Origin of the sequence: Clostridium phoceensis, assembly GCF_001244495.1 — a bacterium.
GTDB lineage: Bacteria > Bacillota > Clostridia > Oscillospirales > Oscillospiraceae > Lawsonibacter > Lawsonibacter asaccharolyticus.
This window is the reverse complement of record NZ_LN866274.1, coordinates 2,964,617-3,052,314: the sequence shown is the minus strand read 5'-3', so window position 1 is coordinate 3,052,314 and position 87,698 is coordinate 2,964,617. Positions and strand designations below refer to the sequence as shown.

Annotated in this window: 91 protein-coding genes and 1 pseudogene (1 of these 92 cut by a window edge); 49 read left to right on the top strand and 43 right to left on the bottom strand. The window is 60.4% G+C overall.

Translation table 11 applies throughout. The features are described 5' to 3' along the window. The coding region (locus BN1969_RS18340; RefSeq protein ID WP_187120358.1) for a hypothetical protein at positions 1 to 225 on the top strand (225 nt) is incomplete at its 5' end. 12 nt (positions 226 to 237) lie between these two features. Beyond that, complete coding sequence (locus tag BN1969_RS15745) at positions 238 to 726, top strand: hypothetical protein (RefSeq protein WP_050625150.1); 489 nt, start codon at positions 238 to 240, stop codon at positions 724 to 726. A gap of 75 nt (positions 727 to 801) precedes the next feature. Here the strand turns inward: BN1969_RS15745 and BN1969_RS15740 are convergent, their stop codons facing one another. Together BN1969_RS15740 and BN1969_RS15735 are read right to left on the bottom strand one after the other, a co-directional pair. Next, entirely contained in the window at positions 802 to 2,151 is a 1,350-nt protein-coding gene (locus BN1969_RS15740) for an MATE family efflux transporter (RefSeq protein WP_050625149.1), read from the bottom strand. A 211-nt stretch (positions 2,152 to 2,362) separates the two neighbouring features. Further along, positions 2,363 to 3,013 carry an HAD family hydrolase gene (locus BN1969_RS15735; RefSeq protein ID WP_050625148.1) on the bottom strand — a complete coding sequence of 217 codons (651 nt, stop codon included), beginning with the start codon at positions 3,011 to 3,013 and terminating at the stop codon, positions 2,363 to 2,365. 158 nt (positions 3,014 to 3,171) lie between these two features. On the opposite strand from BN1969_RS15735, the gene BN1969_RS15730 reads away from it, so the two are divergent. Both BN1969_RS15730 and BN1969_RS15725 read left to right on the top strand, forming a co-directional pair. Beyond that, positions 3,172 to 4,086 (top strand): DMT family transporter, encoded by a 915-nt coding sequence (locus BN1969_RS15730; RefSeq protein WP_242850362.1) that lies wholly within the window; start codon positions 3,172 to 3,174, stop codon positions 4,084 to 4,086. 147 nt (positions 4,087 to 4,233) lie between these two features. Further along, positions 4,234 to 4,983, top strand: a complete 750-nt coding sequence (locus tag BN1969_RS15725) for an S-layer homology domain-containing protein (protein WP_050625146.1) — start codon at positions 4,234 to 4,236, stop codon at positions 4,981 to 4,983. 97 nt (positions 4,984 to 5,080) lie between these two features. Here the strand turns inward: BN1969_RS15725 and BN1969_RS15720 are convergent, their stop codons facing one another. The 6 genes from BN1969_RS15720 to BN1969_RS15695 all read right to left on the bottom strand — a co-directional run bounded on the left by BN1969_RS15720 (position 5,081) and on the right by BN1969_RS15695 (position 12,127). Then, entirely contained in the window at positions 5,081 to 6,946 is a 1,866-nt protein-coding gene (locus BN1969_RS15720; protein WP_050625145.1) for a stalk domain-containing protein, read from the bottom strand. Between the two features lie 219 nt (positions 6,947 to 7,165). Next, a complete protein-coding gene (locus BN1969_RS15715) occupies positions 7,166 to 7,867 on the bottom strand; it encodes an ABC transporter ATP-binding protein (RefSeq protein ID WP_050625509.1) in 702 nt (233 codons plus the stop codon). A 10-nt stretch (positions 7,868 to 7,877) separates the two neighbouring features. Further along, positions 7,878 to 8,708, bottom strand: a complete 831-nt coding sequence (locus tag BN1969_RS15710) for an ABC transporter ATP-binding protein (protein WP_413464664.1) — start codon at positions 8,706 to 8,708, stop codon at positions 7,878 to 7,880. Positions 8,709 to 8,727: 19 nt separating this feature from the next. Next, positions 8,728 to 9,804, bottom strand: coding sequence for a branched-chain amino acid ABC transporter permease (locus BN1969_RS15705; RefSeq protein WP_050625143.1), 1,077 nt, complete (start codon positions 9,802 to 9,804; stop codon positions 8,728 to 8,730). Positions 9,805 to 9,814: 10 nt separating this feature from the next. After that, a complete protein-coding gene (locus BN1969_RS15700; RefSeq protein WP_050625142.1) occupies positions 9,815 to 10,729 on the bottom strand; it encodes a branched-chain amino acid ABC transporter permease in 915 nt (304 codons plus the stop codon). Between the two features lie 189 nt (positions 10,730 to 10,918). After that, on the bottom strand, positions 10,919 to 12,127 hold the full coding sequence (locus BN1969_RS15695) for an ABC transporter substrate-binding protein (RefSeq protein WP_050625141.1): 1,209 nt from the start codon (positions 12,125 to 12,127) through the stop codon (positions 10,919 to 10,921). Positions 12,128 to 12,224: 97 nt separating this feature from the next. Here BN1969_RS15695 and BN1969_RS18120 point away from each other — a divergent pair, with 97 nt between their 5' ends. Further along, a complete protein-coding gene (locus BN1969_RS18120; RefSeq protein ID WP_133248247.1) occupies positions 12,225 to 12,476 on the top strand; it encodes a hypothetical protein in 252 nt (83 codons plus the stop codon). Between the two features lie 96 nt (positions 12,477 to 12,572). On the opposite strand, the gene acrA is transcribed toward BN1969_RS18120, so the two are convergent. The 3 genes from acrA to BN1969_RS15680 are packed head-to-tail and all read right to left on the bottom strand — an operon-like array spanning position 12,573 to position 15,665. Further along, complete coding sequence (gene acrA / locus BN1969_RS15690; protein ID WP_050625140.1) at positions 12,573 to 13,682, bottom strand: acryloyl-CoA reductase electron transfer subunit beta; 1,110 nt, start codon at positions 13,680 to 13,682, stop codon at positions 12,573 to 12,575. Between the two features lie 20 nt (positions 13,683 to 13,702). Next, positions 13,703 to 14,503, bottom strand: a complete 801-nt coding sequence (gene acrB / locus BN1969_RS15685) for an acryloyl-CoA reductase electron transfer subunit gamma (RefSeq protein ID WP_050625139.1) — start codon at positions 14,501 to 14,503, stop codon at positions 13,703 to 13,705. 19 nt (positions 14,504 to 14,522) lie between these two features. Beyond that, positions 14,523 to 15,665, bottom strand: coding sequence for an acyl-CoA dehydrogenase (locus tag BN1969_RS15680; RefSeq protein ID WP_050625138.1), 1,143 nt, complete (start codon positions 15,663 to 15,665; stop codon positions 14,523 to 14,525). Between the two features lie 552 nt (positions 15,666 to 16,217). Between BN1969_RS15680 and BN1969_RS18115 the strand changes: the two genes are divergently transcribed. Further along, on the top strand, positions 16,218 to 16,409 hold the full coding sequence (locus BN1969_RS18115; protein ID WP_147577126.1) for a hypothetical protein: 192 nt from the start codon (positions 16,218 to 16,220) through the stop codon (positions 16,407 to 16,409). Positions 16,410 to 16,462: 53 nt separating this feature from the next. Here BN1969_RS18115 and BN1969_RS15675 read toward each other — a convergent pair whose 3' ends face one another. Together BN1969_RS15675 and BN1969_RS15670 are read right to left on the bottom strand one after the other, a co-directional pair. Next, positions 16,463 to 17,311 carry a 3-hydroxybutyryl-CoA dehydrogenase gene (locus tag BN1969_RS15675; protein WP_050625137.1) on the bottom strand — a complete coding sequence of 283 codons (849 nt, stop codon included), beginning with the start codon at positions 17,309 to 17,311 and terminating at the stop codon, positions 16,463 to 16,465. Between the two features lie 72 nt (positions 17,312 to 17,383). Then, on the bottom strand, positions 17,384 to 18,160 hold the full coding sequence (locus BN1969_RS15670; RefSeq protein ID WP_050625136.1) for an enoyl-CoA hydratase-related protein: 777 nt from the start codon (positions 18,158 to 18,160) through the stop codon (positions 17,384 to 17,386). 290 nt (positions 18,161 to 18,450) lie between these two features. Here BN1969_RS15670 and BN1969_RS15665 point away from each other — a divergent pair, with 290 nt between their 5' ends. After that, complete coding sequence (locus BN1969_RS15665) at positions 18,451 to 19,986, top strand: oligosaccharide flippase family protein (protein WP_077138788.1); 1,536 nt, start codon at positions 18,451 to 18,453, stop codon at positions 19,984 to 19,986. A 42-nt stretch (positions 19,987 to 20,028) separates the two neighbouring features. Here the strand turns inward: BN1969_RS15665 and BN1969_RS15660 are convergent, their stop codons facing one another. The 8 genes from BN1969_RS15660 to rpmG all read right to left on the bottom strand — a co-directional run bounded on the left by BN1969_RS15660 (position 20,029) and on the right by rpmG (position 24,320). Next, on the bottom strand, positions 20,029 to 20,589 hold the full coding sequence (locus tag BN1969_RS15660) for a flavin reductase family protein (protein WP_050625135.1): 561 nt from the start codon (positions 20,587 to 20,589) through the stop codon (positions 20,029 to 20,031). A 148-nt stretch (positions 20,590 to 20,737) separates the two neighbouring features. Then, positions 20,738 to 21,118, bottom strand: a complete 381-nt coding sequence (gene rplL / locus BN1969_RS15655; protein ID WP_050625134.1) for a 50S ribosomal protein L7/L12 — start codon at positions 21,116 to 21,118, stop codon at positions 20,738 to 20,740. A 55-nt stretch (positions 21,119 to 21,173) separates the two neighbouring features. Further along, on the bottom strand, positions 21,174 to 21,719 hold the full coding sequence (gene rplJ / locus BN1969_RS15650; protein WP_050625133.1) for a 50S ribosomal protein L10: 546 nt from the start codon (positions 21,717 to 21,719) through the stop codon (positions 21,174 to 21,176). Positions 21,720 to 22,001: 282 nt separating this feature from the next. Continuing rightward, positions 22,002 to 22,694 carry a 50S ribosomal protein L1 gene (gene rplA / locus BN1969_RS15645; RefSeq protein WP_050625132.1) on the bottom strand — a complete coding sequence of 231 codons (693 nt, stop codon included), beginning with the start codon at positions 22,692 to 22,694 and terminating at the stop codon, positions 22,002 to 22,004. 14 nt (positions 22,695 to 22,708) lie between these two features. Beyond that, complete coding sequence (rplK, locus tag BN1969_RS15640) at positions 22,709 to 23,134, bottom strand: 50S ribosomal protein L11 (RefSeq protein ID WP_050625131.1); 426 nt, start codon at positions 23,132 to 23,134, stop codon at positions 22,709 to 22,711. 139 nt (positions 23,135 to 23,273) lie between these two features. Further along, the gene (nusG, locus tag BN1969_RS15635; protein WP_050625130.1) at positions 23,274 to 23,798 is read right to left on the bottom strand and encodes a transcription termination/antitermination protein NusG; all 525 of its coding nucleotides are present in this window, start codon (positions 23,796 to 23,798) and stop codon (positions 23,274 to 23,276) included. Between the two features lie 12 nt (positions 23,799 to 23,810). Continuing rightward, positions 23,811 to 24,113: a preprotein translocase subunit SecE gene (gene secE / locus BN1969_RS15630; protein WP_050625129.1), complete on the bottom strand. Its 303-nt coding sequence runs from the start codon at positions 24,111 to 24,113 to the stop codon at positions 23,811 to 23,813. Between the two features lie 39 nt (positions 24,114 to 24,152). After that, the gene (gene rpmG, locus BN1969_RS15625; protein WP_008980220.1) at positions 24,153 to 24,320 is read right to left on the bottom strand and encodes a 50S ribosomal protein L33; all 168 of its coding nucleotides are present in this window, start codon (positions 24,318 to 24,320) and stop codon (positions 24,153 to 24,155) included. A gap of 378 nt (positions 24,321 to 24,698) precedes the next feature. On the opposite strand from rpmG, the gene ruvX reads away from it, so the two are divergent. The 3 genes from ruvX to BN1969_RS15610 are packed head-to-tail and all read left to right on the top strand — an operon-like array spanning position 24,699 to position 26,337. Further along, positions 24,699 to 25,118 (top strand): Holliday junction resolvase RuvX, encoded by a 420-nt coding sequence (ruvX, locus tag BN1969_RS15620; protein ID WP_050625128.1) that lies wholly within the window; start codon positions 24,699 to 24,701, stop codon positions 25,116 to 25,118. A gap of 51 nt (positions 25,119 to 25,169) precedes the next feature. Continuing rightward, positions 25,170 to 25,457, top strand: coding sequence for a putative quinol monooxygenase (locus BN1969_RS15615; RefSeq protein ID WP_187120357.1), 288 nt, complete (start codon positions 25,170 to 25,172; stop codon positions 25,455 to 25,457). Between the two features lie 43 nt (positions 25,458 to 25,500). After that, a complete protein-coding gene (locus BN1969_RS15610) occupies positions 25,501 to 26,337 on the top strand; it encodes an EFR1 family ferrodoxin (RefSeq protein ID WP_050625126.1) in 837 nt (278 codons plus the stop codon). A 766-nt stretch (positions 26,338 to 27,103) separates the two neighbouring features. On the opposite strand, the gene BN1969_RS15605 is transcribed toward BN1969_RS15610, so the two are convergent. Both BN1969_RS15605 and BN1969_RS15600 read right to left on the bottom strand, forming a co-directional pair. Then, positions 27,104 to 27,784, bottom strand: coding sequence for a DUF2461 domain-containing protein (locus tag BN1969_RS15605; RefSeq protein ID WP_050625125.1), 681 nt, complete (start codon positions 27,782 to 27,784; stop codon positions 27,104 to 27,106). A gap of 35 nt (positions 27,785 to 27,819) precedes the next feature. After that, on the bottom strand, positions 27,820 to 29,754 hold the full coding sequence (locus tag BN1969_RS15600) for a VanW family protein (RefSeq protein WP_050625124.1): 1,935 nt from the start codon (positions 29,752 to 29,754) through the stop codon (positions 27,820 to 27,822). Between the two features lie 327 nt (positions 29,755 to 30,081). Between BN1969_RS15600 and BN1969_RS15595 the strand changes: the two genes are divergently transcribed. Beyond that, positions 30,082 to 31,335, top strand: coding sequence for a 5-bromo-4-chloroindolyl phosphate hydrolysis family protein (locus BN1969_RS15595; protein ID WP_050625123.1), 1,254 nt, complete (start codon positions 30,082 to 30,084; stop codon positions 31,333 to 31,335). A gap of 36 nt (positions 31,336 to 31,371) precedes the next feature. Here the strand turns inward: BN1969_RS15595 and BN1969_RS15590 are convergent, their stop codons facing one another. The 4 genes from BN1969_RS15590 to BN1969_RS15575 form a co-directional block, all read right to left on the bottom strand. After that, positions 31,372 to 31,743: a sulfite exporter TauE/SafE family protein gene (locus BN1969_RS15590; protein WP_050625122.1), complete on the bottom strand. Its 372-nt coding sequence runs from the start codon at positions 31,741 to 31,743 to the stop codon at positions 31,372 to 31,374. Continuing rightward, positions 31,740 to 32,099, bottom strand: a complete 360-nt coding sequence (locus BN1969_RS15585; RefSeq protein ID WP_050625121.1) for a sulfite exporter TauE/SafE family protein — start codon at positions 32,097 to 32,099, stop codon at positions 31,740 to 31,742. The genes BN1969_RS15590 and BN1969_RS15585 overlap by 4 nt, the downstream gene beginning before the upstream one ends. Positions 32,100 to 32,176: 77 nt before the next feature. Then, positions 32,177 to 32,440, bottom strand: coding sequence for a metal-sensing transcriptional repressor (locus tag BN1969_RS15580; RefSeq protein WP_050625120.1), 264 nt, complete (start codon positions 32,438 to 32,440; stop codon positions 32,177 to 32,179). Continuing rightward, on the bottom strand, positions 32,437 to 35,049 hold the full coding sequence (locus BN1969_RS15575) for a heavy metal translocating P-type ATPase (RefSeq protein ID WP_050625119.1): 2,613 nt from the start codon (positions 35,047 to 35,049) through the stop codon (positions 32,437 to 32,439). The genes BN1969_RS15580 and BN1969_RS15575 overlap by 4 nt, the downstream gene beginning before the upstream one ends. Positions 35,050 to 35,503: 454 nt before the next feature. Here BN1969_RS15575 and BN1969_RS15570 point away from each other — a divergent pair, with 454 nt between their 5' ends. Genes BN1969_RS15570 through BN1969_RS15560 form a run of 3 tightly spaced genes read left to right on the top strand, consistent with a single transcriptional unit; the run spans position 35,504 to position 37,013 of the window. Beyond that, a complete protein-coding gene (locus BN1969_RS15570) occupies positions 35,504 to 35,851 on the top strand; it encodes an STAS domain-containing protein (protein WP_050625118.1) in 348 nt (115 codons plus the stop codon). Continuing rightward, positions 35,848 to 36,288: an anti-sigma F factor gene (gene spoIIAB, locus BN1969_RS15565; RefSeq protein ID WP_050625117.1), complete on the top strand. Its 441-nt coding sequence runs from the start codon at positions 35,848 to 35,850 to the stop codon at positions 36,286 to 36,288. Before BN1969_RS15570 ends, spoIIAB begins: the two co-directional genes overlap by 4 nt. Continuing rightward, positions 36,285 to 37,013, top strand: coding sequence for a sigma-70 family RNA polymerase sigma factor (locus BN1969_RS15560; RefSeq protein WP_050625116.1), 729 nt, complete (start codon positions 36,285 to 36,287; stop codon positions 37,011 to 37,013). Before spoIIAB ends, BN1969_RS15560 begins: the two co-directional genes overlap by 4 nt. 168 nt (positions 37,014 to 37,181) lie before the next feature. Here BN1969_RS15560 and BN1969_RS15555 read toward each other — a convergent pair whose 3' ends face one another. The 5 genes from BN1969_RS15555 to BN1969_RS15535 all read right to left on the bottom strand — a co-directional run bounded on the left by BN1969_RS15555 (position 37,182) and on the right by BN1969_RS15535 (position 41,708). Next, complete coding sequence (locus BN1969_RS15555; RefSeq protein ID WP_050625115.1) at positions 37,182 to 37,733, bottom strand: hypothetical protein; 552 nt, start codon at positions 37,731 to 37,733, stop codon at positions 37,182 to 37,184. A gap of 307 nt (positions 37,734 to 38,040) precedes the next feature. Further along, on the bottom strand, positions 38,041 to 38,601 hold the full coding sequence (locus BN1969_RS15550; RefSeq protein WP_050625114.1) for a hypothetical protein: 561 nt from the start codon (positions 38,599 to 38,601) through the stop codon (positions 38,041 to 38,043). Between the two features lie 174 nt (positions 38,602 to 38,775). After that, positions 38,776 to 39,483, bottom strand: a complete 708-nt coding sequence (locus BN1969_RS15545; RefSeq protein WP_050625113.1) for a response regulator transcription factor — start codon at positions 39,481 to 39,483, stop codon at positions 38,776 to 38,778. Next, complete coding sequence (locus BN1969_RS15540) at positions 39,476 to 40,636, bottom strand: sensor histidine kinase (protein WP_050625112.1); 1,161 nt, start codon at positions 40,634 to 40,636, stop codon at positions 39,476 to 39,478. The genes BN1969_RS15545 and BN1969_RS15540 overlap by 8 nt, the downstream gene beginning before the upstream one ends. Before the next feature lie 112 nt (positions 40,637 to 40,748). After that, on the bottom strand, positions 40,749 to 41,708 hold the full coding sequence (locus BN1969_RS15535; protein WP_050625111.1) for an AEC family transporter: 960 nt from the start codon (positions 41,706 to 41,708) through the stop codon (positions 40,749 to 40,751). Between the two features lie 317 nt (positions 41,709 to 42,025). On the opposite strand from BN1969_RS15535, the gene pyrE reads away from it, so the two are divergent. The 7 genes from pyrE (at position 42,026) to BN1969_RS17360 (ending at position 47,663) form a co-directional block, all read left to right on the top strand. Further along, positions 42,026 to 42,700, top strand: coding sequence for an orotate phosphoribosyltransferase (pyrE, locus tag BN1969_RS15530; RefSeq protein WP_050625110.1), 675 nt, complete (start codon positions 42,026 to 42,028; stop codon positions 42,698 to 42,700). Positions 42,701 to 42,899: 199 nt separating this feature from the next. Continuing rightward, entirely contained in the window at positions 42,900 to 43,589 is a 690-nt protein-coding gene (locus BN1969_RS15525) for a JAB domain-containing protein (protein ID WP_050625109.1), read from the top strand. 104 nt (positions 43,590 to 43,693) lie between these two features. After that, on the top strand, positions 43,694 to 45,667 hold the full coding sequence (gene uvrB, locus BN1969_RS15520) for an excinuclease ABC subunit UvrB (protein ID WP_050625108.1): 1,974 nt from the start codon (positions 43,694 to 43,696) through the stop codon (positions 45,665 to 45,667). A gap of 247 nt (positions 45,668 to 45,914) precedes the next feature. Next, the gene (locus BN1969_RS18735; RefSeq protein WP_242850361.1) at positions 45,915 to 46,181 is read left to right on the top strand and encodes a transposase; all 267 of its coding nucleotides are present in this window, start codon (positions 45,915 to 45,917) and stop codon (positions 46,179 to 46,181) included. 5 nt (positions 46,182 to 46,186) lie between these two features. Then, a complete protein-coding gene (locus tag BN1969_RS15510) occupies positions 46,187 to 46,630 on the top strand; it encodes a hypothetical protein (RefSeq protein WP_050625106.1) in 444 nt (147 codons plus the stop codon). Next, entirely contained in the window at positions 46,630 to 47,118 is a 489-nt protein-coding gene (ybaK, locus tag BN1969_RS15505; RefSeq protein ID WP_050625105.1) for a Cys-tRNA(Pro) deacylase, read from the top strand. Before BN1969_RS15510 ends, ybaK begins: the two co-directional genes overlap by 1 nt. A 71-nt stretch (positions 47,119 to 47,189) precedes the next feature. Beyond that, positions 47,190 to 47,663 carry a CPCC family cysteine-rich protein gene (locus BN1969_RS17360; RefSeq protein ID WP_077138787.1) on the top strand — a complete coding sequence of 158 codons (474 nt, stop codon included), beginning with the start codon at positions 47,190 to 47,192 and terminating at the stop codon, positions 47,661 to 47,663. 73 nt (positions 47,664 to 47,736) lie between these two features. Here BN1969_RS17360 and BN1969_RS18940 read toward each other — a convergent pair whose 3' ends face one another. Continuing rightward, complete coding sequence (locus BN1969_RS18940; RefSeq protein WP_272867235.1) at positions 47,737 to 47,868, bottom strand: hypothetical protein; 132 nt, start codon at positions 47,866 to 47,868, stop codon at positions 47,737 to 47,739. A gap of 83 nt (positions 47,869 to 47,951) precedes the next feature. Between BN1969_RS18940 and BN1969_RS15495 the strand changes: the two genes are divergently transcribed. The 3 genes from BN1969_RS15495 to BN1969_RS15485 all read left to right on the top strand — a co-directional run bounded on the left by BN1969_RS15495 (position 47,952) and on the right by BN1969_RS15485 (position 51,936). Further along, positions 47,952 to 48,179 carry a helix-turn-helix domain-containing protein gene (locus BN1969_RS15495; RefSeq protein ID WP_187120356.1) on the top strand — a complete coding sequence of 76 codons (228 nt, stop codon included), beginning with the start codon at positions 47,952 to 47,954 and terminating at the stop codon, positions 48,177 to 48,179. A gap of 178 nt (positions 48,180 to 48,357) precedes the next feature. Next, positions 48,358 to 51,186 carry an excinuclease ABC subunit UvrA gene (gene uvrA, locus BN1969_RS15490; protein WP_050625104.1) on the top strand — a complete coding sequence of 943 codons (2,829 nt, stop codon included), beginning with the start codon at positions 48,358 to 48,360 and terminating at the stop codon, positions 51,184 to 51,186. Between the two features lie 204 nt (positions 51,187 to 51,390). Continuing rightward, complete coding sequence (locus tag BN1969_RS15485; protein ID WP_050625103.1) at positions 51,391 to 51,936, top strand: GNAT family N-acetyltransferase; 546 nt, start codon at positions 51,391 to 51,393, stop codon at positions 51,934 to 51,936. Here BN1969_RS15485 and BN1969_RS18110 read toward each other — a convergent pair. After that, a complete protein-coding gene (locus BN1969_RS18110) occupies positions 51,899 to 52,162 on the bottom strand; it encodes a hypothetical protein (protein WP_147577124.1) in 264 nt (87 codons plus the stop codon). The genes BN1969_RS15485 and BN1969_RS18110 overlap by 38 nt on opposite strands. Before the next feature lie 83 nt (positions 52,163 to 52,245). Here BN1969_RS18110 and BN1969_RS15480 point away from each other — a divergent pair, with 83 nt between their 5' ends. The 4 genes from BN1969_RS15480 to recD2 all read left to right on the top strand — a co-directional run bounded on the left by BN1969_RS15480 (position 52,246) and on the right by recD2 (position 55,646). Further along, complete coding sequence (locus BN1969_RS15480; protein ID WP_050625102.1) at positions 52,246 to 52,461, top strand: helix-turn-helix domain-containing protein; 216 nt, start codon at positions 52,246 to 52,248, stop codon at positions 52,459 to 52,461. A 77-nt stretch (positions 52,462 to 52,538) separates the two neighbouring features. Continuing rightward, complete coding sequence (locus BN1969_RS15475) at positions 52,539 to 53,027, top strand: COG2426 family protein (RefSeq protein WP_077138786.1); 489 nt, start codon at positions 52,539 to 52,541, stop codon at positions 53,025 to 53,027. 46 nt (positions 53,028 to 53,073) lie between these two features. Further along, complete coding sequence (locus tag BN1969_RS15470; protein WP_050625101.1) at positions 53,074 to 53,397, top strand: hypothetical protein; 324 nt, start codon at positions 53,074 to 53,076, stop codon at positions 53,395 to 53,397. Positions 53,398 to 53,420: 23 nt separating this feature from the next. Then, positions 53,421 to 55,646 (top strand): SF1B family DNA helicase RecD2, encoded by a 2,226-nt coding sequence (gene recD2, locus BN1969_RS15465; protein ID WP_050625100.1) that lies wholly within the window; start codon positions 53,421 to 53,423, stop codon positions 55,644 to 55,646. Between the two features lie 61 nt (positions 55,647 to 55,707). Here recD2 and BN1969_RS15460 read toward each other — a convergent pair whose 3' ends face one another. From BN1969_RS15460 to BN1969_RS15445, 4 genes are all read right to left on the bottom strand, one after another. Further along, complete coding sequence (locus tag BN1969_RS15460) at positions 55,708 to 55,965, bottom strand: hypothetical protein (RefSeq protein WP_050625099.1); 258 nt, start codon at positions 55,963 to 55,965, stop codon at positions 55,708 to 55,710. A gap of 79 nt (positions 55,966 to 56,044) precedes the next feature. Beyond that, positions 56,045 to 56,698: a TetR/AcrR family transcriptional regulator gene (locus tag BN1969_RS15455; RefSeq protein ID WP_050625098.1), complete on the bottom strand. Its 654-nt coding sequence runs from the start codon at positions 56,696 to 56,698 to the stop codon at positions 56,045 to 56,047. 139 nt (positions 56,699 to 56,837) lie between these two features. After that, on the bottom strand, positions 56,838 to 57,584 hold the full coding sequence (gene trhA, locus BN1969_RS15450; RefSeq protein WP_082203625.1) for a PAQR family membrane homeostasis protein TrhA: 747 nt from the start codon (positions 57,582 to 57,584) through the stop codon (positions 56,838 to 56,840). Positions 57,585 to 58,029: 445 nt separating this feature from the next. Next, on the bottom strand, positions 58,030 to 58,896 hold the full coding sequence (locus tag BN1969_RS15445) for a MurR/RpiR family transcriptional regulator (protein WP_050625097.1): 867 nt from the start codon (positions 58,894 to 58,896) through the stop codon (positions 58,030 to 58,032). A 406-nt stretch (positions 58,897 to 59,302) separates the two neighbouring features. Here BN1969_RS15445 and BN1969_RS15440 point away from each other — a divergent pair, with 406 nt between their 5' ends. From BN1969_RS15440 to BN1969_RS18720, 6 genes are all read left to right on the top strand, one after another. Continuing rightward, positions 59,303 to 60,268, top strand: coding sequence for an alpha/beta hydrolase (locus tag BN1969_RS15440; protein WP_050625096.1), 966 nt, complete (start codon positions 59,303 to 59,305; stop codon positions 60,266 to 60,268). 126 nt (positions 60,269 to 60,394) lie between these two features. Continuing rightward, positions 60,395 to 61,786, top strand: a complete 1,392-nt coding sequence (locus tag BN1969_RS15435) for a sodium/glutamate symporter (protein WP_050625095.1) — start codon at positions 60,395 to 60,397, stop codon at positions 61,784 to 61,786. A gap of 197 nt (positions 61,787 to 61,983) precedes the next feature. Continuing rightward, entirely contained in the window at positions 61,984 to 62,841 is an 858-nt protein-coding gene (locus tag BN1969_RS15430; protein WP_242850360.1) for a DUF6282 family protein, read from the top strand. A 924-nt stretch (positions 62,842 to 63,765) separates the two neighbouring features. Beyond that, positions 63,766 to 64,044 (top strand): tyrosine-type recombinase/integrase, encoded by a 279-nt coding sequence (locus tag BN1969_RS18730; protein ID WP_242850359.1) that lies wholly within the window; start codon positions 63,766 to 63,768, stop codon positions 64,042 to 64,044. A gap of 60 nt (positions 64,045 to 64,104) precedes the next feature. Next, a complete protein-coding gene (locus BN1969_RS18725; protein WP_242850358.1) occupies positions 64,105 to 64,248 on the top strand; it encodes a hypothetical protein in 144 nt (47 codons plus the stop codon). Beyond that, positions 64,245 to 64,688, top strand: a complete 444-nt coding sequence (locus BN1969_RS18720) for a site-specific integrase (protein ID WP_242850357.1) — start codon at positions 64,245 to 64,247, stop codon at positions 64,686 to 64,688. Before BN1969_RS18725 ends, BN1969_RS18720 begins: the two co-directional genes overlap by 4 nt. A gap of 358 nt (positions 64,689 to 65,046) precedes the next feature. Here BN1969_RS18720 and BN1969_RS15420 read toward each other — a convergent pair whose 3' ends face one another. Next, entirely contained in the window at positions 65,047 to 65,973 is a 927-nt protein-coding gene (locus tag BN1969_RS15420) for a LysR family transcriptional regulator (RefSeq protein ID WP_050625093.1), read from the bottom strand. 251 nt (positions 65,974 to 66,224) lie between these two features. On the opposite strand from BN1969_RS15420, the gene BN1969_RS15415 reads away from it, so the two are divergent. The 6 genes and pseudogenes from BN1969_RS15415 to BN1969_RS18705 all read left to right on the top strand — a co-directional run bounded on the left by BN1969_RS15415 (position 66,225) and on the right by BN1969_RS18705 (position 71,661). Then, positions 66,225 to 67,100 carry an isocitrate lyase/PEP mutase family protein gene (locus BN1969_RS15415; RefSeq protein WP_050625092.1) on the top strand — a complete coding sequence of 292 codons (876 nt, stop codon included), beginning with the start codon at positions 66,225 to 66,227 and terminating at the stop codon, positions 67,098 to 67,100. 33 nt (positions 67,101 to 67,133) lie between these two features. Continuing rightward, positions 67,134 to 68,477, top strand: coding sequence for a sodium/glutamate symporter (locus BN1969_RS15410; protein WP_050625091.1), 1,344 nt, complete (start codon positions 67,134 to 67,136; stop codon positions 68,475 to 68,477). Between the two features lie 30 nt (positions 68,478 to 68,507). Next, positions 68,508 to 69,341, top strand: a complete 834-nt coding sequence (locus tag BN1969_RS15405) for a carbon-nitrogen hydrolase family protein (RefSeq protein ID WP_050625090.1) — start codon at positions 68,508 to 68,510, stop codon at positions 69,339 to 69,341. 61 nt (positions 69,342 to 69,402) lie between these two features. Next, positions 69,403 to 70,251, top strand: a complete 849-nt coding sequence (locus BN1969_RS15400; RefSeq protein ID WP_050625089.1) for a DMT family transporter — start codon at positions 69,403 to 69,405, stop codon at positions 70,249 to 70,251. 577 nt (positions 70,252 to 70,828) lie between these two features. Beyond that, positions 70,829 to 71,298: pseudogene (locus BN1969_RS19125) on the top strand (site-specific integrase); the annotation flags it as partial. An 87-nt stretch (positions 71,299 to 71,385) separates the two neighbouring features. Further along, positions 71,386 to 71,661 (top strand): hypothetical protein, encoded by a 276-nt coding sequence (locus tag BN1969_RS18705; RefSeq protein WP_242850412.1) that lies wholly within the window; start codon positions 71,386 to 71,388, stop codon positions 71,659 to 71,661. Here the strand turns inward: BN1969_RS18705 and BN1969_RS17345 are convergent. Then, positions 71,648 to 72,127 carry a TspO/MBR family protein gene (locus BN1969_RS17345; RefSeq protein WP_077138784.1) on the bottom strand — a complete coding sequence of 160 codons (480 nt, stop codon included), beginning with the start codon at positions 72,125 to 72,127 and terminating at the stop codon, positions 71,648 to 71,650. The genes BN1969_RS18705 and BN1969_RS17345 overlap by 14 nt on opposite strands. A 524-nt stretch (positions 72,128 to 72,651) precedes the next feature. Here BN1969_RS17345 and BN1969_RS15385 point away from each other — a divergent pair. The 3 genes from BN1969_RS15385 (at position 72,652) to BN1969_RS15375 (ending at position 75,489) form a co-directional block, all read left to right on the top strand. After that, positions 72,652 to 73,704: an ABC transporter substrate-binding protein gene (locus tag BN1969_RS15385; RefSeq protein WP_050625504.1), complete on the top strand. Its 1,053-nt coding sequence runs from the start codon at positions 72,652 to 72,654 to the stop codon at positions 73,702 to 73,704. 80 nt (positions 73,705 to 73,784) lie between these two features. Beyond that, the gene (locus tag BN1969_RS15380) at positions 73,785 to 74,684 is read left to right on the top strand and encodes an ABC transporter permease (RefSeq protein WP_050625088.1); all 900 of its coding nucleotides are present in this window, start codon (positions 73,785 to 73,787) and stop codon (positions 74,682 to 74,684) included. Between the two features lies 1 nt (position 74,685). Then, entirely contained in the window at positions 74,686 to 75,489 is an 804-nt protein-coding gene (locus BN1969_RS15375) for an ABC transporter ATP-binding protein (protein WP_050625087.1), read from the top strand. Positions 75,490 to 75,544: 55 nt separating this feature from the next. Here the strand turns inward: BN1969_RS15375 and BN1969_RS15370 are convergent, their stop codons facing one another. Both BN1969_RS15370 and BN1969_RS15365 read right to left on the bottom strand, forming a co-directional pair. After that, complete coding sequence (locus BN1969_RS15370; RefSeq protein WP_050625086.1) at positions 75,545 to 76,570, bottom strand: inorganic phosphate transporter; 1,026 nt, start codon at positions 76,568 to 76,570, stop codon at positions 75,545 to 75,547. Between the two features lie 60 nt (positions 76,571 to 76,630). Continuing rightward, entirely contained in the window at positions 76,631 to 77,764 is a 1,134-nt protein-coding gene (locus tag BN1969_RS15365; protein ID WP_050625085.1) for a site-specific integrase, read from the bottom strand. 316 nt (positions 77,765 to 78,080) lie between these two features. On the opposite strand from BN1969_RS15365, the gene BN1969_RS15360 reads away from it, so the two are divergent. Then, entirely contained in the window at positions 78,081 to 79,664 is a 1,584-nt protein-coding gene (locus BN1969_RS15360) for an NAD(P)/FAD-dependent oxidoreductase (protein WP_050625084.1), read from the top strand. A 60-nt stretch (positions 79,665 to 79,724) separates the two neighbouring features. Here the strand turns inward: BN1969_RS15360 and BN1969_RS15355 are convergent, their stop codons facing one another. After that, a complete protein-coding gene (locus tag BN1969_RS15355; protein ID WP_050625083.1) occupies positions 79,725 to 81,125 on the bottom strand; it encodes a hypothetical protein in 1,401 nt (466 codons plus the stop codon). A gap of 370 nt (positions 81,126 to 81,495) precedes the next feature. Here BN1969_RS15355 and pheS point away from each other — a divergent pair, with 370 nt between their 5' ends. The 5 genes from pheS to BN1969_RS15325 all read left to right on the top strand — a co-directional run. Further along, entirely contained in the window at positions 81,496 to 82,521 is a 1,026-nt protein-coding gene (pheS, locus tag BN1969_RS15345; protein ID WP_050625081.1) for a phenylalanine--tRNA ligase subunit alpha, read from the top strand. 155 nt (positions 82,522 to 82,676) lie between these two features. After that, entirely contained in the window at positions 82,677 to 85,376 is a 2,700-nt protein-coding gene (gene pheT / locus BN1969_RS15340) for a phenylalanine--tRNA ligase subunit beta (RefSeq protein WP_050625080.1), read from the top strand. Between the two features lie 497 nt (positions 85,377 to 85,873). Then, entirely contained in the window at positions 85,874 to 87,028 is a 1,155-nt protein-coding gene (locus tag BN1969_RS15335) for a type II toxin-antitoxin system RelB family anti-toxin (protein ID WP_050625079.1), read from the top strand. 99 nt (positions 87,029 to 87,127) lie between these two features. Beyond that, positions 87,128 to 87,379: an IreB family regulatory phosphoprotein gene (locus tag BN1969_RS15330; protein ID WP_050625078.1), complete on the top strand. Its 252-nt coding sequence runs from the start codon at positions 87,128 to 87,130 to the stop codon at positions 87,377 to 87,379. A 68-nt stretch (positions 87,380 to 87,447) separates the two neighbouring features. Further along, positions 87,448 to 87,698, top strand: partial view of a 2-thiouracil desulfurase family protein gene (locus BN1969_RS15325; protein WP_077138783.1) — the start only. 259 nt of this gene lie beyond the right edge of the window; 251 of the gene's 510 nt are visible here — the first part of the coding sequence; the start codon lies at positions 87,448 to 87,450; the stop codon falls past the right edge of the window.

Sequence of the window (87,698 nt, the reverse complement as noted above, 5' to 3'; positions counted from 1 at the left end):
CGTCCCCAGCGCCCCCTGGGCGGCCGGCCGGCCGCCGCTGCAGTACCGGCGGTGCTGCCTACCTTCCAGAAGGGGGACATGGTGCGCCACAAGGCATTCGGACAGGGGATGATCCTGTCCGTGCAGAAGATGGGGGGCGACGCCCTGGTGGAGATCGCCTTTGACAACGTGGGCACCAAGCGGCTGATGCTCAAATCCGCTGCCGCCCACATGGAGAAGATATGAGGAGGAGCGGCTGTGGACCGAAATAAAAGGACGGCCAGGACGCTGACGGCGGCGCTCTGCCTGGCCCTTCTGGCTGGATGCGGCGCGGAAACGTCCGGGGAGAGCCTGGATGCCGATGAGATGCACCCGGGATGGAGCACCGTGACCACCGATCCCTCCGCCTACGGCATCACCTATCAGGAGCTGGAGGATCTGAGCGGCATGCCCCTGGACCAGCTGACGGCCTACTGCCTGGGGGCGGACGGGGTCTACGGGGAGAACGGCTTTGACCAGCTGTACCACCGGTTCTTGGAGGCCCCGGATACCGTGCTGTCCTACCTAGCCTTGATCGACAGCCGGGAGGAGCGGGAGCTGTTGTGCACACACTTGGCTTCCGCTGATGTGTCCTGGTACGGCGGGACCGAGGCGTTTGGAGCGATTTTGGACCGCCTGGCCGGAGAGAGCGGGACCAGTGGGGGGCTGGCGGAGCTGATCCAGACAGAGTGGAAATCTTTGCAATAAACAGAAATAGCTGCGCGCCCTCCTTTCGGGAGGGCGCGCAGCCGTTTTTTGGATAAGGGCCCGTGGGCATCCATGTCACACAGACAGAGAGACGGAGGGGACGGCCTGCTGGGGCGCGGCGGCGGGGATGGGCTTCGTCCCGGCGTGAGCGGTGTGCAGCAGCAGTACCCCGGCGCCGGCCAGCAGGATCTGGGTCAGGGGGACGGACAGCCAGACCCCGGACAGCCCCAGCCCAGTGCGGGGCAGGATCAGGGAGAGGGCCACCAGCACGACGGGCTGGCCGTAGATCAGCAGGTCGGCCCGGGTGATCTGCTCGGTGGCGCAGAAGTAGGAGGTCAGGATGCGCACTACCGACATGAACGGGAGATAGAGCAGGAACAGGGGCAGGATCACCTGGAACAGCCGGGTAGCGGCATTGGATGCCCCAAACAGGTGGGGGATGGCGGACCGCCCCAGAAAGAGGGCGATGCCGCAGAGCAGGGCGGCGGCGGGGGCGGAACGGAAGGTTAGTGTACGGACCTGAGCCAGCGCCTCCTGTTCTCCGGCGCCGTAATACCGGCTGAGAAGGGGCTGCGCCCCGTCCCCGATGCCCTGGATGATGAAATGGACCATGCAGATGGCGTAGCTCATGACCGCATAGCAGGCCACCGCCAGGGAGCCGCCGTAGGCCAGCGCTCCCCGGTTGATGACCACCAGCGTGACCGTGTTCAGAATGGTCAGGCCGAAGGGGGACAGGGAGGTGGCAAGCAGGCGGAGAACGGTCCTCCGGTTCAGACGGAAGCTCACCCCCCGGAACACCCGCTTCACCCGGAACAGATAGACCAGCCCCAGAGCGGCGGACACCCCCTGGGCGATGACGGTGGCGGCGGCGGCCCCGGCGGTGCCCCACCGGAAGACGGAGATGAACAGAGCATCCAGCACCACATTGGTGAGGAAGCCGGCGGTCATGGAGCACATGGCGGCGTCCGCCCCGTCATAGGTGCGCAGCAGGGGGACCAGCCCGGTGCCCAGCACCTGGAAGAGCGAGCCCAGCACGATGACCCGGGTGTAGCTGTCAGCATAGGCCAGGACGGAGCCCTCCGCGCCCAGCAGAGGGAGTAGGGGGCGGTAGAGCAGGGCGAGCAGGGCGGTAGACAGCACGCCGGCCAGCAGGAGCAGCACGGCAGTGGAGCCCAGGGCGCGGTGCTCCTCAGCGGCGTCCCGGCGGCCGATGCACACGGACAGCACCACGGCGGCGGCCATACCCAGCCCAGTGCCTAGGGCCTGGACCAGGGCGGTGACCGGCCAGGCCACATTGATGGCGGCCAGCCCGGCATCGCCCACGCCCTGGCCCACGAACATCCCGTCCACGATGGAGTAGACGCCGGAGAAGGCAAAGGCGATGACGGAGGGGAGCACATTGCGCCAGAAATTTCTTTGGATCATGAGAGGGGCCTCCTCAGGCTCCGAAAGACCGGAGCAGATGTGATCAGAAAGAGGGAGCGGTCTCGGGCATTTTCACAAAAATAAGGGTCTTTCTTTGTCTAAAACAGAAAGTGCCCGATTCCGAACTATATATATAGTGCGGAATCGGGCAAAAGTCAAGAAACATCTTAACAAAACATTAACACATTTTCAGGGGCAGGAAAGAGCAAAATTATGGAATCTGCCAGAGGGTGGGAGAGGCATCCGCAAATCGTTCCAGGCGATGGTGGCACAGGGCCTCCATCTCCCCCCAGCGGGGGGCAAAAAGGGGGTCAAAGACCCCTACCACAGTGAAGCCAGCCTGCCTGGCCGCAGCACAGTAGCTGGGAGAATCTTCGAAGAGGAGGCAGGACTGGGGAGGGACGCCCGACCGTTCCGCCGCCAGACAGTAGAGAGCCGGGTCCCGCTTTTCTATTCCCAGCTCAGCGGTGGTGTAGACGGCCTCAAAGCAGTCCAGAAGGCGGTGGTGCTCCAGGGCGGCGCGGCACAGGGGAGGCATGCAGGAGGTGAGCACCGCCATCCGTGTCCCCCGGCGGCGGCAGGCGTCCAGAAAGGCGGGCACGCCGGGCTTCAGGGGCAGAGTGTGAGCATAGGCGGAGCGGGCCATGGACATCCAGCCCTCCATGATCTCCTCCGGCGTCTCCGGGAGGGAGAAGCGCTCCCTGGTGTACCGGGCCGCGTCGGGAGCGCTGTGGTGGGTGACGTAGTCGGTGTAGTCCTCAGGCACCGGCGAGATGCCCCGCCGGCCCAGAAATTCAATGTCGATGTCCAGCCAGATCCCGTTGGAGTCCAGCAGGGTGCCGTCCAGATCAAAAAAGTACATGGCGGGACCTCCGTGCAGGATGGGGGCCTCCTGCCTGGGGCGGGGCCGGCCCCCGGGTTGCGGCCGGGACGGTTTTCTGGTATAATAGCTCCGTTTTTGACAGACCGGCCCGGCATGCTTCTTTCCTATCATACCACGCCGGGGGAGACTAGTTCAAGATGGGAAGTGAAGCCATGTCTCCGCATGTGATGAAAAAACTGGCCAAGCCCATGCTGTTCGCGGCAGCCATCATCTGGGGCACCTCCTTCTTTGTAATGAAGAACGCCCTGGACGTGATCCCGGTGTTCTACCTGCTGGCAATCCGCTTTACTGCGGGCGCGGTCCTGCTGGCGGCGGTCTGCTGGAAGAAGTGGGCGGGCTTTACCCGGGACTATCTGTGGCGTGGGGCGGTGATAGGGGCTTTCCTGTTCCTGGCCTATTCGGTCCAGACTTTTGGACTGGACCGGACCACACCCTCCAAAAATGCATTTTTGACGGCGGTGTACTGCGTGATCGTCCCCTTTCTCTACTGGGCAGCCGCCCGGCGGCGCCCGGACCGGTACAACATCCTGGCCGCCCTGCTCTGTGTCACCGGAGTGGGACTGGTCTCTCTGGACGGGGACCTGTCTGTCAACGCAGGGGACGTGCTCACCCTGATCTGCGCTTTCTTTTACGCTGCCCACATCGTGGCGGTGGCCAAAGTGTCCCCGGAGAAGGACATCTACCTGCTCACCGTATTCCAGTTTGCCTTTGCGGCGCTGTATGCCTGGGCAGGGGGAGCGCTGTTCGAGAACTTCCCCGCTCAGGCGTTCCTGGACCCGGCGGTCTGCCTGCCTATGGCCTACCTGTGCGTTATGGCCACCACTGTGGCCCTGCTCTTCCAAAACGTGGGGCAGGTGTGGTCGGACCCGGCCTCCGCGTCGGTGATCCTCTCCCTGGAATCGGTGTTCGGCGTCATCAGCTCGGTCCTCTTCTACGGGGATCTGGTCACTCTCCCCATGGCGGTGGGCTTTGCCTGCATCTTTGTGGCGGTGGTGTGCTCTGAGACGAAGTTCTCTTTCCTGACCGCCGGGAGGCAGAAAGAACGCCGCTGACGGGCGGAAAGGGCTTCCAACATTTTCAGACGAGAAAAGAGGATTGCGCTTTTGAAAAAAAGCGTGTAGAATCAAATCAAGGACAAGAGGGAGAAGGGAACGGGCCGCCCCGGCGGGGCGCGCGACAAGAAGAAGGAAGTGGACCTGATGAAAAGAAAATGGTTGTCCGCACTGCTGAGCGGGGCCCTGGCGGCCGCTTTGACGGCCGCGCCAGTCTCCGCGGCGTCGGTATTTACAGGCGAGACCGTGGATGAGTGGGCGGTGGAGCGGGTGGAGTCCGCCATCCGGCTGGAGCTGATGCCGGAGTGCCTGGAGGGACAGGACCTGAGGGCGGAGATGACACGGGCGGAATTTGCTGCCCTGACCGTGAAGCTGTATGAGGCTATGAGCGGGAAGCTGGCGGAGGTGCCGAAGCAGAATCCCTTCCGGGACACCCAGGACCCGGAGGTGCTGAAGGCCTATGGGCTGGGGTTCGTGACGGGGCTGACGGAGGACACTTTCGGCGGCGAGGAGCCGGTGACCCGAGAACAGGCGGCGGTGATGCTGACTGCGGTGTACCAGTATCGGAACGAGGACAACAGAAAGGCATTCCTGCTGTGGGCGGCGCTGTACGGCAGGGACAACGACCTGAACGATGACTCCAACCTCACGGAGCAGCAGGCGTCGAATATGCTGGCCGGTATCTACCATAAGCTGGATACTGTCATCAGCTCGGTGGGGGCCAAGGAGTTCGCGGACGACGGCGAGATCTCTGACTGGGCGAAGAACAGCGTCTATTTTATGGAGAAGAACGAGATCATCACCGGCGTAGGCGGGGACCGGTTCGATCCCCAGGCGGATATCCAGGCCCAGGCCGCCCTGGTCATGTCGGTCCAGATGCTCCAAAAGCTGGGGTGAGTGGGACCCCCAGAAAAAAGGCAGCAAAAAGAGAGGCGCTCAGCGCCTCTCTTTTTGCTGCCTGCCGGGCAATGGTCAGGAGGACCGGCGAAGCGATTTACTGGACCTGGTACTGGATCACATGCCAGTAGGAGGCGTATTCCCCCTGGCCCAGATCGCGGATAAACCGCAGCGCCACCTTCAGGGAATCGCCCTGAAAGTCCTGGGCAGTGTCGATCTTGATGTAGACCTGGTTTCCGTCCAGGGTATTTTCATTATAAAGGGAGTTGTTTACATTGGGGCCGCCGCCATTGGCCAGGGAGACGGTGGCGGGGCGGAGGAGAGGTGTCTCGCTGGCTTCGTGTGTCAGCTGGATGTCAGTGACGCTTCCCTCCAAAACAGCCCACTCTACATCCCACTCCTGATCAAAGGCGTCCCAGTCATCGCCGTAGCCGCCGGTGTAGCCTTGGACAGTGACAGCGACGGAGTCACCCGCCTGAATGGTGACAACAGGGGTGTCCTGTGTGGCATCATCATAGGAGGTGGCAGTCTCGTCCCCGATACGGACCTTGCTCAGCCAGGTCTTCCCAGTGCCGCCCTCTCCCTGGACCAGAGCGTTGGCACCGGCCATCACCTGGTCCCAGGTGGCGTTGTCGGCGGGCTCGGTCCAGGAGGAATAGGGATTGGCCTCAGCCCAGCCCTCCACAGAGGAAAGGACCTGAACGCCGGCCCAGTCATAGTCCGCAGGAGTCCCCTCTGTGGTGACAGTGGGGGAGGCGGTGCAGGGGACGCCTTTGACCTGATCGAAGAGCCACTCCATGTAGGAGGTAGGGACCGAATCAGAGAACATGTCTGATTTGCAGTGGCCTCCCTGCTGGATCTCCAGGACAAGATTGGTCATGCCCAGGCTGGTCAGGGTATTGAAGGCGCGGTAGGCCTCGTTCACCGGGATGTAGGGGTCCTCATAGCCGTGCCAGATGTAGACATTGACGCCAGAATCCGCAATGGCCTGCATGTCGCACTGATTTCCCCAGGTGGTGTGGACGGTAGTGCCGGCGTTGATGAGAATGGCAGCCAGCAGCTCGGGCTGGACGGAGGCCAGCTCATAGCTCCAGCCTGCGCCTTGCGAGTGGCCGGTAGCGTAGATTCGATCCATGTCCACATTGCCGTAGCTTTCCGCAATGGTTCGGATGATCTCACCGAACTGATAGATATAGGCCAGCTCCGCCTCATAGTTGACGCAGGCCTCATAGGGGACGGTGATATTCAGGACATAACAGGGGTGCTCTGCCTGAAATGCGTCGGAGGCAAAGGCGGAGCCGCGGGAAGCGTAGCCATTGTTGGCGAAGGAATTGGTGCTGCCCAGCCCGCCCAGGGTAGCCACGAGAGGGTAGTCCTCTCCCTCCTGAATATGTTCCGGGACGTACAGGCGGAAACGGAGCAGGCCCAGGCCATCGCCGGCGGTGCCCACGGTGTCCATGGCGGGGTCGATCTGGAATGTCCAAGTGTACCAGTCAAAACCGGACTGGAGAGCGGTCTCACCAGCAGCAAAGGAGGCGCGGTTTTCTGTGTCTACCGAGAGGGCAGGATAAGCTTGGCGGTCCAGCGATGCGGTGCGGGCGGCCCCGTCCCAGCTCACTTGGTACCCGAAAGTCTCAGCCAGATGGTAGAGGGGGATATAGAGCTGGCCGTTCTGAAGGGCAGCTGTGGTATCCCCTGCCGCGGTACCGGCGCTATAGGTCTGAGAACGGCCGCACAGCGAGAAGGTAGCGCTGTCGCCGTCAGCTGTACAGTCTAGGCCCAGCGCCTCTGCGATGGTGACAGGGACCATGGTGCGGGAGTCTGCGTTGATGTAGGCGGAGGTGTCCACTGTGCCTCCATCTACCTGCACAGCGGGAGCTGAGACGGCGCTGGCGGGGAGCACCATGCCGGCGGAGAGCGCGGCGGTCAGAGACAGTGCGGCAAGCTTGCGGAAGAGTTTCATGTTCTTTCTCCTTCCTTTCCTGATTTGAGATGCTGATCCCCTATGGAAGGCCGTGGTCCAGCCAAAGAGATGCATGCATCTGGTGCTTTGATCCTATCACGAAAGAAAAACGAGGTCAAGGACAGGATGTTGCATTTTGGTGTGTTATTTTATGAGAAAGGGTACGGCATAAAAAATTCCGTCCGCGTTTGCCGCGGACGGAAAGTGAAGAGGGGACGGTCAGCCGCCCAGATAGGCTTTTTTCACTGCCTCGTCCTCCAGCAGCTCCTCGCCGGAGCCGGTGGTGACGATCTTGCCTGTCTCCAGCACATAGCCCCGGTGGGCCACAGACAGGGCCATCTGGGCATTCTGCTCCACCAGGAGGATGGTGGTGCCGTGCTGGTTCAGCTCCTGGATGATGTCGAAGATCTGCTCCACCAGGATGGGGGCCAGACCCATGGAGGGCTCATCCAGCATCAGCAGGCGGGGCTTGGACATCAGGGCGCGGCCCATGGCCAGCATCTGCTGTTCGCCGCCGGACAGGGTGCCCGCCACCTGTCGGCGGCGCTCCTTCAGCCGGGGGAAGCGCTGGTACACATCCGCGATGCCGTCATCAAACTCAGAAGAGGGGCGGGTGAAGGCTCCCATCTCCAGGTTTTCCTCCACAGACATCTGGAGGAAGATCTGCCGGCCCTCCGGCACCAGAGCCAGACCCTTGGTGATGATCTTATGGGCCGGGGTGCCCCCCAGGCGCTGGCCCAGGAACTCGATGGAGCCGGTATGGGAGGTGAGCAGACCTGCGATGGTCTTCAGGATGGTGGACTTTCCGGCACCGTTGGCGCCGATGAGGGTGACTACCTCCCCCTCATTTACCTGAAAGGAGACGTCTTTGATGGCATGGATGGCGCCGTAATAGACGTTGATGCCCTCTACCTTCAGCATGGCGTCCATATCAGGCCCCTCCTTTCTTTTTCTGACTGCCCAGATAGGCCTCGATGACCTTTGGATTGGCCTGGATGTCCTCCGCGGTGCCCTTGGCGATGATCTGTCCGAAGTTGAGGACACAAATGCCCTCGCAGATGCCCATGACCAGGTTCATGTCGTGCTCGATGAGCATAACGGCGATCTGGAAGGTGTCCCGGATCTTGACGATGTTCTCCATCAGCTCGGCGGTCTCGGAGGGGTTCATGCCGGCGGCGGGCTCGTCCAGCAGAAGCAGGGAGGGGTTGGTGGCCAGGGCCCGGACGATCTCCAGGCGGCGCTGTGCGCCGTAAGGCAGGGAGCCGGCCTGGTGGTGGGCCAGGTCCTGCATGTCGAAGATGGAGAGCAGCTCCATGGCGCTCTCTCGGGCCAGCTTCTCCTGCTTCCAGAACTTGGGGAGGCGGAGCACGCCGTCCCACATGGGGTAGCGGATCTGGTTGTGCAGGCCGATCTTCACGTTGTCCTCCACACTCAGGTTGGAAAACAGGCGGATGTTCTGGAAGGTGCGGGCGATGCCGGCCCGGTTGACTTGGGCAGTGCTCATGCCGTGGGTGTCCTTGCCATTGAGCAGGATGGTGCCCCGGGTGGGCTGATACACCTTGGTGAGCAGGTTGAACACCGTGGTCTTGCCCGCGCCGTTGGGGCCGATAAGGCCGGCAATCTCTGTGCGGCCGATGGTGAGGTTGAACTCATTGACAGCGGTCAGGCCGCCGAAGTCGATGCCCAGGTGCTGGCACTCCAGAACGGGGAGCTTGTTCACATCCCGCTCAGGAACGATGGAGTGGCTGGGGACGGGGACCATCTTGCCTTTCTTAAATTCCTTAGCCATTCTGAGCGCCTCCTTTCTCGGTGCCGCGGCCCAATATCTTCCGGCGCAGGGAGGAGAAAAACTCCTTGGAGCGCTCGTTGTTGGTGGCCAGCATGACCAGGATGAGCACGATGGCGTAGATCAGCATCCGGTAGTCATAGAAATCACGCAGCAGCTCGGGCAGGACATAGAGCAGGGCGGCAGCAATGATCGAGCCCCGGATGTTGCCCAGTCCACCCAGCACCACGTAGACCAGGATCAGGATAGAGGTATTGAAGTCAAACTTCTTGGCGGCGATGGAGGAGTAGTTCATGGCATAGAGGGCGCCGGCGGCTCCAGCCAGCACGGCGGAGGTGACAAAGGCCATCAGCTTGTATTTGGTGGCGCTGATGCCCACGCTCTCGGCGGCGATGCGGTTGTCCCGCAGGGCCATGATGGCCCGACCGGAACGGCTGTTCACCAGGTTGAGGACCACGATGAGGGCTACCATCACCAGCAGAAAGCCTGCGGTGAAGGAGGAGAGCTTCACGTTGGCCGTGACTCCCATGGGTCCCTTCAGGATGGCCTTGCCGGTCTCAGACAGGTTGAGGGCCGCCTCACTGGAGGTGGAGAAGTGGAGGCCGTTCTCGTCTACGCCCACATAGAGGATGTTGATAATGTTCTTGATGATCTCGCCGAAAGCCAGGGTGACGATGGCCAGATAGTCGCCCCGCAGGCGCAGGACGGGGACGCCCACGATGACGCCGGCGATGCCGGCAAAGAAGGCGCCGATGAGCATGGAGACCAGCAGGCGCAGGGGGCCCATGGGGATCAGCTCCTGGAGGGAGATGGAGGCCACCACGCCGGAGAAAGCACCCACGCTCATAAAGCCGGCGTGGCCCAGGCTCAGCTCGCCGGAGATGCCCACCACCAGGTTCAGTGCCACAGCCATGGTGACATAGGCACAGATGGGGACCAACTGCCCCTGAAGGGAGGGGGAGAGCATCCCGCCGGCATTGAGAAGCTGAAGGATTACAAAGGCGGCAGCAACGATACAGTAGGTGAGGAGATTGCCGAAAAGGCGCTTGCGGCGGAGGGAACGTGTTTTCATATCGGTCACCTCACACTTTCTCGGGCACATACTTGCCCAGCAGTCCGGAGGGCTTGACCAGCAGCACCACGATCAGGACGGCAAAGACCACCGCGTCGGAGATGTTGGTGTTGAAGGCCTTGGCAAAGATCTCGATGATGCCCAGCAGGATGCCGCCCAGCATGGCCCCAGGGATGGAGCCGATGCCGCCGAAGACGGCGGCGGTAAAGGCCTTGATGCCGGGCAGGGCGCCGGTGGTGGGCATGAGGGAGGGGTAGGTGGAGCAGAGCAGCACACCGGCGATGGCTGCCAGGGCGGAGCCGATGGCAAAGGTCATGGAGATGGTGCTGTTCACGTTGATACCCATGAGCTGGGCAGCCGCCTTGTCTTCCGAACAGGCCCGCATGGCCTTGCCCATGCGGGTATGTCCGGTGAACCAGGTGAGCCCCAGCATAATGACGATGCAGGCGGCCACCGTCACCAAGGCCACGTGGGTGATGGTGAGCTGGCCGTCCAGCAGTTTGATAGAGCCGGTGCCCACTACGGAGGAGAAGGACTTGGGATTGGAGGTCCAGAGCAGCAACGCGCTGTTCTGGAGGAAATAGCTCACGCCGATAGCGGTGATGAGCACGGCCAGGGAGGGTGCCTGGCGCAGCGGCTTATAGGCCAGCCGTTCGATGACCATGCCCAGGACGGTGCACACTACCATGGCCAGCAGCACGCCGGCCAGAGCAGGGACCACGGCGCCGGCCAGAGAGCCCTCCTCAAAGCTGCCGGACAGGCCGCTCATGGTGAAAAAACAGATATATGCCCCCACCATAATGACGTCTCCGTGGGCAAAGTTCAACATTTTGGCAATACCGTAGACCATCGTATAGCCCAGGGCAATGATGGCGTACACGCTGCCCAGACTGATGCCGTTGATGAGATTGTTGAGAATACTCAAGACCAGTCACCTCTTTTTCTTTTGCTGCGCAGATGCGCGCGAAAAACTGGACAGCATGGCGAAAACCTCTGCGGCAACGTCTGCCGCAGACGTTTTCGCCATGCGTGCAAGAATAAGGGACACGGGCTGCCGAGGGGACCCCGGCAGCCCGTTCCATGGATTTCCCGGGAAAAAGGGGAGTTCGGAAAATCAGCGGGCGACGTAGACGCCGTCCTGCACCTCGAAGACCAGGGGAGCCTTGGAGATCTCACCGGTGGCGGCCCAGGTCATACCGGAGCCAGTGAGTCCGTCTACGCTGAAGTCGGAGGAGGTGAAGGTGGAGATCAGGGCGGCGCAGATATCCTCGTGGCTCATGTCGGCGGTGACACCGGCCTTCTGGCAGGCCTCGTAGATGGCGTAGATGCAGTCATAGCCGTCAGCGGCGAACTGGTTGGGGATCTCATTGTAGCGCGTCTGGTACTCGGAGACGAAGCTGGCAGTGCGCTCGTCAGTGGCGGAGGCGTTGAAGGGGGTCATCAGCAGCAGGCCCTCCGCCAGGGAGGTGTCGAAGCCCTCGATGGCCAGGATGCCGTCCATGCCGTCGCCGCCCATGAAAGTCGGCTCATAACCCATGCTCTTGGCCTGATTCAGGATCAGGGAAGCGGGGGTGTAGTAAATGGGCATGAACACCAGCTCAGCGCCCCCGTCCTTAGCGGCGTTCAGCTGCACGGTGAAGTCGGTGTTGGTGTCATCGGGGAAGGTCTGCTCAGCCACGACCTCCAGGCCCACCTCGGCGGCCTGGGAGATGAAGCCCTGGGCGATGCCGGTGGAGTAGGCGTCGCCGTTGTTGTAGATCACAGCCACCTTGGTAGCCAGGCCATTTTCCGCCACATAGTTGGCAGCGGTGACGCCCTGGTCGGGGTCAGTGAAGCACATCTGGAAGACGTTATCCTTGCCGGCAGTGACGTCGGTGGAGGAAGCGGAGGGAGTCAGCTGAAAGTAGCGCTCGTTGAAGGTCTCAGCAGCCACGGAGACGCAGGGAGTGGTGGTGGTGCAGCCATAGACGATCTGCATGCCGTTGCCCTTCAGGGCGTTGTAGGCGTTGATGGCCTTCTCAGCGTCACCCTCGTCATCCTGAAACTCCAGGGAGAGCTGGATACCGCCCAGGGCGTTGATCTCGTCCACCGCGATCTCAGCCCCCTGCTTGGTGGCGATGCCATAGGTGGCGGCGGAGCCAGTCAGGGGGCCGATGCCGCCGATCTTGATTGCACCATCCGCACCGGCGGTGCTGGAAGCCGGGCTGGAAGCGGAGGAGCCGCCAGAAGGGGCGCTGGTGGTGCCGGAAGAGCCGTTGGAGCAACCGGCCAGCAGGCCGACACACATCGCGCCGGTCAGGGCCATGGCAAGAAACTTTTTCATCTTCATAACCTCCTGTCAAATGGAAACAGAGGCGGGTCTGGAGCGGCCCGCAGACCTGAATAAAATAAGGGAATTTTCAGGTTTGGAGCCCATTATATTGGCAGGAAGGACAACTGTCAATGGGGAAAATACACAAGGCGGGGAGCGGATGGGATGGCTTCAAATGGTGATGGGGCGAAAAAAAGGAAGAAAAAGAAAAAATTTTTCAAAAAAAGCCCTGCACTTTGCGGAAAAACTGCAAATTTGCCGTCATGGAACAGGGAGAGGAGAGAAAGAATATAAAGTATGTTACATTTGGAACGGAAATTTCTTTGAAATCTATGGCGTCTCACAAAGCTGTGCAAAATGACGGAAGAAAAAACAAAACATGCAAAAAAATAAGGCGAAATCGAAAAAGCGGGCTGCTCTCCAAAGAGAGCAGCCCGCAGAACGGCCAGAAAAGATATTACTTCGCAGCCTTGGCAGCCTTGATGGCATCGATGAGCAGGGGAGTGACCTTGAACAGGTCGCCGCAGATGCCGTAGTCCGCGACCTCGAAAATGGGGGCGGTGTCGTTCTTATTGACGGCAATGATGCACTCGGAATCCTGCATGCCGGCCTTGTGCTGGATGGCGCCGGAGATGCCCAGAGCAACATAAATCTTGGGGTGCACGGTCTTGCCGGTCTGGCCGACCTGGTGGTCAGCAGACATCCAGCCGGAGTCTACAACAGCACGGGAGGCACCCACGACGCCGCCGAGGACCTCGGCCAGCTCCTCGGCCAGCTTGATGCCGCCCTCCACATCCTTGCTGATGCCGCGGCCCACGGAGACGACCACGTCGGCACCGATCAGGTCCACCAGCTTCTTGGCGGCCTTGACCACTTCCACCACCTGGGTGTCCAGGTCGTCGGCGGACAGGGCAAAGCTGGGCTTAATGATTTCGCAGGCGTCAGCCTTGGCCTGGTCGAAAGCGGCCTTCTTCATTACGCCGGGACGGACGGTAGCCATGCAGGGACGGAAGCGGGGGCAGATGATGGTCGCCATCAGATGGCCGCCGAAAGCGGGACGGGTCATCTTCAGGTTGGTGTCTTCCATGTCAAACTTGATTTTGTCCACGTCCAAGGTGGAGCTGTTGCGCAGGAAGTCCACATAGGTGTCCATGTCGATGTCCAGGTGGGTGCAGTCGGCGGTCAGGCCGGTGTGCAGGCGGGCCGCGCAGCGGGGACCCAGGTCACGACCGATGTTGGTGGCGCCGATCAGCAGCACCTCGGGCTTGAACTCCTCCACCACGTCGCAGATGACCTTGGTGTAGGCGTCGGTGGTGTACTCCTTCAGCAGGGGGTGGTCACAGACATACACGCCGTCAGCGCCGTAGCCGCCCAGCTCCTTGGCGATGCCCTCGATGCCGTCGCCCAGCAGCAGACCGTACAGCTTGGTGCCGCGCTCGTCGGCCAGCTTGCGGCCCTCGGAGATCAGCTCGTAGGAGGTGGACATCATCTTGCCCTGGCGCTGCTCGCAGAAGACCCATACGCCGCCGGTGAAGGCAGCGATATCAGCACTATTAAAAGTAGACATATTCTTCATTCTCCCTTCTATCAGATGATATGCTTGGTGGCCAGAATGCCGGCCAGCTTATCGCAGGTGGCCTTGTCGGCGCCTTCCAGCATCATGCCGGCACCCTTCTGGGGAGGAGTGAAGGACTTGAAGATGTTCGTGGGGGAGCCCTTCAGGCCGATGGTGGTGGGGTCGATGAGGGGATCATCCTTCAGGGTCTCATAGCCAAAGACCTCATAGGGCTTGCTGTAGCACTCAAAGATGCCGGGCACGCTCATGTAGCGGGGGGTGTTCAGCTCCTTGATGCAGGTGATCAGGCAGGGGGTGTTGACCTTGATGGTCATGTAGCCGTCCTCCAGCATCCGCTTGATGGTGAGGGTCTCGCCCTCCTTCTGGATGTCGGCGGCGTAGGAGACCTGGGGGATGCCCAGCTTCTCGGCGATCTGGGGACCGACCTGAGCGGTGTCGCCGTCGATGGCCTGACGGCCGCAGAAGACCACGTCGTCGTCCTCCAGGCCGATCTTCTTGATGGCAGCGGCCAGGATCTGGGAGGTGGCGTAGGTATCGGAACCGCCGAACTCGCGGGCGGAGACCAGTACCGCGCGGTCAGCGCCGCGGGCCAGGATCTCACGCAGCATGCCCTCTGCGGGAGGGGGGCCCATGGAGATCACGACCACTTCAGCGCCGGTCTGATCCTTCAGAGCCAGAGCGGCCTCAACGGCGTTCAGGTCGTCGGGGTTGGTGATGGTGGCCATGGAGGCACGATTCAGGGTACCATCGGGATTGACCGCCACCTTACCGGAGGTGTCGGGGACCTGCTTGACACAAACAATGATTTTCATTTCGAAACTGCCTCCTATCTTATTTCACGCCCAGGTGATTGGCAATGACCATCCGCTGGACCTCGGAAGTGCCCTCATAGATCTCGGTGATCTTGGCATCGCGCATCATGCGCTCCACGGGGTACTCACGGGTGTAGCCGTAGCCGCCGAACAGCTGGACGGCGCGGCGGGTCACATCGCTGGCAGCCTCGGCGGCGAACAGCTTGGCCATGGCTGCGTCCATGGAGTAGGGCTCGTGGTTCTGCTTCTTCATGGCAGCGGAGTAGACCAGATACTGGGCGGCCTGCATGCGGGTGTGCATGTCAGCCAGCTGGAACTGGGTGTTCTGGAACTGGGAGATGCGGCGGCCGAACTGGACGCGCTCCTTGGTGTACTTGACGGCCTCATCCACGGCGCCCTCGCCCAGGCCAAGGGCCTGCGCAGCGATGCCGATGCGGCCGCCGTCCAGGGTCATCATGGCGATCTTAAAGCCCTGGCCCTCCTTGCCCAGAAGGTTCTCCTTGGGAACGATGCAGTCCTCAAAGATCAGGTCGCAGGTGGAGGAGCCGCGGATGCCCATCTTCTTCTCGTGCTTGCCGGTGGAGAAGCCGGGGAAATCCTTCTCCACGATGAAAGCGGAGATGCCGTGGTTGCCCTTGCTCTTGTCGGTCATGGCAAAGACCACGAAGGTATCGGCCACGTTGCCGTTGGTGATGAAGCACTTGGAGCCGTTCAGGACGTAGTGGTCGCCCTCCAGCACGGCCATGGTCTGCTGGCCGGAGGCGTCGGTGCCGGCATTGGGCTCAGTCAGGCCGAAGGCACCGATCTTCTTGCCGGAGAGCAGGTCAGGCAGATACTTCATCTTCTGCTCCTCGGTGCCGTGCTCAAAGATGGGGGCGCAGCACAGGGAGGTGTGGGCGGACACGATGACGGCGGTGGTGCCGCACACCTTGGCCAACTCCTCCACACACATGGCATAGGACAGCACATCGCCGCCGGCGCCGCCATACTGCTTGGGGAAGTAGATGCCCATCATGCCCAGCTTGGCCATCTTCTCCACGGTCTCCATGGGGAAGCGCTCCTCCTCGTCCAACTCCTCGGCGAGGGGCTTGACCTCAGTTTCCGCGAATTCGCGGTACATCTTGCGGATCATCTCTTGCTCTTTCGACAGATGAAAATCCATTTTTTCGTCCTCCTAATTTTATTTACTTGGAACAATCATGGAAGCCCTGTTCCGACTGCGCTGCCCGGCAGCCACCGTGCGCGATGTCCCGGAGCAGCAGGGCCGGACCACCTAGACAGGACATGCAAGCAAGACGGTGATCTGAGGTCCGCCGTTTTTTCCTCAGATCTCCGCCTCCCATGGGGGCTCAGCCGGGGCGCTCCGCCTTCTTTCGTTAGATTTTTAACAAAAGAAGACCAGAAAAAGCGCAACGACGGATAGGGACCCGTTGTTGCGGCGCCAATCAGGCTGCGATAGATAACTTCCTGTCCCTCAAATTATATCGTTTTTCCCATATGGGCGCAAGAAAAACAAATACGGTAAAATGTACAGTTTTTGCGACAAAATTTTGGGCAAAATGATGATATTTGCGGATATTGCTTGAAAGTATGCTTTTCTTGACCTTCAAAAAAGAAAAAAAGTAAAAAGGATAAAAAAGAATTATTAATTTGAACAAGAAAGAAGGGATTCCAATACAGAAGTGGTAAAGTTTTTAATTTTGCAAATCGATATGTGACATATATCTCCATTGCCCTGGGCCTTGTGTGCCTGGGGGTCTCCTCAACGCCGATGGGGAGCCAGTATGACAGCCTGAGAGGGGCCCCGGGGGCGGTGGACCAGCTCCTGATGCTGGCCGGGGTGGCGCTGCTGGACGCCGCGTGGAGGCTGGAGCACAGCGGGTACAAGAAGAACAAAGGAAAATAGAAAAACGCCGGGGAGGAAAGCTTTCCTTCCCGACGTTTTTGTCAGCAGGCCGCTTACTTGGAGTAATCGTAGAAACCCTTGCCGGTCTTACGGCCCAGCAGGCCTCCACGGACCATCTTCCGCAGCAGCAGGGCGGCACGGTACTTGGGGTCGTGGGTCTCGGCATACAGGGTATCCATGATGGCCAGGCAGACGTCCAGGCCCACCAGGTCGCCCAGGGCCAGGGGGCCCATGGGGTGGTTGGCACCCAGCTTCATGGCAGTGTCGATACCCTCGGGGGTAGCCACGCCGGTCTCCACCAGACCGATGGCCTCGTTGATCATGGGGATCAGGATCTTGTTGACCACGAAGCCGGGGGCTTCAGCTACCTCCACGGCCTCCTTGCCGATGTCGGCGGACAGCTGGCAGATGGCGTCATAGGTCTCCTGGGAGGTGTGGACGCCCCGGATGACCTCCACCAGCTTCATCACAGTGGCGGGATTGAAGAAGTGCATCCCGATGAAGCGGTCGGCCCGCTGGGTGGCGGCGGCGATGGCGGTGATGGAGATGGAGGAGGTGTTGGTGGCAAAGATGGTGTCTGCCTTGCAGATGCCGTCCAGCTCCTGGAACAGGCTCTTCTTCACGTCCAGGTTCTCCACGATGGCCTCCAGCACCAGGTCGGCGTCAGCTGCGGCGGCCAGGTCAGTGGTGAAGGTCATGTTGCCCAGGATCTCGGCCCTCTTGGCCTCGTCCATCTTGCCTCTGGCCACCAGCTTATCCAGCGCGGCCACCAGCCGGCTGTGAGACTTCTCCGCCAGCTCATCGCTGATCTCCCGGACCACGACGGCATGGCCGCTGCGAGCAAAGGTGTGGGCGATGTCCAGGCCCATGGTGCCGCCGCCTACAACTACGATTTTTTTCATGACATCTCGATCTCCTTGTCTTTCAGAAGTGATATTGGGAAAGCGCCCTGCCGCTGGGGCGGCGGAACGGATTCAGCGGTTTTTGAAGGTGGTGATCTTCTCCTTGTTCAGGAAGGCGTGCATGGCGTCCTTCTGGTCCTCAGTGGAAAAGCACAGGCCGAAGGCCTCTGACTCAAAGGCGATGGCGGAGTTGATGTCGATCTGTTTGCCGATACGGATGGCCTGCTTGGCCTGGCGGACTGCCACCTGGGGGCGGGAGGCGATCAGGTCGGCCAGCTCCAGAGCCTTGTCCAGCATCACGTCGGCAGGGTAGACATGCTTGACCAAACCGATCTGAAGGGCCTCTTGGGCGTCGATGGTGCGGCTGGTGAGCACCAGCTCCATGGCGGTGGACATGCCTACGATGCGCTGAAGGCGCTGGGTGCCGCCGAAACCGGGAGTGATGCCCAGCCCAACCTCAGGCATGCCGAAGGTTGCCTTTTCACTGGCTACCCGAATGTCGCAGGACATGGCCAGCTCACAGCCGCCGCCCAGGGCGAAGCCGTTGACTGCGGCGATCACCGGGCTGGGGAAGCGGGTGATGTGCATCATGGTATTGTTTCCATGATGGCTGAAGCGCTTGGCGTCGTCGGCGGTATAGTTGACCATCTCGCCGATGTCGGCACCGGCCACGAAGGAGCGTCCGGCGCCGGTGATAACGATGACGTGGACATCCTCCTGGGATTCTGCGCGCAGCAGGATATCGTCCAGCTGTTCGATGACCTCCAGGTTCAGGGCGTTCAGGACTTCCGGGCGGTTGATGGTGATGAGGCCCACGTGGCCGCGTTGCTCAAATTCTACAAAAGCCATAGGGGTATCCTCCTTTTTACAGTGTCTCATTCTTCTTCCAGAAAATCACGGGGATAAAGGGAGCGGGATCTCTTTCTTAATCGTACTATAAACGATTTCCCGGGCGGAAGCAAGGCGTCTGGTGACAAAGGTAAAGATACGCCAGTTTTTGGTCAATTCAGGCATGATTCTCCCCTGGAACGAGAGAAATATGTGAAAAAGATAACGAATTTCTTGCAGGAATGGCGGGGCGGCGGCGTGAATACAGTGAAGGGAGGACCGCCCGCTGGGGCGGGGAGGAGGGACTGGATTTGCTGCGTCACGATGAATGGTCCGCTGGAAGCAGCGCCCTGTTTCTGACCGCCTTGGCGGCAGTATCACAGGGGCTGTCGTTCTGTTACCGGGTGGCCCTGTCCCGGCTGGTGGGGGCGGAGGTGATGGGGCTGTATCAGCTGCTGATGCCGGTGTGCTCGGTACTGCTGTCCCTCACCGCTGTGGGGCTGACCGCAGCCATGTCCAACCTCAGCTCCCAGTATCTGGCCCTGGGAAACGGAAAGGGAGTGGCGCAGACCAGGCGGATGTGCCTCACCGCCCTGGGAGTGGGGCTCCTGCCGGTATCGGCGGCAGTGGTGGCCTTCTATGACCCCATCTCGGTCTATCTGCTGGGGGATGCCCGGACCCAGCTGGGGCTGATCCTGCTGCTGCCCTGCGTGGCTCTCACCGGGGTGGAGAACATCCACAAGCACTTTTTCTATGGGACCGGAGTGGTCCGCCCGCCTGCTGTCGTGGAGCTGATGGAGCAGTTCATCCGGGCGGCGGCGGTGCTGGGGCTGCTGGTGCTGTTTCTGCCCCAGAACCCAGAGCGGACGGTGGGGCTGATCGTCACCGGCATGGTGATTTGTGAGATATTTTCCGCCGTGGCGCTGACAGTGCTCTACCGCCGGCGGATGGCGCGGATCGGCCGGACGGGGCCGGGGGAGCGGGGCGGGACTCTGGCCCGGCGGGTGACCTCCATCGCCGTCCCTGTGGGGGCCACCGCCCTGCTGGGTAATCTGATGTCGGCGGTGAACGCCGCCCTTATCCCACAGAAGCTTGTGGAGAGCGGCATGGACCGGGCGGCGGCCATGTCGGAGTTCGGCGTGGTGTGCGGGATGACCCTGCCCATGCTGGCCCTGCCCACTGTCTTTCTGGGGGCGCTGAATCTGGTGCTAGTCCCCAGGCTGGCCTACTCCACGGCACTGAACCGCCCGGAAGAGGTGAGGCGGCGGGCCGGGCGGGCCATGCTGGCGGTGTCGGTGCTCATTCTTCCCTCTATGGCGCTGATGGTGGTGCTTGGGCCGGACCTGGCCCGGATGATGTTCGGCCAGCCCTCGGCGGGGGAACACCTGCTCCCCCTGGCGGCGGCCATGGCGCTGAGCTGCTACCAGTCCACCCTTGGGGGCGTGCTCAACGGCGTGGGACGGCCGGGGAGCCACGCCATGGCGGACCTGATCTGTGACGGCATACAGCTGGCCTTCACCTTCACCGTGGGCCTCCCGGGGGTGGGCATCCGCGGCTTCGTGGCGGGGACTCTGGTCTCAGCAGCGGCGGGGGCCCTGCTCAACGGCTGGCTGGTGGTGCGTTACACCGGGCTGCGGCCCAGCCTGTTCCGGTGGGTGACCGCGCCGGGGCTGGCCGCACTGCTGGCGGCCCTGACCTCCAACCTCCTCTTTCGGTGGCTGAAGGACAGCGGCGTCTCCCTGCTGGCAGGCGGGGCGGCCAGCCTACTCTTCGGCGGAGTGCTGTATCTGGCCGCCCTGAGCGCCCAGGGAGTCTATCTCAGCCAGGTGTTCCGGCTGCGGAAATAAGGCGGCCGCTCCAGAAAGGGCCCCAAACCCCTCCCGGAGAGCTCACTTTAGCCTTTTTCCATCCTGGAAAGCACGGCCCACCTTCTCTCCCAGGGCCAGATAGTCGTGATTGACCGGGTCGAAGGAGATGGGGCGCAGCTTGGCGGGATCGATCTTCCCATCTTCCCCCAGGATGTACTCCTCGGCGCTGACGTTGATGATCTCCCCCAGGAGCAGCTCCGTCTCCTCGTCAAAGCTGAGGAACCGGCACTCCAGCGCCATTGGCAGTTCGTCAATGAGGGGGGCATCCACAAACTGGCTTCTGGTGGTGTGGAGGCCGGCTCGGGCCAGCTTGTCAGGCACCTGGTTGGCGGACACGATACCCACATAGTCACACTCCACCACATGGTCCTCGTCCGCCATGCTTACAGTGAAAGCCTTTCGGGACAGAATGTTCTGTACGGTCTTGTGTCCCGCGCTTAGATACATAGCAACACGGTTGCTGTCGCTGATCCCGCCCCAGGCGGCGTTCATGGCATCTGGGGTCCCGTCCTCTCCATAGGTGGCGATGATCAGCACCGGCTGGGGATAGAGGTAGGGCTTGGGGCCAAAGTTTTTCCGCATGATGGATTCCTCCCATTATTAAGATCGGGGATGCTGTGATGGTACTAGGATAACACGAAATAGCGGCGGAGGACAGAGGGAGAAAAAGAAAAAACGGGCCCCGGGGCATTTTGCCCTGGGGCCCGTTGACTTCTGTCTGGGGAAAAGCTTACTTCAGCTCGACCTTGGCGCCGGCCTCTTCCAGCTTCTTCTTCAGCTCCTCGGCCTCATCCTTGGAGACAGCCTCCTTCAGAGTCTTGGGAGCGCCCTCGACCATAGCCTTGGCCTCAGCCAGGCCCAGGCCGGTGATCTCACGGACAGCCTTGATGACCTTGATCTTAGCGGCGGCGTCAAAGCTGGCCAGGACCACGTCAAACTCGGTCTTCTCCTCAGCAGCGGGAGCGGCAGCGCCGGCACCGGCAGCGGGAGCGGCCATAGCGGCGGCGGAAACGCCGAACTCGTCCTCCAGGGCATGCACCAGCTCGGACAGCTCCAGAACGGTCAGGCCCTTGACTTCCTCAATCAGAGCGGTAATCTTCTCGCTAGCCATAATGAATGTACCTCCTAAAAGTTGTTTTCAGTCAAAATGTTATGGGTGCCGATACTTACTCGGCGGGGGCGGCCTCGGGCTCGGCAGCGGCCTCTACGAAGCCGCCCTTCTCCTCGGCAATGGCCTTCAGGACGATGGCCAGGCTGGTGATGGGGGCCAGCATGGTGCCCAGGACCTGGGCCTGCAGGACCTCCTTGGAGGGCAGCTCGGCCATGGCGTTGATCTCATCCAGGGGAAGGATCTTGCCGTCCATGAAGCCGGCCTTGATGACGAACTTGGCGCCGTTGAACTGCTTGGCGAACTTGTTGATGACGCGCATGGGAGCGATGGGGTCCTCGTGGCTGATGGCGAGAGAAGTAGTGCCATTCAGGGAGTCGGACAGATCGCCCAGGCCGGCATTCTGAGCAGCAAAGCGGGTGAGGGTGTTCTTGACGACAGCGTACTCCACGTTGTTCTTGCGGAGCTCGTTGCGCAGAGCGGTATCCTCAGCCACGGTGATGCCCTTGTAATCCACCAGCACACCGCTGGCGGCGTTCTGCAGCTTTTCGGTCAGTTCAGCCACAATGGCTTTCTTCTGTTCCAGAACAGATGCGTTAGGCATTTTGGGTTCACCTCCAGAGAATAGTGGGAAACGCGAAAAAACGCTGTTTTCCGCGCCCAAAGCGTGAAAACAGCGTAAAAACACAATATGGATCATGTTTCTGGCTGCATCCTCGGCAGGACTTCCGCTTGCGCCGCCTGCTGTCTTTGAACGCAGATGATAGTATATCCGAAAAAGGAGGAAAAGTCAAGGACTTTTCCGAAAATTTAAAAAATCTGATGCACAGGGAAGAAAGCCTCCCCCGCAGTCCCCGGGAAACTGCGGGGGAGGGCAATCAGATGATCACATCAGCTTCGCGCCGTTGACTTTGACACCGGGGCCCATGGTGGAAGCCACCACGCAGCTCTTGATGTACTGGCCCTTGGCAGCGGCGGGCTTGGCCTTTACGATAGCGCCCATGATGGCGTTGAAGTTCTCGGAGAGCTTCTCAGCGCCGAAGGACACCTTGCCGATGGGGCAGTGGATGATATTGGTCTTGTCCAGGCGGTACTCCACCTTACCGGCCTTGATCTCGTTGACGGCCTTGGTCACATCCATGGTGACAGTGCCGGCCTTGGGAGAGGGCATCAGGCCCTTGGGACCCAGCACCTTACCCAGACGGCCCACCACGCCCATCATGTCGGGGGTGGCGACCACCACGTCGAAGTCGAACCAGTTTTCCTTCTGGATCTTCTCCACCAGGTCCATCTCGCCCACATAGTCGGCGCCGGCGGCCTTGGCCTCGTCCGCCTTGGCGGCCTTGGCGAAGACCAGCACGCGCTGGGTCTTGCCGGTGCCGTGGGGCAGCACGATGGCGCCGCGGACCTGCTGGTCGGCGTGACGGGAGTCAACGCCCAGCTTCACATGGAGCTCGACGGTCTCGTCGAACTTGGCGGGAGCGGTCTTGACGATCAGCTCCATGGCCTCATTGGTATCGTACAGAGCAGCGCGGTCGATCTGCTTGGCGCTCTCCTGATATTTCTTGCCTCTAAACATTGTTCACACCCTCCTTACTCGCCCACGACGACGCCCATGGAGCGGGCAGTACCGGCGATCATGCTCATAGCGGCCTCGATGCTGGCGGCATTCAGGTCGGGCATCTTGGTCTCAGCGATCTTGCGCACGTCTTCCTTGCTGATGGTAGCGACCTTGGTCTTGTTGGGCACACCGGAGCCGGACTCGATGCTGCAGGCCTTCTTGATGAGCACGGCGGCGGGGGGGGTCTTGGTGATGAAAGTGAAGGAACGGTCAGCGTAGACGGTGATGATGACGGGGATGATCATGCCCACATCGTTCTTGGTCCGCTCATTGAATTCCTTGGTGAAAGCGGCGATGTTCACGCCATGCTGGCCCAGAGCGGGGCCAACAGGGGGGGCCGGCGTCGCCTTGCCGGCGGGGATCTGAAGTTTTACGTATCCAGTTACTTTCTGTGCCACGAAAGAGCACCTCCATATGAAAAATGTGGTTGGATATGGACCAGCTCAGGCCGTGCCCGGCGGGTCCAACTGGCGGGACGGACCGTTCCGTCCCTCCCACGGGCCGCGTCTGCACGCGGCAGGATTGTGTTTCGATGGGTCAGGCTTTAACAGGCTCCACCTGGTCCAGCTCCAGCTCCACGGGGGTCTCCCGTCCAAACATGGACACCACCACACGGACCTTGCTGCGGTCCAGGTCGATCTCCTCCACTGTGCCCAGGAAGGACTCCAGGGCGCCATCGGTGATCTTGACGCTGTCTCCCACCTCGTAGCCCACCACGATCTCGCGCTTCTCCACGCCCAGGGCGGCGATGTCACTCTCAGACAGGGGGATGGGCTTGTTGCCGGAGCCCAGGAAGCCGGTGACGCCGCGAATGTTGCGCACGATGTGCCAGCACTCGTCGGTCATGACCATCTTCACCAGCACATAGCCGGGGAAGACCTTGCGCTCCACCTCTTTGGGCCCGTTGTCTGTGATCTCGGTGACGGTCTCCAGGGGGATGCTGATCTCGTGAATCAGATCCTGAAGACCGCGGTTTTCCACGTACTTCTCAATGGTGGCCTTCACCGTATTTTCGTATCCGGAATAGGTGTGGACCACATACCACTGCGCGCCGTCAGACATATTCGCCACCTATCAGCGGAACAGGCCGAGCAGGAACTCGATCAAAGCGCCGGCCACCGCGTCAAAGAGCCAGATGAAGATGCCCACCACGATGACGCAGAGGATGACGATCCCGGTGTTGTTCATCGTCTGCTTGAAGCTGGGCCACTGGACCTTCTTCAGCTCGCTCTTCATGTCCTTGAGCCACTTGCCGATGCGGGCGAAAATACTGGGCTTCTTCTGCTTTTCAGGCTTCTTGTCCTTCTTCGCCTTGTCGGCCTTTTCGGAAGCGGAGGCAGAGCCCTGGCCCTGCTCCATCTTTTCGTTTTCAGACATTCAGTTACCCTTCTTTCCTTTCAGCCATCTGGAGACGCATTACTTCGTCTCGTTGTGGACGGTATGCTTTCTGCAGAAGGGGCAGTACTTGTTCAGCTCCAGACGGTCGGGGGTATTCTTCTTGTTTTTCATGGTGTTGTAGTTTCTCTGCTTGCACTCAGAGCACCGCAGGGTGATCTTGATGCGAGCACCGGCCTTGCTTGCCATATGTTCGGCACCTCCTTTAAGTATTGCGGAGAACGGCCGGTCCGGGCCGCCCCGCTGATGTGAGCCAACAGCAAAAAAAGCTGGATCAGGCTCTGAAAGCCGAATCCAGCCATACGAGACACAGCAGGGCTGTGTCTGACATGCTCACGGTGGGATCCGGCGATTGCCTCCCTGTGTCCCGAGAGATGGGGGAGGGGTGCCTGCGCATACACCGTAAAAATGCGCAAAACAAAAAAGCCCCTTTTCACAGGTAGTGTCACTATAACACAAGGAAAGCGCGGCGTCAAGAGGAAATTGGGCGGACAGGGTTGTTTTTTTGCGGGGAGTGCGGTATAGTACAGTTGACAAAAAAACGCGGAGCGGGAGAGGGGGGAGTTTATGCGGATCATGGCCATCGACTACGGCGATGCCCATACCGGCATCGCCATTTCCGACCCTACCGGCTTCCTCACCGGGACTACCACGACTATCCACAGCAGAAAGGCGGAGGAAGTGGCAGGGGAGATCGCCCGGCTGGTCCAGGAGCACGGTGTGGAGGAGCTGGTGATGGGGTATCCCCGGAACATGGACGGCACCGAGGGCCCCCGGGCGGAGCTGTACCGGGACTTCGCAGCCCTGGTGGAGGACACCGCGGGGCTCCGGCCCGTGCTCTGGGACGAACGGCGGACCACCGTGGACGCCCACCGTATCCTGTTTGAGGCGGGAAAAAACGCCAGAAAGCGAAAAAAGACGGTGGATGCGGTGGCGGCCTCCCTGATTTTGGAGGGATATCTGGATCACAGAAGGCTGCGGGGCTGAGGAGGCCTCTCAGCCCCCTATATTATGGACAGAAGAAAGGAGAATGATTCCATGGCATTTATTCTCAACGTGACCTATACCATGAAGCCCGGGCTGCGGGCGGAGTTCCTGCGGGAGGTGTCCGAGCACGGCATCCAGAAGGCGGTGCTGGCAGAGGAGGGCTGCCTCCAGTACCAGTATTTTGAGGCTGTGGACGAACCAGACAAGCTGCTGCTGGTGGAGCGGTGGACCGAACGAAAGGCCCAGGAGGTCCATATGACTCAGCCCCATATGGTCCCCCTAAAGGAGATCAAGGAGCGCTGCGTGGCAGACAGCTTGGTGGAGAAATTTGATGCCTGACCCGCGGTAATGACGCAGGGAGAAAGACAAGGAGGAACAGAAAATGGAGATGCAACGCGTGTGGGCGGTCTATTTCAGCGGTACCGGGACCACGGAAAAAGTAGTGACCCGGATGGCGAAGATCGCGGCGGAGGATCTGGGGGCGGAGTATAAGACCTTCTGCTTCAACCTGCCTAAGGACCGGGAGGGGGAGCTGTCCTTCGGGCCGGGGGATCTGGTGATTTTCGGCACCCCGGTGTATGCCGGGCGGGTGCCCAATCTGCTGCTGCCCTATATCCGGGACAAGGTGAAGGGAAACGGGGCCCTGGCTGTGCCGGTGTCTCTGTTCGGCAACCGGAATTTTGACGACGGGCTGATCGAACTGCGCAACGTGCTGGAGGCGGACGGCTTTCACACCGTGGCGGGCGGCGCTTTCGTGGGGGAGCACTCTTTCTCCAGGACCCTGGGGGCGGGCAGGCCCGACGCCCAGGATATGGCACTGGTAGAGGAGCTGGCTCACAAGACGGCGGAGAAGGTGAAAGGTCTGGAGCGGGCCCCAGAGATCCCTGCCTATGTGGCGGGCTGTGACCCCATCCGTCCCTACTATACCCCCAGGGACCGCCACGGGGAGCCCATCAAGGACTTTTTGAAGGCCAAGCCGGTGACTGACTCGGACAAGTGCGTCAAGTGCGGCCTGTGTGCCCATCTCTGCCCCATGGCAGCCATCGACCCCAACGACGTGTCCAGTGTGGTGGGGAAGTGCATCAAGTGCTGTGCCTGCGTGAAGAAGTGCCCCAAGGGCGCCAAGTACTTTGACCACGAGGGCTATCTGTACCATCAGCACGAGCTGGAGGAGCTCTATGCCCGGCGGGCGGACAGCGAGATCTTTATCGAGATGTGACGACAGCAGAGGAGAGCAGAAGAGTGCCATGCTGGACAAGTGTGTGAGTCATGCTGCACAGCCTGCAAAAAGGGCTTCACAGAGTTTGACATGTGCAGGTACAAAAAATCAAGTCTATTCGGAAAGTGACAGCACCACTTTTTCGACAAATCAGGGCCGGCGGAGCAATGCTCCGCCGGCCTTCCTCAGAGATACAAGAATAAAAAGAAATAACCCCTGACTGTTGCACCCGCGGTTCACTCACAGTCAGGGGTTATTTCTGTCCATTCTTGTTATCTAACATCAATTGTTTACCTCTCTTTCTACAGATTCGCGCGACCACGTTTTTTGCTCTTTAGCAGTCTCCGGAACACTGTTGCACAACCAGTTTCATTTTGCACCCAACGCTTCGGTGCTCCCTCATACATGAGGCATTGTCTGTTGGAACGTTCCTTTTCGCTTGCTGAGATGCTTTTTCTGTGGCAACGCGTGGGGTTCAGATGTCGTGCGCGCGCTTCGCTGGGATGCTGTTCTTTTGCTGACCACTGCCGGCATGGACTCCATCGCCTGGAACCGCTTACATCAGGAAAAGATTTGATGCATGTTACGCATCCCCTTGTCTGGGGGAGTGACATCTGATCAATCAGACTTCTTAAAACATTGGACTCATCCTTTCTGGCTATAATGTACCACAAAGACAGGCGGATGTCAAGAGGTTTTGTGGAAAAAATATAAAATTTTTCAAAAAGGATGCGGCCCCCGGGGGCTGTCCCAGGGGCCGCGGGTATCAGCGGGAGGCATCCGGGGCTGGGTCGCCACGGAGGGAGAGAAAGTAATCGTAGTAGGGCTTGAGGAAGCGGAAGCTCTCCTCCGCCTCCCCAGCCAGCTCGGGGGTGAACAGGGAGCCCTCGCAGTTGCGGTCCCAGGTCAGGGCGATGTTTTTCCGGTTGTACCAGGGAAAGAGCAGGGGGCCGGGGTCCCCTTTGGGGCGTTTGTACATCTCGCCCTCCAGCACGAATCGGTGCTGCCGGCTGAGCCGGCGGGCCAGCTTCTCCATAGGGGCCGGGTCCCGGTCGATGCGGGAGCGGAACTTGACCATGGTGACGGGCTCGGCGCCGTAATAGCCCATCCCCAGGCTGTGATACTCCGGCGCGATCTCAAAATAGAAGGCGGGGACATGGGTCCACCCCTCCTGCTCGGGCCGGATGGTGAACCACAGGTGGTCCTTGTAGGGGCCGCGGCCGTGGAGCCGCCGTGCATCCCGGTAGATGCGGGAGACATGAAGGTTCAGATGCTCCTTGGGATAGGCGGCGGTCATGGCGGCATGGACCTGGCGGCCCAGCTCCTGGAGGGGGGCGATGACCAGATCCAGATACTCCTGCTTGTGGGCCTCGAACCAGCTGCGCTCATTGTTGAATCGGACGCCCCACAGAAAATCCACGGCGCCCTGAGAAAAACCTTGAAACATAGGAAACGGACCTCTTCTGTATGGTAAGTATGTGCTCAATAGCCGGGCGGAAGCTCCCCGGCGGGGATCTCATACCCGTAGTGGTCGTCCTCCGGGGAGGACTGAGCGGGGCCGTCAGCCGCCCCGTCCCCTGTGTCGGGCGCGGGGATATCCTCCGTGGGAGCGGAGGAGCTGCTGCCGGACTCCCCGGCAGACGTCTCGCTGTCAGTTCCTGTGCCGACGGCAGGCTCACCGCCGGTGCCTCCCCCGGACTCTGTTCCGGTCTGCGTCCCAGCGCCGGTGCCGGCCCCGGTCTCTGTCCCGGGCTGGGTGCCGGGCTTGGGGGGGACCCCGTCTACCCAGGTGGAGGGATCGCCGTCAGCGGGATTGTAGAGGATGGTGGTGGGGCGCATCTTATAGGTGCTGACCCCCAGATCCTGCTTCTCCACCAAGGTGCCGTCCTTCTCATAGATGACGCGCCAGGCGCGGGCAGAGCGGCCGGTGTAGGCGTTCTGCTTGGCATCCACCTTAGTGGTGCCCTGTGGGATGGACTCGTCGGCGCGGTACTGGGTGGTGGGGGATACAAAGTCGAACTGGGTGCGCTCCGGCACGGCGTACCGGCCGTCCACATTGGTGCCGTAGAGCTTGACAGTGAGGTAGCGCAGGCCGTTCTTGTCGTAGCTCTCAGTGACGATCTTCACCGGGTAGTCGGTGTTGTTTTTGAAGCGGAAGTCGGACAGGCCGAAGTAGACGGTGGCGTCCATGCCGTCAGGGACGTAGCCTACGGAGTACATGTGGGCGTGGCGCTCCACGATCTCCAGGGTGGTGTGGAGGACGGCGTAGTAGATGGTGGAGGAGGTCTGGCAGATGCCGCCGCCGGTCTCGTCCACGGAGGCGCCGCCGGAGTAGACGGGAGCGGGGAGATAGCCCTTGTCGGCGGAACGGCTTCCGGTGGTGTTGTTGTAGGAGAATTCCTCGCCGGGCATCAGGATCACGCCGTTGCAGGCCTCAGCGGACAGCTTCACGTTGAACTTCCGGTTGGAGGAGCCGCTCACCTGGCTGGTACCCTGCCCCAGCAGGTCGGCAAAGAGCCGGTCGGCCAGTATCTCCTGGGTGATGTCGGGCTGAGTGACGGTGAGGGGGACCTCCACGGTCTCTCCCTCCTGGGCCTGCTGGAACAGGCGCTGGGCCTGGGCGGTGTCAAAGTCCACCCCCACGGTGTGGGGCAGCACCTCGCAGGTATCCGGATCGATGGCTGCGTTGGCCGCCTCCGCGTACAGCTCCCCGTGGATGGCCTCGAAGTCCGGCTCCTGAGGAGCGGAATCCAGGATGGGGAGCTGGACCGTGTCCGCCTGACCCTGGGCCAGGAGTTGAGCGTAGGCAGACTTCACCGCCTCCTCCGCTCCCTGGCGGTCCACCGAGCGGTGGGTGTGCCCCTTTACCAGGGTCAGGGTGCCCGCCTCCAAGTCTGCGGTGTAGCCATCCTCGCTGCCGCCGCTGCCCAGGGCACTGTCAGCGGCCTGGAGCTGGCGCTCCAGCTCTGTACGGCCCGCCTCTGTCAGTTGGACCTGATCGGCACCAAGGTCCTGGGCAGCGCCGAACAGGTGGCGCAGGTACTGGGCCCCCCCGGTGAAGAAGCTGCCGCGTCCCACAGACAGGGACGCCTGGGCCAGGGAGGCGGCGTCCACCTGAAAGGATGAGCCGTCCAGCGTACCGATATAGCCGTCGCAGCTCAGGCCCACGGCCCAGCCGGAGCCAGCCTGCTGGGCGACGGAAAGATTCTCGTTGATGGCCTGCTCCGCCTCAGCCTGGGTCATGCCGGACAGGTCCAGTCCGGCGGCGGTGACGTTGGGCAGGATGGTGTCCGAGGCGCTGACCCAGCCGCACAGGCCCAGGTAGGCGGCAAGGAGGACAGCCAGGATGGCGGCCGGGACCCAGACGGCTGGGCCGGGCTTTCCGCCGCTTTTTTTCTGTACACGTGCTCCGTCCATGAAAACTCCCCTTCCTGTCCCACTCAGCCCAAGAACCCACGGACAGGTCAAATAATTTCAGACTATATTATAGCATCCTACGTTTCAGAATGTAATTACAGAACAGTTACAGTTGACCGTCCAAATTTCCCCGGATTTCCTCAATTTTGAAAAATATTTTTAGGAGGTTTACTTTTCACCTTCCCGGCAGTATGATAGAATGGTGTATGTGGAACAGAGAGGGCCAGACCCAGAAGAGAAATTTTCAAGGAATTTTAAGAAAAAATCAATGTTGTTTTGGGATGGGTCTGGTATTCTATACAGCAGAACACCAGGGGAGGCAGAATGATGGCATATTACGGAGATCAGGGAAATGAGAACTACGGCGGAAAATGGGAGCCCCGCAGGAGCTCTGGCGGAGGGATGAGTGACCTGCCGTACTGGATCTTGGCGCTGGTCTTTCTGTTTGCCTTCCCGCCGGTGGGCGTGCTGATGATCGCCCTGAGGCTCTTCGGCGGCGGGAAGCGCCGCGTGGCCCGGGGGCGCCATCCCTATTATATGCAGCGGGATGGGCAGGCCCCCGTGGGGGCCCGGACCACTGTCAGTGAGCCGGCACGGAGCCAGGAAAAGACCGGCCGGAGGGAGAAAAAGCGCCAGGAAGGGAAAGCGGAACAGGATATGTCCCCGGTGTGCCTGGACGTAGTGGAGAAGATGGCCAAGCGGGGCCGGAGGCTGATCCAGGTGGGCGGGATCATTACGGCGGTCTTCGCCTTCACGGTGCTGGCCTGCCTGGGTGATGCGTCCTACTGGCTCCTCCACGGCGACGCGATCTGGTTCTGGGACCAGCTGCTGAACGCCATCCCCCTGCTCTGCTTCCTGGGCGGCGGTGCCGGCGTGCTGTGGGCCGGCCTGCGGAAAAAGAAGCAGGTGCGCACCTACCGGAACTATCTGGCCATGATCGGCCGCCGCCAGACCATCTCCATCTCGACGCTGGCGTCCGCCACCGGTGCCTCCCCGGCCAAGGTGCGGGACTGCCTGGAGGATATGCTGGATGACGGGCTGTTCCCCCTGGGTTTCCTGGACTACGGCGGGGACCGGCTGGTCCTCTCCGGTGAGGGGCTGAACGACCCGGCCCCGGCACAGGAGGAAAAGACGGAGGAGAAGAAGGCTGCCCCGGTGGACGAGGAGAACGCGGTGCTGGCCGAGATCCGGGCGGTGAACGACTCCATCGAAGACGCGGCCCTCTCGGCGCAGATCGACCGCATCGGGGTCATCACCGCCAAGATCTTCGAGTATCAGAAGAGCCACCCGGAAAGGTCTGCCCAGCTCCATGCCTTTCTGAGCTATTACCTGCCCACAACCCTGAAGATCCTCCGGGCCTATGCCCAGCTGGAGTCCCAGGGCGTAGAGGGGGAGAACATTGCCGCCGCCATGAGCCGGATCGAGGGGATGATGGGCAAGGTGGTGGAAGGCTTCGAGAAGCAGCTGGATCAGCTCTTTCAGGGGGATGCTATGGACATCACCACCGACGTGGCGGTTCTGGAGCAGATGCTCCAGAAGGATGGACTGTCCTCCTCCGGCGGGATGCAGATCGGGATTTGACTGATTCAAAGGCCGCGGGGATCTTCCCCGCGGCCTTCACGTTTCTTCTTTTACCCGACCGAACAGCTCGGACAGGCCGATGAGGATGAGAAAGCCCCCAAAGAGCTTTCGGAGCAGGTCCACGTCCAGGGCTGTGGCGGCCCATGAGGCCAGCGCGGCGCAGAGCAGGCCGGCGGAGATGGCAGGGAACAGAAGCCCCTTTTCCACATATCCGTTTTTCAGGTGGGCGGGCAGGGCGGTGAGTCCGGCGGGGAGAAAGTACAGCAGATTGATGCCCTGAGCCAGGTGCTGGTCCAGTCCGGCCAGGGTGGTCATATAGACCAGCAGAAGGGTGCCGCCCCCCACGCCGAAGCCGGACAGGACCCCGGTAGCCGCCCCCACCAGCAGGGGGATCAGCCAGCCGCTCACAACAGACACCTCAGGCCGCCCCAGATGAGCAGGGCCCCGAAGCCCCGCTTCAGCCACGGGAGCCGGACGCCCTTGAACAGCCGTCCTCCGGCCCAGCCGCCCACAGTGCCGCCGATGAGATAGGGCAGGGCGGCGGAGAGATCCAGTCCGCCCCGGAGGAGATAGACGGCTGCCGACAGGGCGCACAGGGGCAGGATGACCGCCACTGAGGTGGCAAAGGCCCGCCGCTGATCCAGTCCGCACACCCGGGTGAGCATGGGGACCAGCACCGAACCGCCGCCCCCGCCGAAAAAGCCGTTGGTCAGCCCGGCTGCCGCCCCGGCAAGCACGGACTTCCAGGTAGATTTATGCTTCAAAAAAACGCCCCCTTGCCGGTCTAGTGTGCCAGGCAGGGGGGCGTTTTATCCATTTTGCCTGCCGGGGGAGCGGGATCTCAGTCGGCCAGCTTATCCAGCAGGGCGGCCAGCTCCTCCAGCTTGGGGGCGGGGTCCCCGCTGTCCACGGCCTCCCGCACGCAGCAGTTCATGTGTGCCTTCAGTACCAGGCGGTTGGCTTTTTTCAGAATGGACTGGGTGGCCATCAATTGGTTGGAGACGTCCAGACAGTACCGGTCCTCCTCCACCATCTTCAGGATACCGTCGATCTGGCCACGGGCCGTCTTCAGCAGCCGGGCGACCTGGGCGTGGTCCGCTTTCACTGAATGGACACCACCTCGTATCCGGCCTCAGTGACTGCGTCGGTGAGGGACTGGTCGCTCACCGCACCAGTGAGGGTGACTGTGGCGCACTTGCCCTCCAGGTCGGCTTTGACGGAGGCCACCCCCTCCAGGGTGCCCAGGGCTTTCTCCACGTGGGCGGTGCAGTGGGCGCACATCATGCCGTTGATCATGATCTTCTTTTCCATCGTTTCATTCGCTCCTTTTCGTTCTTCCTGATGTTGTGGTTCATATGTGGGCTGCTCCGAGGGGTCAGGGACAGGCTGGACCGGGCAGGTGCCGCTGGGGCAGGGAACAGGGGAGGCAGGGACGCTCTTGGGCTTGAAGAACCGAAGACGCAGGGCGTTGGTCACCACGCATACCGAGCTCAGGCTCATAGCGGCAGCGGCGAACATGGGGTTGAGCATGACATCCGTCCACCCCAGGGCATAGAACAGGCCGGCGGCCAGGGGGATGCCCAGGCTGTTGTAGAAAAAGGCCCAGAATAGGTTCTGCTTGATGTTGCGGATGGTGGCCTTGGACAGTTCCACCGCAGCGGCAGCGTCCAGCAGGTCCGACTTCATCAGCACGATGTCGGCGCTCTCGATGGCCACGTCGGTGCCAGCACCGATGGCCAAGCCCACGTCGGCCCGGGCCAGCGCCGGGGCGTCGTTGATGCCGTCCCCCACCATGGCCACCTTCTTGCCCTGATCCTGGAGCTGCTTCACCTTGCGCTCCTTGTCCTGGGGGAGCACCTCCGCCATCACCTGGGAGACGCCCAGCTGTGCGCCGATGGCGCCGGCGGTGCGCTGGTTGTCGCCGGTGAGCATGATGACGTCGATCCCCAGCCGCCGGAAGGCGGCTACCGCCTGGGCGCTGGTAGGCTTGGGGGTGTCGGCCACAGCCACCAGGCCAAGCACCCGGTGCTCGTCGGCAAAGTAGAGGGGGGTCTTGCCCTGGGCGGCCAGCTCCTCGGCCCGTGCGGGGAAGGAGCCCAGCTCCACCCCGGCCTCCTCCATCATGGCGCGGTTGCCGCCCATGCAGGTGCGGTCTCCCAGGGCGGCCCGGACGCCCCGGCCGTGGACGGCGGTGAACCCGCCCACCGAGGTGATGGGGAGGCCACGCCTTCTGCTCTCCTCCACGATAGCGGCGGCCAGGGGGTGCTCCGAGGGGCCCTCCAGGCAGGCGGCCAGGATGAGCAGGCCTTCCTCGTCCATGTCCTCGCCCGGCAGGATGTCGGTGACCACCGGCCTGCCCTGGGTCAGGGTGCCGGTCTTGTCCAGTACCACGGTATCCACCAGATGGAGGGTCTCCAGGGCCTCAGCGGATTTGATGAGGATGCCCTGCTCCGCTCCCTTCCCGGTGCCCACCATGATGGCCACGGGGGTGGCCAGACCCAGGGCGCAGGGGCAGGAAATGACCAGCACGGCCACGCCCGCGGTGAGGGCGGAGGTGGCGCTGCCAGTGGCGAACCACCAGGCCCCGGCAGCGATGGCGGCGATGACCATGACGGTGGGGACAAAGACGCCGGCCACCTTGTCGGCCAGCTTGGAGATGGGGGCCTTGGAGGAGGAGGCTTCCTCCACCAGCCGGATCATCTGGGCCAGGGTGGTGTCCTCGCCCACCCGGCTGGCCTCAAAAACGAAGTAGCCGGAGCGGTTGATGGAAGCGGCGGCCACCTTGTCCCCGGGGCCTTTGTCCACGGGGAGGGACTCGCCGGTGAGGGCGGATTCGTCCACGGCGGAGCTGCCCTCCACAATGACACCGTCCACCGGGATGGACTGGCCGGGGCGGACGGCTACCCGGTCGCCCACCCGGACCTCCTCCACCGGGATCTCTGCCTCGGCCCCGGCCCGCAGGACGGTAGCCGTCTTGGGGGCCAGGTCCATCAGGCGGGAGATGGCCTGGGAGGTCTTGCCCTTGGAGCGGGTCTCCAGGAACTTGCCCAGGGTGATGAGGGTGAGGATCATGCCGGCAGACTCGAAGTACAGGTCCATATGGTACTGCTCCACCCGGGCCATGTCCCCGTGGCCCAGGCCGTAGCCGATCTGGTAAATGGCAAAGACGCCATAGATCACAGCCGCGATGGAGCCCACAGCGATGAGAGAGTCCATGTTGGGGCCGCCGTGGAGCAGGGAGCGGAAGCCGTTTTTGTAGTACTTGTCGTTGATATACAGGATAGGCAGGGTGAGCAGGAGCTGGGTAAAGGCGAAGGATATGGCGTTCTCGTGACCCACCAGGAAAGCGGGGAGGGGGGCGCCCATCATGTGCCCCATGGAGATATAGAACAGGGGGATCAGGAAGAGAAAGGAGAGGATGAGGCGGCGCTTCATAGAGGAGAGCTCCGCTTCCATCTGGGCCTCCGGCCTCTTAGCGGCTCCCCGGGCTGGGACCCCAGCCTGGGCGGGCAGGGAGGCGCCGTATCCTGCCTGGACCACCGCCTGGATGATGCTTTCGGGGGCAAGGGCGGCCTCGTCGTACTCCACATTCATGGAGTTGGTCATCAGGCTGACCTCCGCCCTGCGTACGCCCTCCAGCTTGTTCACCGCCTTTTCCACATGGGCGGAGCATGCGGAGCAGGTCATACCGGTGACGTCAAATTTCTGTTTCAAGGGAAACACATCCTTTCAGAGGAGGGCTCCGCCCATGGGCGCCCCAGCGCCCCGCCGCCGAAGCGGCGCAAATTCGGAGCGGAGCAAATGCGATACACCCCCCTGGGGTGGGGTATCTTCAGCATAGCGCGGGGGAAGAAGTTTGTCAAGGCTTATCATGGAGATTTTTTGAGATTTTATGCAGGAGAGCCCCTGCTCTGCGGGAAGCAGAACAGGGGCTCTCAAAATTCAAAATAGAAGGAAATGAGGAGGCACCTCATAGCTGATGGTATAAAACCCGTCTATGTGAAACGTGATTGTTTCTTGTATGGTATCAGATGGGAGGGGTGAGGTCAAGGACAAACATGGATTTTCTTCCCAGCCTCGACAGCTTGTGCCCGGTTTTGCAGGGGGCTTGTCCTATAATCTCCTCATATCACCCGGCAGAGAGGACCGGGCCAAGGAGGAAGTCTGAATGACCGTAGATTGCGTGTCCGAGGGGCGGACCCTGACAGCGGCGGTGCGGGGGGAGCTGGATCACCACCGGGCCAAGGAGGTGATGACAGAGCTGGATGAGCAGATCGACATGGCTCTGCCCCGGCGGCTGACTCTGGACCTGTCAGGCCTGAGCTTTACGGACAGCTCGGGCATCGCAGTACTGATCCGGGTCAGCCGGCGGATGGAGCAGATCAAGGGCGAGCTGATAGTGCGGGGCGTGCCTCCGCAGCCGTGGAAGGTGTTTCAGGCGGCCGGCCTGCACAAGCTGATCCGATTTGAACAGGAGGAGCCCGCCGCGGCGGGGGAGGAGGACGTACATAAATGAAGGTGGAAAATTACGCCGCGCTGGAATTTCCCAGCCGGTCAGCCAACGAGGGGTTTGCCCGGGCGGCGGCGGCCTGCTTTGCCGCCCAGCTGGACCCCACGCTGGAGGAGATCAACGACATCAAAACCGCCGTGAGCGAGGCAGTGACCAACGCCATCGTCCACGCCTACCCGGACCGGCTGGGCAAGGTGGCCCTGAAGCTGCGTCTGAAGGAGGGCGGCATCCTGGAGATCTTGGTGCGGGACTGGGGGGTAGGCATCGCGGACGTGGAGCAGGCCCGGACCCCGCTGTTTACCACCGGGAGCGAGGAGCGCTCCGGGATGGGCTTTACCATCATGGAGAGCTTCATGGACGTGGTAAAGGTGCGCTCTACCCCGGGGAAGGGGACCCAGGTGACCATGCGGAAGCGGATCTCCCCCCGCATAGGCGGACGATGAATGGCACGCCAACGGCTCCAGAGCTGCTGGAGGCGGCCAGACAGGGGGACAACCGGGCCTGTGAGCAGGTGTTGGAGGAAAACGCCGGCCTGATCTGGAGCATTGTGCGGCGGTATTACGGACGGGGCGTGGAGCCGGACGACCTGTACCAGCTGGGCTGTCTGGGCTTTTTGAAGGCGGTGCGGGGCTTTGACCCATCCTTCGGGACCCAGTTCTCCACCTATGCGGTGCCCAAGATCGCGGGGGAGATCCGGCGTTTTCTCCGGGATGACGGCACTGTGAAGGTGAGCCGGGGCATGAAGGAGCGGGGGGCCGCAGTGTGGGGCGCCCGACGCCGGCTGGTGGCCGAGATGGGACGGGAGCCCACCCTGTCAGAGCTGGCGGCGGAGACCGGCCTGACGCCAGAGGAGATCGCAGCGGCGGAGACCGCCTCTGACGCAGTGGCATCCCTCCAGGCGGAGACAGGAGAGGGCGGATTGACCCTGGAGGGGATGCTGGGCACCGGCGGGATGGAGGAGGACGTGGTGGAGCGGCTGACCCTCCGTTCCGCCATGGAGGAGCTGCCGGAGCGGGAACGGCAAGTGCTGCTGCTGCGCTATTACAAAAACCTCACGCAGATCCAGTGTGCCAGAGTCCTGGGGGTCTCCCAAGTCCAGATCTCACGGTTGGAGCGGCGGGCGGTGGACCGGCTGCGGAAGATCCTGTGCGAGGAAGAAGTGTTCTGAGACTTCTCTGCCCCAGACGGGGCAGAAAAATAATGGGATGCAGGCTGCGGAAAAAGTCCCTGGAGGACTTTTTCCGCAGCCGTAAATACTCCGGGCCCGTACCATCTCTGGTACGGGCCCGGAGTATTTACGGAATAATTTTAGGAAATGATGTCTGGAGCTCCAGGGTCAGGCGAGGGCGGAGACGACGGCGTCCGGGTCGCTGACGTGAAAAAACAGCAGGCCCACCACACGGTCGTTGCCCTTCTTGATGCCCATCACAGCGTTGGCGCGGCTCTTGCCGGCCTCACGGCCGATGGCTGCGTTGAAGCAGACGTTGCCGGCACCGCCGTCGCGGCACTCCACCGCACAGGTCACCTTCTGGTCACGGGGCATGGTCATCACGTTGGATTTGACCACGGCGATGATGCGCTGGTCGGTGATGGCATAGATGGTCTTCTGCTCCAGCAGCTTCTTGTCCAGATAGGGACGGACGGCCACCGCCAGCGGGATGCCGATCATGGGCACCAGGCCGATCAGGATGATCCCAATGCTCTTATTGTCCGCGATGGCGAAGGGGAGGAAGACACCGAAGGAAAACAGGGTCATGACGGCGGTGATGATCCAGGCCACATACTGGGAGACACGGTCAGGGGACCGGAGGAGCTTCGTCTTGGTGGGTCGGCCGAACCAGAGGACCTTCTCGTTGTCCCGCAGAGTCTTTTGGAGGATCTGTTCCATAAATATGTTACTCCTTTCATAAATAAGAATGAATTCTTATCTTGATAAAAGATTACCACAACATTTATAAAAACGGTATAAATAGGGGGTATATTGACGTTAAGAAAGCGAAAAAATAAAAAATAGAATCAAATAAATGATGTAAAAAATAAAAGAATACCGCCTCCCCTTTGGCGGAAGGGGAGGCGGCGGATCGGCCGGGCGGTGAGCCGGTATGGGGCGGACGTTTAGGAGAGAGAAACGCCCGCTCCCTCACCACACGGAGAAGAAAAACCGAACCAGAGAAAAGTGAGAAAACTCCGGCCGTTTAGGAGAGATATCCAAGCAGGGATTCTGGCTGAGGGATGTGGAAGAACAGCAGGCCGGGGACGCCGGACTGGGCAGGACTGCCGCAGCGGACCCCCAAAATAGCGTTGTCCAGCATTTTGGAGGAGGACTGGCCCACCGCTTCACAGAAGCAGAGGTTGCCGCTCTCCCCGTCCCGGGCTTCAATGGAGTGGGTGAGGATGCGGCCCAGGGGAATATACATCAGGTTGTTCTTCACCAGAGCCAGCACCCGGTAGTTGGTGATGGCGTAGATGGTGTCATGCTCCAAGCTCCACTTGTCCAACAGGGGGCGGATGGAGATCATGGCGGGGAGGAAGGCAGCGATCATGAGGATCACGGTCAGATCGGTGACGGCCTGATGAGTGCGGAGGAAAAAGGGGATCAGACCGCCCAGGATCACGGCCAGCGCCGCGGAACAGAGGACCCAGGTCAGGAGCAGAGAAGTACGGGAGGGGATGGACATCAATTTGAAAGGGGAGGGACGGCCGCTCCAGCGGACAATCTCACCGTCCAGAAGCACTTCCTGTAATCTCTGTTCCATGATGTGGGCTCACTTCCTCAAATTCTCTTCTGTCTGTTATTATAGCCTCTGGGCTATAAAATGGGTGTTAAACTGAAACAGAGGGTCGCTAAATAATTGTTAAGAAAAAAACAGGGGAGAAAAACAGCACCTCCGGAGCCTTAGCCTCCGGGGGTGCTGATGTGTATGGAAGGCTCAGCTGTCCTCCAGCATCCGGTATCCGATGCCCAGTTCTGTCAGGATGTATTTGGGCTCGGAGGGGTTTTCCTTCAGCTTGCGGCGGATGTTGGCCATGTTGACCCGCAGGATCTGGTTGTTGCTGCCCTCGTAGGGGCCCCAGACATGCTTGAGGATGAAGTCATAGGTGAGCACCTTGCCGGCATGGAGACAGAGCAGCTCCAGGATCTTGAACTCGTTCTGTGTGAAGTGGATCTCCTCGCTGCCCACGAAGACCTGGTGGCGGGCAGTGTCCACGACTAGGTCTTTGACCTGATAGCGGTCCTTCTGCTCGCCCTGGCTGAGGTTGATCCGGTCGGCCCGGCGCAGGGTGGTTCGGATGCGGGCCAGCAGCTCCGGAACGCCGAAGGGCTTGACCACATAGTCATCCGCCCCCATGTCCAGGGCTTTGACCTTCTCAGACTCCCGATCCCGGGCGGAAATGATGATGACAGGCACCTCCTGGGGCAGTCCGCTGAGTTCCTTGAGCACGTCCAGTCCGTCCATGTCGGGCAGGCCCAGGTCCAGAAGCACCAGATCGGGACGGTGGGAAAAGAATAGGCTGAGAGCCTCCTTGCCGGTGGTGGCGGACATGGCCTTGTAGTCGTTGGCGGTCAGAGCGCGGCAGATGAAGTTGCTGATGGTGCGCTCATCTTCTACGACCAGGATCAAACGTTTTTCACTCATATGCTTTCTCCTCCATGGGAAGGCCGAAGCGGAAGACCGCTCCGCCCTCAGGGTCATTTCCGGCGGCGAAGAAGCCGCCGTGGGCTTTGATGATGCTCTGGCAGACGGACAGGCCGATGCCCATGCCTCGGGTGGAGTCGCCTGACAGGTCCCGGGGGAGGGGACGGCCGGACTGGACTGCCTGCATGATGTCAGGAGACAGTCCAATGCCATGGTCCCGGACCTCCACCACCGCCCACTCCTCCTGGCGGAACAGGTGGAGCTGGATGTGCTGAGTGTCCCCGGAGTGGCGGACCGCGTTTTCCAGCAGATTGACGATGACCTGCTTGATGAGCATGGGCTCCATGGGCAGGAACAGGATGTCCTCTGAGAGGTCCAACTGCACATTGGCGTCCGGGAAACGGCGGCGGGTAGTGAGCACCGCGTCCCCCGCCACCTCCTCCAGCATCTCCTCCCGCTTCTTCAAAGGGACAGAGGCGTCCTGGATACGGGTGATGGACAGCAGATTCTCCACCATGGTGGTGAGAGCTTCGGCGTCGTTTTTGATGTCGTTGAGCAGGGAGACATCCTTCTCACTGCGGGGCTCCTCGCTGGACAGCAGTACCGCGGCCGCCCCGGAGATAGCAGTCAGAGGGGTGCGGAGGTCGTGGGAGACGGAGCGAAGGATATTGCTGCGGATGGTCTCCCGGGCGGCCTCCAGCTGAATGGCATTCTTTTCCTGGTTCAGGCGCTCGTTCAGCTCATACAGGGCCTTGGTGTTCTGCTCCCGCTGTTCCGCCTCCAGGGCCTGGAGCTTGATCCGGGAGGTGAGGGTGCAGATGATGATGGCGATGGCCGTCATGCTCAGCATGGCCACCGGGTATCCGGCATAGCTGAGAGAGAAAGCGGAGTAGGGGTACATAAAATAGTAGTTGATGCAGAAAGAGCTGAACAGAGAGGCCAGGATACCATAAAAATATCCAGTGGTCAGCCAGGATACGAATGTGACGGCCAGCACATAGACCAAGGCGGAGTTGTTCTCCACGCCGAACTGAAACAGCAGCCGGCTGAGGTAGTATGCCCCGGCCATGAAAAAGGCGGTGATCAGAAAATTCATCACGCCCCGTGGGACAATGGCGGTCAGATCATGGAGCTTGGCTTTCCATTCTTTCAAAAGGAGCCCCCCTTCCAGCGGCCGGTCAGAGGATGACACGACGCTTGTATTCTTAGTCCCATTATAATAAGGAACGGCCCGGCCTGCAAGCAGAAAATGAGGGCGTCCTCCTTCAGGACCAGAGGAGGGGAAGGAGGCACACATAGAGGACAAACAGGGCCATACCTATGACTGCGTTGCTGGCGAAGGCGTTGCTGGCGATCTGGGAGTCCTCCAAAGAGCCATACTCCGAGATGTAGGCGTTGAGGATGACAGAACCGTGCTGGGAGATCAAGGTAAAGAACGCGGCATTAAAATAGAAATCCTGCCCCACCATGGGGTCCATCAGGAAAAATTTGACCCCATAGCTGACGGAGAAGATCAGAAGATAGCGCCAGGCGACCAGGCGCAGGCTCTCCCGAATCTTGTCCGGATTGTCCATATGGATCCGGTAGCCCACTGTGATCAGGATCAGGGTGGAGCTGATGCCGCCCAGCTTGGAGATGGTGTCGATCACGCCGCCGCCCAGGTCTGTGGCGGAAACGGCGTCCCGTATGCCCAGAAGCTGAAGTGCCAGGGCCAGGAAGATCATGACAAACAGTGGAGATAAAAGGTTTTTTCCGATTTGACGCGGTCCGGCGGTCTCTCCCTTTAGATAGATCCGGGCGACCGGCATGAAGACTAGACCGATAAACAGCTCATGCCCCACTCCCATGCTGGTGAGATACCCCATATTTTCCAGGCCGAACACAGTGGAGAAAAGAGGAATGGCCATGAAGCCGAAGGCAAAGGCACAAGGATAGAGGGGAGCGAAGCGGCGTTTGAAATGGAACAGGCGCGCGGTGAGAAAGCCCAGCCCCAGGAGCAGAAGCTGGATCAGAAAGGTGCAGGCGGCCAGCCCAAAATGCTCGGGGCGCAGATCCAGCCCAATAAAGGTGGTGAAGATGGTACAGGGGATCAGATAATCTGAGACCAGCTTTGTCACACCCTGAACGGTCTCTTCCGAAAAATAATGGCGTTTTTGGAGCCAAAAGCCAAAAATAATGAGCAGGATAACAGGGAGAACGCTGCGGATCAGATGTTCCGGCTGCATGATACGGTATCCTTTCAGATGTCAGCACAAAGTATGAGGCGTCCCGGCAGAAAACAGAATGGGGAACGGACAGGCCCGACCCTGGGGATTCGGATATGCCTGCTGTCTGAAAATTATAACACACAGAACAGATGCTGTCACCAGTATTTCACAGGGAGACAGGCGGAACGGAAAAAACTTTCCGGGCTTCCACAGGATGGAGTTCTTGTACCTGAGCAAAAAAAGTGGTATAATAATACGATTTCCCCCAAGAGATCAGGCCCGTCGGGGCGGCGGGCCTGACAGGGGAGGACAATGAATGGAATGAGGGATTTTGTATGACCTACAAGGAAGAATTTATCACGTTCATGGTGCGCTCCGGCGTGCTCACCTTCGGGGACTTCACCACCAAATCCGGCCGCAAGACCCCCTATTTTGTCAATACCGGAAACTACAAGACCGGTGCCCAGGCGGCCAAGCTGGGGGACTACTACGCTGCCTGTATCCAGGAGCACATGCCAGACGGCATTACCTGCCTGTTCGGACCGGCCTACAAGGGCATCCCCCTGGCGGTGTCTGCCGCCGCCTCCCTGTACCGCAATTATGACCGGGATCTGCCCTACTGCTTCAACCGCAAGGAGGCCAAGGACCACGGCGAGGGCGGTTCCATGGTGGGCTACAAGCCCCAGGACGGGGACGACGTGGCCATCGTGGAGGACGTAGTCACCGCCGGCACCGCCGTGCGCGAGTCCATCGAGCTGTTCAAGCATGTGGCCGACGTGAACATCAAAGCCCTGTTCGTCTCGGTGGACCGGATGGAGCGGGGCACCCGGGAGTGCTCCACCCTGGATGAGCTGCGCCAGGACTACGGCATTCAGGTCTTCCCCATCGTCACCGTGCGGGAGGTCATCGCCTTCCTCCACAACAACTCCATCGACGGCAAGGTCTATATCGACGACGAGATGAAGGCGAAAATGGAAGCCTATCTGGAGGAGTACGGGGCCAAGGGCTGAGCCAAAAAATTCCCCGTCCCCTCGGAGAGCGGAGGGGGGCCTCCGGGGGGAACTGGTGCCCCCCGGAAAACGCGGCGCGCGAATGCGCAAAGCGGTCCCCGCAGGGACCGCCCGCGTTTTGAATGGAGGCCTATCTGGAGGAGTACGGGGCCAGGGCCTGAGCACGGCAAAAGAGGACAGAGAAAGAGAGGGAGCAGGGATGGCGGAGAGGCGCAGATCCATCCATACAGGGCACCGGCAGCGGGTGAAAGATGAATTCTCCGCCCGGGGACTGGCGGGCTGGCCGGACCACCGGGTCCTGGAACTGCTGCTGTACTACGCCATCCCCCAGGGGGATGTGAACGGGCTGGCCCACGAGCTGGTGGAGAGGTTCGGCTCGCTGGCCGGGGTGCTGGACGCCGCGGAGGAGGAGCTGTGCCGGGTGCCCGGAGTGGGGCAGCACACCGCTGTCCTGCTCAAGCTGATCCCGGCGGCAGGGGCGCGCTACCTCCAGAGCCGGGCGGACCTGGGGGAGCCGGTGCGCCGGACGGAAGACGCCTACGCACTGCTGGAGCCCTACTTCTTCGGGGCCAGGAACGAGATGATCTACCTGCTTGCGCTGGATGGGAAGAACAAGCCTCTGGGGGTGCGGAAGGTGGCGGAGGGCAGCATCTGCGCCGCCAACATCAATCTGCGCCGGATCATGGAGGAGGCAGCCGCCCTCCGGGCGCCCCAGATCTATCTGGCCCACAACCACATCAGCAACCTGGCCTTCCCCTCCCCGGTGGACATCTCCACAACTCAGACCATGCGGACGGCCCTGGCGGGGGTGGGCATCGAGCTGCTGGATCACCTGGTCTTTGTGGACGGGGATATGGTGTCCATGCGGGACAGCGGGATGATGAAGTGATGCCTGGGCCCTGTCCCTCTGTGGACAGGGCCTTGACTTAGAACATTTGTTTTATTATAATAGGGCGGACGAAGAGCGGCCCGGGAGGAACAGGAGGGACGGCTATGCCCAGATTTGAAGTGGTTTCAGAATACACCCCCAGCGGGGATCAGCCGGAGGCCATCGAGGCCCTGGCCAGCGGACTGGAGATGGGGCTGGACGAGCAGACGCTGCTGGGCGTCACCGGCTCGGGCAAGACCTTCACCATGGCCAAGATCATCGAAAAGGTCCAGCGGCCCACCCTTGTGCTGGCCCACAACAAGACCCTGGCCGCCCAGCTGTGTGCCGAGTTCCGGGAGTTCTTTCCCCACAACGCGGTGGAGTACTTCGTCTCCTACTACGACTACTACCAGCCGGAGGCCTATATCCCCCACACAGACACCTTCATCGAAAAGGATTCCGCCATCAACGAGGAGATCGACCGGCTGAGGCTGTCCGCCACCGCCTCCCTGATGGAGCGGAGGGACGTGATTGTGGTCTCCTCCGTCTCCTGTATCTACGGTCTGGGCGAGCCGGAGGACTTCGCCAAGATGATGGTCTCCCTGCGGGTGGGGGCCACCCTGGAGCGGGACGAGCTGCTGAAAAAGCTGGTGGCCATCCGCTATGAACGCAACGATATCGCCTTTGACCGCAACATGTTCCGGGTCCGGGGGGACACGGTGGAGATCTGGCCCGCCTATTGGAAGGATACCGCCCTGCGGGTGGAGTTTTTCGGGGACGAGATCGACCGCATCAGCGAGATCAACGTGGTCACCGGCACCCCCATCCGCCGGCTGAACAACATCCCCATCTGGCCGGCCACCCACTATGTCACCCCCAAGGAGAAGATGGACGCCGCTATCCAGGAGATCTACAAGGAACTGGAGGAGCGGGTGGCCTTCTTCGAGGGAGAGGGCAAGCTGGTGGAGGCCCAGCGGCTGAAGCAGCGCACCATGTACGACGTAGAGATGATGCAGGAGCTTGGCTACTGCTCCGGCATCGAGAACTATTCCCGGGTCATTGAGGGGCGGCCCGTGGGCTCGCCCCCCCACACCCTGCTGGACTACTTCCCCAAAGACTTCGTCCTCTTCATCGACGAGAGCCACGTCACCCTGCCCCAGGTGCGGGCCATGTATAACGGGGACCGGGCCCGAAAGACCACCCTGGTGGATTACGGCTTCCGGCTCCCCTGCGCCTTTGACAACCGGCCGCTGAAATTTGAGGAATTTGAAAAGCGGCTCAACCAGGTGGTCTATGTCTCCGCCACCCCGGGGGAGTATGAGCGCACCCGCTCGGGCCAGATCGTGGAGCAGGTGATCCGGCCCACCGGGCTGCTGGACCCCAGGATCGAGGTCAGGCCGGTGGAGGGCCAGATCGACGACCTGATCGGGGAGATCAACCAGCGCACCCAGCGGAGCGAGCGGGTGCTGGTCACAACCCTGACCAAGCGGATGGCGGAGGACCTGACCGCCTACCTCCAGAACGCGGGAATCAAGGTGCGCTATATGCACCACGACATCGACACCATCGAGCGGATGGAGATCATCCGGGACCTGCGGCTGGGCACCTTCGACGTGCTGGTGGGCATCAATCTGCTCCGGGAGGGCCTGGACCTGCCCGAGGTCTCCCTGGTGGCCATCCTGGACGCGGACAAGGAGGGCTTCCTCCGGTCCGAGACTTCCCTCATCCAGACCATCGGCCGGGCCGCCCGGAACGCCGACGGCATGGTGGTGATGTACGCGGACACCATCACCCCCTCCATGCGCCGGGCCATCGACGAGACGGAGCGCCGCCGGGAGAAGCAGGACGCCTTCAACAAGGCCCACGGCATCGTCCCCAGAACGGTCATCAAGTCGGTGCGGGAGCTGCTGGAGACCTCCGCCACGGCGGAGGACGTGGCCTCCAACCAGCGCCAGGGCAGGGTCAAGGCCATGACCAGGCAGGAGAAGGCCGCCGAGATCGCCCGCCTGGAGAAGGCCATGAAAGAGGCGGCCAAGATGCTGGAGTTCGAGCTGGCGGCAACTTTGAGAGATCAGATCATCGAACTGCGGGGGAAGTGAGAAGAATTCTATGGAGCTGCTCCCGAAACGGAAGCCGAACCGTTTGACCGGATACGATTACAGCCAGCCGGGGTGTTATTTCATCACCATTTGCACAGCTGGGCGGCAGCCAATTTTGCGTAGGGGCGCACAGTGTGCGCCCGCATCGGAAATTCCGCCTCTCACAGAAATCGGGGAAATTACGGAACGGGCAATTCAAAGTATTCCAAATCATTATCCGTATGTTTTTGTGGAAAAATATGTAGTCATGCCCAATCATATCCACCTTATGTTGCGTATCGAGGGAACCGGGCGCACACTGTGCGCCCCTACTCCCGTCGGAGCGGTTCCCCGGATCATCAAAGCAATGAAAGAGACGGTCACCAAATGTGCCAGGTCTCCCGTCTGGCAAAAGGGCTATCACGACCACATCGTCCGCGGCGAGGCGGACTATCTCCGCATTTGGAACTACATCGACACGAATCCTGCCAAGTGGCGGGAGGACTGTTACTACTGCCAGAATGAGGGAGTGTAGTTACTGTGGAACACACCTATCTGCTCCGTCCCGGCCGCTGGCGGGCGGAAGGGACCTACTACGACGAGACGGGCCGCTCCTTTCCCCTGGCCGGGGAGACAGAGCTGGTCCAGGAGGGGGCGGAGCGGCATCTGGACGGCTGGATGGAGGTGTCCGGGCCCGCTCCGGTCCGATTCACGAACCGCTATGTCATCCGGGAGACGGACCGCCCCTTTACCCTGACCTGGCAGTCCTTCAACCCGGTGCTGGGCGTGCTGGAGGGTACTTTCGAGCTGGCGGGAGAGAGTATCCTGTCCCGCTATGTCTCACGGGACCGGGTGTACTCCGGCTGTGAGGTGCTGACCCTCCAGGCGGACGGCAGCTATCACAACGCGGGCGTGTCTATGAAGAACGGACGGCGCATGTCCGCCTGGACCGCCGTGCTGAGCGAGGAGAGGGGAAGGACATAATGGCTAAGGTAAAAGAGGAAAAAACCAACGTCATGCGGGTCCTGGACCAGAAGAAGATTCCCTACACCCCCCACGCCTATCCCCACGGGGACGGCGAGGCCCCCGACGGGGTGACGGTGGCCCGCTCCCTGGGGCAGGACCCGGAGCGGGTCTTCAAGACGCTGGTGACCCGGGGGGCATCCGGGGGATACTACGTCTTTGACATCCCGGTGACAGACACGCTGGACCTGAAAAAAGCGGCTAAGGCGGTGGGGGAGAAGTCCATCGCCATGCTCCACAGCAGGGAGCTGCTCCCCCTGACCGGCTATGTCCACGGGGGGTGCTCCCCCATCGGCATGAAGAAGCAGTTCCCCACCGTCTTCCATGAGACGGCGGAGATCCTGGACACCATCATGGTCTCCGCCGGAAAGATCGGCTTCCAGGTGGAGCTGTCCCCAGCGGACCTGATCGAGCTGGTGGGCGGGACCACGGCGGACGTGACAGTGTGAGGAAAAGAAACTGATATACCCAGATGTTCTGCAATCGGCCGGCTGTGACCGCTTTGTGAGGAGGGGATAAGATGGAGCAGCAGGAAAAGCCGCCCAAGTTTCTCTATCTCCCAGAGGTCAAGAATGACCATTTCATCATCGGCGGGGCGGATGACCGCCCCGATGCGTCCGTACCGGGATCAGAGCCGGGGCCGGGACCTGAGGAGCCCACGGGTATCTACCCCTGCCCGTGCTGCGGGTATCTGACCTTTCCCGCCCCCAAAGAGGAGGCCATAGCCTACATCTGCCCGGTGTGCTTCTGGGAAAACGACGTGTTCGACCCGGGGGAGGACGATCCCAGCGATGAGAACCGCGGCCTGACCCTCCGACAGGGCCGGGAAAACTACCGGCGCTGGGGCGCGGTCCGCCCCGACCTGGTTGTCCACGCCCGACCGCCCAGGCCGGAGGAGCGGCCGAAAGAAATGCCGGCCTCCCGGCTTACGGCTTCTCCTGGAACTGGGACAGCTCCCGGGAGAGGGAAAGCCCCAGGTCCAGGCCCAGCGTGAAGGCGTGTTGGGCCTGGAAGGAGGCTAAGATCTCCATGCTGTCAGTGAGATGGAAGAGCAGATCCTGGTCGGCCTAGGAACAGGAGCGGACCTTCTCCTGGGCCTGCTCCAGCCGCTCCAGAAGCCCGTCCTCTGTGGGGGAGCGGGGCTCATAGGGGAATTTTTGGATGACCAGCTCATAGAGCAGGGAAAGTGTGTCATACATAGAGTACCACCCAAAAGTAATAATTTAATTATGACTAAATTATAGGCGAATTTAGAATTGGTGTCAAGAGGGAGATTGGCAGGATGGAAAAGATCATGCTGCCCCTGGGGCGGCGGCTGAAAGAACTGCGGAAAGAAAGAAAACTCAAACAAAAGGAAATGGCCCGGTTTTTGGAATGTACAGACCGAAATTATCAGAAAATGGAGTACGGAGAGATTAACGTTCCCGGACTGACACTGATCAAACTGGCGGACTTCTTTCAGGTCAGCCTGGACTACCTGGTGGGCCGCAGCGACGACCGGGAGCAGTAAAAACGATCCCCGCCCCCCCCCCCGCCGGGCGGGAAGAGCAGGGAAAAGCCGGGGGGCTGATCTTGGCGGGCGTGTGCCTGATCCTCTGTAGAATGAACATTCAAGCCATTTCCCAGTCAAACCTCGACCCCAGTGTCATCTGCCTGCGCATACAGGCGTTACCAAAGGAGAAACCAAAATGCACAGTCATATTTTTGTCAAGGGCGCCCGGGTGAACAACCTGAAAAACATTGATGTGGACATCCCGCGGGACAAGCTGGTGGTCCTCACCGGGCTGTCCGGTTCGGGAAAATCCTCCCTGGCCTTCGACACCATCTATGCCGAGGGACAGCGGCGGTATGTGGAGTCCCTCAGCTCCTACGCCCGCATGTTCCTGGGCCAGATGGAGAAGCCCGACGTGGACTATATCGACGGGCTCTCACCCGCCATCTCTATCGACCAGAAGACCACCAGCAAGAACCCCCGCTCCACTGTGGGCACCGTGACGGAGATCTATGACTACCTCCGTCTGCTGTGGGCCCGGGTGGGCACCCCCCACTGCCCCATCTGCGGCAAGGAGATCAAACAGCAGACCATCGACCAGATCATCGATCAGGTGATGGCGCTGCCCGAGGCCACCCGCATCCAGATCATGGCCCCGGTGATCCGGGGCAAGAAGGGGGAGCACGCCAAGATCTTCGAGGACGCCCGCAAGTCGGGCTATGTCCGCTGCCGGGTGGATGGCATCGCCTATGATCTCAGCGAGGAGATCAAGCTGGAAAAGAACAAGAAGCACGACATTGAGATCGTGGTGGACCGTCTGGTGATCCGGGAGGACATCGCCCGCCGTCTCACAGATTCGGTGGAGACCGCCGCCTCCCTGGCGGGGGGGCTGGTGATCGTCAACGTGGTGGGGGAGGACCGGGATATCCTGTTTTCCCAGAACTACGCCTGCGAGGACTGCGGCGTCTCCATCGAGGAGCTCACCCCCCGCATGTTCTCCTTCAACAACCCCTTCGGCGCCTGCCCCACCTGCACCGGCCTGGGCAGCCAGATGAAGATCGACCCGGAGCGCATCATCCCCAATAAAAACCTGTCCATCATCGAGGGGGCCATTACCGCCTCCGGCTGGAGTAGCATCAAGTCGGACGGCATCTCCCGGATGTACTTTGACGCCCTGGCCAAGCGGTACAAATTCAAGCTGAACACCCCGGTGAAGGACCTGCCTCCGGAGGCGCTGGACGCCATCCTCTACGGCACCAACGGGGAGAAGCTGACCCTCTACTACGACCAGCCCCGGGGGAAGGGGACCCTGTATCAGGCGTTTGAGGGTATTGTCAACAACCTGGAGCGCCGCTACCGGGAAACTCAGTCCGACTCTGTAAAGCGCGAGCTGGAGGAGTGCATGAGCGAGTGCCCGTGTCCCACCTGTAAGGGCCGCCGCCTGCGCAAGGAGTCTCTGGCGGTCACCGTGGGGGGGATCGATATCGACGCCTTCACCCACAAATCAGTGGACGACGCCCTGGAGTTCGTGGATCAGCTGACCCTGACTGAGACCCAGATGCGCATCGCCCAGCGGATCCTGAAGGAGATCCGGGAGCGGCTGGGCTTCCTGCGGTCGGTGGGGCTCCAGTACCTGACCCTGTCCCGCAGCGCCGCCAGCCTGTCCGGCGGCGAGAGCCAGCGCATCCGGCTGGCCACCCAGATCGGCTCCTCTCTGATGGGAGTGCTGTATATTCTGGACGAGCCCTCCATCGGCCTGCACCAGCGGGACAATGACATGCTGCTGGAGACTATGAAGCACCTGCGGGACCTGGGCAACACCCTGCTGGTGGTGGAGCACGATGAGGACACCATGCGGGCCGCCGACTATATCGTGGACGTGGGCCCCGGGGCCGGCGTCCACGGCGGACAGATCGTGGCCTGCGGCACAGCGGAGGAGATCATGAACACCCCCGGCTCCCTCACCGGCGACTACCTCTCCGGGCGGCGGAAGATCCCGGTGCCGGAGCAGCGCCGGAAGGGGAACGGAAAGTACCTGAAGGTGCTGGGGGCGGCGGAGAACAATCTGCGCCACATCGACGTGTCCTTCCCTCTGGGGACCTTCACTGCGGTGACCGGCGTGTCGGGCAGCGGAAAGTCCTCCCTGGTCAACGAGATCCTCTATAACCGGCTGGCCTGCGACCTGAACCGGGCCAAGACCCGGCCGGGCAGACACGACGGCCTGGAGGGGGAGGAGTTCCTGGACAAGGTCATCAACATCGACCAGTCCCCCATCGGGCGCACGCCCCGGTCCAATCCGGCCACCTACACCGGGCTGTTCAACGACATCCGGGACCTGTTCGCCTCCACCCAGGACGCTAAAAGCCGGGGCTACGGCCCGGGCCGCTTCTCCTTCAATGTGCGGGGCGGCCGGTGCGAGGCATGTCAGGGGGACGGCCTGCTGAAGATCGAGATGCACTTCCTGCCGGACATCTACGTCCCCTGCGAGGTGTGCAAGGGCAAGCGGTACAACCGTGAGACCCTGGAGGTGCGGTATAAGGGGAAAAATATCTATGAGGTTCTGGAGATGACAGTGGAGGAGGCCCTCCCCTTCTTCGAGAACCTGCCCCGGATCTACGGGCGGCTCAAGACCCTGATGGATGTGGGGCTGAGCTATATCAAGCTGGGGCAGCCCTCCACCGAGCTGTCCGGCGGCGAGGCCCAGCGGGTCAAGCTGGCCACCGAGCTGTCCAAGCGCTCCACCGGCCAGACCATCTATATCCTGGATGAGCCCACCACCGGCCTGCACAGCTATGATGTCCACCGGCTCATCGAGGTGCTCCAGCGTCTGGTGGAGGCGGGCAACACCGTGGTGGTCATCGAGCACAACCTGGATGTCATCAAGACCGCCGACCATGTCATCGACCTGGGCCCCGAGGGGGGCGACGGCGGCGGCACCATCGTCTGCACGGGCACGCCGGAGGAAGTGGCCGCCTGTGAGCGGAGCTACACCGGGCGGTATCTGAAAAAGATGCTGGAGCGGTGAGGGCGCGTCCTTCTGCCTGGGCCAGATCAACAGAACGGACAGGCCGCGGGTCCCTGCGTGAGAATCGGAAATAAATGCGCCCCCGCAGAGCCGGATGCCCCCATCGGGCCGGACGGCCCCCTATATACCCATCATAATATATAACGCGCGGAGCGCTCCGGCGGCCTTTGCCGGAGCGCCGCAGAAAATCAGGAGGAGGATCCTATGGAACACATCCGAATCATCGCCCCGGGCGATCCTGGCTTCGACTGGCTCTATGACCTCTATATGCAGAGCTTTCCCGTCCACGAGCAGCGCCTTCGGGAACGGCAGGAGGGGGTGCTGGGCCATCCGGAGTACCACTGCGACCTGCTCTGTCAGGGGGAGACACGGGTGGGGCTGTTGATGTGGTGGGCCGGGCCCGGCTTCCGCTATGTGGAGCATTTCGCCATCGCCCCGCAGCTGCGGGGCCAGAGCTGGGGCAGCCGGGCACTGCGTGAGTTCCTGGCGGAGGGAGACCCGGTGGTGCTGGAGATCGATCCTCCGGAGGACCCGGTATCCCGGCGCAGGAAGGGCTTTTACGAGGGGCTGGGCCTTGTCTCCAACCCATGGCCCCACATCCATCCCCCTTACCGCCTGGAGTTCTCCGGCCACGCCCTGGAGGTGATGACCTTCCCCGGCGGCTGGGACGAGGGACAGTACCGGCGCTTTGCCCGATATCTGGACGAGACGGTCATGGCAGACCGCCCTCAGAAGGTGGCGGGGGCGTAAGTGGTCCATCCTCCAGGTCCCGGGCCAGCGCCAGTCCTGTCCGTAGTCCCAGACGGAAGCTGCGGAGGGCGTAAAAGCGGTTGAGCTCTTCCAGCTGTTGCTGGAGAAAGGGGTCCAGCACGCTTCGGAGCAGGTCGGCCCGGCAGGCAGTCCCGAAATCTGGGGGCTGAGAGGAAAGGGTAGTTTTGATATAGTGCTCATAGAACCAAGATAGAAAGTCTTCCATATCAAATCAGCGTCCTTCAAACACATCATATTGCGATGTTATTATAATACATCATTTAATAATGTGTTAAGAGGAGATTAAAAATGACAGAAGTGATCCTTCCGGGGCTGGCGGGCCGGCTGAAGCCGCTGCGAAACGAAAAAAAGATGACCCAGAAAGAGATGGCCGCTCTGCTGGACTGCACAGAGGGACATTATCAAAAGATCGAGTATGGAAAGATCAATCTCTCTGCCCTCCAGCTGATGGAGCTGGCCGACTTTTTCGGCGTCACCACCGATTATTTGCTGGGCCGGGATTGACGGATGGACCGGTATCGTGTAAATTGGTTATCAGCTTGCCGCGGCGCGGCAAAATACGGATTTGACAGGAGACCAGAATGGATCTTTTTCAGTGGCTGACCGACACTACAGAGGGGAAATGCCTGTTCACCACCCTGGTGTCTATGATCCCCATCATCGAGCTGAGAGGGGGCATCCCCTTCGGCGTGGCCCTGGGCCTGCCCTACTGGCTGGCCTTTCCCGCCGCGGTGATCGGGAACGTGATCCCCGCCCCCTTCATTATCGTGTACATCCGCCGCATCTTCGCCTGGATGCGCAGACATCTGCCCCGCCTGAACAGCATGGTGGACAAGCTGGAGGAGAAGGCCCACCTGAAGGGACAGAAGGTGCGGCGCTACCAGTATCTGGGCCTTTGGATCTTTGTGGCAATTCCCCTGCCCGGAACCGGCGCATGGACCGGCTCTCTGGTGGCCGCCTTTCTGAACATGCGGCTGAAACAGGCCCTGCCCGCTGTGGTGCTGGGGGTGATGACGGCGGGGTGCATCATGACTGCTCTGACCCACGTGGGTATCAATCTGTTCGCCTGAACCCCGGCGGCGCTTCCGGCATAGGATGGGCCGGAGGTGAGCCTGCATGGAATATGTGTGGGAGATCGTGCTGACCGTCCTGTGCCTGATGGGGCTGGGCCTACTGGTCTGGTGCCTGCTGGGGCGGCTGGTGTGCCCGGTCCCCGGGCAGGAGGTCCTGGCCGTCCTGGAGGGGCAGGGGGACGGAGGGGGGCTGGAGCAGAGCGTCCGCGCCCTGATGTGGCTGAGGAGCCTGGGCCTGCTGCGCTGCCCGGTGGTCATCGTGGACCTGGGTCTGGACCGGGAGGGCCTGGCGGTGGCCCAGCGGCTCGCCCTGCGCTGGCCGGTGGTGGACCTGTACCGCCCGGAGGATGGGGCGGAGGCGCATTGATACAAGAGAGGAGGTGCCCAAAATTGGAGGACGGCAGAGAGCTGGAACTGGTGGAGGGCACCGTGGCCTCTTTGATCTTTCAGAATGAGGAGAACGGCTACACCATCCTCCGGCTGGAGCGGGGGGGCGAGGAGCTCACCCTGGTGGGGGAGATGCCCGGCGTCTCCCCCGGGGAGTACCTGTCGGTGCAGGGGCGCTGGGTGCGCCACGCCACCTACGGCGCCCAGTTTAAGGCAGAGATCGTGGAGCGCCGCCTGCCCCAGAGCCTGAAGGAGGTCTTCCACTACCTGGCCTCCGGCGCAGTGAAGGGGGTGGGCAAATCCACTGCCCGCCGCTTGGTGGAGGAGTTCGGAGAGGACGCCCTCCGGGTGATGGAGGAGGAGCCGGAGAAGCTGGCCTCCATCAAGGGGATCACCCCCAAGCGGGCCCGGCAGATCAGCGAGTCCTTCCGCCAGCAGATGGGGATGCGGAGGCTGATGGAGTTTTTGGGGGAACACCAACTCCCGCTGACCCTGGGGACCGCCCTGTACCGGGCCTATGGGGATGTGGCGCTGGAGGTGCTGCGCTCCAACCCCTATCTGATCGTGGGGGAGGAGTTCGGTGTAGAGTTTTCCCAGGCGGATCAGCTGGCCCTGTCTCTGGGGGTGGGGGGGGAGGACCCACAGCGCCTGGAGGCGGGGCTGCTCTTTGAACTGGCCCACAACCTGAACAATGGACACAGCTTCCTGCCCCGGCGCAAGCTGATAGAGGCCACCGCCATCCTGCTGGACGTGTCCGGCGGCTTGCTGGAGCCCTGCCTGGAGGCCCTGGCCAGCCGGGGCGAGGTGGTCTGCGAGGCAGTGGCGGGGGAGGATGGGGTATATCTGCCCGCCCTTTACGATGCGGAGTGCTATGTGGCCTGGCGCGTCGGGGAGATGAGCCGGTCCGAGCTGCTCCCGCCGGACGACCTGGACAAGCTGATCGCCCGAATCCAGCGGGACCAGGGAATCCGTTACGCACCCCAGCAGCGGGAGGCGGTGGAGCTGGCAGCCCGCCGGCAGGTCATGCTCCTCACCGGGGGGCCGGGTACCGGTAAGACCACCTCCCTGCGGGGGGTGCTGGCCCTGTTCGAGACCCTGGGGCTGGAGACCGCCCTGGCGGCCCCCACTGGCCGGGCGGCCAAGCGGCTGGGGGAGCTGTGCGGTACGGAGGCATCCACCATCCACCGCCTGCTGGAGACCGGCTTTGACCCCCACAGTGGGCGTCTGGTCTTCAGCCACGGGGAGGACGACCCTCTGAAGGCGGACGCCGTCATCGTGGACGAGACCTCCATGGTGGATGTGCCTCTGATGGCGGCGCTGCTGGCCGCCCTGCGCAATGACTGCCGGCTGGTGCTGGTGGGAGACCCGGACCAGCTGCCCTCCGTGGGGCCGGGGAATCTGTTCGGGGACCTGATCCGCAGCGGGACTGTGCCCACCGTGCGGCTCACCCAGATCTTCCGGCAGGCGGCCCAGAGCGCCATCGTCCGCAACGCACACCTGGTGAACGCGGGGGAGATGCCCGACCTGCGGAAGAACGATAACGACTTCTTTTTCCTCTCCCGCCGGGACCCTCAGAGCGCGGCGGAGACCATCGTGGACCTGTGCCGCCGGCGCCTGCCGGAACGGATGGGGATCCCGGCGGACCAGATCCAGGTGCTCTCCCCCACCAGGAGGCGGGGGACGGGCACCTCCGCCCTGAACCAGGCCCTCCAGGCGGCGCTGAATCCGCCCTCGGAGGAGAAGGGGGAGCGGCGCTTCGGCGACACCCTCTTCCGGGAGGGGGACCGGGTGATGCAGGTGAAAAACAACTACGACATCCTCTGGAGGGAGGACGGGGGCGCGGCCTCCGGGATGGGGGTGTTCAACGGAGACATCGGCCGCATCCAGTCCATCGACCCGCGGGGGGAGTGCATCACCGTGGACTTTGAGGGGCGGATCGTAGAGTATTCCCCGGACATGCTGGGAGAGCTGGAGCCTGCCTATGCCGTCACGGTCCACAAGGCCCAGGGCAGCGAATACCGGGCGGTGATCCTGGCTGCCCTGGATGGGGCCCCCATGCTGCTCACCCGGGGCGTGTTGTACACGGCCATCACCCGAGCCCGCAGCCTGTTCATTGTGGTGGGGGAGGAGAGCGTGGTGGCCCGCATGGTGGCTAACAACCGCCAGACCCGCCGGTACAGCGGCCTGCGGGCCCGCCTGGCGGGGGAGACAGCGTCGCTCCCCCTGTGACTGAAAAGCGCCAGCCTGCCAAGTACGGCAGGCTGGCGCTTTTCCCCGAGAGAATGGATGCTCATTTCCGGCGGAGGAACAGGATGCGGGCGGCCTCCGCCAGGAGGACCAGGCTGCCGGCGGCCAGGCATACCCTGGCCGCCGCGGCACGGCCCTCCTGAGCCAGGGGCATGGCCTTGGCGATGAGTCCGGCGCCGGTGAGCAGGGAGAGGGCCCCGCCCATGAGCCGCACCGGGCGGTGCTCCCAGGCCCGGTTCATGGAGCGGTCAAATCTGCCGGCAGCCCCTTCCACCAGCTGTTCCAGTCTTTCTTCCGTCATAGGGATACCTCCTTATACATTCGTTCTGATTGTATGTATATTTGCAAAATCAAATGCCCCAGGGGGCATCTGATGGAAGCTAGGTCCGTTCCTCCCCGTACAGCACAGCGCCCATGGCGGAGAAAGCAGCGGAGACCTGGTCGTTGATCAGGGGGAGGCCGATGCTCTCCAGCATGGTGCTCACACAGGCAACCTTGCGCTGAAAATCGGGGCCCGTGGACGAAAAGACCAGAGGGCTGAGCAGGAGGTTGGTAAAGACGGCCACAACCTCTGCCGCGATTTGAGGCGAGTCCACAGTGATGGAGCCGTCCGACACCCCTTCCTCCAGAAAGGTGCGGGTCATAGGGACGACGGAGGTTCGGCAGCTGAGCAGGTAGGCACAGACCAGCTTGGGGCTTTGGTAAAAGGTCCGGGAGAGCATGCGGTACATCTGGAGCTGCTCCCGGTTGGAGACGGAGGCAATGATGAGCCGCTGTAATTTCTCCAACCCGTTCCGGGAGGTGTCCTCCTGGATCTCACGGCAGGGGACCGTCTCGTGGAACATATAGGTGGTGACGGCGTCCAGCATCTCCTCCTTACCGTGGAAGTGGTGGTAGATGGCTCCCCTGGTCAGGCCGCAGGCTTCTGCGATGTCCTGCAAGGTGACATGCTCATAGCCGTGCTCCAGAAACAGCCGCTTAGCGGTGTCCAAAATGGCCTTTTCCGTCACTTCCGGGTACTTATTCCGCGGCATGGTTTGTGCCTCCCAATAGATACATAATGTATGTATCTGTAGAATAGCACAGAACGATCCTGCTGTCAACCCCCTGGCGCGAAGCTGAAAAAACTCCCGGCCATTCCATGGCCGGGAGGATCCGGTGTTTCAGGGAGGGTCACAGGGGAGCGACCACGGAATACATCAGGATAAAGTGAGACACGCTGCCCAGGACGATAAAGACGTGGAAGATCTCGTGGCAGCCAAAGCGGGGGTTGTTCCGGCCGGGCCACTTGACCGCGTAGAGCACCCCGCCCACGGTGTAGAGCACTCCGCCGGCGATCAGCCAGAACATGCCCGCGGCGGGCAGGACGCGGGAGAGAGGGGCGATGGCGAACAGAGCCATCCAGCCCATGGCCAGGTAAATGACGCTGGTGAGCCAGCGGGGGATGTCCAGCTTGGCGATGGTGAGGATGATCCCCGCCGCCGCACACAGCCAGATGGCCAGCAGCAGGGGGGCGCCCACGCCGCCCCAGAGGACGGTCATGCAGATAGGGGTGTAGCTGCCGGCGATCAGCAGGTAGATGGAGCAGTGGTCATATTTCCGCAGGGCCAGCCGGCCCCGGACTGTGGTGTTGACGCAGTGGTACAGAGTAGAGGCGGTGTAGAGGCCGATCATGGACAGCCCATAGACCAGGAAGGCGGAAAATTTGATCCAGTCCTCCAGCCCGGCGGCCCGGACCAGAAGAAATGCCGTGCCCACCAGGGCCAGCACCGCACCTGCCCCGTGGGTGATAGCGGACCAAGGCCGCAGGCCGTCATAGGGGTCCCGGCGGGGTCTGGGAGCCTGCTGATGGCGGGCGGTGAGCGGGGCGGAGCGGGTGATATCCGGTACCACAGAGGGATTATAAGCAGGTTCGTGCATAGAGAGCTCCTTTCCAGGAAGGCACATCTGTTCTTGCGTATCATTAGTATAACACCAAACGGGCAAAATATCAATATAAAAATTACTAAATATAGTATTAAAAATTATATCTGAAATGCGGAAAGTTACAGGAGCCCGCCGGCGCCGAATCGCTGGACAAGGTCAGGATATGCGGAAAGGGCGAAACTATGAGAAGGAGTGGAAGAAAAAAACTTGGGTCTTTTCAAGAATCTGAGAGCTCCGGGTTATGAGCTGCGATTCCGATGTGATGCCCAATCTGTTGAGAATTTCTGTGCCTTTTCTGTCGAAACAGCTTTACAGCTTGAGATCATTTGTTCTGTTGTCTCTTAAACGTCCAAACCTCGTATGGGTCACGGCTTGGATCAGGAGAAATAGTTCCAACACCAAATCCAATGCCTAAGTTTACACCTATAGCAATGCCCAATCAATCTTCCCAAATCACCAAATTATTCTCGCTCAGGACTTGTTCGATGCGTTCCAGATTCAGCGTGGACTGGGGGGCGGTGCGGCGTCCCAGCTCAGCTACCAGAGCCTCGATCACTACCATCAGGGGAGCGTCCCCACAGGGGTGATTGACTGAATTGGCATCAATCATCACATCGGCTGCCTTCGCCAGGGGGTTAAGGCTGGTATTTGTGACCAGAATGATGGGAATACCCAGCTGATGACAGAGCTTGCCTACCTGGATGGTCCGTTTGGTGCAGGGCCATACTGAGAAGACCAGAAGCACATCTGTGGGTTTCATGTGGACGGAAACCTTGTCAAATACAAATTCTCCCTCCAGGCTCAGCTGGCGCACATGAGGGTAGAAGCAAGAGAGGGCATACTCAAAATAGAGGGCCAGTGCCTTGCTGGAGCGCAAGCCAATGGTATAGATCGTGTCCGACTTGAGCATCAGCTGGATGGCACGCTCAAATTCCTCAATATTTGAGGGAGTACAGAGGTTTTCCACGATGCGCAGGCTGTCGGCAGCCACCGAGCGGAAGGTATCGCTGCTCTCTGTCTCCTTGGTGCTGACAAAGCTCTGTTTCTGCCCCCGGTAGGAGGAGGTGTTCTTCAACAGAACCACATCTGCCAGGGTGCGCTTGAAAGCGCTGAAGCTGTCATATCCAAGCGTTTGTACCAGCCGCATGACAGTGGTGGTACCGACGCCGGCGGCGCGGGCCAACTCAGCCACTGTCATGACTCCTACCCGCTCGTAGTTCAAAGCTAAGTATTGACACAGGATGCGCTGTTTCTTGGGCAGCACATCTTTTAATGTCATTATCTCATCAAGAAGTGTTTTTTCCATTACAAGCACCTGCAGTTCTTCCCTTGAAATCGGTGGTTTTCCATTCTTATCATAACCTTTTTTTGCGGCATGGTCAACTATGGCATGGCTCTGGCGCAGAATGCGGGGGAAGGCGTCTAAAAGAAGAGATGGAGAATTTTATGTGGCAAACTACGGAACTACTTTACTATTTTCTCTAAAAAATATAGTATCAATCATAATATAGAATATATATGCCAAATATTTCGTTAAAAAGAACAAAATGAAACATATATTTTCTATAAAGGGAACAAAAATTCTATTTTGCAAAATAAATGGTTGAAATATTCTTTTTAACGGAATATAATTAGCATCACAAAAGCAAAAAACAATTTAAATGACATTTGGACTGATAAAACCACAATTATTTTTTAGGAGGTAATTTGAAATGAAAACCAGAGACGTCGTATTCTACAGCGAAGGTGCCAAGATGGCCGGTACCATCTATCTGCCCGACGATTACAAGGAGGGAGAAAAACGGGCTGCCGTGCTGTGCAATTCCGGCTGGACCGGCGTGAACAAGTGCTATCCTGCCCTGTACGCCCGTGCTCTGACCGCCTACGGCTTTGTGTGCATGGGATTTGACTACCGCGGTTTCAAGCCCAGCGAGGATGTCCATCCCTGCCTGCCCAAGTATACCACCCTGGAGACCGAGGTGGAGGACATCGCCAACGCCTTCACCTTCATGCAGGTCCAGCCGGAGGTCGACCCCGAGCGCTGCGGCCTGCTGGGATGGGGCGTGGGCGGAGCCGTGTGCATCACCGTGGCGGCCCGGGACAAGGAGGTCAAGGCGGTTGCGACTCTGAACTCCTTCATCAACGGCGAGCGCTGGATGCGAGACGGCATGGGAAACGACGCCTTCGGTAAGTCTGTGGCCCGCCTGCGTCAGGACCGCATCAAGCGGATCACCACCAACGACCCTGTGCTGATGCACCCCTACACTGACTACCCCAACATCACCGAGAGCGGCGACTTCTACACCGACCACGTACTTAAGGAGATCAATGGCGGCATCCAGAGCTCCGTAGATGCGGACAGCGGTGAGGAGTTCCCCACCCCCATGTCCACCGCCATCGGCGAGAGCTTCATCCGCTTCAATGTGGAGGACCTTCTGCCCAAGATCGCGCCCCGGGCCGTCTTTGTGGGCCACGGCTACTACAATGAGCTCCACCAGCGGGTAGAGGCCGAGGAAGCCTACCGCCTGGCTAATGAGCCCAAGCAACTCTACTATGTGGATGGCAAGCACAACGAGTGGATGTTCGACGAGGATCCCAAGTTCCAAGCTTTGGCCGCCGCTCTGGCTGACTTCTATAAGGAGCATCTGAAACCCATGGAGTTTGGTCTGCAGAAATAATTTTACACAAGTCCAAATGGGGTTTAGGGCGCTCCCGCCGCATGTTTATATACTGAGACGGGAGCGCCCCTTTTATCCGGCTTACCCTCTTGATGCGAGGGAGACTAACAAAGGAGAATCTCGGCCATGGAATACAATTATATGTCGTTTTTGACGGATTTCTGTTTTATGTCCCTGCTGCTGGTGATCGCTCAATTTATGCGGGCCAAGATCAAGTTCCTGCAGATGTTCTACATCCCCGCCTCCCTCGTGGCCGGGATACTGGGACTGCTGCTTGGGCCTCAGTTCTTGGATCTGATCCCCTGGAGCGGTCAGATCGGCTCCTACGCCTATATGCTGGTGTGCGTGCTGTTCGGCGGTCTGTTCCTGGGAAAGAAGGAAAAGACCAGCGTGAAAAAGATTTTCACCCAGGTGGGTGATTCCTTCTGCGTCAATATGGGTGCGGAGTTCTTCTGCTTCGGCATTGCTTTGCTGGTGGGCGGCGCGCTGGTCACGTTCCTGTTCCCGGACGTCTTTACAGAAATCGCCCTGCTGATGCCCTCCGGCTACTGCGGCGGGCACGGCTACGCCTCCACCATTGGTACTGCCCTGAATAACCTCCTGGGCCGCACGGACGGCGTGGTCATCGGCCAGACCTTTGCCACCATGGGCCTGCTCACCGGCCTGTTTGTGGGTATTATCTGCATCAACTACGCCACCCGGAAAGGGGCCACCCGGCTGGTCAAAAGCGCCAAGGCCCTGCCTGAGGACTGCCGCACCGGCATTGTTCCTGCGGAGAAGCGCATCTCCATGGGCGAGGAGACCATCAACCCCATGTCCATGGACCCCCTGGCCTGGCATCTGGCCCTGACCTTGATCGCCACCCTGGCCGGCTATACCTTCTATGACTGGTATAAGCAGTATCTTCCTGATATTGAGCTGCCAGTCATGTGTTTGACCATGATTGCCGGCGTGCTCCTCCAGACCCTCCTGAACCACACCCCCTTTAAGGATAGCGTGGATGAACATGTAGAAGGCCGCATCGGCAGCATGGTGACCGACTATCTGGTGGGATTCGGCGTGGCCTCCATCTCCATCACTGTGGTCATGGAGTTCGTGGGCCCCATCCTCCTGCTGTGCGTGCTGGGTACCCTTACCTCCCTGACCCTGGTGTTCTTTGTGGGCCGGAAGCTGTTCCATAACTTCTGGTTTGAGCGCTCTATTTTCGTGTTCGGCTGGACCACCGGCGTGGTGGCCATCGGTGTCACTCTGTTGCGCATCGTAGACCCGGAGGCCAAGAGCGGCACTTTGAACGACTATGGTTACTCCTATACCCTCCAGTCGGTGATCGAGGTGTTTATCATCGCACTGACGCCGATCCTGGCAGTCTCCATGGGCTGCCTCGCGGTAGGCGCCATTGAGACAGGCATTGCTCTAGTGCTGTTCCTCATTGGAGCCAAGATATTCGGTGTACACAAAGAGAAGATGAACGAGCTGCGCCAGGGAGAGGCGGAGATCATCAGCACTCTTCACGAATAAAGATCCCCACAAATAAGGAGTATTTCTGGGTTGCACAGGGCATTGACTACAGCCTGTTCCGCAATTTTGATAAAAAACAAAACAAATATCATAAGACACTAGAGAGAAGCCAAGAGACTGCCCCCACAAAATAATACTGTTCACAGGCGGGGCGGCTGAACTCTCAGCCGCCCCGTCCTTATAGAAAGGAGCTTATGATGTCCAGTTTAGATCAGGCTCGCGCCCTGCTTCAGGGCAGCTATGACCTGCATATACACCCAATTCCCTCCCATGTCCCGCGTCTACTGGACGACTTTGAGGTGCTCGCCCAGGCAGAAGAGGCGGGGATGGCTGGTGTGTTGCTGAAAAACCACTACGAGCCCACCGGGGCCCGGGCCATTCTGGCCAACCGACGGGGAGAGGGCTTCCGGGCTAAAGCCTACGGTGCGGCCGTTCTCAACTGGCCCTTGGGCGGCCTGAATCCCTACGCAGTCCACAGCGCCTTGAAAATGGGGGCCCACGTGATCTTTATGCCAACCCGAGACGCGGCCAACTGCCTGTTCCACGGGGATATGCCGGGAGACTTTTTCCAGCGGGAGGGCATCAGCCTACTGGATAAGCAGGGGAATCTGCGCCGGGAAATCTACGAGATATTCGAAGTGGTCCGGAGTTATCGGGCCCTGTTGGCTACCGGCCATATCAGCCCCCTGGAATCCGTCCTGCTCTGCCGGGAGGGCCGCCGGATGGGGGTAAGGATGGTTTTGACTCACCCGGAGTGGGACCGTACCACCATGGACGCAGACACCCAGGCTGAGCTGGCCCAGCTGGGGGTGTACGTAGAGAAGTGCTGGTACAACATCGCAGAGGGCAACTGCACAGCCGAGAGCATGGCCAGCCATATCCGCACGGTGGGACCGGAGCACTGCTTTCTGTCCACGGACCGGGGGCAAAGCGGAAGGGAGACGCCAGCAGAGGGGATGGCCCGTTTTGTGCAAGTCCTGATAAAGCATGGAATATCTGCTGAAAATGTGACACAAATGCTTCGAATTACCCCTGAAGATATGCTTAACAGATAAGTCGGTGTTCACTTTTTGTATAGTGGCATTAGTTTTGAATTTATGTATACTTATCAGATGGATAAACATTGTTATGTTGTCCTTGACACATCCGCTGACTGAATATTTTTGGATAATTTTTGATTCTGGTACTGAAACGACGGTCGTTCGCCACCCTGTTTAACCGTGCAGGCCGCTGTGTGCCCCGAAAAGGAGTGAGGGGTATCCATGCCCCTTCGGAACCATCCACGCCTGTTTCGGGGCCGTGTGTCGAAAACTGGATGCTGCTCTGAAAAACAGTTTTCCCCGAAACTAGGGGGGACCGGGTGGCCGAAAAAAGTACAGGATAAAGCGGTGACATCACCGCTTTGCCCATCTTTCCACAGTGCGGGCCGAGGACGGGAAAACGACACGAATTGGAAAAATGTGAAACTATTTGAGAAAATTACGTGATATCACATTTTTCACGCGGGCATCAGATGTGATATCACAAAGCTGTAAACTGCCATGCCCACAAGGGTTCTTCTGGTATCACATGTGATATCTACCCGATTTCAAGTAGTGTTCAAGGCTCAAAAATTGCGCCCCTTAAACAAGGATATAGACCTAGGCCCGATTTGCCGGATAACCGGCAAATATGAATGTTTTGATAACTCTGCGCCATGGCCCTGGATATTTTTCTCTTTCTGCAGTATGTTGTGTTGCTGCAAAGGAGGTAGTGCATCATGGAAAAACGCAGAGCCAACGGGGAGGGAAACCTCCGAAAACGAAAGGACGGCTGGTGGAGGAACAGTACACAGAGGGCCGTGCCCCAGAGACAGAAAAGACAATTTACAAAAATGTTCTGGGCCGGACCCAGGCGAAGGCCAAGGCAAAGCTGAAAGAAGCCATAGAAATGGAAAGGGATATTAACACGGTGAAATCGAAGAAGTACGCAGTGGGGGAATGGATGAACGAGTGGTTCGAGAACTATGCAAAAGAGTGCGCCCGTCCTCTCACCAGACCTACCGGGGGTGCATCGACAACTACATAGTTCCCAACATCGGAGCCATTCCGCTGGAAAAGCTCACCTCTCTAGACTTGCAGAAGCTCTACAAGAAGCTGCTGACCAAAGGCCGGATAGACAGTCTGGAGGCCAAGGGACAGCTAAAAGGCCTCAGCGCCAAGACGGTGCGGAACATTCTCCAGATTCTTTCCTCTGCCTTAAAGCTGGCTCAGGAGTAGCGGATCATACTCACCAACCCGGCGGAGGTTTGTGCCCTGCCTAAAGTAGAACAGCGGGAGATGAAGACCCTTCCGGTGGAGCAACCCCGGTCCTTCCTGCGGGAAACCAGGGAGAGCGGCGTATTTGAGCTCTACTATCTGGAACTGGCCACCGGGCTGAGAAGGGGAGAACTTCTGGGCCTGAAGTGGGGGACATTGATTTGAAACGGGGTGACCTCCGGGCTCTACGGCAGATATCCCGGATCAACGGAGAGGTAGTGGAGGCACCGCTGAAAACAAAAAACGCCTACCGCACCCTGCCGTTGGCGGAGGATACGGTAAGCGTACTGTTAGGGCAGAAGAAAAAAGCGGGCAGCTACCTGTGGGTGTTCCCGTCGCCCAACGGTGGACCCATCTTCCCGGACAGTGTCCTGCATATGCTCCATCGGGTGCTAAAGCGGGCGGGACTGCCTAAAGTCAGGTTCCATGACCTCCAGCACACCTTCGCCACCCTGGCCCTGCAAAACGGAGTGGACATCAAGACGAGGTCCGGGATGCTGGGTCGCTTCTCTGCCGGGTTCACCCTAGACATCTACACCTATGTGACGGGGGCTGCCCAGTGTCAGGCGGCACAAACTATGGCGGGAGTGCTGGAGGGGAAGTAACCCAAATGTGAGTCCAGAGCAGCGAGGCACATTTGGAAGGGAGGCGCAACGGAGGGAGCGGACCCTGCCGCGGACGGCGAGGGGAGAGATCCGGAGCTTGTGCCGACGTGGATCAAAGTATAGGTCAAACAGCAGACACAAAAATAAACCGGGCAGAAAAGTAATAAAGAAATCCGCTGAAATCATACGATTTCAGCGGATTTTTGGTTGTGGGAGGAGGACTTGAACCTCCGATCTCTGGGATATGCTGCGGTCTGGATGTGGGTTTGGCTCCATTGGTTCCATCCAGCCTGAACCCTGTATGGGTCACGGTTTGGGCCAGCGGAAACAGATGTAGCCCAGAAGTTCTGCATGACCTTTATTTGCAGCTGTGCAGCTTACGCATTGCACATTGACAAAACGCATCTACGAGAGGGTTTTGGTTGTCTCGGTGGGATACTGCCACTATATCCGTAAGGGTAGCGACTTCCGGAAGGGAGAAGTAGATCAAGGGAGTTTGGGGCTGGATACAGTGAACATAGGAGGGGCAGATGAAGGTCATTCCCCGTCCACAGCCTACCAAACTGAGCGCCGAGGACAGACTTGGTACCTCCACCACCCGCTGAGGGGCAAAAGAGTAATGCCGACAGATCGTCTCAGCAACGATGCGCATGTTCTGCCAGGCACGAAGAACAATCAGGGTTTGCTGCTCAAATTGGGACAGGTCTACCTGGAGTGGGTGTTCCAAATTGTTGCCGCAGTCAGGATAGTACTGCTGCATTTGTTCATCATACTGTGTAGCCAGCACCACAGGATCGCCCATGAGGCGTTCGTAGCGCAGATGAGGATTGTCCGGCCTAAGATTGGTCAGCACCAAATCTACATCGTCATGGTCTAGCTGTTTTAAGATTTCAGCACTGGAGCATTCTACGATTTTCTGATCCACAGAAGGAAATTGCTCCGCAAAATCCGGTACGATGCGTGGCAGAACATAGATGCCCAGGAGAGGGAGGGTAGCGATGGTCAGACGGTTGAAGGACTGCTTGCCCATGGCGGAAAATTCCTGCCGCATATTCCGCTCCAGACCCTGAAACTGTTCCACATATTCCAGATATCGCTGACCGGCTAACGTAAGGCGCAAGGGAATGGTATCCCGGTCAAACAATGTTACCCCAAGCTCATCTTCCACTTTCTTTACGAACCGGCTCAGGGCGGGCTGAGAGACATAAAGAACTTGAGCCGCTTTGGAAAAACTATGATATTGAGCAATGGTTTTAATATATTTGCAAAAACGCTGGTCAATCATAGTAAGCTCCTTTCCGGACATGAGTGGGCGGAGATCTGTTTGATCGTGAAATTGTTTTATCTAATGATATCAGACTATTGTATATCGCGCAAAAGATTTCTTCCACTGTCCTATGCGCTTTTTATCATATCGTCATGTCAAAATGGGTATTCGACATTGTAAGTGGCTATGTTGTACAATTCTTAACAAGGATAGACCACATTGCGGGAAAGAATGCAAGGTGCAGAACAGAAAATAAGGAGGAATCTGTTATGAGCAAAAATCATGCCCAGGACCTGCGCCGTATTTTGGCGGAGAACAAATTTTTAACCCTGCCGGGTGTATATGACTGCTTGTCGGGCAAGATCGCAGAGGAGGCGGGATTCCCTGCCCTGTTTCTGTCCGGCGGAGCACTGGCCTACAGTGTGCTGGGCCGTCCCGATTTTGGCTTTTTGAGCTTGGCGGAGTTTGGTACTGCCATTCAGCACATCGTTTCTACCTGTTCTGCGCCTCTGCTGGCGGACGCGGACAACGGATTTGGCAATGCCATTCAGGCAGCCAACACCGGTGCCATGTATGAGCAGCTGGGAGCAGCTGGCTTGCAGATTGATGACAAGGTTCTCCCCGCCAGCCACCCCGCCCGAGACGAAATCATCAATTGGGATTTGATGAGTCCCAAGATCCAAGCGGTCCGGGACAATGTTTCGCCTGACTTTGTGATTGTATTCCGCACCTGTGCAAATTTGTACGGCTATGGTATTGATGAAGCCATCCGCCGCATCAATCTCTCCAAGGAGTGCGGTGCAGATTACGCCTATGTGGATGGGATCAAGTCTATGGAGGAGCTGGAAAAGGTCTCTCAGCAGGCTGCGATTCCCCTCATGGTTAATCTCAATGAGAAAGGCTTTGTGGGCGGCAATGTACCCATTGAGCAGGTGAAGGAGCTGAATTTCTCCATTGGACTGTTCCCTATCTCTTCCATGCTGGCTGCATCTCAGGGCATGATCGAAGTTCTGGGTGCACTGGCCGACCAGGGTTCTACGCTTTCGGTACGGGACAAGATGACAGATCCCCCCACCCGCATCCACCGCATGATGGGACAGGTTTCCCTGGTAGAGAAATATACCCCCTACTATTCGGTGCCCTGAAAATCTTACTCAAAGAGAAAGGTGTGAACCTGCATGACATTGACGGATGTATTGAAAGATTTTGCATACCTCAGCGTTTTGCTTCTCATCGGCTTTGAACTTCGTAAGCGGATTACCCTTTTCCAACGTTACTTTATCCCCACCTCTTTGATTGCAGGAACCATCGGTATGTTTTTCAGCCCCAGCTGGCTGGGCGAAGTGTCTCCTGCTTACATTCCGTTTTCCAGTGGCATTGGGCAGTGGTCGGGAGTACTGGTTATTGTTGTGTGCGCCACGATGTTCTTGAGCCTGGAGCTCAATCAAGTGGGCCGTGACGGTATGGCCACCACCTTTTTGGCCGGTGCGGCCCACCAGGGGCAGATGGTAGTTGGTCTTGGCATCGCGGCGCTGTTCGGGGTGCTGGGCAGCACGCTTCCTTATCAGTTCGGTTACATGGGCGTTTGGGGTTTCTATGCGGGCCACGGCAATGCCACCACCGTGGGTAACATCATCCAGGATGCCGGCTTGTGGAACGATGCAGTGGGCGTGGGCGTGACCTTCGCTACGATCGGTATTCTGTGCGGCGTGATCCTGGGTATGGTAATTATCAATATGGGAGCCAAGAGGGGCCTGACCCATGTAAAGATGTCCTTTGCGGACATGGATGAGGGAGAGCGTACCGGCTACATCCGTCCGGAAAACCGGGTGTCTGTTGGCAATGGTGTGACCAATGTGTCCTCCCTGGATCCGTTGGCCTTTCAGCTGGCTATCGTTGGCGTTGTAGTCGTGATCGGCATTGTGGTCCGGACACTGCTGATGAAGATTCATCCCATCATGTCCAACTTTCCTCTGGTAGGCGCCGTGCTGGTATCCAGTATGATCATAGGTTTTGTGATCAACAAAACAACGCTGAGAGAGCGCATCGACCGCAAGCTGATGAACCGCATCACCGGAACTGCACTGGAGTATATGATCACCGCTGCGATTGCCACTACTTCCCGGCAGGTGTTTGTCTCCTACGCGCTGCCGCTGGTGCTCATCTCCATCTGCATGGTGCTGGTCAACCTGTTTGTCTGCTTCGTGCTGGGCAAGCGTTGGCTCCAGGATAACCCCTTTGAGACTGGCGTAGGCCTGTTTGGCATGGCCTGCGGCGTACTGGCTACCGGCTTGATGCTCGTCAAGGTGGTGGATCCTGACAACGAGACGACTGCTTCCACCTGCATTTCCACCTCCAGTACCTTGGGTTATGCCTGGCAGATCCCCTACATGGTAGTGGGTTCTCTAATGATTTTTACTATGCCTACGATCACCACCGTGATTTCTGTTGCGCTGCTGCTGTTTTTCCTGATTGGCGGCGAGATTTTGTTTGGACGCAACCGGAAAAAAGCATCTGTCTGATTGCATTATAATTAAGAAAGGAGTATTCCTTTGAATAAATTTACCGTAGCTGTTTTGCAGCTTGATTCCCAAGATGATGTACAGAAGAATTTAGATACCGTAGTCTCCTTTATTGAAGAGGCTGCGGCTCGTGGCGCCAAGCTGATCACCATGCCGGAGAGCATGAACTATGTGGGTTTGGATAATGCGGGGCATGCGGAGGAAATTCCCGGAGGTCCTACGTTCCAGCTCATGTCGGAGCAGGCAAAAAAATATGGAGTCTGGCTCCACTGCGGAAGTATCTATGAGAAAAACCCCAATGATCCCCGGCCTTTTAACTCCACCATGGTCATCGATCCCCGGGGTAATCTGGCAGCCAAGTACCACAAGATCCACCCTTTTGATGTGGTCATCCCCAACGGTCCGGTGAATCGGGAGTCAGAGCGGATTTGCCCGGGCGATGAGATCGTCACCGTGGACACAGGAGAGGTGGGCCACTTGGGTCTGTCCATCTGCTACGATATGCGCTTTGCAGAGATGTACCGTATTATGGCCCTGGAAGGGGCGCAGATCCTTCTGATGCCTGCTGATTTTACCATGCCCACCGGCAAAGACCATTGGGAGACCATACTGCGCACCCGAGCCATTGAAAACGGCTGTTATGTAGTGGCTCCGGCGCAGTACGGCGTGAAGCCCAAGTTCCAGGCCTATGCCAACTCTCTGGTGGTAGACCCCTGGGGCAATGTGATCGCACGGGCGTCCAACCACCCTCAGGTGATTACAGCGGAGATCGATCTGGATTATTTGCAGCAGGTTCGCCGACAGATCTTTACCTTGGAAAATCGTCGGCCTGACGTCTATAGTCTGTTGCGTACCAAACAGTGATTCAGAAGGAAGAGCAGGGTAGCGGTCCTGCTCTTCTATTTATGAGGGAGGAATGGATTCCATGAGCCATAAGAAAGCCATCGCCATCACGTGCTTTGTTGCTCTGATGTGGAGTCTGGCAGGATTCAATATTAAAATGATTGAATGGAGCCCGTACGCCATTGCGGCGGGACGTAGCCTAGTCGCTGTTATCCTTCTGGCCCCCATGGTTCTGCGGAAAGGCTTCCAAAAAATCGACCGGTATGTCATCGGTGGGGCAATCTGTTACGCCGCTTTCAACTACTGCTTTATTACCTCCACTACTCTCACTTCCTCCGCCATTGCTATTATGATGCAGTATACTGCACCCATCTATGTGGCCCTGCTGTCCTGGCTCTTTCTGCGGGAACGGGTCGGATGGGCGGATATTATCAGTGTAGGGTTTGTCTTTTTAGGGATGATCTTTTTCTTCTTGGACAGCAACAGCGGTGGGAGTTTAAAGGGAAATATCGTCTCCATCTTTAACGGAATCACCTTTGCTGGTATTTCCATCTTTCTGCGGCTGCAGAAGGACGGGAATCCCGCACTATCCATGTATCTGGGCAATGTAATTTCCGCTGTGGCAGGACTGCCTATTATGTGGAACGCCGGTATGCCGGACACGATTAGTTTGCTGTTCCTTCTGCTGGCCGGCCTGTTGGTTGCAGTCAGCTATACCCTCTATGCTAAGGCCAGTACTGGCTTGTCCGCATTGGAAACAGTGTTAATACCAATTATTGATCCAGTAATGAACCCAGTGTGGGTATTCCTGTTCCTGGATGAGCGACCGGGGGCATTGACCATTGTGGGTGCAGCGGTGATCCTTGTGTCGGTTACGATTCGAGTGGTTTCAGGACTGACCCCATCTTCAGCGTCTCGGACAAGAGGGTAGTTTCGGTGCTGTCCATGGTTACATAAAAGCAACCCTCTCCGGTAAACAAAGATAACTGTCTTGTAACATGATGAAACACCGATTTTTGAATTCCAAACTATTTGCTTTTATTAGCTGCGATATACTTTCTTGAAGACGGAGGGGGGCCAGCCGTTTAATCAAGCCCCTTTAAAAATGGTTCTGGGCTGTGGTAAGAGCAGAAACAGGTTTTGTCAAAGAACAGTACAAGCTGATTCTTCGATGGGAGAGACGGTACACGGCAGGACATGACCCGGAGACGAGCAAGACCATCTACAAGAATGTACTGGGCAGAACTTAGGAGGAGGCCAAGGAGAAGCTGAACGCCGCCATTAAGGAGACACAATCTCTGGACTTACAGAAGCTCTACAAGAAGCTGCTGACAAAAGATTGGGTAGACCGGCTGGAGGCTAAAGGGCAGCCCAAGGGCCTTAGTGCCAAGACGGTGCGGAACATCCACCAGATTCTTTCCTCAGCCCTAAAGCTGGCCCAGGAGCAGCGAATCATCCTCACCAACCCGGCGGAGGGCCGCGCTCTGCCTAAGGTGGAGCACAGAGAGATGAAAACCCTGCCGGTGGAGCAGTTGGCCTCCTTCCTGCGGGAGGCGAAAGAGAGCGGTGTATTCGAGCTCTACTACGTGGAGCTGGCCACCGGCCTGCGGCGGGGAGAGCTGCTGGGCCTCAAGTGGGAGGACCTTGATTTGGACCGAGGTGACCTCCGGGTACGGCGGCAGATCTCCTGCATAAACGGTGAGGTGGTAGAGGCACCTCTGAAAACGAAAAATGCCCACCGCACCCTTCCATTAGCAGAGGATGCGGTAAGCGTTCTGTTGAAGCAGAAGAAAAAAGCGGGTAGCAGCCCATGGGTGTTTCCGTCACCCAGCGGCGGCCCCATCTCCCGGACAGCGTCCTGCACATGCTCCACCGGGTGCTGAAACGGGCGGGACTGCCCAAAGTCAGGTTCCATGATCTCCGGCATACATTCGCCACCCTGGCCCTGCAGAACGGAGTGGACATCAAGACGGTGTCCGGGATGTTGGGTCACTACTCGGCGGGCTTCACCCTGGACACCTACTCCCATGTGACCACAGCGGCCCAGAAAGAGGCGGCGAGAGCCATGGGAAAGGTGCTGGCGAACGCCCTCTGGAAATATCCTAAAACAAAGCGAGGTCCGGGCGCGGCAGAGCCGCACCCGGACCTCGCTTTTGGCTCGTATGGGTCAGAATATGGGTCAACCCCAAAGGTCCAAAAATCAGTCTCGACTTTTTTGAGCAATAAACAGGGAAAACCGTCTGACTTCAAAAGAAATCAGACGGTTTTGTGGTTGCGGGGGCAGGATTTGAACCTGCGATCTCCGGGTTATGAGCCCGGAGCCTTTTTCAACGTGGATTGAGCAGCCAAACACCCCAATTGAGATAGGCCGCAAAGGTCACCCAGAGGAGATACGGGACTTGCAGCCACCCGGCGGTGCAGTCCACCTGAAGGAAGGACAGTAGCATCCACAGGATCAGGGCCCAAAGCACTGCCAGCCAGACAAGGGCAAAGCCGAAATTCTGGAACTGAAAGAAAATGATGCTCCAAAAGAAGTTGAAAGCGAGCTGGACTAGGAAGAGCAGCAGGCTGCGGGACCGGAGACCGGAGGGGGGCGCCAGATAGACCCGGGCCGCGCCAATGCCCATCAGGGCGAACAGGATCACCCATACGATGGGAAACACGATGCTTGGCGGGGAAAGAGGAGGCTTGGTAATGACCTGGGAATAGAGCTGTGTACCGTCCCTGGTCAGCCAGCCGGCCAGGCCGCCCACCGCCTCGGTGAAGAGGACCCAAGTCCCATAGGTCCCCCATAGATGCTTCTTCATTTTCATCACCCATGGACAGCATATGTGAAATCGGAAATTTTATGTGTTCGGACCGGGGCGGCTGATAGGGAGGGCTCCGGCGGCCCGCTCCCAGCCTGTGGAAAACGGAGGTCCAGAAAAAAGGGGTTGACAAGTGGGAAAGGGGCGGCTATAATAAGCCCAACAAATCAATCAGCAGAAACCTGCGAGGAAGATGAGTAGCCAGTGGGCAAACCTTCAGAGAGTCCTGGGTGGTGGGATCAGGGCGGGGCGCAACTGTGTGAATGGACTTCCGAGGGCGGCTTGAACGGCTTTGGCTCAGTAGATGCCGACGGGGACCCACCCGTTATCCATCGGGCACGCGTGATGGCGCGTGAAGCGAGCGGACGTTTACGTCAATTTGGGTGGTATCGCAGGAGTGCAGCTCTTGTCCCATGTGGGATGAGGAGCTGTTTTTTTATTGGCTGCGCTCCCAAGTCAAGGCCGCCGGCACCGGCCCCTCCATCGCCCACCCGAACAAATTTTGTTTTTTGGAGGAAAACACGATGAAAAAGCATGACATGATGAAGAAGTTTACCGCTGCCGCCCTGTCCCTGACCATGATGGCCGGCCTGGCCGCCTGTTCCGGCGGCAGCAGCTCCGCCTCCTCCGGCGCCGCCCCTGCCCCGGCCGTTTCCGGCTCCGAGACCGGCGGCACCGCCATCAAGGTGGCGGTAGTGAAGCAGATGGACCATGCCTCCCTGGATGAGATCGCCAACGCCATCACCGCCCGGCTGGACGAGATCGCCGCCGAGCAGGGCATCACCATCGACTACGGCCAGGTGTACAGCGGCCAGGGGGACGAGACCATCCTGAACCAGATCGGCGCCCAGGTAGTGGCCGATGGTGTGGACGTCATCATTCCGGTGGCCACCACCGCCGCCCAGCTGATGACCGTGGCCGCCGAGGGCACCGGCATCCCAGTGGTGTACGCCGCCGTCAGTGACCCGGAGCAGGCCGATCTGCTGGACCTGGACTATGTCACCGGTATGAGTGACGCCCTGAACACCCAGTTCATCCTGGACATGATGCTGGCCCAGGACCCGGAGGTGCAGACTGTGGGCCTGCTCTACTCCCTGTCTGAGCCCAACTCCACCAAGCCCATTGCAGAGGCGAAGGAGTATCTGGACGGCAAGGGCATCGCTTATAAAGAGTACACCGCAAACAGCGTAGATGAGGTCATCGCCGCGGCCGGGACGCTGATTGCCGACGGCGTGGACGCAGTCTTCACCCCCACCGATAACAAGATCATGGAGGCCGAGCTGGCCATTGCCCCCGAACTGGCGGAGGCGGGCATCCCCCACTACACAGGCGCTGACTCCTTTGTCCGCAACGGCGCTTTCACCACCTGCGGCGTGAACTATACCGACCTGGGCACTCAGACCGCCGACCTGGCCTATCAGGTGGCGTCGGAGGGCATGGACGGCATGGAGGACTACTATCTGGTGGAGGGCGGCATCATCACCGTCAACACCGAGACCGCCCAGACTCTGGGCGCGGACTACTCCATGTTCAGCGACATGGGCCAGGTGGTGGAAGTGGCCACCACCGAGGACTAAGCACACCCTGACCGCACAATACCGCCAGTCCCTCCGGCAGGACGCCGGAGGGGCTTTGGCCTGAAAGGACGGAACCCGCTATGCTCTATATTCTCCAGACAGCCCTGGAACTGGGCCTGTTGTACGCACCGGTGGCCCTGGCTCTGTTCCTCAGCTACCGCATCCTGGACATTGCCGATCTCACCACCGATGGGGCTTTCACCCTGGGGGCGGCCGTGTCGGTGACAGTGTGCATCGCAGGCCACCCCGTCTTGGCGGTCCCTGCCGCCATGGCTGCCGGGGCGGCGGCAGGCTTTGTGACCGCTTTCCTCCAGACCAAGATGGGGGTGCCCTCCATCCTGGCGGGCATCATCACCAACACGGGGCTCTACACCATCAACCTGATGGCCATGGGGTGGACCTCCACCGCCAGCCTGCTCCGCCAGGACACTATTTTCCGCATGTTCCAGGCTACCGGTATCGGCGGAGCCTGGAGCGAGATCCTGCTGGGCGGGGTGCTGACGGTGGGGGCGGCCCTGCTGCTGGTGGCTTTCCTGGGGACCCGGCTGGGCCTGTCCATCCGAGCCACGGGGGACAATCGGGACATGGTCAGGGCCTCCTCCATCAACCCAAACTTCACCATCACCGTGGGGCTGTGCATCGCCAACGCCCTCACTGCCTTTTCCGGCGCTCTGGTGGGCCAGTCCCAGCGCAGCGCCAACGTAAACATCGGCACCGGAATGGTGGTCATCGGGCTGGCCTGCCTCATCATCGGTGAGACGGTGCTGGGCCGTGGCTCCATGCTGCGGGGGGCGCTTTCCGTCTTTGTGGGCAGCATCCTCTACCGGATCATCTATGCGGCGGCCCTCAGCTCCAGGATCATCGAGGCTATGAAGCTGCTGACCGCCATCCTGGTGGCGCTGGCCATCGCGGCGCCCACCCTCAAGCAGTGGGCTGCCTTCCAGAAGCGGAAGGCGGAAATGAGAAAGGGGGGACGCTGAGATGCTGGAACTTGCGTGTATCTCCAAGACCTTCAACCCCGGAACGGTGAACGAGAAGAAGGCGCTGAGCGGAGTTGCCCTCCGTCTGGAGAAGGGGGACTTCGTCACCATCGTGGGCTCCAACGGCGCGGGTAAATCCACCCTCTTCAACGCCATCGCGGGGGCCTTCTATGTGGATGAGGGCGCCATCCGCCTGGCGGGGGAGGACATCACCTTCAAGCCGGAGTACAAGCGCAGCCGGGAAATAGGGCGGCTGTTTCAGGACCCCATGCGGGGGACGGCGCCTCATATGACCATCGAGGAGAACCTGGCCTTGGCCTATCTGCGCACTGCCAAGAATCAGAACGCTTTTTTCAGCCGGACCAGCAAAGCGGAGAAGCAGTTCTTCCGGGACCGGCTGGCCCTGCTGGATATGGGGCTGGAGGACCGGATGAAGCAGCCCGTGGGGCTGCTGTCCGGCGGACAGCGTCAGGCGCTTACCCTGCTGATGGCCACGCTGGTCCCGCCCAAGCTGCTGCTGCTGGACGAGCACACGGCGGCCCTGGACCCCTCTACAGCAGAGAAGGTGCTGGGCCTGACCCGGGAGATCGTGGCGGAGCATCATATCACCACCATGATGGTGACGCACAACATGAAAAATGCTCTGGAGCTGGGCAACCGCACCCTGATGATGGACAGTGGAAGGGTCGTGCTGGACATTGGGGGGGAGGAGCGGAAGGGCCTGACGGTGGAGGACTTGCTGAAGCGGTTCAAGGCTGGGGCCGGCAGGGAGCTGGACAACGACCGCATCTTGCTCTCGGAATAAAAGGAAAGAGCGCCGCCCCGCCGCGATCAGCGGCGGGGCGGCGCTGTATTCAGACTCAGGCGAGGAACAGCCGGGCCATGCACCAGCCCAGGGTGAAGCAGCCAGGGAAGGTGAGCACCCAAGTGAGGGCGATGGAGCGGGCCACCGACCAGTCGATCCGGCGGCCTGAGGTGCTCCCCGCACCCAGCAGGGCAGCGGTGCGGGTGTGGGTGGTGCTCACTGGAAGGCCCAGCAGGGTGGCCAGCAGCAGACAGCCGCCGCCGCCCAGATCGGAGGCCAGCCCCTCCCGGGGACCCAGACGCACCATCTCGCGGCCCACGGTGTCGATGATGCGCCGCCCGCCCATCCCAGTGCCCAGGGCCATTGAACCGGCGCACAGGGTCATGAGCCAAAAGGGGATGAGGAAGGTCTGCTCGTCCTGACGGCCCTGGGACAGGGCAATGCCCAGTAGAAGGATGCCCAGAAATTTCTGCCCGTCCTGGGCACCGTGGAGGAAGGCGGTGAGGGCAGCCCCGGGGATCTGGGCCCTGCGGAACAGCCGGTCGCTCCAGGACAGTCGGCTGAGCGCCCTCAGGGCCCGGCGGCCCGCCCAGAAGCCCGCTCCCACTGAGACCAGCAGCCCCAGCACCACCCGGGCCCAGCAGTCCCACCGGATGCAGGACAAGCTGCCCTCCAGGGCGGCGGCCGCCCCGGAGATGCCGGCTACCAGTGCGTGGCTCTCGCTGGTGGGGATGCCGAACCACCAGGCCGCTGCCGCCCAGAGAACGATGGAAGCCATGGCGGCGCAAAGGGCGGCCAGGGCCGCCCGGGGACCGCCGCCGAAAGAGGCGATGGAGTAGATGGTCTCGGCCACTGATGTATTCACCGCCGTGACGCACAGCACGCCCAGAAGGTTGCACAGGGCGGCCAGCCCAACCGCCGGACGGAAAGGGAGGGCCCCGGTGACCACAGCGGCGGCGATGGCATTGGGGGCATCGGTCCAGCCGTTGACCAGCAGGACGGCCAGAGTGAGCAGCACCGTGAGGGTCAGGGCCGGGCTGGCCGCCATCTGGCACAGGAACTCAGGCAGGGACAGGGGCATGGGATCACCTCCACCCCCCACTATATGGGGGCGGAGGCGGGGGTATGTCCCGAGAAGCTGTCACTTCAGGGCGGCGGAGACCAGCAGCAGGGTCTCCTCATGGGTGCGGTCCACCAGGTGGGTGTAGATCCGGCCGGTGGTGGCGGGGGTGCTGTGTCCCATGGCTTTGCCGATGTCGAACAGAGGGACGCCTTGGGCAGAGGCGATGGTGGCGAAGGTGTGGCGCAGTCCATGGAGGGTGAGCCGGGGAAGGTGGTTCTTCCGCACGAACCGGGTGAAGGCCAGGGACAGGGCGTTGGGGGAGTAGGGCAGTCCCTCTCTGTCCAGCACCACATGTCCAGAGGCGGCGTAATCCCCGCCCCGGATGGCGCGCTCCTGCTCCTGCCGGGCCTTCTCACGGCGGAGCAGCTCATAGAGCTCGTCAGGCATAAACAGGGTGCGCATGGAGGAGCGGTTTTTTGTCTCCTTCTGGACCACTGTGGCGCCATAGGCAGTGCGGGCCTCCTTGATATGGACGACGCGGCGCTGGAAGTCCACGCTCTCCCATTTCAGGCCGCAGATCTCCTCCCGCCGCAGACCCAGCCCAGCGGTGACCTTGACCACCATCTCCAGCCAGTGGCCCTCTACCAGCTGGTAGAGCACCTTCAGGTTCTCCTGGGTATAATAGGAGGCCTCGTGGAGCTTGGGGCGGGGCGGCTCCACCCGCTCTATGGGATTGACCCGGAGCATATCCTGCCGCACTGCCATCCGCAGGGCGGCGGAGAGCAGGTCATGGTGCCGGCGGATGGTGTTGGAAGAGAGCCCCTCCGTCCGCGTCATGGTCTGGTAGTACTCCTGGATCTGCTTGGGGCTGAGCTTGGACAGGGGGACGGCGCCCAGTAGCGGGTCCAGGTGGTTGTCGATGATCTTCTGATACGCATACACCGTAGTCTCCGCCCGGTTGGGGCGGATGATGTTCTCCATCCAGTAATCCAGCCACTGGCGCAGGGTCTGCTCCTGCTTGGGCGGGTGGAGGAGCTTGTCCCGGTCGGCGTAAAACTCCCGCAGGCCCGTCCGGGCGGAGGTCAGGTTGGGGAAGGTGCGGTACTGCTTGACCCGCTTCCCCTCGCTGTTCTTGCCCAGATCCATGCTGACATAATATACCTTTCGCACGTCATCAAAGGAAATGTTGCGTTCCACTCGTTTCCTTGCCATAAGATGATCCTCTCCTTTTGTCGAAAAATGTCGTTTTTGCAGGAACGTGTTACAAGAATAGCATAGGTGGGCGGGGAGCAGGGGGGAAATCAGTGACAAAACAGGCCGAAGGCCTACATTCATTATTTGCAGGTATTGGGAAAGCATACCCTCTGTACACTGAGAGCATCGAAAGAGAAAAAAAGGGCAGAAAGCCCTCCGGACAGACCGGGCAAAATGGCAAAAGCAGGCGGTGCCCTTGCACGGGAGGAGAAGCTGTGGTACAATCACACCGCGAAACGGGGCCCTGCCCCGGGAGAAGAAAGGGTGGGACCTTATGATCCGGATCAGTAACCTGTCCCTTCCGGTAGACGGAGATTTGGAGCAGCTGCGCAAGCGGGCGGCCCGGGCCCTGGGGCTCCGGCCGGGGCAGCTGGGAGAGCTGGAGATCGTCCGGCAGTCCATCGACGCCCGGAACAGGAGCGAGGTCCACTATGTCTATACGGTGGAGCTGTCCATGCCCCAGGAGGAGCGGCTGGTGGAAAACGCGCCGGGGCGGAACGTGTCCCGGACGGAGCGGCAGGCATACGCCTTTCCGGCAGCGGGACGGCGCTCCGCCCTGCCCCCGGTGGTGGTAGGCATGGGCCCGGCGGGCCTGTTTGCGGCTCTGTTCCTGGCCCGGAACGGCTTTCCCTGTGTCGTGCTGGAGCGGGGCCAGGACGTGGACCAGCGGACCCGGGACGTGGACCGCTTCTGGACCGCCGGGGCCCTGGACGAGGGCTCCAACGTCCAGTTCGGAGAGGGAGGGGCTGGCACTTTTTCCGACGGAAAGCTGACCACCGGCACCCATGACCCCCGCATCGCCGCTGTGCTGGATACGCTGGTGGAGGCGGGAGCCCCCGCCGACGTGAAGTATTCCCATAAGCCCCATGTGGGTACCGACGTGCTGCGGCAGGTGGTGAAGCACATCCGGCAGGAGCTCATTGCCCTGGGCTGCGATGTGCGCTTCGGCCACCGGCTGGAGGGGCTGACCATACAGGGGGACGCCCTGACGGGGCTGCGGGTGGCGGGGCCCCAGGGGGGCTATCTTCTGAAAGCCGACACCCTGGTGCTGGCCCCGGGACACTCCGCCCGGGACACCTTTGCCATGCTCCATCAGGCGGGGGTGCCCATGGAGCAGAAGCCCTTTGCCGTGGGGGTGCGCATCGAGCACCTTCAGCGGGAGATCAGCGCCCGGCAGTACGGTCCGGCATGGAAACAGCTCCCGCCCTCCGATTATAAGCTGGCCTGCCACCTGCCCACGGGCCGGTCCGCCTTCACCTTCTGCGTGTGCCCCGGGGGGGAGGTGGTGGCCGCCTCCTCCGCCCAGGGACAGGTGGTGACCAACGGCATGAGCTTCCGGGCCCGGGATGGGAAGAACATCAACGGCGGCTTTCTCGTGGGGGTGGTGCCGGAGGACTTCCCCGCCGGTGCCGGACCGCTGGCCGGGGTGCGCTTCCAGGAGGAGTGGGAGCGGGCGGCATTCCAGGCGGGGGGTGGCGGCTTCCTGGCTCCTGCCCAGCGGGTGGAGGACTTTTTGAAGAAGCGGCCCTCCCAGGGACCGGGTGCCATCCGGCCCACCTACCGCCCAGGAGTGACCTGGACGGAGCTGGACCGGTGCCTGCCCGGGGCGGTGGCGGATACGCTGCGGGGAGCCCTGCCCCTGATGGACCGGAAGCTCCGGGGCTTCGCCGCGCCGGACGGGGTGCTCACTGGAGTGGAGACCCGGTCCTCCTCGCCGGTGCGCATCCTGCGGGACGAGACCTTCCAGTCCGCCCTGCGGGGCCTGTACCCCTGCGGCGAGGGGGCGGGCTACGCCGGCGGGATCGTCTCCGCCGCCGTGGACGGCATCCGGGTGGCCGAGGCCGTGGCCCGGGGATAAAAAACAAAACGCGCTGCCCAGCGGGCAGCGCGTTTTTGCTTGGTGGGGAGAAGAGGCCGGTCATTCCGGCAGACCCATATGAAAGGTAAGAATGTCTCCGTTCTCCAGAGTGACAGGCTGATCAAAGTCAAAGACCAGATCCCGGTGGCCATTGCCGCCGCTCCACCAGAGATTGCCTGGAATGGGCTCCCCATTCTTGGCGGCCTGGAGCCACTGAGAGGCCTGAGCCATCTGCTCCGGCGATGCCTCCAAATCAGAATCATCTTGAAAGACGGAGGGGAGTTCCAGGTCCAACAGCTTCTGATAGAGGAGCCCATAGGGGGTGCCGAAAAAGTCTTGACTGAACAACCCCTGCTCATGGACAACGGCGATGCCGTCCTGGCTGACGGTGATGGACATGAAGTAGGAAGGAAGGGAACCATCCAGACAGACCACTTCGGCTGTCCCCTCGGGCCGGCTCAGGGTCAGGGATACACTGCCGTCAGACAGGGGAGGCGTGGGCGGGAGAAATCCTTCCGGCCAGGTCTCTGCTTCATAATAGGCGGACCACTGGGTCAGCGTCTGGGACAGGGGATGCATGGACCGCATGGTGCCGCTGACCAGATCGACTGTACAGAGGGTATCTCCCCAGTCCTTGGTTTCGCCGGTAGCCCAGTTTATTGTCTCTTTCACCGGGGAAATAAAGGTCAATACAGTTCCGGCATCATCCAGTTCGATGTCCCGATAACGGGCGAAAGAGTGAGACCCACCCATATAGGCGGGAAGAAGACTGATGATATCGAGTTTTGTTCCGTTGTTTCTCACAAAATATAGTTGGAAACTGCTCCCGTGGGGAACGCCGCCCATCGAGCCGGCAAATAGCGTCCCGGAAGCCGAGGGATACAGCTGATATTCCACATTGATAAACTCTTTTACATCCTCCATGCGCTGGATCAGATCATCCAACTGGATCTGCATGGGATCGCCGAGGGTCAGCTCGGCGGTGCGGCTGTCCTCGTCGAAGGCAACGGCACCGTAAGGAGCCAGGTCGGAGAACCAGATCAGGGTCTCGCCGCCGATGTTGCAGCTCCTGACATACTGCCCGGCCACATAGGTGTCAATGTCCGTGGACAGGATGGGCTGTGCCCGGGTCCCCACCGGCTGGGTGAGGACGGGCGGCGTGTAGTCCGGCCAGGACGCCGGGAGGGCAGGGCAGCCTGTGCTGTCCGCGGCCCGCTCCACGGAAAGGGTGCGGTCCTCTGCATCCCAGAGGACCTGGAAGCCATATCCGCGCAGGTCCTCCGCCACCACGGCGGTGCTGCCATTCACATTGTAGGAGCGCAGAGGGTGGCCGTTGATCTGGGCGGTGATGTCGGTGTACAGGGCCCAGTCCACTGCCCGGCCGGTCCCGGCGGCGGAGGAGGGAAGGGCGAGGGACAGGAACAGGGCCGCCGAGAGAGCGGCCGTGAAGAGCCGTTTCATGGAGAAGACCTCCTTTTTTGCTGGTCTCGCCTCTATTATAGTCTCCGGGGACTTGCAATACAAGAAGATTTGTGGTATATATACCTTTAGTACAAATGCGAAGAGCGGGAAAATAACGTGCTTTCGTTTCTCAGAGAGGGGTGGTCACCGGCTGAAAGCCGCCCTGAAGCGTGTCGTTTGGTTCGCCCGGGAGCGGCCCCTGAGAGGGGGACGGCTGTTCCGCCGTTATCGGGAAGTTCAAGTGCGTGTCTGACACGAATACGGGTGGTACCGCGGAAGGGTTGCCTTTCGTCCCAACAGGTTTGGGGCGGAAGGCTTTTTTGCTGTCCGCCCCCGTCCGATCAATTTACCTCTGAAAGGAAGAACACAGATGAAAGAACAGTTAGCAAAGATCCGTTCGGAGGCGCTGGCCGCCTTTGGGCAGGCCCAGTCCGCCGCCGAGTTGGACAGCCTGCGCGTCCAGTATCTGGGCAAGAAGGGTGAGCTCACCGCCGTTCTGAAAATGATGGGCAAGCTGTCCGCCGAGGAGCGCCCCGCCATGGGCCAGCTGGCCAACGAGGTCCGCTCCGCTCTGGAGGCGGCCATTGAGGCCGCCTCCGGTAAGCTGGAGGCCCAGGCCCTGGAGCAGCGCCTGAAGGACGAGGCTGTGGATGTGACCATCCCCGGCCGCGAGGTGAAGCTGGGACACAAGCACCCCATGTACCTGGCCCTGGATGAGATCAAGGACATCTTCATCGGCATGGGCTTCACCGTGCTGGACGGCCCGGAGGTGGAGCTGGCCGAGTACAACTTCGACAAGCTCAATGCGGAGGAGGGACACCCCTCCCGTGACTGGTCGGACACCTTCTACTTTGACGAGGACAGCCGGGTGATGCTCCGCTCCCAGACCAGCCCCATGCAGGTGCGGGCCATGGAGACTATGGAACTGCCTATCCGCATCATCGCCCCCGGCCGGGTGTACCGTAAGGATGAGGTGGATGCGACCCACTCCCCCATGTTCCACCAGGTGGAGGGCATGGTCATCGACAAGGGGGTCACCATGGCCGATCTGAAGGGCACCCTGAACACGGTGGTGGAGCAGCTTTACGGCAGGGGCACCAAGACCCGCTTCCGTCCTCACCACTTCCCCTTCACCGAGCCTTCCTGCGAGATGGACGTGCAGTGTCACAAGTGCGGCGGCGTGGGCTGTCCCACCTGCAAGGGGGAGGGCTGGATCGAGCTGCTGGGTGCCGGCATGGTCCACCCCAAGGTGCTGAAAATGGCGGGCATCGACCCGGAGGTCTACTCCGGCTGGGCCTTCGGCATGGGGCTGGAGCGCACCGCCATGCGCCGCTTCAAGATCGCTGACCTGCGGCTCATCTTTGAGAACGACGTTAGATTTTTAGAGCAATTCTGATTGCTCTAAAAATCAATTAGGAATTAGAAATTAGGAGTTAGGAATTGAAGCGGTTTCTTCCGCAGCTCAATTCCAAATATTCCGGCAAAACCGGACACCGCAATTCCTGATTTCTAACTCCTCATTCCTAATTCAAACAAAGGGAGTTTTATACTATGAATCTATCTCGCAAGTGGCTCAGCGAGTTTGTGAGCGTTGAGGCCGATGATAAAGAGTTTGCGGAGTCCATGACCCTGTCCGGCTCCAAGGTGGAGCTGACCCACGACCTGGGTGCCGAGATCCAGAACGTGGTGGTGGGCAAGGTGCTGTCCATGGAGCACCACCCGGACAGCGACCACATGTGGGTGTGCCAGATCGACGTGGGCCGGGAGGAGCCGGTGCAGATTGTCACCGGGGCCTGGAACGTCCACATAGACGACCTGGTGCCTGTGGCCATGCACAAGTCCACCCTGCCTGGGGGCAAGAAGATCGAAAAGGGCAAGCTGCGGGGCGTGGTGTCCAACGGCATGCTGTGCGGCCTGAGTGAGCTGGGCCTGGACACCCGGGACTTCCCCTACGCCGTCATCACTCCTGCCGCCATCCTGGGGGACTACAAACCCCTGGATAAGGACAAGCCCTCTATCTCCGCGGACATCCAGCCGGGGGACAAGATTTATGGGCCGGTGATAGCTGCCCTGGTGGAGGGAGTAGAGCCCGCCGGAGAGGCCGGCTGGACCTGCCGCCTGTTCTGGGCCGGCCAGGAGGCCCTGTCCGTGACAGTCACCACCACCTGTGCCAATCTCCACAACGGCGACCTGGTGGCCTATGACACCAAGCGAGGGGCCGTCTGCACCCTGGATGACCTCCACGCCCAGCAGGCGGAGTTCCCCCACTGCATCCCCGACGGCATCTTCATCCTTCACGAGGACTGTAAACCCGGGGACGACCTGAAGCCGGTGGTGGGCCTGGACGACCACGTGGTGGAGTTCGAGATCACCCCCAACCGCCCCGACTGCCTCTCCATCATCGGCCTGGCCCGGGAGGCCTCCGCCACCTTTGACGCACCCCTGGCCCTCCACCAGCCGGTGGTGAAGGGCGGCGGCCCCGGCGTGCTGCCGGAGCTGCTGGATGTGGAGACCCCGGCGGCCGACCTGTGCCCCCGATACACCGCCCGAATGGTGCGCAACGTGAAGATCGCTCCCTCCCCAAAGTGGATGCGGGAGCGGCTGCGGGCCATGGGCGTGCGCCCCATCAACAACATCGTGGACATCACCAACTACGTCATGCTGGAGTACGGCCAGCCCATGCATGCCTTCGACTACCGCTATGTGAAGGGCGGCAAGATCGTGGTCCGCCGGGCGGAGGAGGGCGAGGAGCTCACCACCCTGGACGGAAGCGTGCGCAAGCTCAATCCCAATATGCTGGTCATTGCCGATGAGCACCGGGCCGTGGGCCTGGCGGGCATTATGGGCGGCCTGAACAGCGAGATCGTCTCCGACACCGCGGACGTGGTCTTTGAGTCCGCCAACTTCGACGGCACCACCATCCGCCGCACTGCCCTGGCCCTGGGCATGCGCACCGAGGCCAGCGCCAAGTATGAGAAGGGCCTGGACCCCCTGAACACCCTCCCCGCCGTGGAGCGGGCCTGTGAGCTGGTGGAGCTGCTGGGGGCCGGCGAGGTGGTGGACGGCGTCATCGACATCCTCAACTACGTCCCTCAGCCCCGGGTGCTCAAGCTGGAGCCGGAGAAGATCAACGCCCTGCTGGGCACCGACATCGCCGCCGAGGAGATGGTGTCCATCCTGAAGAAGCTGGACTTCCAGGTGGAGGGAGACCAGGTCACCGTGCCCTCCTGGCGTTCCGACGTGGAGGCCATGGCCGATCTGGCCGAGGAGGTGGCCCGGTTCCACGGCTACAACAACATCCCCACCACCCTCATGCGGGGCCAGACCACCCGGGGCGGCTACTCCCCTGAGCAGGAGCTGGAGCGCGCCTTGGGGGCGGTGTGCCGTGCATGCGGCTATGACGAGATCATCACCTACTCCTTCATTTCCCCCACCTACTACGACAAGATCCGCTGGGCTTCGGACGATCCCCGCCGCCAGTCCTTCAAGATCCTCAACCCTCTGGGGGAGGATACCTCCATCATGCGCACCACGGTGCTCCCCTCCATGCTGGAGATCCTGACCCGGAACTACAACTTCCGCAACAAGTGCGCCAAGCTGTATGAGGTGGGCCGCATCTATCTCCCTGGCGGGGCCGACGGCCTGGCGGTGGAGAAGAAGGTGCTCTCTCTGGGCGCTTACGGCGAAGGAATGGACTTCTTTGCCCTGAAGGGGGCGGTGGAGGCCATCCTGGGAGAGATCCGGGCGGCGGACGTCACCTTTGAGGCCCCTCAGATCCCCAATCCCTCCTACCACCCAGGCCGCTGTGCCCAGGTGCTGGTCAACGGCCAGGAGGTGGGCGTGTTTGGTCAGATCCACCCCCTGGTGGCCCAGAACTACGGCGTGGACGCAGAGTTCTACTGCGCCGAGCTGGACTTTGACCAGCTGATGTGCGGGAAGGGCCCCGATCCCCAGTACGTGCCCCTGCCCAAGTTCCCTGCCGTTACCCGGGATATCGCCGTGGTGTGCGGCGAAGCGGTCACCGTGGGAGCCTTGGAGGACTGCATCCGTCGGGGGGCGAAGGGACTGCTGAAGGAGGTCACCCTGTTCGACATCTATCGGGGCAAGGGCGTGGCCGAGGGCAAGAAGTCTGTGGCCTTCAACCTGGTCCTCCGGGCCGACGACCGCAGCCTGACCGCCGAAGAGGCGGACGCCGATGTGAAAGCGATTTTGGAAACTCTGGAAAAGGAGCTGGGCGCGGTACTGCGCTGAGGCCGCCCCGTGGCAGACGGGGCGCGCAGCGCGTACAAGCGTTTTCACTCAGACCCGCGAAAAGCTTTGACGGGGGCGAAACTTAGTTTCGCCCCCGCTTTTTATGCCCGATGTAACCATAAAACAGTACGAAGCCAGAGACGGCACTAGGGCGGGCGATCCTGTACCTGATGTATGGGATATGTTGTCTGTTTTTATATTATTCCTATTGGCATTTGATCCTTTTATTTGTGATCCCGGAAAGAAAGAGTGATGGACGAGATCGCGAGACCTGTACAGACAGCTGAGCCGGTCGGCAATGCACAGTGCTGTGAGCCGGAGGTTTACAACATTTTGCAGGGGACGCATCCTATGTGCCCCCTGCGGCCTGAGACCTGATTTTCCACTTCCGGGAACAAATTCCTGTCCCGCGAGAGCAGATTCTCACCCTCCGGGGTGGCGGCGGGAATGTTTTTCCGGTATGATAGAGGCAAGAAAGGATCACAGGAGGAGACACCATGGATGAACTGGAATTTGCCCAGCGGCTGAAACGGTACCGCCGGGAGCGGGGGCTCACCCAGCAGGAGCTGGCCGATCGCATCGGCGTGTCCAACAAATCAGTCTCCCGGTGGGAGAGCGGGAGCTACCCGGATGTCCCTACCCTGCTCTCTCTGGCCCGGGCACTGGATGTGACGGTGGATGCCCTGCTGGACCCAGGTGCCCCTGTCCCCACATTGCAGAAAAGCGACTGGCAGAATCTGCTCTCCTTTGCCTTCGCCATCGGCGGAGGACTGGCCTTTTATTTACTGCGGAGGTTCGTCCCCGTGCCGGTGTGCTGGGCCCTCTATCTGGGCTGTCTGGCCTACGGCATCTATCTCCAGGCTCACTACACCTATCACGCCCGCTGGTTCCGCCTGGGCAGCTGGGCCATGTGCTTTTGCGTCAGTTGGACCCTGGCGGAAGAACTGGGGGGCGTGGTGTTTCAGGTGCTTTTTCCCACAGTTCTGAGCCAGTGGAAGAACATGATTTTCCAACTGCTGAGAGGGGATGCCGGCGCGCTGCTTCAGCTGGTCCTTGTTCTGGGGCCCCTATGGCTGGCGGGCGCCTGCGGCCTCACCGTTCTGACTCAGCTGGCTGCCCGGCGGCTGGCGGGGGAGAGAGGGGATCTCCCGGTGCGGCTGCCCGACCTGCGGGGTCATCCCCGGCTGGCCCGGGCCCCCTTCGCCTGGAGCAAGGCCATGCCCGCTCTGTGCCCCATCGTCCTGGTCGGGTTCTGGTATCTCTACCGGCAGACTCTCCTGCCGAGATTCTGGTACCAGCACCAGCAGGAGCTCTATCTGGCGGTCTGGACGATGGCAGGGGTGCTGGCTCTGCTCCCCTGCCTGAAGCGGAGGCATTGGGGGATGCTGCTCCCGGTCCTGGCCATGATGCTGGCTTGCCTGGGGTTCCGGGGGATGCTGGCCTATCCCCAGGTCTATTCCCTGTTTTCCGGCAGGCTGATGGAGGAAAAGGCAGAGATGTCCACCCAGTATTATCTGCGCTTCGGCCAGCCCAGCGAGGAGCTGGCGGTGGCCGCCCTTCTGGTGGCCGCTGTGTACCTGCTGTGCTGCTTCCTGCGGGTGGAGTGGGTGCCGGCGGAGCAGAAGGGCCGGCAGGAGCCGGAGGAGTCCTAAATTTTTCTTAAAATTTTGCCCCATACCCTTTACACCGCCTCCTTTTTGGAGTAAACTAAGCACAAGTGTTCCACTTCAACGCTGCAGGAGGTGTGTTCGATGGATGAGATGGATTTCACTCGGAAGTTCCGGCTGGGCGATCAGCGGGATCTGGAGATCAAGGCGATCTTGACTACGGTGTATCAGGCGCTTCAGGAGAAGGGCTATAACCCAGTCAATCAGATCGTGGGCTATATCCTCTCAGAAGATCCCACCTATATCACCAACCACAATAACGCCAGGGCGCTGATCCGAAAAGTGGACCGGGATGAGTTGCTCCAGACTTTGGTGAAATATTATTTGACCCATTGACAGCAGATCGAGGGCCCGCTGCAAGGCGCAGCGGGCCCTTTTCTGATGTTGGGGAAGGGGAGAGACAGATGGATATTTTGGTCAGTGCCTGCCTGCTGGGGACTCCCTGCCGGTACGACGGGGCCTCCAGGCCCTGCGGGGAGCTGGCGCGGCTGGAGGTGCTGGGGCACCGGCTGATCCCCGTGTGCCCGGAGGTGATGGGCGGCCTGCCCACGCCCCGCCCGCCGGCGGAGCTCCAGAGAGACGGCCGGGTGGTGGACCGGACGGGAAAGGACGTGACGGAGGCGTACCGCCTCGGAGCCGAAGAGGTGCTGGAGCT

Coding starts and splice junctions, on each gene's coding strand:
- BN1969_RS15740 (WP_050625149.1), bottom strand. CDS start 2,151: ATGATCCAAAGAAATTTCTGGCGCAATGTGCTCCCCTCCGTCATCGCC.
- BN1969_RS15735 (WP_050625148.1), bottom strand. CDS start 3,013: ATGTACTTTTTTGATCTGGACGGCACCCTGCTGGACTCCAACGGGATC.
- BN1969_RS15730 (WP_242850362.1), top strand. CDS start 3,172: ATGGGAAGTGAAGCCATGTCTCCGCATGTGATGAAAAAACTGGCCAAG.
- BN1969_RS15725 (WP_050625146.1), top strand. CDS start 4,234: ATGAAAAGAAAATGGTTGTCCGCACTGCTGAGCGGGGCCCTGGCGGCC.
- BN1969_RS15720 (WP_050625145.1), bottom strand. CDS start 6,946: ATGAAACTCTTCCGCAAGCTTGCCGCACTGTCTCTGACCGCCGCGCTC.
- BN1969_RS15715 (WP_050625509.1), bottom strand. CDS start 7,867: ATGCTGAAGGTAGAGGGCATCAACGTCTATTACGGCGCCATCCATGCC.
- BN1969_RS15710 (WP_413464664.1), bottom strand. CDS start 8,708: ATGGTCCCCGTCCCCAGCCACTCCATCGTTCCTGAGCGGGATGTGAAC.
- BN1969_RS15705 (WP_050625143.1), bottom strand. CDS start 9,804: ATGAAAACACGTTCCCTCCGCCGCAAGCGCCTTTTCGGCAATCTCCTC.
- BN1969_RS15695 (WP_050625141.1), bottom strand. CDS start 12,127: ATGAAAAAGTTTCTTGCCATGGCCCTGACCGGCGCGATGTGTGTCGGC.
- acrA (WP_050625140.1), bottom strand. CDS start 13,682: ATGTCTACTTTTAATAGTGCTGATATCGCTGCCTTCACCGGCGGCGTA.
- acrB (WP_050625139.1), bottom strand. CDS start 14,503: ATGAAAATCATTGTTTGTGTCAAGCAGGTCCCCGACACCTCCGGTAAG.
- BN1969_RS15680 (WP_050625138.1), bottom strand. CDS start 15,665: ATGGATTTTCATCTGTCGAAAGAGCAAGAGATGATCCGCAAGATGTAC.
- BN1969_RS15675 (WP_050625137.1), bottom strand. CDS start 17,311: ATGAAAAAAATCGTAGTTGTAGGCGGCGGCACCATGGGCCTGGACATC.
- BN1969_RS15670 (WP_050625136.1), bottom strand. CDS start 18,160: ATGGCTTTTGTAGAATTTGAGCAACGCGGCCACGTGGGCCTCATCACC.
- BN1969_RS15660 (WP_050625135.1), bottom strand. CDS start 20,589: ATGCGGAAAAACTTTGGCCCCAAGCCCTACCTCTATCCCCAGCCGGTG.
- rplL (WP_050625134.1), bottom strand. CDS start 21,118: ATGGCTAGCGAGAAGATTACCGCTCTGATTGAGGAAGTCAAGGGCCTG.
- rplJ (WP_050625133.1), bottom strand. CDS start 21,719: ATGCCTAACGCATCTGTTCTGGAACAGAAGAAAGCCATTGTGGCTGAA.
- rplA (WP_050625132.1), bottom strand. CDS start 22,694: ATGTTTAGAGGCAAGAAATATCAGGAGAGCGCCAAGCAGATCGACCGC.
- nusG (WP_050625130.1), bottom strand. CDS start 23,798: ATGTCTGACGGCGCGCAGTGGTATGTGGTCCACACCTATTCCGGATAC.
- secE (WP_050625129.1), bottom strand. CDS start 24,113: ATGTCTGAAAACGAAAAGATGGAGCAGGGCCAGGGCTCTGCCTCCGCT.
- rpmG (WP_008980220.1), bottom strand. CDS start 24,320: ATGGCAAGCAAGGCCGGTGCTCGCATCAAGATCACCCTGCGGTGCTCT.
- ruvX (WP_050625128.1), top strand. CDS start 24,699: ATGCGGATCATGGCCATCGACTACGGCGATGCCCATACCGGCATCGCC.
- BN1969_RS15615 (WP_187120357.1), top strand. CDS start 25,170: ATGGCATTTATTCTCAACGTGACCTATACCATGAAGCCCGGGCTGCGG.
- BN1969_RS15610 (WP_050625126.1), top strand. CDS start 25,501: ATGGAGATGCAACGCGTGTGGGCGGTCTATTTCAGCGGTACCGGGACC.
- BN1969_RS15605 (WP_050625125.1), bottom strand. CDS start 27,784: ATGTTTCAAGGTTTTTCTCAGGGCGCCGTGGATTTTCTGTGGGGCGTC.
- BN1969_RS15600 (WP_050625124.1), bottom strand. CDS start 29,754: ATGGACGGAGCACGTGTACAGAAAAAAAGCGGCGGAAAGCCCGGCCCA.
- BN1969_RS15595 (WP_050625123.1), top strand. CDS start 30,082: ATGGCATATTACGGAGATCAGGGAAATGAGAACTACGGCGGAAAATGG.
- BN1969_RS15570 (WP_050625118.1), top strand. CDS start 35,504: ATGACCGTAGATTGCGTGTCCGAGGGGCGGACCCTGACAGCGGCGGTG.
- spoIIAB (WP_050625117.1), top strand. CDS start 35,848: ATGAAGGTGGAAAATTACGCCGCGCTGGAATTTCCCAGCCGGTCAGCC.
- BN1969_RS15560 (WP_050625116.1), top strand. CDS start 36,285: ATGAATGGCACGCCAACGGCTCCAGAGCTGCTGGAGGCGGCCAGACAG.
- BN1969_RS15555 (WP_050625115.1), bottom strand. CDS start 37,733: ATGGAACAGATCCTCCAAAAGACTCTGCGGGACAACGAGAAGGTCCTC.
- BN1969_RS15550 (WP_050625114.1), bottom strand. CDS start 38,601: ATGGAACAGAGATTACAGGAAGTGCTTCTGGACGGTGAGATTGTCCGC.
- BN1969_RS15545 (WP_050625113.1), bottom strand. CDS start 39,483: ATGAGTGAAAAACGTTTGATCCTGGTCGTAGAAGATGAGCGCACCATC.
- BN1969_RS15535 (WP_050625111.1), bottom strand. CDS start 41,708: ATGCAGCCGGAACATCTGATCCGCAGCGTTCTCCCTGTTATCCTGCTC.
- pyrE (WP_050625110.1), top strand. CDS start 42,026: ATGACCTACAAGGAAGAATTTATCACGTTCATGGTGCGCTCCGGCGTG.
- BN1969_RS15525 (WP_050625109.1), top strand. CDS start 42,900: ATGGCGGAGAGGCGCAGATCCATCCATACAGGGCACCGGCAGCGGGTG.
- uvrB (WP_050625108.1), top strand. CDS start 43,694: ATGCCCAGATTTGAAGTGGTTTCAGAATACACCCCCAGCGGGGATCAG.
- BN1969_RS18735 (WP_242850361.1), top strand. CDS start 45,915: ATGCCCAATCATATCCACCTTATGTTGCGTATCGAGGGAACCGGGCGC.
- ybaK (WP_050625105.1), top strand. CDS start 46,630: ATGGCTAAGGTAAAAGAGGAAAAAACCAACGTCATGCGGGTCCTGGAC.
- BN1969_RS17360 (WP_077138787.1), top strand. CDS start 47,190: ATGGAGCAGCAGGAAAAGCCGCCCAAGTTTCTCTATCTCCCAGAGGTC.
- BN1969_RS18940 (WP_272867235.1), bottom strand. CDS start 47,868: ATGTATGACACACTTTCCCTGCTCTATGAGCTGGTCATCCAAAAATTC.
- BN1969_RS15495 (WP_187120356.1), top strand. CDS start 47,952: ATGGAAAAGATCATGCTGCCCCTGGGGCGGCGGCTGAAAGAACTGCGG.
- uvrA (WP_050625104.1), top strand. CDS start 48,358: ATGCACAGTCATATTTTTGTCAAGGGCGCCCGGGTGAACAACCTGAAA.
- BN1969_RS15485 (WP_050625103.1), top strand. CDS start 51,391: ATGGAACACATCCGAATCATCGCCCCGGGCGATCCTGGCTTCGACTGG.
- BN1969_RS18110 (WP_147577124.1), bottom strand. CDS start 52,162: ATGGAAGACTTTCTATCTTGGTTCTATGAGCACTATATCAAAACTACC.
- BN1969_RS15480 (WP_050625102.1), top strand. CDS start 52,246: ATGACAGAAGTGATCCTTCCGGGGCTGGCGGGCCGGCTGAAGCCGCTG.
- BN1969_RS15475 (WP_077138786.1), top strand. CDS start 52,539: ATGGATCTTTTTCAGTGGCTGACCGACACTACAGAGGGGAAATGCCTG.
- BN1969_RS15470 (WP_050625101.1), top strand. CDS start 53,074: ATGGAATATGTGTGGGAGATCGTGCTGACCGTCCTGTGCCTGATGGGG.
- BN1969_RS15460 (WP_050625099.1), bottom strand. CDS start 55,965: ATGACGGAAGAAAGACTGGAACAGCTGGTGGAAGGGGCTGCCGGCAGA.
- BN1969_RS15455 (WP_050625098.1), bottom strand. CDS start 56,698: ATGCCGCGGAATAAGTACCCGGAAGTGACGGAAAAGGCCATTTTGGAC.
- trhA (WP_082203625.1), bottom strand. CDS start 57,584: ATGCACGAACCTGCTTATAATCCCTCTGTGGTACCGGATATCACCCGC.
- BN1969_RS15445 (WP_050625097.1), bottom strand. CDS start 58,896: ATGGAAAAAACACTTCTTGATGAGATAATGACATTAAAAGATGTGCTG.
- BN1969_RS15440 (WP_050625096.1), top strand. CDS start 59,303: ATGAAAACCAGAGACGTCGTATTCTACAGCGAAGGTGCCAAGATGGCC.
- BN1969_RS15435 (WP_050625095.1), top strand. CDS start 60,395: ATGGAATACAATTATATGTCGTTTTTGACGGATTTCTGTTTTATGTCC.
- BN1969_RS15430 (WP_242850360.1), top strand. CDS start 61,984: ATGTCCAGTTTAGATCAGGCTCGCGCCCTGCTTCAGGGCAGCTATGAC.
- BN1969_RS18730 (WP_242850359.1), top strand. CDS start 63,766: ATGGATGAACGAGTGGTTCGAGAACTATGCAAAAGAGTGCGCCCGTCC.
- BN1969_RS18725 (WP_242850358.1), top strand. CDS start 64,105: ATGAAGACCCTTCCGGTGGAGCAACCCCGGTCCTTCCTGCGGGAAACC.
- BN1969_RS15420 (WP_050625093.1), bottom strand. CDS start 65,973: ATGATTGACCAGCGTTTTTGCAAATATATTAAAACCATTGCTCAATAT.
- BN1969_RS15415 (WP_050625092.1), top strand. CDS start 66,225: ATGAGCAAAAATCATGCCCAGGACCTGCGCCGTATTTTGGCGGAGAAC.
- BN1969_RS15410 (WP_050625091.1), top strand. CDS start 67,134: ATGACATTGACGGATGTATTGAAAGATTTTGCATACCTCAGCGTTTTG.
- BN1969_RS15400 (WP_050625089.1), top strand. CDS start 69,403: ATGAGCCATAAGAAAGCCATCGCCATCACGTGCTTTGTTGCTCTGATG.
- BN1969_RS18705 (WP_242850412.1), top strand. CDS start 71,386: ATGGGAAAGGTGCTGGCGAACGCCCTCTGGAAATATCCTAAAACAAAG.
- BN1969_RS17345 (WP_077138784.1), bottom strand. CDS start 72,127: ATGAAGAAGCATCTATGGGGGACCTATGGGACTTGGGTCCTCTTCACC.
- BN1969_RS15385 (WP_050625504.1), top strand. CDS start 72,652: ATGAAAAAGCATGACATGATGAAGAAGTTTACCGCTGCCGCCCTGTCC.
- BN1969_RS15380 (WP_050625088.1), top strand. CDS start 73,785: ATGCTCTATATTCTCCAGACAGCCCTGGAACTGGGCCTGTTGTACGCA.
- BN1969_RS15375 (WP_050625087.1), top strand. CDS start 74,686: ATGCTGGAACTTGCGTGTATCTCCAAGACCTTCAACCCCGGAACGGTG.
- BN1969_RS15370 (WP_050625086.1), bottom strand. CDS start 76,570: ATGCCCCTGTCCCTGCCTGAGTTCCTGTGCCAGATGGCGGCCAGCCCG.
- BN1969_RS15365 (WP_050625085.1), bottom strand. CDS start 77,764: ATGGCAAGGAAACGAGTGGAACGCAACATTTCCTTTGATGACGTGCGA.
- BN1969_RS15360 (WP_050625084.1), top strand. CDS start 78,081: ATGATCCGGATCAGTAACCTGTCCCTTCCGGTAGACGGAGATTTGGAG.
- BN1969_RS15355 (WP_050625083.1), bottom strand. CDS start 81,125: ATGAAACGGCTCTTCACGGCCGCTCTCTCGGCGGCCCTGTTCCTGTCC.
- pheS (WP_050625081.1), top strand. CDS start 81,496: ATGAAAGAACAGTTAGCAAAGATCCGTTCGGAGGCGCTGGCCGCCTTT.
- pheT (WP_050625080.1), top strand. CDS start 82,677: ATGAATCTATCTCGCAAGTGGCTCAGCGAGTTTGTGAGCGTTGAGGCC.
- BN1969_RS15335 (WP_050625079.1), top strand. CDS start 85,874: ATGGATGAACTGGAATTTGCCCAGCGGCTGAAACGGTACCGCCGGGAG.
- BN1969_RS15330 (WP_050625078.1), top strand. CDS start 87,128: ATGGATGAGATGGATTTCACTCGGAAGTTCCGGCTGGGCGATCAGCGG.